This window comes from Bacillus sp. YKCMOAS1 (genome assembly GCF_030268125.1).
Taxonomy (GTDB): Bacteria; Bacillota; Bacilli; order Bacillales; family Bacillaceae; genus Bacillus; species Bacillus safensis.
Window position 1 is genome coordinate 115,343 of the sequence record NZ_BSEI01000002.1, and the last position, 115,343, is coordinate 230,685.

General features: G+C 43.2%; 89 protein-coding genes and 1 riboswitch (2 of these 90 running past the window's edge). Of the genes, 66 read left to right on the top strand and 23 right to left on the bottom strand.

The features are described 5' to 3' along the window. Positions 1 to 124 carry the 3' end of a response regulator gene (locus QSJ46_RS05640; protein ID WP_039176221.1) on the top strand. The gene continues 815 nt to the left of window position 1, outside the view, so only the last 124 of its 939 coding nucleotides appear in the window; the start codon falls outside the window, past its left edge; its stop codon occupies positions 122 to 124. 191 nt (positions 125 to 315) lie between these two features. Beyond that, entirely contained in the window at positions 316 to 1,401 is a 1,086-nt protein-coding gene (locus tag QSJ46_RS05645) for an SEC-C metal-binding domain-containing protein (RefSeq protein WP_025092766.1), read from the top strand. Between the two features lie 46 nt (positions 1,402 to 1,447). Here the strand turns inward: QSJ46_RS05645 and QSJ46_RS05650 are convergent, their stop codons facing one another. The 4 genes from QSJ46_RS05650 to QSJ46_RS05665 all read right to left on the bottom strand — a co-directional run bounded on the left by QSJ46_RS05650 (position 1,448) and on the right by QSJ46_RS05665 (position 5,154). After that, entirely contained in the window at positions 1,448 to 2,488 is a 1,041-nt protein-coding gene (locus QSJ46_RS05650; RefSeq protein ID WP_047203442.1) for a DUF4352 domain-containing protein, read from the bottom strand. A gap of 314 nt (positions 2,489 to 2,802) precedes the next feature. Continuing rightward, on the bottom strand, positions 2,803 to 3,459 hold the full coding sequence (locus QSJ46_RS05655) for a response regulator (RefSeq protein WP_107163938.1): 657 nt from the start codon (positions 3,457 to 3,459) through the stop codon (positions 2,803 to 2,805). Next, a complete protein-coding gene (locus tag QSJ46_RS05660) occupies positions 3,456 to 4,670 on the bottom strand; it encodes a sensor histidine kinase (RefSeq protein WP_269773293.1) in 1,215 nt (404 codons plus the stop codon). Before QSJ46_RS05660 ends, QSJ46_RS05655 begins: the two co-directional genes overlap by 4 nt. A 22-nt stretch (positions 4,671 to 4,692) precedes the next feature. Then, positions 4,693 to 5,154 (bottom strand): DUF1453 domain-containing protein, encoded by a 462-nt coding sequence (locus tag QSJ46_RS05665; protein ID WP_231746855.1) that lies wholly within the window; start codon positions 5,152 to 5,154, stop codon positions 4,693 to 4,695. 159 nt (positions 5,155 to 5,313) lie between these two features. Between QSJ46_RS05665 and QSJ46_RS05670 the strand changes: the two genes are divergently transcribed. Beyond that, a complete protein-coding gene (locus QSJ46_RS05670) occupies positions 5,314 to 6,243 on the top strand; it encodes an aldo/keto reductase (protein WP_107163940.1) in 930 nt (309 codons plus the stop codon). A gap of 33 nt (positions 6,244 to 6,276) precedes the next feature. Here the strand turns inward: QSJ46_RS05670 and QSJ46_RS05675 are convergent, their stop codons facing one another. Both QSJ46_RS05675 and QSJ46_RS05680 read right to left on the bottom strand, forming a co-directional pair. Continuing rightward, positions 6,277 to 7,242: a sensor histidine kinase gene (locus QSJ46_RS05675; RefSeq protein WP_285604427.1), complete on the bottom strand. Its 966-nt coding sequence runs from the start codon at positions 7,240 to 7,242 to the stop codon at positions 6,277 to 6,279. A gap of 11 nt (positions 7,243 to 7,253) precedes the next feature. Further along, entirely contained in the window at positions 7,254 to 7,955 is a 702-nt protein-coding gene (locus QSJ46_RS05680; protein WP_039176235.1) for a LytR/AlgR family response regulator transcription factor, read from the bottom strand. Between the two features lie 166 nt (positions 7,956 to 8,121). Here QSJ46_RS05680 and QSJ46_RS05685 point away from each other — a divergent pair, with 166 nt between their 5' ends. The 3 genes from QSJ46_RS05685 (at position 8,122) to QSJ46_RS05695 (ending at position 10,519) form a co-directional block, all read left to right on the top strand. Beyond that, positions 8,122 to 8,862 (top strand): ATP-binding cassette domain-containing protein, encoded by a 741-nt coding sequence (locus tag QSJ46_RS05685; RefSeq protein WP_039176238.1) that lies wholly within the window; start codon positions 8,122 to 8,124, stop codon positions 8,860 to 8,862. Continuing rightward, positions 8,862 to 10,037, top strand: coding sequence for an ABC transporter permease (locus QSJ46_RS05690; RefSeq protein WP_107163942.1), 1,176 nt, complete (start codon positions 8,862 to 8,864; stop codon positions 10,035 to 10,037). The genes QSJ46_RS05685 and QSJ46_RS05690 overlap by 1 nt, the downstream gene beginning before the upstream one ends. 146 nt (positions 10,038 to 10,183) lie before the next feature. Next, the gene (locus QSJ46_RS05695; protein WP_285604428.1) at positions 10,184 to 10,519 is read left to right on the top strand and encodes a hypothetical protein; all 336 of its coding nucleotides are present in this window, start codon (positions 10,184 to 10,186) and stop codon (positions 10,517 to 10,519) included. 45 nt (positions 10,520 to 10,564) lie between these two features. Here QSJ46_RS05695 and QSJ46_RS05700 read toward each other — a convergent pair whose 3' ends face one another. Both QSJ46_RS05700 and QSJ46_RS05705 read right to left on the bottom strand, forming a co-directional pair. Beyond that, positions 10,565 to 10,900: a hypothetical protein gene (locus QSJ46_RS05700; protein ID WP_064498775.1), complete on the bottom strand. Its 336-nt coding sequence runs from the start codon at positions 10,898 to 10,900 to the stop codon at positions 10,565 to 10,567. 98 nt (positions 10,901 to 10,998) lie between these two features. Beyond that, on the bottom strand, positions 10,999 to 12,060 hold the full coding sequence (locus QSJ46_RS05705) for a DUF4352 domain-containing protein (protein ID WP_039176247.1): 1,062 nt from the start codon (positions 12,058 to 12,060) through the stop codon (positions 10,999 to 11,001). Positions 12,061 to 12,588: 528 nt separating this feature from the next. On the opposite strand from QSJ46_RS05705, the gene QSJ46_RS05710 reads away from it, so the two are divergent. Together QSJ46_RS05710 and QSJ46_RS05715 are read left to right on the top strand one after the other, a co-directional pair. Further along, positions 12,589 to 13,017, top strand: a complete 429-nt coding sequence (locus QSJ46_RS05710) for a cell wall hydrolase (protein ID WP_039176249.1) — start codon at positions 12,589 to 12,591, stop codon at positions 13,015 to 13,017. Between the two features lie 119 nt (positions 13,018 to 13,136). After that, a complete protein-coding gene (locus tag QSJ46_RS05715; protein ID WP_107163943.1) occupies positions 13,137 to 13,916 on the top strand; it encodes a glucose 1-dehydrogenase in 780 nt (259 codons plus the stop codon). Between the two features lie 20 nt (positions 13,917 to 13,936). On the opposite strand, the gene QSJ46_RS05720 is transcribed toward QSJ46_RS05715, so the two are convergent. Together QSJ46_RS05720 and QSJ46_RS05725 are read right to left on the bottom strand one after the other, a co-directional pair. Next, a complete protein-coding gene (locus tag QSJ46_RS05720; RefSeq protein ID WP_285604429.1) occupies positions 13,937 to 14,977 on the bottom strand; it encodes an acyltransferase family protein in 1,041 nt (346 codons plus the stop codon). Between the two features lie 210 nt (positions 14,978 to 15,187). Further along, the gene (locus QSJ46_RS05725) at positions 15,188 to 16,180 is read right to left on the bottom strand and encodes an LLM class flavin-dependent oxidoreductase (protein WP_212040273.1); all 993 of its coding nucleotides are present in this window, start codon (positions 16,178 to 16,180) and stop codon (positions 15,188 to 15,190) included. A 413-nt stretch (positions 16,181 to 16,593) separates the two neighbouring features. Between QSJ46_RS05725 and QSJ46_RS05730 the strand changes: the two genes are divergently transcribed. The 15 genes from QSJ46_RS05730 (at position 16,594) to QSJ46_RS05800 (ending at position 31,754) form a co-directional block, all read left to right on the top strand. Then, positions 16,594 to 17,196, top strand: a complete 603-nt coding sequence (locus QSJ46_RS05730) for a TerD family protein (protein ID WP_039176264.1) — start codon at positions 16,594 to 16,596, stop codon at positions 17,194 to 17,196. A gap of 20 nt (positions 17,197 to 17,216) precedes the next feature. Then, positions 17,217 to 17,798 carry a TerD family protein gene (locus QSJ46_RS05735; RefSeq protein ID WP_039176267.1) on the top strand — a complete coding sequence of 194 codons (582 nt, stop codon included), beginning with the start codon at positions 17,217 to 17,219 and terminating at the stop codon, positions 17,796 to 17,798. A gap of 39 nt (positions 17,799 to 17,837) precedes the next feature. Next, entirely contained in the window at positions 17,838 to 18,416 is a 579-nt protein-coding gene (locus tag QSJ46_RS05740) for a TerD family protein (RefSeq protein WP_034664245.1), read from the top strand. Between the two features lie 140 nt (positions 18,417 to 18,556). After that, entirely contained in the window at positions 18,557 to 19,336 is a 780-nt protein-coding gene (locus QSJ46_RS05745) for a TerC family protein (RefSeq protein ID WP_039176272.1), read from the top strand. 99 nt (positions 19,337 to 19,435) lie between these two features. After that, a complete protein-coding gene (locus QSJ46_RS05750; protein ID WP_285604430.1) occupies positions 19,436 to 20,623 on the top strand; it encodes an HpcH/HpaI aldolase/citrate lyase family protein in 1,188 nt (395 codons plus the stop codon). Then, complete coding sequence (locus QSJ46_RS05755; RefSeq protein WP_285604606.1) at positions 20,613 to 21,944, top strand: phosphoribosyltransferase family protein; 1,332 nt, start codon at positions 20,613 to 20,615, stop codon at positions 21,942 to 21,944. The genes QSJ46_RS05750 and QSJ46_RS05755 overlap by 11 nt, the downstream gene beginning before the upstream one ends. After that, positions 21,937 to 23,046 carry a cysteine protease StiP family protein gene (locus tag QSJ46_RS05760; RefSeq protein ID WP_212040271.1) on the top strand — a complete coding sequence of 370 codons (1,110 nt, stop codon included), beginning with the start codon at positions 21,937 to 21,939 and terminating at the stop codon, positions 23,044 to 23,046. Before QSJ46_RS05755 ends, QSJ46_RS05760 begins: the two co-directional genes overlap by 8 nt. Next, positions 23,043 to 23,858 (top strand): HAD family hydrolase, encoded by an 816-nt coding sequence (locus tag QSJ46_RS05765; protein ID WP_285604431.1) that lies wholly within the window; start codon positions 23,043 to 23,045, stop codon positions 23,856 to 23,858. Before QSJ46_RS05760 ends, QSJ46_RS05765 begins: the two co-directional genes overlap by 4 nt. Positions 23,859 to 23,928: 70 nt before the next feature. Continuing rightward, entirely contained in the window at positions 23,929 to 25,545 is a 1,617-nt protein-coding gene (locus QSJ46_RS05770) for a YceG family protein (RefSeq protein WP_285604432.1), read from the top strand. A 14-nt stretch (positions 25,546 to 25,559) separates the two neighbouring features. After that, positions 25,560 to 26,654 (top strand): toxic anion resistance protein, encoded by a 1,095-nt coding sequence (locus tag QSJ46_RS05775; RefSeq protein ID WP_034283225.1) that lies wholly within the window; start codon positions 25,560 to 25,562, stop codon positions 26,652 to 26,654. A gap of 399 nt (positions 26,655 to 27,053) precedes the next feature. After that, a complete protein-coding gene (gene opuAA / locus QSJ46_RS05780) occupies positions 27,054 to 28,322 on the top strand; it encodes a glycine/proline betaine ABC transporter ATP-binding protein OpuAA (RefSeq protein ID WP_047203458.1) in 1,269 nt (422 codons plus the stop codon). 10 nt (positions 28,323 to 28,332) lie between these two features. Continuing rightward, positions 28,333 to 29,178, top strand: coding sequence for a glycine/proline betaine ABC transporter permease subunit OpuAB (gene opuAB, locus QSJ46_RS05785; RefSeq protein ID WP_047203473.1), 846 nt, complete (start codon positions 28,333 to 28,335; stop codon positions 29,176 to 29,178). Next, positions 29,178 to 30,059, top strand: a complete 882-nt coding sequence (locus QSJ46_RS05790; protein WP_039176296.1) for a glycine betaine ABC transporter substrate-binding protein — start codon at positions 29,178 to 29,180, stop codon at positions 30,057 to 30,059. The genes opuAB and QSJ46_RS05790 overlap by 1 nt, the downstream gene beginning before the upstream one ends. Before the next feature lie 106 nt (positions 30,060 to 30,165). After that, complete coding sequence (locus QSJ46_RS05795) at positions 30,166 to 30,921, top strand: alpha/beta fold hydrolase (protein ID WP_224930162.1); 756 nt, start codon at positions 30,166 to 30,168, stop codon at positions 30,919 to 30,921. Positions 30,922 to 31,031: 110 nt separating this feature from the next. Continuing rightward, positions 31,032 to 31,754, top strand: a complete 723-nt coding sequence (locus tag QSJ46_RS05800) for an SDR family NAD(P)-dependent oxidoreductase (RefSeq protein ID WP_107163952.1) — start codon at positions 31,032 to 31,034, stop codon at positions 31,752 to 31,754. A gap of 48 nt (positions 31,755 to 31,802) precedes the next feature. On the opposite strand, the gene QSJ46_RS05805 is transcribed toward QSJ46_RS05800, so the two are convergent. Then, a complete protein-coding gene (locus QSJ46_RS05805) occupies positions 31,803 to 32,930 on the bottom strand; it encodes a M20 peptidase aminoacylase family protein (RefSeq protein WP_212040266.1) in 1,128 nt (375 codons plus the stop codon). A gap of 153 nt (positions 32,931 to 33,083) precedes the next feature. On the opposite strand from QSJ46_RS05805, the gene QSJ46_RS05810 reads away from it, so the two are divergent. The 3 genes from QSJ46_RS05810 to QSJ46_RS05820 all read left to right on the top strand — a co-directional run bounded on the left by QSJ46_RS05810 (position 33,084) and on the right by QSJ46_RS05820 (position 37,345). Next, entirely contained in the window at positions 33,084 to 34,514 is a 1,431-nt protein-coding gene (locus QSJ46_RS05810; RefSeq protein ID WP_059374369.1) for a YfcC family protein, read from the top strand. 217 nt (positions 34,515 to 34,731) lie between these two features. Further along, entirely contained in the window at positions 34,732 to 35,679 is a 948-nt protein-coding gene (locus tag QSJ46_RS05815) for an L-lactate dehydrogenase (protein ID WP_039176305.1), read from the top strand. 43 nt (positions 35,680 to 35,722) lie between these two features. After that, a complete protein-coding gene (locus tag QSJ46_RS05820; protein WP_047203464.1) occupies positions 35,723 to 37,345 on the top strand; it encodes an L-lactate permease in 1,623 nt (540 codons plus the stop codon). Positions 37,346 to 37,389: 44 nt separating this feature from the next. On the opposite strand, the gene QSJ46_RS05825 is transcribed toward QSJ46_RS05820, so the two are convergent. Next, positions 37,390 to 38,379 (bottom strand): LacI family DNA-binding transcriptional regulator, encoded by a 990-nt coding sequence (locus QSJ46_RS05825; RefSeq protein ID WP_285604433.1) that lies wholly within the window; start codon positions 38,377 to 38,379, stop codon positions 37,390 to 37,392. 109 nt (positions 38,380 to 38,488) lie between these two features. On the opposite strand from QSJ46_RS05825, the gene QSJ46_RS05830 reads away from it, so the two are divergent. From QSJ46_RS05830 to QSJ46_RS05860, 7 genes are all read left to right on the top strand, one after another. Further along, the gene (locus QSJ46_RS05830) at positions 38,489 to 39,814 is read left to right on the top strand and encodes a DegT/DnrJ/EryC1/StrS family aminotransferase (RefSeq protein ID WP_047203466.1); all 1,326 of its coding nucleotides are present in this window, start codon (positions 38,489 to 38,491) and stop codon (positions 39,812 to 39,814) included. Continuing rightward, positions 39,789 to 40,655 (top strand): HAD-IIB family hydrolase, encoded by an 867-nt coding sequence (locus QSJ46_RS05835; RefSeq protein WP_285604434.1) that lies wholly within the window; start codon positions 39,789 to 39,791, stop codon positions 40,653 to 40,655. Before QSJ46_RS05830 ends, QSJ46_RS05835 begins: the two co-directional genes overlap by 26 nt. Then, complete coding sequence (locus QSJ46_RS05840; RefSeq protein WP_047203468.1) at positions 40,652 to 41,698, top strand: Gfo/Idh/MocA family protein; 1,047 nt, start codon at positions 40,652 to 40,654, stop codon at positions 41,696 to 41,698. The genes QSJ46_RS05835 and QSJ46_RS05840 overlap by 4 nt, the downstream gene beginning before the upstream one ends. A gap of 54 nt (positions 41,699 to 41,752) precedes the next feature. Then, positions 41,753 to 42,943 (top strand): MFS transporter, encoded by a 1,191-nt coding sequence (locus QSJ46_RS05845; protein ID WP_285604435.1) that lies wholly within the window; start codon positions 41,753 to 41,755, stop codon positions 42,941 to 42,943. 115 nt (positions 42,944 to 43,058) lie between these two features. After that, entirely contained in the window at positions 43,059 to 43,688 is a 630-nt protein-coding gene (locus QSJ46_RS05850; RefSeq protein ID WP_047203469.1) for a LysE family translocator, read from the top strand. Positions 43,689 to 43,996: 308 nt separating this feature from the next. After that, on the top strand, positions 43,997 to 44,380 hold the full coding sequence (locus QSJ46_RS05855; RefSeq protein WP_285604436.1) for a UPF0715 family protein: 384 nt from the start codon (positions 43,997 to 43,999) through the stop codon (positions 44,378 to 44,380). Between the two features lie 191 nt (positions 44,381 to 44,571). Then, the gene (locus QSJ46_RS05860) at positions 44,572 to 45,330 is read left to right on the top strand and encodes a YqcI/YcgG family protein (protein ID WP_285604437.1); all 759 of its coding nucleotides are present in this window, start codon (positions 44,572 to 44,574) and stop codon (positions 45,328 to 45,330) included. On the opposite strand, the gene QSJ46_RS05865 is transcribed toward QSJ46_RS05860, so the two are convergent. Further along, positions 45,325 to 46,674, bottom strand: coding sequence for an amino acid permease (locus QSJ46_RS05865; protein ID WP_285604438.1), 1,350 nt, complete (start codon positions 46,672 to 46,674; stop codon positions 45,325 to 45,327). The two genes, QSJ46_RS05860 and QSJ46_RS05865, sit on opposite strands and share 6 nt — an antisense overlap. A 79-nt stretch (positions 46,675 to 46,753) precedes the next feature. Between QSJ46_RS05865 and QSJ46_RS05870 the strand changes: the two genes are divergently transcribed. The 9 genes from QSJ46_RS05870 to QSJ46_RS05910 all read left to right on the top strand — a co-directional run bounded on the left by QSJ46_RS05870 (position 46,754) and on the right by QSJ46_RS05910 (position 56,648). Then, the gene (locus QSJ46_RS05870) at positions 46,754 to 47,350 is read left to right on the top strand and encodes a DUF1989 domain-containing protein (protein ID WP_047202087.1); all 597 of its coding nucleotides are present in this window, start codon (positions 46,754 to 46,756) and stop codon (positions 47,348 to 47,350) included. Positions 47,351 to 47,552: 202 nt separating this feature from the next. Beyond that, the gene (gene nadE / locus QSJ46_RS05875; RefSeq protein WP_285604439.1) at positions 47,553 to 48,374 is read left to right on the top strand and encodes an ammonia-dependent NAD(+) synthetase; all 822 of its coding nucleotides are present in this window, start codon (positions 47,553 to 47,555) and stop codon (positions 48,372 to 48,374) included. Between the two features lie 315 nt (positions 48,375 to 48,689). Next, entirely contained in the window at positions 48,690 to 49,547 is an 858-nt protein-coding gene (locus QSJ46_RS05880; protein WP_080967121.1) for a citryl-CoA lyase, read from the top strand. Continuing rightward, the gene (locus QSJ46_RS05885; protein WP_285604440.1) at positions 49,544 to 50,977 is read left to right on the top strand and encodes an aldehyde dehydrogenase family protein; all 1,434 of its coding nucleotides are present in this window, start codon (positions 49,544 to 49,546) and stop codon (positions 50,975 to 50,977) included. The genes QSJ46_RS05880 and QSJ46_RS05885 overlap by 4 nt, the downstream gene beginning before the upstream one ends. Before the next feature lie 66 nt (positions 50,978 to 51,043). Continuing rightward, a complete protein-coding gene (gene aroD, locus QSJ46_RS05890) occupies positions 51,044 to 51,760 on the top strand; it encodes a type I 3-dehydroquinate dehydratase (RefSeq protein ID WP_332840662.1) in 717 nt (238 codons plus the stop codon). A 37-nt stretch (positions 51,761 to 51,797) separates the two neighbouring features. Further along, positions 51,798 to 53,558: a thiamine pyrophosphate-binding protein gene (locus tag QSJ46_RS05895; protein WP_039176343.1), complete on the top strand. Its 1,761-nt coding sequence runs from the start codon at positions 51,798 to 51,800 to the stop codon at positions 53,556 to 53,558. Between the two features lie 23 nt (positions 53,559 to 53,581). Continuing rightward, positions 53,582 to 53,962: a cupin domain-containing protein gene (locus tag QSJ46_RS05900; protein ID WP_285604442.1), complete on the top strand. Its 381-nt coding sequence runs from the start codon at positions 53,582 to 53,584 to the stop codon at positions 53,960 to 53,962. Positions 53,963 to 54,086: 124 nt separating this feature from the next. After that, positions 54,087 to 55,289, top strand: a complete 1,203-nt coding sequence (locus QSJ46_RS05905; protein ID WP_081378194.1) for a CaiB/BaiF CoA transferase family protein — start codon at positions 54,087 to 54,089, stop codon at positions 55,287 to 55,289. Positions 55,290 to 55,334: 45 nt separating this feature from the next. Beyond that, positions 55,335 to 56,648 carry an MFS transporter gene (locus QSJ46_RS05910; protein ID WP_039176349.1) on the top strand — a complete coding sequence of 438 codons (1,314 nt, stop codon included), beginning with the start codon at positions 55,335 to 55,337 and terminating at the stop codon, positions 56,646 to 56,648. Positions 56,649 to 56,692: 44 nt separating this feature from the next. Here QSJ46_RS05910 and QSJ46_RS05915 read toward each other — a convergent pair whose 3' ends face one another. Continuing rightward, positions 56,693 to 58,051, bottom strand: coding sequence for a hypothetical protein (locus QSJ46_RS05915; RefSeq protein WP_285604443.1), 1,359 nt, complete (start codon positions 58,049 to 58,051; stop codon positions 56,693 to 56,695). 148 nt (positions 58,052 to 58,199) lie between these two features. Here QSJ46_RS05915 and QSJ46_RS05920 point away from each other — a divergent pair, with 148 nt between their 5' ends. The 5 genes from QSJ46_RS05920 (at position 58,200) to QSJ46_RS05940 (ending at position 63,490) form a co-directional block, all read left to right on the top strand. Further along, positions 58,200 to 58,973 carry an IclR family transcriptional regulator gene (locus tag QSJ46_RS05920; RefSeq protein ID WP_285604444.1) on the top strand — a complete coding sequence of 258 codons (774 nt, stop codon included), beginning with the start codon at positions 58,200 to 58,202 and terminating at the stop codon, positions 58,971 to 58,973. Positions 58,974 to 59,058: 85 nt separating this feature from the next. Continuing rightward, on the top strand, positions 59,059 to 59,616 hold the full coding sequence (locus QSJ46_RS05925; RefSeq protein WP_003214270.1) for a shikimate kinase: 558 nt from the start codon (positions 59,059 to 59,061) through the stop codon (positions 59,614 to 59,616). A gap of 344 nt (positions 59,617 to 59,960) precedes the next feature. After that, positions 59,961 to 60,908 carry a dihydrodipicolinate synthase family protein gene (locus QSJ46_RS05930; RefSeq protein WP_075612341.1) on the top strand — a complete coding sequence of 316 codons (948 nt, stop codon included), beginning with the start codon at positions 59,961 to 59,963 and terminating at the stop codon, positions 60,906 to 60,908. 77 nt (positions 60,909 to 60,985) lie between these two features. Then, positions 60,986 to 61,993 carry a LacI family DNA-binding transcriptional regulator gene (locus QSJ46_RS05935; RefSeq protein WP_039176360.1) on the top strand — a complete coding sequence of 336 codons (1,008 nt, stop codon included), beginning with the start codon at positions 60,986 to 60,988 and terminating at the stop codon, positions 61,991 to 61,993. A 120-nt stretch (positions 61,994 to 62,113) separates the two neighbouring features. Next, positions 62,114 to 63,490, top strand: coding sequence for an MFS transporter (locus QSJ46_RS05940; RefSeq protein WP_285604445.1), 1,377 nt, complete (start codon positions 62,114 to 62,116; stop codon positions 63,488 to 63,490). Positions 63,491 to 63,715: 225 nt separating this feature from the next. On the opposite strand, the gene QSJ46_RS05945 is transcribed toward QSJ46_RS05940, so the two are convergent. Beyond that, the gene (locus QSJ46_RS05945; RefSeq protein WP_285604446.1) at positions 63,716 to 64,489 is read right to left on the bottom strand and encodes a class I SAM-dependent methyltransferase; all 774 of its coding nucleotides are present in this window, start codon (positions 64,487 to 64,489) and stop codon (positions 63,716 to 63,718) included. Between the two features lie 117 nt (positions 64,490 to 64,606). On the opposite strand from QSJ46_RS05945, the gene QSJ46_RS05950 reads away from it, so the two are divergent. Further along, entirely contained in the window at positions 64,607 to 65,524 is a 918-nt protein-coding gene (locus tag QSJ46_RS05950) for a LysR family transcriptional regulator (RefSeq protein WP_080967135.1), read from the top strand. Between the two features lie 243 nt (positions 65,525 to 65,767). Here the strand turns inward: QSJ46_RS05950 and QSJ46_RS05955 are convergent, their stop codons facing one another. Then, a complete protein-coding gene (locus QSJ46_RS05955) occupies positions 65,768 to 66,553 on the bottom strand; it encodes a carbon-nitrogen family hydrolase (protein WP_212040257.1) in 786 nt (261 codons plus the stop codon). Positions 66,554 to 66,765: 212 nt separating this feature from the next. Between QSJ46_RS05955 and QSJ46_RS05960 the strand changes: the two genes are divergently transcribed. Further along, positions 66,766 to 67,722: an acetylxylan esterase gene (locus tag QSJ46_RS05960; RefSeq protein ID WP_107163968.1), complete on the top strand. Its 957-nt coding sequence runs from the start codon at positions 66,766 to 66,768 to the stop codon at positions 67,720 to 67,722. 35 nt (positions 67,723 to 67,757) lie between these two features. On the opposite strand, the gene QSJ46_RS05965 is transcribed toward QSJ46_RS05960, so the two are convergent. Continuing rightward, positions 67,758 to 68,072, bottom strand: coding sequence for a hypothetical protein (locus QSJ46_RS05965; RefSeq protein ID WP_041088984.1), 315 nt, complete (start codon positions 68,070 to 68,072; stop codon positions 67,758 to 67,760). Between the two features lie 92 nt (positions 68,073 to 68,164). On the opposite strand from QSJ46_RS05965, the gene QSJ46_RS05970 reads away from it, so the two are divergent. The 5 genes from QSJ46_RS05970 (at position 68,165) to QSJ46_RS05990 (ending at position 74,376) form a co-directional block, all read left to right on the top strand. After that, entirely contained in the window at positions 68,165 to 68,935 is a 771-nt protein-coding gene (locus QSJ46_RS05970) for a nucleotidyltransferase domain-containing protein (RefSeq protein ID WP_047202227.1), read from the top strand. Positions 68,936 to 69,096: 161 nt separating this feature from the next. Beyond that, positions 69,097 to 70,014: a proline dehydrogenase family protein gene (locus QSJ46_RS05975; protein ID WP_047202098.1), complete on the top strand. Its 918-nt coding sequence runs from the start codon at positions 69,097 to 69,099 to the stop codon at positions 70,012 to 70,014. Positions 70,015 to 70,037: 23 nt separating this feature from the next. Beyond that, positions 70,038 to 71,585, top strand: a complete 1,548-nt coding sequence (gene pruA / locus QSJ46_RS05980) for an L-glutamate gamma-semialdehyde dehydrogenase (RefSeq protein WP_224930201.1) — start codon at positions 70,038 to 70,040, stop codon at positions 71,583 to 71,585. A gap of 126 nt (positions 71,586 to 71,711) precedes the next feature. Then, positions 71,712 to 72,944 (top strand): PucR family transcriptional regulator, encoded by a 1,233-nt coding sequence (locus QSJ46_RS05985; protein WP_285604447.1) that lies wholly within the window; start codon positions 71,712 to 71,714, stop codon positions 72,942 to 72,944. A gap of 133 nt (positions 72,945 to 73,077) precedes the next feature. Continuing rightward, positions 73,078 to 74,376 (top strand): arsenic transporter, encoded by a 1,299-nt coding sequence (locus QSJ46_RS05990; RefSeq protein ID WP_269773304.1) that lies wholly within the window; start codon positions 73,078 to 73,080, stop codon positions 74,374 to 74,376. Between the two features lie 209 nt (positions 74,377 to 74,585). Here the strand turns inward: QSJ46_RS05990 and QSJ46_RS05995 are convergent, their stop codons facing one another. Both QSJ46_RS05995 and QSJ46_RS06000 read right to left on the bottom strand, forming a co-directional pair. After that, positions 74,586 to 75,263, bottom strand: coding sequence for an amino acid ABC transporter permease (locus QSJ46_RS05995; protein ID WP_034283291.1), 678 nt, complete (start codon positions 75,261 to 75,263; stop codon positions 74,586 to 74,588). Between the two features lie 12 nt (positions 75,264 to 75,275). Then, complete coding sequence (locus QSJ46_RS06000) at positions 75,276 to 76,148, bottom strand: transporter substrate-binding domain-containing protein (protein ID WP_047203936.1); 873 nt, start codon at positions 76,146 to 76,148, stop codon at positions 75,276 to 75,278. Between the two features lie 181 nt (positions 76,149 to 76,329). Here QSJ46_RS06000 and QSJ46_RS06005 point away from each other — a divergent pair, with 181 nt between their 5' ends. Continuing rightward, a complete protein-coding gene (locus QSJ46_RS06005) occupies positions 76,330 to 76,662 on the top strand; it encodes a YckD family protein (protein WP_107163982.1) in 333 nt (110 codons plus the stop codon). 42 nt (positions 76,663 to 76,704) lie between these two features. Here QSJ46_RS06005 and QSJ46_RS06010 read toward each other — a convergent pair whose 3' ends face one another. Beyond that, positions 76,705 to 77,469, bottom strand: coding sequence for an MBL fold metallo-hydrolase (locus tag QSJ46_RS06010; protein WP_099662883.1), 765 nt, complete (start codon positions 77,467 to 77,469; stop codon positions 76,705 to 76,707). Between the two features lie 115 nt (positions 77,470 to 77,584). Here QSJ46_RS06010 and QSJ46_RS06015 point away from each other — a divergent pair, with 115 nt between their 5' ends. Together QSJ46_RS06015 and QSJ46_RS06020 are read left to right on the top strand one after the other, a co-directional pair. Continuing rightward, entirely contained in the window at positions 77,585 to 78,001 is a 417-nt protein-coding gene (locus QSJ46_RS06015; protein WP_285604448.1) for an Lrp/AsnC family transcriptional regulator, read from the top strand. 28 nt (positions 78,002 to 78,029) lie between these two features. After that, positions 78,030 to 78,836: an AAC(3) family N-acetyltransferase gene (locus tag QSJ46_RS06020; protein ID WP_047203939.1), complete on the top strand. Its 807-nt coding sequence runs from the start codon at positions 78,030 to 78,032 to the stop codon at positions 78,834 to 78,836. Position 78,837: 1 nt separating this feature from the next. Here the strand turns inward: QSJ46_RS06020 and QSJ46_RS06025 are convergent, their stop codons facing one another. The 3 genes from QSJ46_RS06025 to QSJ46_RS06035 all read right to left on the bottom strand — a co-directional run bounded on the left by QSJ46_RS06025 (position 78,838) and on the right by QSJ46_RS06035 (position 81,598). Next, positions 78,838 to 79,224, bottom strand: a complete 387-nt coding sequence (locus QSJ46_RS06025) for a competence protein ComJ (protein ID WP_285604449.1) — start codon at positions 79,222 to 79,224, stop codon at positions 78,838 to 78,840. Between the two features lie 120 nt (positions 79,225 to 79,344). Continuing rightward, a complete protein-coding gene (locus QSJ46_RS06030; RefSeq protein ID WP_285604450.1) occupies positions 79,345 to 81,042 on the bottom strand; it encodes a methyl-accepting chemotaxis protein in 1,698 nt (565 codons plus the stop codon). 127 nt (positions 81,043 to 81,169) lie between these two features. Then, positions 81,170 to 81,598, bottom strand: a complete 429-nt coding sequence (locus QSJ46_RS06035; protein ID WP_039176411.1) for a NucA/NucB deoxyribonuclease domain-containing protein — start codon at positions 81,596 to 81,598, stop codon at positions 81,170 to 81,172. A 367-nt stretch (positions 81,599 to 81,965) separates the two neighbouring features. On the opposite strand from QSJ46_RS06035, the gene QSJ46_RS06040 reads away from it, so the two are divergent. The 9 genes from QSJ46_RS06040 to QSJ46_RS06080 all read left to right on the top strand — a co-directional run. Beyond that, the gene (locus QSJ46_RS06040) at positions 81,966 to 84,035 is read left to right on the top strand and encodes a hydantoinase/oxoprolinase family protein (RefSeq protein ID WP_047203943.1); all 2,070 of its coding nucleotides are present in this window, start codon (positions 81,966 to 81,968) and stop codon (positions 84,033 to 84,035) included. Continuing rightward, a complete protein-coding gene (locus QSJ46_RS06045; RefSeq protein ID WP_224930207.1) occupies positions 84,025 to 86,013 on the top strand; it encodes a hydantoinase B/oxoprolinase family protein in 1,989 nt (662 codons plus the stop codon). Before QSJ46_RS06040 ends, QSJ46_RS06045 begins: the two co-directional genes overlap by 11 nt. After that, positions 86,010 to 87,095, top strand: a complete 1,086-nt coding sequence (locus tag QSJ46_RS06050) for an ABC transporter substrate-binding protein (RefSeq protein ID WP_047203945.1) — start codon at positions 86,010 to 86,012, stop codon at positions 87,093 to 87,095. Before QSJ46_RS06045 ends, QSJ46_RS06050 begins: the two co-directional genes overlap by 4 nt. An 8-nt stretch (positions 87,096 to 87,103) precedes the next feature. Next, a complete protein-coding gene (locus tag QSJ46_RS06055) occupies positions 87,104 to 88,195 on the top strand; it encodes an ABC transporter ATP-binding protein (RefSeq protein ID WP_285604451.1) in 1,092 nt (363 codons plus the stop codon). Beyond that, entirely contained in the window at positions 88,195 to 89,064 is an 870-nt protein-coding gene (locus QSJ46_RS06060; RefSeq protein WP_039176427.1) for an ABC transporter permease, read from the top strand. The genes QSJ46_RS06055 and QSJ46_RS06060 overlap by 1 nt, the downstream gene beginning before the upstream one ends. Further along, on the top strand, positions 89,057 to 89,860 hold the full coding sequence (locus QSJ46_RS06065) for an ABC transporter permease (protein ID WP_047203947.1): 804 nt from the start codon (positions 89,057 to 89,059) through the stop codon (positions 89,858 to 89,860). The genes QSJ46_RS06060 and QSJ46_RS06065 overlap by 8 nt, the downstream gene beginning before the upstream one ends. A gap of 366 nt (positions 89,861 to 90,226) precedes the next feature. Beyond that, positions 90,227 to 90,320: riboswitch (cyclic di-GMP riboswitch) on the top strand. A gap of 145 nt (positions 90,321 to 90,465) precedes the next feature. Next, on the top strand, positions 90,466 to 101,172 hold the full coding sequence (locus QSJ46_RS06070; RefSeq protein WP_285604452.1) for a non-ribosomal peptide synthetase: 10,707 nt from the start codon (positions 90,466 to 90,468) through the stop codon (positions 101,170 to 101,172). A gap of 21 nt (positions 101,173 to 101,193) precedes the next feature. Further along, the gene (locus QSJ46_RS06075; RefSeq protein ID WP_285604453.1) at positions 101,194 to 111,894 is read left to right on the top strand and encodes a non-ribosomal peptide synthetase; all 10,701 of its coding nucleotides are present in this window, start codon (positions 101,194 to 101,196) and stop codon (positions 111,892 to 111,894) included. Between the two features lie 46 nt (positions 111,895 to 111,940). Next, a protein-coding gene (locus QSJ46_RS06080) for a non-ribosomal peptide synthetase (protein WP_285604454.1) crosses the window boundary here: on the top strand, positions 111,941 to 115,343 show its 5' portion. It continues 431 nt past the right edge of the window; the window shows 3,403 of its 3,834 coding nt (coding positions 1–3,403); the start codon lies at positions 111,941 to 111,943; its stop codon lies beyond the right edge, outside the window.

The window sequence follows — 115,343 nt, forward strand, 5'->3', positions numbered from 1 at the left end:
CCAAAGAATGAAAGAAATGCAGAAGACATCTTCTCCCGCAGGATCAACGGGCAGAGTCAATACAAAAAAATTCGTTCAAATCTTTTATTTTGAAGCAAAGCAGTTATTCGAAGAAATGAGCTGAGGAAAATCTGTTGGTATGATTGGAGAAAATAAACAGAGAAAGTCTGTCTTTCCTATGATCTGTCTTGATCTTCAGGTGTCTTTATGATTTATCTGATCATTCTGATTTTTCTTTTTTCTTGAAAATAAAACCCTCCTGTACAATCGTTTGTTAAAATAGTGAGGTTAGACTAGAATGTCGGAGGTTTTATTTTGGGAAAAATTAAACGAAATGCGCTCTGCCCATGCGGAAGCGGAAAAAAATATAAACATTGCTGTGGTCAAAAATCAGGCGGAGAACAAACGTCTGAGCTTGTGTTTAAGGAAGCTGTACAAGTTCAAAAGGATTTAATGAATTATGCTTTTTCTAAACATCAAAGAGCGATCAATCAATTCATTAATGAGTTTTCTTTCCTTGCAGATATGGATAAAGAAACGCAACAAATCTCAGTTTTTCATTTGAGTGTATGGGGCATCTTTTTCCGTCCATTAACTGATCAGAAAGAAACCATTTTCCAAGAATTCCTGACAAAGAAAGCAGAAGATATTACCCGTCCGAAAACAAGACAAGTGGTCCAATCTTGGACAGACATGGAGCCATCTTTGCTTTTATTAAATGAAAAAACGGACGAGTCTCTTTACTTTGAAAATATGGTAACAGCTGAGAAGGTTGAAGTAGATGTAAAACCGGATCAAACGGTACTGCCTGAAAAGGGAAGTCTCGTTCTTGGTTTTCCTGTTCAATTTGAAGAAAAAGCAGAGTTTTTCATTCAATATACGATGTTTGCGAAAGAGTTCACAGATACTCTTCTTCTTCAGGTCCGCCAACTTGTTGACGCATATGAAGCAAATGGAGGAGCGCGCAGCACATTTATGAGAGAATCATTCCCTGATGTGCTGAAGTGTATGTTTGCGAAGCAAGAAGTAGAAGAATCAGAAACACCTGCTCAAACAGAAGGCGATGCAGGTCTATCAGCAGATCGTATGGACTGGGCAAGTGACGTTCAGTTGGAAACAGCTAAGCTGATTGAAGACGGAATGAAGGAGCATGGTGACCAAAGCCTGACAGATGGTGCTTTAACGGTTTGGAAAGCCTACTGTGATCAGAAATCACCTGTGATCCGTAAAGCAGCGTCATTTGCTGCAGGAATCGAATACTATATTCATTCACTTGCAAGCGATGCTCCGCTTTCTCAAGCACAAGTAGCGAAGAAGTATGGCATTAGTGCGTCGACTGTATCGAGCCGTTTTAAAGATATCGAAAAAGCGGTGAAAGAAGAGCAAGAGGCGACAGTATAATCTAAAAAAGACGCGGCACCTTCAGAGGCCAGCGTCTTTTTTTAGATTATCTCGTTTTAATAAAACCACTCATGTACTGCTCTGTATTATAATCGTTGAGGTCGATTTTCCATTGTCCATCCCCATTACGTTTCATTTTCACTTCATATTCAGCTGGGCTGGAGACGGGAGGAAGCTTTTCGAATTCAGATGCGTACATGTTTAAGCTTTTTTTATACAATTCTTCTTTAGAACGGATTTTCCCGTTGTAAAACTCGTCTCTTTGCTTGTCTAGCTTGTCTTTTAAGTTAGAAGCATCAATGCCTGTTACTTGAGCGACAACCTTTGCTTCGTCATCAGAGATGGTTTTCACACTTGTTTCTACTTTGGCTTTATCCTTCATGGTGTTTTGAATGCGCTTGTACATCGACAAAATATCTCGGTCACTCACTTCATTTCCGTATATTCCTGCACTTCTTTTGAAGTCTTTGACAAACATTTCATGGTATTTATTGACGACATCCGATTGGTTGTCACCCGTTAAATCTGCGAATTGATCGTTTTTTTTGTCAAAAACAATAATATCGGTATAAGCGGATAACGCTTTTGCTGGGTTATCCAGCTTTTTTGCTGAATCGAGTATTTTGTTTCCATCTAGATCGATTTGTATGGAATCACTGTTTTTCTTGATGCTGTCCTGATACACAAACTGATATTTTTTCCCTTTGTCTACTAAGAAATAAAGAGCTCCTGAAAGTGACTTGCCTTTGTTCAATGAACCAAGGTCAAGGCGGTCTTTACTGCCGTAGAATTTTAAATCAGATACTTTGGCATCGTCCTGATAAAGGGAGAAGTCAGAGTTATATAATGAAAGGGCTTTGTCACCTTTGTTTGTGATCGTCAGGTTGACTTTTAGTACCAATTCATTGTCTCTCAGGGTAGTTGTTGAGTCTTCTGGTAACGTATATTCGTAGCTATTGACTTTTACCTCTGCTGTTTTCGTTGACTTTTGGTCAGCGTCTGTTGATTTGGCTGAGCTCTGGCAGGCTGCAGAGATGATCATCACGAATGAAATCATGAGGAGGGCACTTATTTTTTTAAGATTCACAGTTGATGCTCCTTTGCTTTTCTTTCGTCATTTCATTCCCGCTATCTGACTATGAAAAAAGAAACAGATAGAATGGTATATTCGGGTGTTAAAGGGGAAAATATCCTAATGACGATTTGCACTATTCATTCTATCGAAATTCATTCATGATGAGGAATAGGTTTTAGTCCCTATTTTTAATAATTTTTAACACAATTACCTATAAAATAAGGAATTAAATAAGCATAATATACTGGTTAATAAGTATTGATTTATAGATTTATTTTGGGTTTTAAATGTTTTTTGTATAAAAATCTTGAAATAAAGGTAGTTTTTTATTTGACGAGGCGGTGCCGGATGGCGAAGACGACAGCCTGTGTGCGGTCTTGTGCATTGAGCTTTTGTAATATACGGTGCACATGCGTTTTTACCGTACTTTTGCTGATAAATAATTGATCAGCGATGTCTTCATTCTTTAAGCCATAGGCCATTTGCTGTAAAACATCGCGTTCACGTTCAGTAAATGATTCGTGAAGCAGATGAGTGTGATGTGTATCATTTGCTTGCTGAAGAGCTCGGGCCATCATGTGCTCAGAGGCTGCCGTTCGAAAGACAGATTCACCAGCAAAGGCGGTGCGGATGGCCTCAATTAATTCCTCAGGCATTGTATCCTTCAGCAAATAACCGACTGCCCCTGCACGAATCCCGTCAAAGACGTATTCTTCCGTATCAAAGGTCGTGAGAATCACAACTTTTACATCTGGGTGCTTTTTTAAAATGTGCTCTGTTGCTGTGATGCCATCCATTCTAGGCATTTGTACATCCATGAGCAGTACGTCGGGTTTGTTGGTCAAGCAAAGCTCAACCGCCTCCTGACCGTCTGACGCCTCCCATATGACGTCAATATCCTCTTGAGCGCTTGCAATATAACGAAATCCTTGGCGGATCAGCGGCTGATCATCAATAATGCCAATCTTAATAGGGGTTGTCATGTCTCAGAGTCCTCCTTGATAGGAATTTGAACATGGATACAAAAGCCGTGCGGCTCGCGTATGGACGTCTTGAGGGAACCGCCTGCTGCGTCACACCGTGCCTTCATGCCTGACAGCCCAAATCCAAATGAAATATCTTTTTCGCTGGTCAAGTATCCATCATCTTCAATGTTCATCATCAGCTCATGCTGGTGGTTATATAGTGTAATGGTCATCGCGGTCGCCTTGGCATGGCGAATTGTATTGGTGATGGCTTCTTGTAAAATGCGGTAAAGCAGTTCAGAAACGGAGAGTGGCCATTTTTTATACGTAAGCTGCTCTGTATAAAATTGAATATCTAGCTCTCCTGATATCTCTCCTTGTTTGATGAGACTGCGAAGTCCGGCAAGTCCGAGACCTGCATCATCTGACGCCATATGATGAACCACAGAACGAACTTCGGTGAGACAATTTTTAGAAATATTGATCAGCTCCTGAAACGTCTGCGCCAAATGCTCTGGTTCTTCCTGTTTTAAACGGTAGGGCAAAGACTGCAGCTGGACAATCATTGAGGTTAATTGGTGACCGATGCTGTCATGCAGGTCACGTGCAATTCTGCTTCGCTCCTCCAGCACAGCAAATTGGAGTGACTGAACGGTCGCTTCTTCAAGCTCTATATGCGCCTTTTTTAATTGTTCATGGGCTTCTGATAATTCCTTGTGAACCAATTGCAGTTCTCCGAAATGTTCTTCCTTTAATTCCTGTTCACGCCGCCGCATTCTAGAGATCAAGACAAGTGTATACACAAGCAGCTGGAATAGCGGGAGAGTGATCACCATGTTCCAAGAAAAATCATTTACATAATAACTGACCCCACTAGTGAAAAAGATGATAGCAAATAGATAGGGATGATGCGCCTCTGAAAAACGAAAAGCGATAAAACCAATCATAAAAAAGGTCAGCCCAATACTGTCTTGAATATGACCTGTCACCATCCACAAGAGATGTGTCAGAATCCACATCAAGAGGAGCATAGAAATTTGCTTTTTAGGTGACAGCTTACTTTTTGGAAAAAGACAAAGGAGAAACACCAAATAGACGAAGGTGCGAAACACCAATTCGCCTATTGAAAGGGGCTCATACATTTGAATATACATATAGGTCAATACAAGGCCTAATACGAATTTTCGCCTTATTTGACCTAAAAGCTTGAGTGGCTGCTGAAGGTTCATATCAAAAACTCCTGTCTATCAGTTAAATAGCAGCAGATGCCTTGATGTTCATATATCTTTTTAAAAGAATAAAACGTAATCCGATCATACTGCCAATTGGAAGGAATGTCAGGCCATTTGCGAAAATGATCAGGGAATGACCGCCATCCTGTACAACTGAACCTACTGTCATCCGGATAAGAATGATTCCGATGAAAAAAAGTGTTCCATAGAGTGAGCTGGCGGCGGTGATACGTCCCGAGTGTTGATCAAATGTTACTTTGTATAGTTTACCTCTCCATAGCCCGATTGCAAAACCTACGAGTGCAAAGCCAGTCATCACAAGTAGGCTTATCGCCGTGATTTGAATATGCTGAGTGATGGAATAAGAGAGAAAGCCTAATAAAATGAGCGGCCCTATGAGAAATCTGACGGGGCGGATTTCTTTTTCTTTGCCTGTTCTCAATAGCATAATAATAATGATGATGACAATTTGAATGGTCATGAGAAGATCTCCTTTTCGTTTTAGTCTATCTTCATCATACGCATCTTCTATTTTCGCGGCGTCCACCCGCAGGTTGATTTTCAGAGAGCGGGATACTTGAATGTTGGAAATGATTCGTGGGAAAATAAGGATGATTATGTAGATAAGGGAGATGAGCTTTTGAAAAAGGTAACGCTTGGACGAACTGATTTGCAGGTAAATCCGATAGGGCTTGGTACGAATGCAGTAGGTGGACATAATTTATTCCCGAATCTTAGTGAGGATGCTGGACGGGAGCTTGTGGAGACGGCTCTTGATCAAGGTGTCAATTTCTTAGATTCTGCTTTTATTTATGGGCTGGGCCGTTCAGAGGAATTAATCGGTGAGATCATTGCCAAAAGAGGCGGCAGAGAAAAGCTTGTCCTTGCGACAAAAGGAGCTCATAAGGAAGTAAACGGGCAAATTGAACTTGATAACAGCCGTGATTTCTTAAGAGAGCAGGTTGAAAATAGCCTAAAACGACTGCAAACAGATTATATTGATTTGTACTATATGCATTTCCCGGATGGACGTACGCCGCTCGAAGAAGTAGCAGGCACATTAAAGGAATTGAAGGACGAAGGGAAAATCAGGGCAATCGGTGCATCAAACCTTGATTTTGAGCAGCTTCAAGCCTTTAACCAAGATGGTTACTTAGACGTGCTTCAATCAGAGTATTCTCTACTGAAACGTCAGGCAGAGCAGGAACTTCTTCCATACTGCGTCGAGCATGGTATTTCCTTTATTCCTTATTTCCCATTGGCATCAGGCTTGTTGACTGGGAAATTTACAAAGGATGCGACATTTGATGATATTCGAGCAAAAGACCCGCTTTTCCAAGGAGATGCATTCCTTTCAAATCTCGAAAAAGTAGACAAGCTGAAGGCCATTGCTCAATCAAAGAATGCAGAAACAGCACACGTCGCACTCGCTTGGCTCTTAGCTCAGGATGGCATTGATGCTATTATTCCAGGGGCAAAACGAGCAGACCAAGTCCTGCAAAATCTAAAAACAAACGATGTTCAACTAACTGAAGAGGAAATTAATCAAATCGACAAGATTTTCTCTTAACACGAAAAAAAGGTGCAGCTATGCACCTTTTTTTTATGACATTGTAAGAGGGATTTTGATGACGAGCCGTAAATTTGGAGAACGGTAAGTGAAATCCAGTGTACCGTCTGCCTTTTCAACAAGCTGATGAATGATATATGTCCCCATGCCTTGATGATCGCCGCCTTTTGTCGAGCGGCCAAAAGTTTTGAATAAATGATCTAACACGTGTTTTTCCATACCCTTTGTGCTGTTTTCACAATGGATTAAAAATAGCCCGCTCCGAATAGAGGTTGTGACCGAAATGCTGCCCTCTTTTCCGGCTTTCTTTGCTTCAATCGCTGCATCTAGGGCATTATCAAGCAGGTTGCCAGTAAAACTAACCTGATCCGCCTTTGAAAAGGGCAGCGATGAAAAGGGAGCTTGAAGGTCTAGTGAAAGTGCAATGCTCTCTTTCTCAGCCCGCTCCAAAAAGGGGTGAAGGGTAGAGGCTAAATATGCATTTTCTCCTTTCATCCATGGGAAATGTTTGACGTATTGCTGAATCAAATCTTTGATCTCATGCTCGTCGTTCGACGCCGAAAAGGCATTTAAATGTCTGGCTGTTTCATGATGTTTACTGCGCAGCTCAAGAAGTAATTCGTTGGTTCTAGCTTCTGCGTTTATAAGCTCTTGAAGCCGTCCACTTAACTGATTCTCTGTCTGCATCACCTTCAATGAGAGGATATCGACTGTCAACATGATGGTGAGCGCCAAAAGACAGCTCAGCCCATTCTCTTGCGTTAGAAACAGCAAAAAGCCTGCACAGGTGATGAGTATAAAAGCACCTAACATCACATAACCACTCGTATGAGGTAAAAATCTTTTGTACATGAAGAATGTATAAACACACATCGTGCAAAAGGTAAGAATCCACAACACAATTGAGGATAGCGGCAGGAAAGCTTCAGCAGCTGTATGAAACGCAAGACCCAGCCATATGAGGGCATAAATGCGAAATCCAAGATAGAAAGCGTTCACGTTCGTTCTCCTTAAAAATAGTATTTCTTAAAGAATTCTAATTGCTGCTTGGTCATCATGGCTTTTTTATCTGTCCCTTCAAAAGACACGATAAACGAATTTTTAGCATACGCCGAGAAATTCTTAATGTAATGAATATTGATGATAAACGATCGATGGGAGCGGATAAAATCTTTTTCAGCCAGATCACCCTTTAACTCGTTTAAAGTTTGATATGTCTGGATTTCTCCTGTTGTTGTCACGATAGTTGTTGACCGGCCCGTTCGCTCAACAAAAATGACATCCTTTTTCTGCAGCACATGAATATCTGACTGCTGCTTAATGAGAAGTCGCCCATGAATGCTTTTCTCCTGTTTGGTGGACATATAGCGCTCTAAGCATTTGGCAATGCGATCAGCTTGGTAGGGCTTCATAATATAATCATGTACATTCAAATCAAACGCATGGACCGCATATCCACTGTTTCCTGTCACAAAGACCACATCGACATTCAGTGCGTGAGAGTGAATGAGGTCCGCCAATTCATAGCCGGACATTCCAGGCATTTCAATGTCAGCGAACAACAGATCAATGTCTCCTTGTTTGACCTTCTCATATGCATCCTCTGCTGACTGTGTGACAAAGACAATGTCCACAGCCTCCATTCTGCCCACAATGGCGTGCAGCTTTTCTAAATCTACTCGGTAATCATCGACGAGACCTACTTTTATCATAAAAATCACCTATGACTCTTCTTATTATTTGTCTATTTTACCATTTGTTTTTTTGAAATAGATCATTTCAAGACAGAAAAAGGACGTTTCGCGACATTTTTATATCAGGCAAGCATTATTTTTTCTATCATAGACTTAGAAAGTAAAGTTGAAAGGGGCGAACCAAATGATTACTCTCAGCGATTGCAGCTGCTGGTTTAAAGATAAGAAAAAAGTCGTGAAAGCCATGAAACATATGACGTTCTCCGTGAAGGAAGGGGAAGTCGTTGGTATCCTAGGAGAAAATGGTGCAGGGAAAACGACATTATTGCGCGCCGTAGCCACATTATTAGAGCCTACGCACGGGTCAGTCACTGTCGCAGGCTTTGATACGGTGAAAGAATCAACGGAAGTGAAAAAGCGAATTGGTGTCTTGTTTGGCGGTGAGACGGGGCTTTACGATCGTTTGACGGCACGAGAAAACCTTGAATACTTTGGCAAATTGTATGGCTTAGATCAGCATGAAATCAAAGCAAGAATAGAGGATTTAGCAAAGCGTTTTGGAATGAGACAATATATGGATCGCAAGGTGAAAGGATTCTCAAGAGGGATGAAACAAAAGGTGGCGATTGCCAGAACGTTAATTCATGATCCTGATATTATCTTATTTGATGAGCCGACAACAGGCTTAGATATCACGTCGAGTAATATTTTCAGAGATTTTATCCATCAGCTCAAGCAGCAAAACAAAACGATCCTCTTTTCAAGCCACATCATGGAAGAAGTCAGCCAGCTTTGTGACAGTGTCATGATGATTCATCAAGGAGAGCTTGTGTACAAAGGGACACTTTCAGAATTATATACTCAGGAACAAAGTGATGATTTGAACTATATCTTTATGTCGAAGCTCGCTAGGGGGATTTCATAATGTGGAAAACCGTCTTTTTGAAAGAAATGACAGATGCGCTGAGAGATCGAAAAACGTTGCTCTTAACCGTGCTGATTCCTCTTTTGACCATGCTTGGACTGGTGTTCTTTTATGAAAGCATGATTGCAGATCCAGGGGATAAAGCCTATACAGTCGCCATCAATGAACAGCTTCCAGCCGAAATGAACCAAATGATCAAAGAGGTCAAAAACCTAAACCTTGAAACATTTGATGATCCGCAGCAAGCCGTCAAGGATGGAGAGGCAAATGCTTACCTGGAAATGCCGAAAGAGGCAGGCGATATGCTCAAGCATCAAAAGCCATTCGCTATTAAAATTCATGGATACACGACAGATGATGATTCGGTCATTACCGTTCAAATGCTGCAATCAATGCTGGAGCAATATCAAAACCAAGTGGTTGAGAAGCGTTTAGCAGCGGATCAAATCGACACATCCGTTATTCATCCGTTTGAGGTGCAGTCCGTTGATGTAGAAGAAGGGGATGAAGGGGAAAACGGAGTGACCGCTATGCTGTTGTCGATTCTCCTTCCGATGATTTTGGTGACCTCCGTCATCTCAGGAGCTTTGCCGGCTGCGCTTGATATTGTAGCAGGTGAAAAAGACCGAAAATCAATTGAAGCCTTATTCCTGACACCTGCCAGCAGACTCCAGATTCTCATCGGAAAATGGCTCGCTGTCTCTATGTTCGGTATTTTAAGTGGAATTGTGGCGATCGGCATGCTGCTTCTATCCACTTTGCTCTTTACAGAAAAGCTGAAGCAGGCTCTGAACTTTGGTGATCAAATGTGGAGCATTATTGGCGTCATGTTTGCGGCGTTAATCATCTTCTCCTTCATGGTATCCATGATTGAATTGCTGCTCAGCGTCATTTCGGGCTCAGTAAAAGAAGCACAGTCGTACATGTCCATGATCATTACGCTAGGTGTGCTCCCGATGTTCTTTACCATGAGAGCAGGTGCTACGCAGCTAGATACGTATTACTTTGCGGTCCCATTCCTTAATATTCATGCGCTTTGTAAGCAACTGATGTTTGGTATCATCGATCCGGTGGCTGTCACTTTGACACTCGGCTCCTCAGCCTTGGCAGTCGTTATCCTGTTTGTCATCGTGAGAAGCTTGTTTATGAAAGAAAAATGGATGCTTGCGAAATAAAGAAAGGAAAACTTGTAGATTTTTTCTACAAGTTTTTTTATATTCGGAGATTCATATAAAAAAGGCTCGGGATAGAATTGTTATGGCATAATGGAAGATGAAATGACATAATCATCCTATTTTTACTAAAGAGAGGAGGTGGAGATATGCCTTATCAAACAGATGACGATGATGTGTTAGGACTATGTAATATATATGCTCAGCAAACACACCATTTTGAAGCCTTTATTTTGGGAAATAGGAAAGGCTTATTAGAACTAAGAAATGCAATAGACAAGGCTTTAGAAACCGGTTGTTCTACTTCAACATTATTTCCGTCTGATTATGAAGGATATGATGTCTATGTTGCTTTAGTAGAAGAGGAGCAAAGGTTTAAAAAATTAACGACTCCTTATGTAGAGGAATACGCACAAGAGGAAGATGCGGTTGATCCAATTGAGATCATTAAAGAATATGAAGCTAAAAAGGGGAATTCCGTATAAAGAGATTCCCCTGCTTGTGAACTCGTTTGCTAGTGAATCAAATGTCTATGGATTTGGCTTGTCATTGGGTTTTGTCCAGTACTTGATGTCTTCCAATGCTCTTTCAATGTCATCCATATCGTCAATTCCTAAAGTACTATCAAATTTCGAAGATAGTATCTTTCGTACTTTAGCGAGCCTTTGAGTGACCTCCCACTCATCTATAAATCGTGTGGTTTCTGTTTCATATTCTCCTCTATATGCTTCCTCACCATACTGATGAAATTTTTCACCATAATAAGAACCCATGTTATGCAAAGACAAAAGAATCAAATTCATTTCTTTTAATACCTCTAACATTTCATCACCCGTGTAGGTGATGTTTTGATTAGACTTTAGCATTGACTCCCACCCTTAAAATAAGAAATGTTGATATACGCCGCAACCAATACGCTTGTGCTCATCATATTAAAAAAACCCCCGGAATCGGGGGTTTTTCTTTAGTTCTTGATGAATTTCTCAACTAATGAGCTTGTTTTGTAGTCGTTCAAATCGAGTTTCCATTGGTCGATATCATTTTTCTTCATGTTCACTTCTACTGTTTCTTCAGAAGATGATGGTCCTAATTTTTTAAATTCATCTGGATAGATAGAAAGTAGATATTTCTGTGCATCATCATAAGATGCTGAACGGTTTTTGCTGTAGAACTCAGTCGCTTTCTCTTTCAAACGATCGACAAGCGGACTTGCATCGATTGGTGTAAGAGTTACAGTCACGACAGCTTTATCACCACTGATCGCTTTTGTTTTTGTTGATACTTTTGATTTTTCAGCTAATGTTTCTTTTACTGCTTTTAAAAGCTTATCAAGGTTTTCGTCCTTCGCTGAGCTAGAAGAAATACCTGATGAAGTGATGTAACCTTGTTTGAATGATTTATCGAATTCATTCACAACAGTTGATTTGTTATCACCTGTTAGTTTTTCGAAATCGTCGTTTTTCTTACCAAAAATCATCACATCAATATAAGAAGAAAGAGCTTTTGCAGATGCTTGTAGTGTATCTGCTTTTTTCATTAAGTCTTTTCCTTTAATATCGAATTCTAGTGTTTTGTCATCTTTTTTCGATCCACTGCCTGGCTCTGTGTAAACAAGCTGATAGTCCTTGTCTTTGTCAACAACAAAGAATAGACCGCCTTTTGTTACTTTGTCAGCATTTAAAGAGCTTGAAGATAATACTTCGTTGTAGTCATCTGGAGAGATCGTAGATACCTGTGCGTCATCTTGGTAAAGTGTGAAGTTGCTTTTATCAACATTGAGAGGCTCTTTGCTGATATTTTTTACAGATACATTCACTTTTAGTACATACTGATCATCTTGTACAGATGTATCGTATTGAGGTGGTAATGTGTACTCAGCACTTTCTACCTTTACTTCTGCTGCATCAAGAGATTTTTTGGTATCGTTTTCTTTCGCAGCTGTTTTGTCTTTACCACCACTACAAGCGGCAGCGACAACAGTTACACACAAGATCAGAAGAAACAGGGATAATTTCTTTTTAAACATGTCGTGTTTTCCTCCTCGGGTTTATGGTGAATTTCATTGAAAAGCTGTAGTTCATATCGTTCTTTTTGCACAAAAAGAAAAATACTGTATGTTTTTTACTGTAGAATGAAGCGAAAGTACTGTCAATACCTCAGTGCGTTTCCGAGGTTGATTGGCTTCAAGTAGTAAAAATGACACTAAGTTGAGAGGAGAAACTTGTAATTTATTATTTGATATCTCCTGTAGAAACTCAACATTTTATATTTTAAGGTTTTGAGTCGGATTATTGAATAGGTTCAAATGACTGTTTTTGAAGATGATGTCGCAATTAGAAGGATTTTTATGACTTGTAAATGAGTATATAGTAATGAATATTTTTTCCTGCTATGTGGATGATCACTTGGTTCGTGTGTTGTTGACAGCAAGACACATGTCCAGCAAATTTAGACAGGCTGCCCGACACTGAACGTGCTTTTTCATGTCAAAATGGCAGTCATCTACACAGAAACGCTACATAAAATAAAAGAGAAATGAAATGGAGGTGGATGTATGGCAGTGGTAAGAGCGACAAGCTCTGATATTGATTTAATGGCCAGACTGCTGAGAGCGGAGGCAGAAGGTGAAGGGAAGCAAGGGATGCTGCTCGTAGGAAATGTGGGCATCAATCGGCTGCGTGCCAACTGCTCTGACTTTAAAGGGCTGCGTACGATTCCACAAATGATTTATCAGGAGCATGCATTCGAAGCGGTCACGCATGGGTACTTTTATCAACGAGCACGAGAAACTGAAAAAACACTTGCGCGGAGAAATATTAACGGAGAACGTTTTTGGCCGGCAAAATTCAGCCTTTGGTATTTTAAACCGCCTGGCAATTGTCCAGCGACATGGTATAATCAGCCGTTTGTGGCAAGGTATAAGTCGCATTGCTTTTATCAGCCAACCGCCGAAACGTGTGAAAATGTCTATAACACCTTTTAGCTTGATGAAACGCACAATCCTCTTAGAGTACGAATGCAGAGGGTTGTGTTTTTGTTTTTTCCAAAATGGGTAACCATTGTGTATCAACAAGATGAAGCACGTGAATGGAGGAAATGATGATGTATCAAGATTTAAAAGGGAAAACAGCCATTGTCACAGGCTCTTCAAAAGGAATTGGACAAGCGATCGCATTGCGGTTTGGACAAGAGGAAATGAATGTGGTTGTAAACTATAAAGGCGATGAAGATGGAGCTGAAGAGACGGTACAAGCCATTCAGAAGCACGGAGGTGGGGCGGTGAAAGTACACGCAGATGTCTCCAAAGAGGAAGGCATCCAAGCTATCATGGATACAGCATTGGAACATTTCGGTACAGTAGATGTATTCGTCAATAATTCAGGCTTTAACGGGGAAGAAGCGCTACCGCATGAGATGACGCTGGAGCAATGGCAAAACGTCATCGATGTGAACATAACAGGTGCATTTTTAGGCGCAAAGGCTGCGCTCGCCTATATGATGGAGCATGACATCAAAGGGTCTATTTTAAATATTTCCAGTGTCCATCAGGAGATTCCGCGCCCATTCAACGTTCATTATTCCACTTCAAAGGGCGGAATGAATATGATGACAAAGACGCTGGCTCTTGATTATGCCGAAGCAGGTATTCGAATCAATGCGATTGCGCCAGGTACCATGGCAACCGAATCAAATGATGATTTGCAGGATGAACAGAAAAAACAAAAGCAGCTTGAGAAAATTCCGATGAGAACCTTTGGTGAACCGAAGGAGATTGGGGCCGCTGCTGCATTCCTCGTTTCTAAGGAAGCGGCATATATCACAGGCACCACCTTATTTGTGGATGGTGGAATGACACTTTATCCTTCTCAAATCAATGATTAATCCGAAAAACATCCGCCTGTTCAGCCGGCGGATGTTTTTTGTTCGTAGCGTTGTGTAGCTTTGGCTCGTTTGCCGAGCAGCATCGGGTACTTGCTCAGGAAGGAGATACATGGCACCATGAGCAGCAATGTGCCGATCGTATAAAAAAGTGTCCAAGAGAGCTGCGCTGTATCAGCAATATTGATACCAAGTCCATAAAAAACAAATGCTTTCATGATATCAATACCGGCAAACTGCAAAACAAGAATGACAATAGAATTTCGTCCTAGATACGTCAAAATAGGGGATGTTTTTAATTTAAAGCTTAAATAAATCACGGCAGCTGAACCGAGCAGAGCACATGTATAGAAAATAAAGAGATCACCGTAGTCGTTGACGCGCATATCGATCCGTGAATTAAAGCTCTGCATGTAAGCCGTCAGCACAAGCAGACCTGTACATAAAAGCAGGGTTGGATCTGTTTTTAATTCCACAAACCACTGCTTTGCTAAAAATCCAATCGAATAAAACACAACAGCCGTCAAGGCGACATTGGCATTCCAAGGAAGACTTTGATCTAAAAGCAAGGTAGAAGCATATCCAGCACCTCCGCAAAGAATAGTCAGCAAGATCACGGCAGCAGGTCTCCCTTTTGAAAGACGATGCATAAAGAAAAATAAAATTTCCACTAAAAAGAGTGTCGTTAAAAACCAAATCGCTGGGTTATGTGTAAGTCTCGCTTCATCTGCATTGGATATGAAAATACCTGTAAACGGAACGAAAGGGTCGATATCCGTTTGTCCCTTGAATGCGAAAAAACGAGTAACGGAGAACCAAAATACATACGTAATGATGGAGAAATAGAGATAGGGCAGGAGTAAGCTTTTGGCTTTTTTCTGAATAAATGACAAAGCAAGGGATGAGGATGACCGAAACATCATGCCTGATAGTAAAAAGAAAAGCGGCATATGAAAAGAGTAAATGAATTGCTTGAGCGAATCTGGAATGGGCACATGCGCCATAACCACGAGCAGAATGCCGATTCCTTTAGCTGCATCTACCCAATCGAGTCTCTTTTTCATGTCTGTCATCTCCTTTTTTTCAGCGTCGTAAACCGTTCATTGAATATGTACCTCTACTATATAAAAGGTACACCTCTTATGCGTTTACAGTTCGCTAACGATTAGAAGACACATTTGCGATCAGATGACAGAAGGAAGGATTTTGACATCTTGATGTTACATTTCCCATTTTTTATGACAATGTAAAAAAAGAAGCCTGAAAAGCTGGCTTCAAAATAATTCTGCTATTCGCTTGTAGGAGCGTTGTTTTTCAATCGGATCAAAGGAATTGTTCAGAATCATGATGTCATCCGTTTGATAGCGGTCCATCAAGGGCTGTAATTGCTCTTTTACCGTTTTCTTCGAGCCGACAATCATCCGTTGGCGGTTTTGCAGCACTTTTTTCTTTTCCTGCGTGGTGTAGTGATAGGCACTTGCTTCTTCTATAGAAGGAACGCGGCTGTCCAGTCCTTTTTCAACACGCAGCAGCCATAAATCTGTACTGCTGGCGATCCGGTCTGCTTCTTCATCTGTTTCACCGCAGATAACAAAGACGGCAAACATAGATTGTGGCTGCCTAGAAAAGACAGATGGAGAAAAGTGTGATCGATACGTCTCAAATGCTTGTTTGCCGCGTGCAGGATGAATAAAGTGGCCAAAAATATAGTTGATTCCAAGCTCCGCCGCCTGCATGGCACTATTTTCTCCTAGTCCAAGCAGCCAAACCGGCGGATGAGCATCAACAAGCGGAGCAGCTTTCACACCTGCATGCGGATGACCAGAAGGCAGGCTGTCTGATAAGTAAAAAAGAAGATCCTTCAGCTGGCGGTCAAACTGAGACAGATCTTTATGCACGCCGTCCGTCAATGCGAGTCTCGTCCTTTCGATCCCGCCGGGGGATTTGCCGACTCCGATCTCAATCCGTCCAGGATAAAGGGCTTCAAGCTGCCGCGTGACCTCTGCTACTTTAAAAGGACTGTACTGAGGAAGTAAAATGCCGCCAGATCCGGTACGCAAGGTCGATGTATGAGCCGCAATATGAGCCATTAATATTTCAGGCGCCGTACTAGCGAGCCCTCTTGTGCTGTGGTGTTCAGCGAACCAATAGCGCTCATACCCAAGCGTTTCAGCCAGTTGAGCCAGCTGCGTTGTATGAATCAATGTTTCCTGCGCAGACTGACCTTTAGGAATGGCGACTTGATCTAATATATGAAGTGATGGCATCATCAACATCCTTTCAACAACATGCTGAATATAAGTATAAAGAAATCAATGGGTGGAAGGAAACGAAAGGGTTTATCCTTTGAACACATGCTTTTATCTTTTCTATATCAACATATGAAACCACATCTTACGCTCCTTATCAGCAAGAGCTGCTCACCGGGAACTTTCGACAATGTTTCACATGAAACACTTCATTTACGACATGAACTATTTTCAATGTGCATCTTTCTTTAAAAAAATATAAAGTGTTTGAAACCTATCTTGAACATAGATCGTATATACTAGTAAATAGAAAAAAGAGTAAGAGGCTCCAATGTCATTTCATGAATTTTGTCGAATTTTCATGTATGATGATTTTAATAGGGTCCATCGCTTAATAAATAGATTTTTATTATGCTGGAGGAGTGATTGATTTGGCGATTACATTAGAAAAAGGTCAACGTATTGATTTAACAAAAGGGAAAGCAGGGCTAACGAATATTCTTGTTGGACTTGGCTGGGACCCTGTATCACAAGGCGGCGGGTTTTTAGGAAAGCTGTTTGGCGGCGGAGGCGGCGCTGATGTTGATTGTGATGCTTCAGTGCTCATGCTGAAAAATGATAAGTTTACGGAAAATAAAGATTTGATTTATTTTGGCAACCTAAAAAGCAAATGCGGCAGTGTTGAGCATACAGGTGACAACCTGACTGGTGAAGGAGACGGAGATGATGAACAAGTCCTCGTCAACTTGAGCAAGGTGCCGGGTAATGTGAATAAATTGGTGTTTGTCGTGAACATTTATGATGCCCTTAGAAGAAACCAACACTTTGGTATGATTCAAAATGCTTACATTCGCATCGTTGATCGTTCAAACAATCAAGAATTAGTGAAATATAATTTAAAAGATGACTATGCAGGAAAAACATCGTTAATCGTCGGAGAACTTTACCGTCAAGAGAATGAGTGGAAGTTTGCGGCTCTTGGAAATGGTACAAATGATGCGAAGCTTGCCGATATTACGAGAAACTACATTTAAACAGAAGGGAGAGGTTCCTAGTGGGAATTTCTTTAGCGAAAGGTCAAAAAATTGATTTAACAAAAACGAATCCGGGTTTAACAAAAGTAGTCGTTGGTCTTGGCTGGGACGTCAATAAGTATGACGGCGGACATGACTTTGATCTAGACGCAAGTGTATTCCTTTTAGATGCAGCAGGTAAAGCAAGCTCTCCATCTGACTTTGTCTTTTACAACCAAACAACTGGCGGAGGCGGCAGTGTCGTACATACAGGCGATAACCGCACTGGTGAAGGGGACGGAGATGACGAGCAGGTCAATGTTGACCTTGCAGCTGTACCAGCAAGTATTGAGAAGATTTCATTTGTCATTACCATTCATGATGCAGAAGCGCGCAGTCAAAACTTCGGACAAGTGTCTAACGCATATGTACGTATTTTAAATGCGGCTTCGAATGAAGAACTCATTCGCTACGATTTGGCAGAGGATTTCTCAATTGAGACAGCCATTATTGTAGGTGAATTATACCGTCATGGCGGGGAATGGAAATTCTCAGCTGTCGGATCAGGCTATCAAGGCGGTCTTGCACGCATTGCAACGGACTTCGGCTTAGATATCGGATAACGATAGTTTCCTATTTTCAAAGACAGGAGAGATACGAATATGGCGATTCAGCTTTCAAAAGGACAACGTGTCGATTTAACTAAAACCAACCCAGGGCTGACGAAAGTGATGATCGGTCTTGGCTGGGATACGAATAAATATTCTGGCGGAGCCGAATTTGATTTGGACGCATCGGCTTTTTTGGTGGATGCAAACAATCGTTGTCAGCAAGATACAGATTTTGTGTTCTATAATAACCTTCAGCATCCGAGCGGCAGTGTCACTCATACAGGTGATAACCGGACGGGTGAAGGAGATGGAGATGACGAGCAAATTCTCGTTGATTTCTCGAAAATTCCTGCTAACATTGATCGTATCGGAATTACAGTTACGATCCATGATGCAGAGACGCGCAGCCAGAATTTTGGACAAGTCTCGAATGCATTTGTTCGTGTTGTAAATGAAGAGGGCGGGGAAGAATTGATTCGTTTTGATTTAGGGGAAGACTTCTCAATTGAAACAGCTGTTGTGGTATGTGAATTGTACCGACACGGTAGTGATTGGAAGTTTAACGCGATCGGAAGCGGATTCTCTGGCGGCCTTGCAGCTCTTTGTCAAAATTATGGGTTAGAAGTGTAATTAAGAGAAACAAATTAATTCAAGAGGTGCTGTCAAAAACTCATATGAGGGCCTTTTCCAAAGTGAGAAAGAAACAGCGATCAAGAATAGCAGCAGGCGAAAGCCTGCTGATGCTTCTACACTTATAGGAGGAAAACCAGTTGGACATTTTGAAACATATGTTGGATACATATGCCTCGTTTTTTGATTGGCATATGTGGGCAGAGGTGTTAACAGACCCTGTCTCTTGGGGGCTTATTGGGACGCTTGTCGTGCTTGAAGGATTGTTATCAGCAGATAACGCACTTGTATTAGCTGTGATGGTGAAACATTTACCGGAAAAGCAGCGTAAAAAGGCATTAACCTACGGATTAATTGGCGCTTATTTCTTCCGTTTTCTATTCATTGGCGTAGGGATGCTGCTTATTAAATTCTGGTGGATTAAGGTTCTTGGAGCTGCTTACTTAGCATGGCTTGTCATTAAGCACTTCTGGTTAGGTGATGGCGATGATGAAGCGAAGGAATTGAAAAAAGAAGGCTGGTTGATTCGGGTATTTGGTATATTCTGGGCAACCGTTATCTCTGTAGAAATTATGGACCTTGCCTTCTCGGTTGATAGTATTCTTGCAGCATTCGCTGTATCTGAGGAAGTATGGATTCTTCTATTAGGCGGAATGCTTGGAATTCTCATGATGCGTACAGTGGCACAGTTGTTCCTTGTTCTTATTGACCGTATCCCAGAGCTTGAGAATACAGCGTTTATTCTTATCGGGATCATTGCGATCAAAATGGGCTTGAGTGCTGCTCACATTGAAATCCCGCATCTTGTATTCTTTGCGATTATTATCCTAGCATTTATCGGAACGTTTATTGTTCATAAAATCAATAAGAAGAAACATCAAGGTGTAACAAACGAAGCTGCGGCTTCAAAAGAAGAATAGGACGATCAAAAAGGAATGGAGTTGATTAGCGGCTCCATCCTTTTTTGAATCATCAAGTCATTTGTTCGATTTTCTCTCAACAACAGGAGGTGGCACAGCATGCGGTATTTTCAGTTTTTATCAGAGGCGAGGCAGCACGATATTTTTTTCAAACGGCCGGGGACGATGCATTTGATGACGCCAAGGCACGTACTTGCGCATGCATTAGGTGCTACTTTGTATATGCCTGCAACAAGACAGGATATAGCAGACATGCTGCTGTCGCAGAAATATGAAGCACTTTGCTCTGTTGTATTTTGTTTAGAGGATGCCATCGGTGATCAAGAAGTGGAAATGGCTGAGCAGAATCTAGTGGTACAACTCGCCAAACTGTCGGACAAATTGACGCATATGCCTGAAACGGCTGAACAATTGCCGCTTTTATTTATTCGGGTTCGTTCGCCGAAGCAGCTGCTCAAAATGGCAGATTTGCTTGGTTCATCTCTTCATTTATTGACGGGTTTTGTATTTCCAAAGTGTTCTATTCATAATGCGAAGAATTATTTGGACAGCTTGAAACAGGTTTCAGCACAAACGAAGACAACGCTGTACGGTATGCCCATTTTGGAAACACCCGATTTATTAGAAAAAGATACAAGATATACGGTGCTGTCAGAGTTAAAGCAGATCATGCTGAATGATGAAGAATATATTTTGAATATTCGTATTGGGGCAACGGATCTTTGCGGCTTATATGGCATTCGCCGTGATCGTGACACCACCATCTATGAAATCAGATTGATTGCTGATTTGATCACAGATATGATCAATTATTTTGGCCGTTCCTTTGTTGTTTCAGGTGCTGTATGGGAGCATTTTGGCCCTGCACGAAAGGAACAAAAACCATTCATCCGTGCGCTTTCTAAGGGCGGTGAGCTGTCCTTATCTGAATTCGATGATGTACAAGGTTTACTCAAGGAGACAAAACTCGATGTAGCCAATGGCATACATGGGAAAACAGTGATCCATCCAACACATCTCAAGCCAGTGCAAAGCATGTACGTTGTGACAAAGGAAGAGTACATGGATGCATTAAGTATTTTAGAACATGCTGACGGCACAGTTGGCGTAATGAAGAGTGCCTTCTCTAATAAGATGAATGAAACGAAGCCCCATTACAGGTGGGCAGAGCAGATATTAATTAAGTCAGACATTTACGGGGTGTTTCATGAAAATAGAAGCTATATCGACATACTCACAGAATCAGAAGCGACATACGCTGAACATCTTGGAACATATGGAGGTTGAGCTTGACCTCAAAGAAGGTGCGCTCCAGCTGGAGAAAGAGCATCTTTTTGAGATGGCAGCAAGGGTGAACAAAAAAAGAGCCTTTTTATTCGTTAGTAAGGTGCTTGGAAAGCATATTCCTGTTCATCCAGTGAAACCGCTCCTTGTCTCGGGTCTTTTAGCGATGGCATATGCCAAAGAGCAAACGGGACAGACGCCTCAGTACAAAGATTTTCTTGTAGAGGCACTCAAGACGGATGATCACGCGGCGTTAACGGCAGCCTATGAAACACTCAAAAAAGAAAAGCTAGCAGCTGGCAATGAGCCTGTCGTCATCGGCTTTGCGGAAACCGCAACAGCCCTTGGACATGGTGTGTATGATGTGCTAGAAGGCGCATCTTACATTCATACGACACGTGAACAGCTGCTGGGTCTTGACCCGTCATTGGTATTTGAAGAAGAACATTCGCATGCAACGGATCAGCTTTGTTATGCAGATGAATCATTACTTCGCACAGACCGCCCCATCGTGTTAGTAGATGATGAAGTCACGACAGGCCGTACAAATATCAACATCATTCGTGACCTTCATGCAAAGTACCCGCGGCATTCTTATACCATTCTTTCCATTTTGGACTGGCGGACGGAGGAGCATGAGAAAGCCATGTGCCAGCTTGAAGAGGAGCTCGGAATTCACATCACATCATTGTCCTTATTAAAAGGGCAGATGGTCTTTAGAGGCAAAACGCTTGATGAACCAGCTTATTCGTATGAGATTGCGGAGCAAGAGAAGCCGCCAAGTCTCTCTTTTCATTCTCTTCAATCTTTCTTTAAGCAAGTGCCGTATTCACTTTCTCATGCAGCAAATTCGGCTGGTCATTCGCCATATATACATGAAACGGGCCGTTTTGGTTTAAACGCAGCAGATACGGCAGCGCTCGACCAAGCAGCTGCTGAAGCGGGATTGAAGCTGCGGCAGGAACGCAAAGGAAAGCAAACACTCTGCTTAGGGACAGGTGAGCTGATGTATGTACCGATGAGACTGTCTGCACATATGGGTGAAGGCATTCGCTTTCATTCAACAACGAGAAGTCCTATTCATCCAGTCGAAAAGAATGGATACGCTGTTCAAAATGGGTTTACCTTTATGAATCCAGAAGATGCCCGAATTCAGCACTACGTGTACAACATTCCAAAGGGTGAATATGATGATGTATTTCTCTTTTTTGAGAAAAAGGTCTCTCAGGAGGCATTGCTTCCGCTTATTCATTTATTTGCCGAGCGACATGTGAAGCATGTGCATATTGTGACTTTATCAGACGAGGTGAAGGTGAATGGCTAACGTGTATACAAAGATGGGAAGCTATCCAGAGCAGGATGTAACCTTCTTACTCAAAGATTTATCCTCTATTGAGATGGAGAAAAGTACAGAAGAGCGGGAGCGTTCAATTCAGAGTGGTGCGCATTATTCAGAAATGCTGCCAATTGAATATAAACCAACGGCATCTTATATGACTTTATTCTATCAATCTCTTGAAGAAAGTAAGGAAAAGGTAGCCGAAGCAGTAGCTGTTGTAGCAGAACAGATTGTGAAAAAGCGAGGCTTCAAAACCGTGCTTTGCAGCTTGGCGCGTGCAGGAACACCGATCGGGGTGCTAATCAAACGATATATTCGAAAGACATATGGTATCGATCTGCCTCATTACAGCATCTCTATTATTCGCGATCGCGGAATAGACGAGAATGCACTGCATTATATGCTGAAAGAACATCCAGGTTTTGAAATTGCTTTTATCGATGGATGGACTGGAAAAGGTGCGATTTCGAAAGAGCTCGAAAAAGCTGTGATTGATTTTGAAAAAAAATATGGCGTGCGTCTTTCGAGTGAGCTGGCTGTACTGGCTGATCCTGGCTATTGTACACATGTATATGGAACGAGAGAGGACTTTCTTATTCCAAGTGCCTGTCTGAATTCGACGGTATCAGGGCTTGTCAGTCGTACGGTATTAAACAACCGCTGGATCAATGCCGATGATTTCCATGGGGCAAAGTATTATAAAGAGCTGCTTGATGAGGATGTGTCCAATCAGTATGTGGATACGATTGAAGATGCATTTTCCAGCCTCGGACCAAATGTTCAAGAGAAAGCAGAAACCATACTTACGCAAGGGACGCCGGCAGATTGGCGCGGAATGGCATCCATTGAAGCAATCGGTCAGGAGTTTCAAATTAAAAATACACATTTGATTAAGCCGGGTGTTGGTGAGACGACCCGCGTGCTGCTTAGAAGAATCCCGTGGAAAATCTTGATTCAGCCTGGATCTCAGGAGAAGCTGAAGCATATTTTGCTTTTGGCAGAGGACAGAGGTGTTCCTGTTATTGAATATGCCAATATGTCCTACACGTGCTGTGGGTTAATTCGCCCGCTGGAGCAAACGTCATGAAGACATATGCATTTGCCAGTGATTTAGACCGGACACTTATTTACTCACATCGAGTGCTTGACCAGTATGCGTATGAAGGAGAGTATGATTTAGTTGAGGTGCTGGACGAACGGCCGCTTTCCTATATGTCTGTTGAAACGAAAAAATCCTTGCAGACGATTCATCAATCAGGCTGGTTCATTCCAGTGACGACAAGAACAACTGCACAGTATGAACGGATCACCTTCTTTGAGCAAGAGCTTCAACCGGAGTATGCTGTCACAACAAACGGGGGCTGTATCCTTCACCATGGCAAGCCGCTTGAGGATTGGCAGGCCATTGTTGATGAGAGACTTAGGGAGTGTATGCCAGTCAGAGAGATGCTGAGGGCGATCTCCGAACTTCCGGTTGCGGCTTGGGTGAAGCGTACCCGTACAGCAGAGGGAAGATTTCTTTATTTGATTATGAAAGATGAGTATTTATCTCACATACCAATTGCTGAATTGAAGCTGTGGGGTGAGGAGAGAGGCTGGCAGGTTTCTCTTCAGGGACGGAAGCTTTATTTTATTCCACAGCCGCTTAATAAGTGGGATGCTGTTGCTTTTCTAAAGGACAGGCTGAAGCTTGAATACGTCTATGGTGCGGGTGATTCCCTGTTAGATGCGGGGCTCATTCGTCAATCAGATAAGGGTTTTGCCCCAAGGCATGGAGAAGTTCTCGACTTTGACCCAGAACTTGAGCCGACAGCAGCATCTGGCATGGCCGCAGCGGATGAAATCACCGCTTCTGTCATCGAGCAGATGACGAACGCAAAAAAGCCTTCGATTCGATAGCAGAAGTAGAAGGCTGAATGATATGATAGTAGTAGCTTTCGAGAAAATATAGGAGAAAGGAAGGAGCGGCGTGAGTTATAAAGAAATCAATGTCACCCAAACACGGGCAGAGCAGGAAGCCTGGAAAAACGTGCTGAAAAAGCCGCTCCCTGAAAGAGACGGTTATGTAAAGGACGAGCATACGTTGTCCTTACCGCGTCTCGCCGCCCGGGTCCTTGGAACTCCGCATGATGCAACCGATTATTTTATTTATTTACATGAATTATACGAAACAGAAGGCATGCATATTTTAAGTGAAACGCTCAATCGTCATATTGAGCCAGAGCATTTTCAAGCGTTGCAGCGAATTCATTTGATTAACCAAGAAGAAAAGGGATTGTCCGTGAATCGCTTTGTGGCTTTTTTAGATGGTGAACAGCTGATTGTACGCCATCCAAACCCTGTGATGAACCGGCATATCCGTCTTTCATTGATCAAGGTGTTTGAGCATTTCAAGCAGCTGCATGAGGGTGGATTTCAGCATCCTGATTTCCGCCGGGTCTTGCTGGATGTCGTGAAGTTTTCAAATAACCATCTAGGTCCATGGCTCAAGGAAGTCAATATAGAAGAAAAAATGCCGGCTGTCATTTGGTATGGAAAGGCGAATAAAAGTCAGCTTTATTTTCTTTACTATGTCATGCTGATTGGCTGTGATGTTGTGCTATTTCATCCAGAAGGCGAGGATTCGTTCCGCGAATTAGATCCAGAAGAAAAGCTGACTTTTATTGATCAGTACCCGGGGACTTCAAAGCTTGAGCCGTTCCCTACTGAAAAGCCTGAGAGGAAATCAACGGTGGCGTACCGCTCGACAAGAGAGCTTGAAGAGGTGCTTCACACGGAAGATTCAATGCTGTATAAGCCGTGGCAATTCAGAGATCATACTCCTCATTCCATTACGCTGAAGACAACGTATGATGAGCTGTTTTTAATTGCAAAGGAACGATCCTTTATCCGCCCGAACTTTAAAGCAGATCGGGACACGATACAGATTCCGAATCTCTTTGCGAAAATGATGGGGGTCACACGAGACAAGCGTGAATACTGGGATCGCATTCACACGTTAATGGAGGGGAAAGAGGCGAAGACCATTCGCCATTTTCCTTTTACGAAAGAAGTGACTTCGAATTATCAATTTCATTATCAGCATGCACTTTCTGCTACTGGAGAGATTGATCCTGAATTATTAATGAAAAGCAATGTGTGGCAGTTTTCTCATCTATATGAGGGCGCGCAGCGTGCGATAGCAGAGGCGATATCTCGAATCTGTCAGCATCCGAAGCTATTAAAAGAAGGCAATGAAACCGAATTAGATGTCCGCATTTATTTATTCAAGCAGGTTCTGCATTTGAGCCAGGATCTCATTGAACTGATTCAAACTTTTGATTATGCACAAACCGTACCGAAAGTGATTTTATACCACACGGAATATAATGGGGAGCTGACTCGTTCTGATGCGGCCGCCCTGATTTTCCTAAATGAAATGGGTGTGGATCTCTTCGTATATCATCCAGCGGGATATCAGTGTATCGAACGGTATATCGATGACCAATTATTTGATACCCATTGGCTTGATGAGATGGTCATGAACCAGGAGTTTAAAGAGCCGTCCATCGTTAGAAAGTTATTTCAATCCATTAAAAACCGATAAGGAGATCAAAGCTTATGACAAATACAAACGGAAATGACATCATTTCAATTGATAAAGAGGAAATCACGATTGAGAAGGCAGACGATATTCGCGTTCAGCTTCGAAACGAACCAGAAGTGCAAAATATTGCGAGACAGATCGATGCGAAAAATCAGCTTGAGCTTCTTGAATACGGAAAACAGCCAGCCGTTGAAATCTCTAAGTTTTCTGATCGTATCCTTTCAATGATGCGTTCAACAAGCGTGACTGACTCAGGAACAATGCTGACGCAGCTTGGTAAGATTATGGATCGCTTTGATAAAAATGATTTTGACGAACCGAAGGGTGGTTTGTTGTCAAAAATCTTTAAACGCGGCGGCAGCATGATTGAAAAGATTTTTAGTAAATATCAAACGCTCGGTGCAGAGATTGAAAAAATTAATGTAGAAATTAGTAAATATAAAGATGAAATGACCAAATCGACTGTGACGCTTGAAGAAATGTATGAGCATAACATTCAATACTACATGGAGCTTGAAAAGTATGTCGTAGCCGGTCAAATGAAAATTGAAGAATTGAAGCAATTGGTTCCTTCATATGAAGAAAAAGCAGCTAGTGGAAACCAGCTGGCACAAATGGAGCTTGATACGCTTCGTAATGGGATTCAAGCGCTTGAAGAGCGTGTATATGACCTTGATATGGCAAGAATGGTCGCGCTTCAAACGGCACCGCAAATCCGTTTGCTTCAGCGTGGGAATACGAAATTAATCGGTAAAATCAACTCTGCCTTTATCATCACGATTCCAATTTTCAAAAATGGGATCATTCAAGCTGTGACAGCGAAGAGACAAAAGCTTGTCGCTGATTCCATGAGTGAGTTGGATAGAAGAACAAATGAAATGCTGAAACGAAATGCTGAAAACATTTCAAGTCAAAGTGTGGAGATTGCCAAATTATCCGGCCGTCCAAGCATCGACATTGAAACGATCGAATCTTCCTTTAATACAATTGTACAAGGGATGAAAGAGACGAAACAGATCGAAGAAGAGAACAAGCGATTACGCGAAGATGGAACAAAACGTATGCTTGAGCTCCAAGATAATATTAAGCGGGCTGCCCTAGAGTCCTAAAAAAACAAGCTGTCTGTAACTAAAGTTGTAGGCAGTTTTTTATGAATTTCATTAAAATTTGAGAAAAAAGGTTTTTATGTGACCATTTTCGGGTAAATCATGTTCAGGGGAATGGTTCGCCCATGATTCAAAAAAACTGCTATGACGAGGATTCGACTTATTTTTTAGCACAATCAGGAATTTCCAGTAAAATATTGTCTGGTGAGAGGAAATACCCCGTAAAATATGTAGTTTATGAAGCATTCTATAGGATTTACGAGTAATACGGCGTATAAACTCTAATGACCAGACCTCTATATGGAATTCATACATATTGTGGGGAAATAAGCGAATTCTAAAGATTGTTCGCATCATAACGCTTATGTTACGGTTATAAAGATGCTAATTTGGAGGGAAAATATGAATTCTGAAGAGAGAAATATCAAAATCAAGATAAATAATGTATCTAAAATTTTCGGTAAAAATGCTAAAAAAGCATCTCAAATGCTTGAAAACGGGAAAACAAAAAGAGAGATCCTAAAAGAGACCGGCGCAACAGTTGGTGTCAATCGAGCAAATTTTGATGTTTATGACGGCGAGATATTTGTCATCATGGGGCTATCAGGGAGCGGAAAGTCCACACTTGTGCGGATGCTAAACAGGTTAATCGAACCAACCTCCGGTGAAATTTATATTGATGGGGATATGATAACAAATATGTCAAAGGATCAATTGCGTGAAGTCAGACGGAAAAAGATCAGCATGGTTTTCCAAAACTTCGCATTGTTCCCGCACCGTACAATTCTTGAGAACACAGAGTATGGTCTTGAATTGCAAGGTGTAGATAAAGAAGAGCGCAGACCAAAAGCGCTTGAATCTTTAAAGCTTGTTGGACTTGAAGGCTTTGAAGAGCAATACCCGAATCAATTAAGTGGTGGGATGCAGCAGCGTGTTGGATTGGCACGTGCGTTAGCAAATGACCCTGACATTTTATTAATGGATGAAGCATTCAGTGCACTAGATCCATTAATTCGTAAAGATATGCAGGATGAATTGCTTGAGCTTCATACATCTGTAGGAAAAACGATTATTTTCATTACCCATGATTTAGATGAGGCGCTTCGTATTGGCGACCGCATTGTGCTCATGAAGGACGGAAATATCGTTCAAATCGGAACACCAGAAGAAATTCTGATGAACCCATCGAATGAATATGTTGAACGTTTCGTTGAAGATGTTGACCTTTCTAAAGTATTAACCGCTGGTCATATTATGAAACGTGCAGAAACAGTTCAGATCGATAAAGGGGCACGTGTTGCGCTTACGCTCATGAAAAACCTTGGGATTTCGTCTATCTATGCAGTAGATAAGAAAAAACATTTATTAGGTGTTATTTCTGCTCAAGCAGCGAAAAAAGCAGCAGAAACGGGAGCGTCGCTTGAAACGGTTCTCGATAAAGAATTCACGACTGTATTGGAATCTACGTATTTGACAGAAATCTTTGATGCAGTGTCTGATGCAGCAAACATTCCAATTGCCGTTGTTGATGAGAAAAACAGAATGAAGGGTATTGTGGTCAGAGGTGCATTAATTGGTGCGTTATCAGGTAATGATGAGTATATCAACATGTCTTCTAACAAGCTTGAGGAAATTAAAACACAAGAGCCTTCTGCACAGGAGGTAGAATAAAATGTTTAGTATGAGTGATTTACCTAGAATTCCGTTTGCGGATTATATCGATCAATTTGTTGACTGGTTAACATTAACGTTTGGTGGTTTCTTTGATGGCATCACAAATGGATTAGCAGGAACAGTAAATGGGATTGTGGCGGCACTTGGCGTCATTCCATCCATTATTTTAACCCTTATTTTTGCCGGCATTGCTTGGTGGATCAGTACAAGAGGAGTTGCTCTTTTCACACTTATTGGATTTTTACTGATTGACTATTTAGGCTACTGGCATCCAATGCTTCAAACACTTGCGCTCGTTTTGACCGCTGTGGTCATTTCTATTGTGATCGGGGTTCCGATCGGTATTTGGGCATCACAGAAGGAAACTGTGCGTAAAATTGTGACACCTATTTTAGATTTAATGCAGACAATGCCTGCATTCGTTTATCTATTACCAGCGATCTTCTTCTTTAATATTGGGGTTGTTCCTGGGGTTGTGGCATCGGTTATCTTCTCCATGCCGCCAACGATCCGTATGACCATTCTCGGTATTAAACAAGTACCAGCTGATTTAATTGAAGCAACAGAAGCATTTGGTTCAACGACATTCCAGCGTTTATTCAAAGTTCAGCTTCCACTTGCAACAAAAACCATATTAGCTGGTATTAACCAAAGTATCATGCTGGCTCTATCAATGGTCGTGATTGCAGCAATGGTAGGTGCACCAGGACTTGGTTCAGAAGTATATAGTGCGGTAACCCAGCTGAAAACAGGTATTGGTTTTGAAGCAGGTATTGCCATTGTTATTGTGGCGATTACACTTGACCGTATTACACAAAACATTAAAACGAAAAAAACCAGGGGGAATGCTTAATGTGGAAAAAGTCTCTCTACATTGGGATGACCGCCCTGCTTGTCTTTTTACTAGCCGCTTGCGGTGCGCAGACAGATTCAAATGCGAGTGCAGCACAGCAGGTGAATAAAACCATTATCGGAATCGATCCAGGTTCAGGGATTATGGCACTGACAGATCAAGCGAAAAAGGATTACGGTTTAGAGGATTGGACGGTTGTGTCTGCATCAAGTGCAGCCATGACGGCAACACTCAAAAAATCTTACGACCGTAAAAAGCCAATCATCATCACTGGCTGGAATCCACACTGGATGTTTTCCCGCTATGATTTAAAATATTTAGATGATCCAAAAAAATCTTACGGTGAAGCGGAAGAAATTCATACGATTTCACGTAAAGGCTTTGCAAAGGATCAGCCAGAAGCAGCCAAAATGCTTAGTCAGTTTAAATGGTCTCAAGATGACATGGGCGAAGTCATGATTGATATTCAAGATGGTGTGAAACCAAAGGATGCTGCCATAAAATATGTGAAAAAACATAAAGACCAAGTAGCGAAATGGACAAAAGGCGTGAAAAAGTCGAATGGTGGAAAAGTCAATCTTGCCTACGTTGCATGGGATAGTGAGATTGCAAGTACCAATGTTGCGGCAGAAGTATTGCGTGAACTCGGGTTTAATGTGACTTTGACTCAGGTTGAAGCAGGTCCAATGTGGACAGCAATTGCAACCGGAAGTGCGGATGCATCATTATCCGCTTGGCTGCCAAATACGCATAAAACATATGCAGCGAAGTTTAAAGGGAAATATGATGACCTTGGTACAAGTATGAAAGGCCTTCGAATGGGGCTAGTTGTTCCGAAATATATGAAGAACGTAAACTCCATTGAAGATTTGAAAAAATAGTCAATGATGTAGTGGTTCCCTTATAATAGAAGGGAGCATGTGGAAAAAGCAGTCTGCTCAAAAAGCGGCTGCTTTTTTCTTATATAGAAGGATGGAGTTGTCGTCGATGATGGATAGGTCAATCATGATTTTTCTGCATGGTGGAGGAGTAAGCAGCTGGATGTGGCAGGAGCAGGTTGAAATATTTAAAGACACGTATGAATGCTTTGCCCCTGATCTCATTGGACACGGGACAAGAGCAAAAGAACAGATATTTTCAATGAATGAAAGCGCCCAAGAAGTCATCTCATGGATCAAGGAAAACGCGAATGGACGTCAAGTGATTCTGATTGGATTTTCTTTAGGTGCGCAGATTGCCGTTGATGTGTTATCAAGAGAGCCAGATATTGTAGACATCGCTGTCATCAATAGCGCCCTTGTGATGCCTTTGCCATGGCTCCATTTCATGGTGAGACCCCTCTTGCCACTGACGTATCCATTATTAAAGAAAGATTGGTTTATCCAGCTCCAGGCTGAAAAGATGGGGCTCTCGCAACATGTACTGCATCATTATGCGGCGGAATCGAAACATCTGCAGAAGAAAACCCTTCTTACGATGTTTCAAGAAAACCTCCATTACAAGCTCCCAGACACGTTTCAGCAAGCAAAGGCACGCATTCTTGTTACAGTGGGAGAAAAAGAAAAAGGCATTATGACACGCTCAGCAAAAAAAATAACAAATTCACATCCGAAGGCAGCAGGTGTCATCGTTCCCGGTATTGGACATACATTTACTTTTGAGAAAAAAGAACTTTTTACAGAAATGATCAAAAGCTTTATAGAGGCACGTGCACTACCAGTGGAATTAAAGGAAATCCATTAGCCGCGTCAATCAATAAGTGAAGATAAGCATAAAAGAGGCGGTGGTCTCTTAGAATCTGTATGATATAGGTATAAAACGCTTTCAGTTTGTGTGCCATAGAAGGAGGAGCTATGAGTAAAAACTATATCATATTCGGTGCAAGTCAAGGATTAGGAGATGCTTTTGTAAAGGGTCTTCCTTCAAGTGGAGATACAGTTTGGATTGTGTCGCGAAGTGAACCAAGCAGTTTGAGCATAGATGACGGTGTACATAGAATTTGGCTGAAAATCGACTTATCAAGCCAAACGCATATCCCTTATATGCTTGAAGCACTGGAGAACAAGACGATTGATGTACTGATCTATAACGTCGGTTTATGGGAAAAACGAGGCTTTGAAGACGATTATTCCTTTGATCACGATCAGCCAGAGGATATTGCGCACTTAATTAATGTGAATGTCACCTCAACCATTACGTACATCCAGGCACTGCTTCCGCACGTAAGGAAATCGGAGAATGGGAAAATCATCGTGATTGGCTCAACGGCCGGACTCGATCATACAAATCTGCCGCAGGTATCCTTTGTGGCATCTAAATTTGGTCTGCGCGGAATTGTGAATGCGTTGAGAGAGCATGTGAGAAAAGATAAAATATCTGTCACCTGTATCAATCCAGGAGAGCTGGCGGCGGAGGTCCCATATGAAGAGGGAGCTGAAAAAGCCATCAGGCTATATGATGAAACGAGAATTCCTGTACAGGATATTGTGGAGCTTGCTAGATGTGTGATTCATTTATCAAGGGTATCTTGTGTGAAAGAAATCAACGTTCCAGCCATGACAGATTTGAATGCGTAATATAAAGCGACCACCCGCCCTGAAGAGAAGGCGGGTGGCTTTTTCATTTTATGATGAATGCTGCTGGAGTGTTTGATAGACAGCTTCGGTCAAAATCTCAATGCCGGTAAAGATTGCAGAGCGGTCGAAGGTCATATACGGATGATGAAGACCTGGCTTTAAATCACAGCCTAAACCGAGCATTGTAGATTTGATATGCGGAAGCTTTGCTGCATAAAAGTGAAAGTCTTCTCCACCTGTTGTGACGATCGGGGGATCAAGCTGCTCTTGGCCTAAAACCTGTTCAATCGCATGAGACATGATCTGGACAGCTTCCTCATTTAAGGTTGCGGCAGGCAGACGATGGTCTGTTGAAAGTGTAATAGAAGCACCAAAGGCATCTGCTACAGAATGAACCGCTCTTTCAATTTCTTTTTCTAGCTCATCCATTACTTCGTTTGTTTGCGCCCTTACATCTAATGTAAATGAAGCTTTGCCTGGGATGATGTTTGAGCTGCCCCCGCCAGCATGTAAATTGGTCATTTTCACAGAATGGGCGACTCGTGGATCGACATGGATATGCGCGAGTCTCTGCACGAGGGTTGAAGCCACTTCTATTACGTTGACGCCAAGGTGAGGACGTGCACCGTGCGCTTCCTCACCAATAATGGTGCCGACGTAATGATTACTTGATCCGTGCAAAATAGCAGGAGCACAGCGTCCGTTTAATGTTTCTTGAATTGGGCGCACATGTACGCCATATAAGTAATCGACATCTGCCAGCACACCTTTTTCAATCATTTTCAGCGCACCGCCGCCTCTTTCCTCGGCAGGCTGAAAGATGAAACGGATCGTGCCGTTTGGGCGTTCTTTTTCCTTTAATGCCATAAAGGTACCAAGAGCCATTGTCATGTGTGCATCGTGGCCGCATGAATGATTGGCTTGAAACTCACCATCTACTTCCTGCCAAAGTGCATCAATATCGGCTCTCACAGCGACCACTGGTGCGCCTTCTCCAATTTCACCGATCACCCCTGTACAGTCGTCAAATGTTCGAGTGCTGCAGCCCAATTTTTTCAATATATCTTCAATATAAGCCGTCGTTTTTGTTTCTTCCCAGCTTATTTCTGGGTGGGCGTGCAGGTGTTCAAAGATGTCTGTCACAGTTTGTTTCATTTCGTTTGTCAAAGTTGTCATGAGAAGCCTCCTTGCTGACAGATAATCTGCCATAATCTTATTTTAGTGAAATAATATTGATCTTAAATATCAACAGTGTTTATAATATAACACATCATTTGATTATTCTGAAAATTAAGTGAAATTCCGATCGGGACAAAGGGGTTTTGGCACATGAAAACTGCGACAGTATCAGCACCAGAGAAACAGAAACGAAAACTTCAAATGCCGGATGCGTATGTTCTCTTATTTATGATTGCACTCATTTGTACGATAGCAACGTATTTTGTACCAGCGGGTGAGTTTGACCGAAAGACATCTGGGGAGATCACAACAGCCGTTCCTGGCAGCTATCACCGCATTGATCAATCACCAGTGAGTCCAGTGGGCTTTTTCACTGCGATACAAGAAGGAATGGTAGGGTCCGCTTCTATTATTTTTCTGATTCTATTTACGGGCGGAACCATTGCCATTTTGGAGAAGACAGGTGCTATTAACGGGATGATTCACCATGTCATCAGCCGGTTTCAAACGAAGCAATTATTGTTTATTTGTATTGTTGGGGGATTATTTTCAGTCCTTGGAACGACAGGAATTGTCGTGAACTCTGTTATTGGGTTTATTCCAATTGGCATCATTGTGGCACGATCTTTGAAATGGGATGCTGTAGCAGGAGCGGCTGTCATATACATCGGCTGTTACGCAGGGTTTAATGCAACGATTTTATCTCCATCTCCATTAGGTTTATCACAAACGATCGCAGAGCTGCCGATCTTTTCTGGCATTGGCCTGCGTGTCATCATTTATCTTTGTTTTCTTATTTCAAGTATTGTGTACATCTATTTATATACAAGACGTCTGAAGAATAAAGATAAGGGAAGCATTCTTGGCGATCAATGGTTTCCTGCTAAGGGGCTTGGCGGAGCCGATGCGGAATCTGTGGACAAGCCTGCATTCACTGGTAGACATAAGCTGATTTTAGCAGTATGCGGATTGTCTCTTGGAGGGTTCTTATATGGCGCACTTCAGCTTGGCTGGACCGATAAGGAAATGGCCGGTGTGTTCATTTTTATGGCAATTGCAGCTGGACTGCTTGGCGGATTAGCGGCCAATGATATTGCGAAAACGTTTATTGTCGGCTGTCAAAGCCTAGTATACGGCGCACTTATTGTTGGGATGGCACGCTGTATTTCGGTCATTTTAGAAAATGGGAAGCTGCTTGATACAGTGGTCAACGGCTTGGCGAGTATGCTGACAGGCTTTAGTCCAATTGCTGGTGCGATCGGGATGTATATTGCGAGTGCGCTTCTTCACTTTTTGATTTCATCAGGATCAGGAGAAGCCGTTGTCTTTATCCCGATTCTTGCGCCGCTCGCTGATTTAATGGGCATCACAAGACAGGTAGCTGTAGAAGCGGTAATGCTTGGTGAAGGGGTGGTCAACTGTATCAATCCGACTTCTGGTGTGTTGATGGCTGTGCTTGCTGCAAGTGGTATTCCTTATGTAAAGTGGCTGCGTTTTATGGTGCCGCTTGCCCTCATTTGGTTTGTCATTGGTCTTGTATTTATTTGTATTGGGGTCATGATCAACTGGGGCCCTTATTAAACATGTATGAAGCTGCCGAAGAGCGTTTGGCAGCTTTTTTCTTGTGGAAATATGTATGGAACCAGCGCTTTGAAAGCACAATAAATGTGTTCACAAATTCGCTACATATTTTTTTTGAGCAACCCCCTTGCAAAAGTTTGTGAAGTATTGCACAATAAGAATGTGAAATACTTCACATAATAAAAACAGCCTAGTTTTACTCAGGAGGATGAGATAAATGACAAACGAAAAAGTCAACAAAGTAGCCCTTATTGGAGCAGGTTTCGTCGGCAGCAGTTATGCCTTTACATTAATAAATCAAGCGATCACAGATGAATTGGTTGTTATCGATTTGAATCAAGACAAAGCAATGGGTGACGTCATGGATTTAAACCACGGAAAAGCATTTGCCCCGCATCCTGTGAATACTTGGTATGGAGATTATGAGGATTGTAAGGATGCAGACATTGTATGTATCTGTGCTGGTGCAAACCAAAAGCCAGGTGAAACGAGACTTGACCTTGTTGAGAAAAATTTAAATATATTTAAAGGCATTGTAGACAATGTGATGAAAAGCGGATTCGATGGTATTTTCTTAGTTGCTACGAACCCAGTTGATATTTTGACATATGCGACTTGGAAATTCAGTGGACTTCCAAAAGAACGAGTGATTGGCAGTGGTACGACGCTTGATACGGCAAGATTTAGATACATGCTCAGTGAGTATTTTGAAGCAGCGGCACACAATGTGCATGCGTACATCATTGGCGAACATGGGGATACTGAGCTTGCTGTTTGGAGTCATGCGAATATCGGAAGTGTACCAATTACAGAATTAATGAAGAGAAATGATCAATACAAACAAGAAGACTTAGATGAAATCATGGAAAATGTCCGTCATGCCGCTTACCAAATCATTGAGAAAAAAGGCGCCACTTACTACGGCGTGGCAATGAGTTTAGCCCGCATTACAAGAGCGATCCTGCACAATGAAAACAGCATTTTAACGGTCAGCACTTACTTGGATGGTGAGTACGGAGCAGAAGATGTCTACATTGGTGTACCAGCCCTTGTGAATCGAAATGGTGCAACAGAAGTGATGGAGCTTGCACTAAACGACACGGAGAAAGAAAAATTTGCACACAGTGTGAATGTGTTAAAAGAGATTTTGGCTCCTCATTTTTAATCAATCAAAAGCAACCTATCTGAGCAGAAAAGGATGAATCACTATGTGGCAGCAAATATATGATCCGTTTGGTAATGAATTCGTCAGTGCATTGGTGGCAATGCTCCCAATCTTGTTTTTCCTACTTGCATTAACCGTTTTTAAGTTAAAAGGTGTTTTAGCCGCTTGTTTTACCTTAATCGTCAGTTTTGTAACAGCTGTTTTCTTCTTCCATATGCCAGTTGAAAAGGCATTATCTGCTGTGTTGCTCGGTATATCTAATGGGCTGTGGCCGATTGGATATATCGTGATCATGGCGGTATGGCTCTATAAAATTGCAGTGAAATCTGGTAAGTTCGATGTCATTCGTTCTAGTATTGCAGGAATCTCTCAGGATCAACGTCTTCAGCTCTTATTAATAGGTTTTAGCTTTAACGCATTTTTAGAAGGTGCTGCTGGGTTTGGGGTACCAATTGCGATCAGTGCCGCTCTCTTAACAGAGCTTGGGTTTAAACCGCTGAAAGCTGCGATGCTCTGCTTAATTGCCAATGCTGCATCTGGTGCATTTGGTGCTGTGGGAATTCCAGTGATTACAGGGGCGCAAATGGGCAATATGACGCCGCTTGCGTTATCTCAAACCCTTGTATATACGATCCCGTTTATTTCATTCTGTATTCCGTTCCTACTCATTCTGATTGTAGATGGATTCAAAGGAATCAAAGAAACTCTGCCAGCCTTGCTTGTTGTGAGTGGAACCTATACCATTTTGCAAGCTGTTACAATGGTGACGATGGGTCCTGAGCTTGCCAATATTATTTCTGCCTTAGCAAGTATGGGTATTTTGGCTTTATTTCTTCGGAAATGGCAGCCAAAAAACATTTATCGAGAAGAAGGAGCGCCAGATATTGAACAGAAACAAACGTATCGCGGCGTTGAAATACTGAAAGCATGGTCTCCGTTCTATATTTTAACTGCGGTTATTACGGTATGGAGTCTGCCAGCATTTAAAGCATTGTTTGCTGTAGGAGGACCTCTTAACTGGACGACCATTTTAGTGAAAATGCCATTTTTACATCAGCAAATTGTGAAATTACCACCAATTGCACAAACGGAAACACCTATTGATGCGATCTTTAAAATTGATGTCATCAGTGCGACGGGTACTGCCATTCTGATTGCGGTGATGCTGACAGGGCTGTTTAGCAGACATATTACGTTAACTGAAGGCGCTGCCTGCTTAAAAGCAGCAGTGAAAGAGCTTTGGCTCCCCGTTCTTACCATTTGTTTTGTCATGGGCTTTGCCAACCTGGCGAACTTTGCTGGACTAAGTTCTGCGATTGGACTTGCTCTTGCCAAAACAGGCGATTTGTTCCCGCTTGTCAGCCCGGTGCTTGGCTGGATCGGTGTGTTTATTACGGGGTCTGTCGTGAGTAACAACGCCTTATTCGGTAACCTTCAAGCGGTCACTGCTTCTCAAATCGGCTCACAGGCAGGTTTGTTAATTGGGGCGAACACGACCGGTGGTGTGATGGCGAAATTAATTTCTCCACAATCTATCGCTATCGCTACAGCAGCTGTTGGAGAAACAGGGAAAGAATCTGAGCTCTTCAAAAAGACCGTGAAGTACAGCTTCATTCTGCTCGGCATTGTATGTATATGGACATTCATTCTTGCTCAATTTTTATAGGTTGATAGATTAAAAAAGACTGAGATCTCTCTCAGTCTTTTTCTTTATGTAGATTCTCTTGTCACGAGCCGGGTAGGCAGCTGGATATGTTCGCGCTGTAATGGTTTTTGGTCTTGCAGAAGCGCAATCATTTGCTGTACTGACCGCTGGCCAAGTTCTACGATCGGTATGTCAATCGTGGTGATCGTTGGAGCTGTCACTTCGCATATGTCTTGGTTGTCATAGCCGATGACCGCTAGATCCTCGGGGATTTGATAGCCATATGAAATGGCCTGTTTAATGAGCCCTGCTGCAACTTGATCATTGCCGGTGAAAATGGCATCAGGCGCACCCGTCATGTGATGGATGACCTCCATTAAGCGAAAGCCGTCTTCAATGGTAAAAGCCTCTCCAAACAGCCAATCATTTTGCAGCGGCAAACCGTGAGCAGAGAGTGCATCAAGATAGCCCTGTTTTCTTTGTTTCTGCGCTTCACTGCTTTCTGTATCAAAGCAAAACCCAATCGATTTTCGCCCCGACCGAATCAAGTAGTCCACCGCTTTATAGGCGGCTTCCCGTTCATCGTATCCAATAATCGGGATGTTTGCAGTTTGATGATATTCATTTGCCATGACGATGGGGCCGTTCGTTAAAAATGGCTCAATTTTCTCCCACGTATTTTCTAACGCCCCCAATATAACCCCATCTACTTCTCTTCTTTTTAATAATTGAAGTCCTTCAAGCTCTAAGGCTTCTTGATAAAACGTCTGAAGCACGATGGCTTTATATCCTTGATCAAGGGCTTCTTTTGAAATGCCTTTAATCAATTGTGCAAAAAAAGGATGGTCCACAGCTGGGACGGACACAGCAATGGTTTTTGTCTGATGTGACCTTAGTGTGCGGGCTGCTGAACTCGGTGTATATTCCATTTCTTTCATCACCTGTAATATGAGTTGCCGCTTTTCTTCTGACACATATGGGTGGTGGTTTAGCACTCTGGAAACGGTGGTAGTTGAAACCCCGCAGCGTTTGGCAATTTCATAAATTGTACACATATTAACAAATCCTTTACACAAAGTTATTGTTCTGAAATCGATAACATCATTTACAATGTGAAACAAGTTAAATATTAACAAAAGGAATTGATTAATTGGAGGGAATGGAATGCAAATATTGACGAAGATATCAGGTAAAAGCAAGGATTATCTTCCTTTGCTGGATATGATCAATCAAGGTGTTCAAGTAAAAGCCGATTCAGTTGAAAAGCATCTAGCAAATGAAAAGCTGGTGACGTTCCTTGAGCAAGATATAGAACGCACAGGTTTGGAAAAAATTCTCTTCCATTATAAACAAAATAAGGAAAAAAAGATACCGTTTCTGCCAGTTGATAAACTGATTTCAGAGGATGAAATCGATGATATTATGCTGGTGTTGAAGGAAGTATTGAGCTCTGGCCGTTTTACTTCAGGGCCGTATATTCCGACGTTTGAAAAGTCGATTGCTGAGTACTTAGGGAAAAAATATGTCATAGCCACGTCAAGTGGAACAGATGCCTTGATGATCAGTCTCATATCAGCAGGCGTCCATCCGGGAGACGAGGTGATTTTGCCAGCCAACAGCTTTGCTGCAACAGAAAATGCAGTACTTGCCATTGGGGCTGTTCCGGTATATGCCGATATTGATCCAGAAACATACTGCCTCGCACCGAGTGAAATAGAGAAACATATCACAGATAAAACGGTTTGCATTCTACCGGTTCATTTATATGGAAAACAAGCGGATATGAAGGCTATTTCGGCAATTGCGAAACAGCATGGGCTGAAAATCATTGAAGATGGCTGTCAAGCGATTGGCAGCAGCGGCCTTGGTGCTTATGGAGATGGACTTGTTCTCAGCTTTAATCCATACAAAAACCTTGGGGTCTGCGGAAAGGCAGGCGCCATCGCTACAAACGATGAGGCCTTAGCGGAAAAATGCATGGAGATCAGCTATCACGGCTTTGAAGCTGGAAAGAAAAATGTCAAACGCAGTGACTACGGCTTTAATTCCAAAATCGATAATTTGCAGGCAGCGATCGGACTCGAACGAATGAAGTATTTAGGACTGCAAAACTTTAAACGTTTTTACTTAGCAAAGCGATATATTGACCAGCTGCAAACGCTTGAGGATGAAGGATACATGAAGCTTCCGAAGCTGACGGATGACCATGTATGGCATCTATTCCCGATTAGAGTACTGAAGGGAGACCGAGATGAACTTGCAGCGAAATTGCTGGAAATGGGTATAGAGACGGATGTCTATTACCCGATCCTATCGCATCAGCATCAAACAAATCTTGTTTCTCAAAAGTATAGACAAACAACACTACCGCACACGGAAAAGGCAGCGCAGCAATTACTTCACTTGCCGCTTTACCCAGGAATGCCGCTGCAAGATCAGGAGAAGGTCATCGAGGGGGTTCAACATGTTATCAAGTCTTCCATTCAATAAAAAACTGCTGAATCAGCCGAAGAATCCGCAGTGGATCGTCTTCTGTGATTTTGATGAAACGTATTATTCTCACGAAATGACAGAAGAGCAGAGAGAGGATGTCAAGCGGCTGGAAGCCTTTGTAGCAGAAAAGAGTGAAGCGGGACAGCTTTTGCTGGGCTGGGTGACGGGAAGCAGCCTCGATTCTGTCACGAGCAAAATGGAAAAAGGCGGATTTCATCAATTCCCGCATTTCATTGCGTCGAACTTAGGGACTGAGATTGTATATACGTCGGATGCTCATTTTGGACAGCCAGATGCAGAGTGGATGAAGCGGCTGGATGCACAGGGCTTTTCAGATGAAAAAATCGAAGACATCCTGGAAACTGTCCGAGAAAAGGGTATTTTCCTTAGACCGCAAACACAGCTGGGCAGCTCAGGGTATAAGAAGAATTTCTATTATCAAGAGCAGGATGAACGGACGGATCTTCATCATCTATCATTTATCCAAACACTGGCTAAAGAGCGGGGTGTGGCGGTCAACATCAACAAATGCAACCCGCTTGCAGGAGATCCTGCGGATTGCTATGATGTCGATTTTTTACCAGTAGGAACAGGGAAGGATGAAATTGTCCGCTTTATGCTGAACCAATATGATCTATCGAAAGATCAAGGCTTTGCGTTTGGTGATAGTGGGAACGATTTGCGGATGCTTCAATCCGTCACGCACGGTTTCCTTGTCCAAAATGCGACAGGCGAAGCCAAACGGCACCATCACCAAATTTGTCATCATGGGTATGCAAAAGGAATCTATGAAACTCTGAAAACAGTGATGTATAAACATGAGGAGGCACATTCATGAAGAAAATTGGAATTGTTGGAGCAGGAAATATTGCAAAAGCACATGCAAGAGCATTATCAACGATCAAAGGTGCAGAATTATCCGGTGTCTATGATTTGCATGAGTCGGTCGCACAGGGATTCATTAAACAGTACGGCGGACGTGTGTATTCAAGTATTGAGACACTTGCAGATGCATCTGATGGGTTGATCATTGCTTCTCCTAATTTTTGTCATAAGGACCATGCCCTTCAGTCGCTAAGAGCAGGACAGCCGATTTTATGTGAAAAACCGATGGCTGTGTCGCTGAAGGAAGCGAAGGAAATGGTAGAGACAGCCAAACAGTTCCAAGTTCAAGCCAGTATGGGCTTTAACTATCGTTATTTATCCTTTGTGAATATATTGAAGAACTTGATTGCCAACGGAGAATTAGGCCGTATTTTGACCGTCAGAACGCATTTTAAGAAAAACAGTGCCCTCAGAAGAAAGACATTTTCATGGAGAGACAGCGGCGAAAGTCTGCGTACGAGCGGTGCGCTAGGGGATCTTGGCATTCATTTGATTGATATGCTGTGGTACTTATTTGGCAGTGAAATGAAGAAAGAATCACTTAACACCAAGATGCTGACACGTGTAAAGGAAAAAGAAGAGAAAAAGGTACAGGTGGATGATCATACCGAAATTTTCGGGCAGATGGAGAATCAAGTGTTCTTTCATTTGGTGACATCCAAAAGCACGCAGCCTGAGGAATGTGGATTTAGTGTAGAAGTTGTTGGTCATGACAAGGTATTCAAATACCATACGAACATGAAAAACGAATATGAGATCAGTGATGGATTGTGTGTGGAGCGTCATCAAATGCCGCAAACCATGCTGACAGATCCGCCAAATGAATTTTACGGATGGTCCGATACATTCCGCGATCAGCTGATGCATTGGGTGAATACTGATCCATACCCAACTCATATGAAGGTCGCTGATTTTGAAGATGGTTATCGCGCGCAGGCTGCGCTCAATACATGCTTTGAGAGGGAAGAGGCAGTTGTCTCTGCTCAGGCATATTAAAGAGGTGGAGCGGAGGATATCATAACTCCGCTCCTTTTTAGAGGAAGTGAAAAGATGAAAAAGGTATTTTATTTTGGCTGTGTCTTTTATTTTTTTATTGGGACCATTCATGTGTTCTTTGGCAGCTTAACGCCTTATTTGCTGTCGAGTTATGATAAGGGTCCTGGGGAATTATCATCTTTAATTTTTTTTCAGTTTATTGGTTTTTTGACAGGTGTTCTGCTATCCCCCATTCTAGTGAGAAAAAAAGGCTATGGCGCTGTGCTGACTATGGGTCTTTTGCTGATGATCGGGTCACTTCTGCTGGGGCTGTTGATGCCGGGCTGGACGACGCTTGTGCTGGCAGGTTTTTTTCTCGGTAGCGGCGCAGGCAGTCTTGAGACAACAGCCGGTGCGTATGTCATTTCGATGGCTAATAGTGCAAAGCGAATCAGTATCATGGAGGTCTTTTTTGGATTAGGTGCACTGTTATTTCCGCTAGTGATTTTGCTGACTGTCACAGAGCAGACATGGCAGTATGTGTTTTTATTTCAGGTGGGTGCGCTGACATTTTTCCTCATGCTCTGGCTTGTTTTTATGAACAAACTGCCTCATGGACAGATGGATGCTCCTTCCACAGGAGGGATGAGGAAACCGTCCTTGCTTGTTGATCGAAATAATCGAATGATCGTGGTCATTATGATTTGTTTTGCCTTTTTCTACGCAGGGATTGAAACGAACTTTGCGAACTTTTTGCCGTCGATCATGCTGGAAAAGGGGGGAGAAAATTGGGGCCTCTTTGCGGTCTCTACTTTCTGGGCAGCGATCGTCATTGGCAGGACTGTGATTGCCAGAAAAGCTGATCAACTGCATCCGCTGCGTTTTTTAAAGCTAAGTGCATCACTGATGATTTTGCTGCTTGTGATATTCGCTCTAACAACCCACATTACTGCGCAGCTGATCCTCATCTTTTTCATCGGCCTTTGCGCAGCAGGCATGTTCCCAATTGCACTGACAGCATCTGCCTTAATGATTGAAAATGCCATCGATGAGGCGACGAGTTATTTTATTGCAGCCGCGAGCTTAGGCGGAGCCTGCTTGTCCTTTTTAATTGGATTTAGTCTGGAATGGGCAGGTGCGGCAAGTGCCGTCTTTGTATTTGCTTTCTTAGCTGTTCTTTTGTTTGCAGCTACGATTCAAATGAATCGTTCTAAGAAAAAAGAAACAGTACACACGCAGCAGACGGAACTGAAAGCAGATCGCTAAGCACATGATCAAGCCGCTTCCCAAGGTCCACCTGAAATGATGACAAAGGACTTGTACTAAAACGCAGAAATTTTGAATAACATGTACAAGTCAGCATCAAAAGGAGGACGTCTATGTGGCGGTGTTTTTTGGTTATATCTTTTTAGGGTTGTCACTTTCAGCGCCTGTTGGGCCAGTCAATGCAGCCCAAATCGACAGAGGGATTAAAAGTGGATTTTGGCATGCGTGGATTTTTGGTGTGGGGGCTATGGCTGCGGATATTGTCTATATGCTCCTCATCTATTTTGGTGTCGCCCAGCTTTTGACTGCACCTCTTGTAAAAACCTTTTTGTGGCTGTTCGGCTTTTTCGTTCTGACCTATACCGGCATTGAAAGTCTGCGTAAAATCAATTTGCAGGAGAGTCCGAAAAAGGACAGCGGTAACACAACAATTGGCCATTCGTTCATGACCGGATTTTTCATTTCTCTATCTAATCCGCTCAGTATTTTGTTTTGGCTTGGCATCTATGGCAGCATTTTAGCCAATACGATCGAAAAGTATGGAGCTTCCCAAATGCTCATGTACAGTGTGGCTATTTTTATTGGCATGCTGATCTGGGATTTCTGTATGGCGCTGCTTGCTAGTTCGTTTAGGCGTTATTTAAGTGAACGTGTGTTACATGGCTTATCCGTTCTTGCAGGTCTATCTTTACTTGGTTTTGGCGCTTATTTTGGGTATCAAGGGATTATGGCGTTGATTGGGTAGAAAAACAGACTGACACATTCAGTCTGTTTCAGCGTGTAGACAAACCCTCGCATTCTTTGTCAGGTCTGCGCTCCGGTGCTCACGAATGTCAAATTCGCTCCGCTCCGATGCTCGTCCTTCCTAGGGCTGCAAAGATTTTCTATCACGCTGAAAAGAAGACAAAGGGCTAAAATAAAAAATCATTTTAGCCCTTTGTCAGTAATCTGAAGCAGACTGACACATTCAGTCTGTTTTTTTGTAAGGATTGACAGACATAACACATTCTTGAATAATGGTGGAATATAAAATGGATTGAAGGAGCTTCTGCTATGCGTATGTTTCTGCCAGTATTCAATTATCTGTGTATGTTGATTTTATCAGTCATCACAGCAACATTCGTTTATACGTTTTTATTTCTGCCGCCTGAAGTGGGCTTCAGTTATGTGGAGATGACCAGTCTGTTCATTTTGCTTGCTTATGTCATTTTTGCTGTACCAATTCAGCTTGTTTTACACCGGCATCCTAAAAGGTTTCGAAGCCGTGACTTATTGATTTATTTTATTGCGGCCTGGGTGGTTTGCTCGGCTTTGGCTTTATGGATTGATTATGGACTTGTTGTGTTCATCAGCTATAAAGTTTATTTGTTTAGCTTCTGCGCAGCCCTTATTTATTGGGTGCTGGATTCCGTCTTTTTGATGAAGAGCCGTTCGTAGGAATGACGAAAGGCGCTCTATTAACTTACATTAGTCTGATCCTGCATAATAGAATAAGAGGAACAAATACCTGCTCAATTTAATGGAAATCCCCATCTTATCATGCGCAAGGAAAGTCGTGGAAGGACAGTCACCACAGCCATTTCCACCTCATAGGCTGTGGAGAAGACGCTAAAACGAGGTGGAAGGAAATGGCCCAGCTGTATGCAAAAAGTTGCCTTGATCAAAATCTACGATCACTAGAAGAATGGAAGCAGGGTGCTTTCAAACAATTTGGCGAGATGGTCGGAGATGAGGCAGATACATTCCCTTGTGTACCCGGAAGACAAGGATTTTTTCTCGATCATTTACGCTATGGGTTTGTTGGTGACCCGAGGGAAGAGGAAGCGGTGGATGATTTAGCCCAGCTGCTTAGAGAATATCAAGGCTGTGCGAAAGAAACCGGTCAATATGCTTCATTTATCTGCTTTTTCGAAACACCGCAGGATTTAAAGGAAAGTTCGCTTGAAGAGTTTGAGCAGCATTTTTGGTCGCTGCTTCAACGGTTGCATCAGAAAGATGAAATGCCATGGCCTGAGGATATTCCGGTGGACCCTCATCATCATGAGTGGGAGTATTGCTTCCATGGTGAAGCGTATTTTATTTTATGTTCCACACCTGCTCACAAGCTCAGAAAAAGCCGCCACTTCCCTTATGTCATGATGGCGTTTCAGCCTAGATGGGTGTTTGAGAAATTGAATGGATCGACCAAGTTTGGTCAAAAAATGAGTCAACTCGTTCGCAAGCGGCTCAAAGCATATGATGAAGTCGGTGTTCATCCATCATTAAAATGGTACGGTGATCCGGCCAATCATGAATGGAAGCAATACTTTCTCTCAGATGATGAGGCGGAGAAACCAGCCTCCGCCAAATGTCCATTTACTGCTTTAAAAAACATGATGAAATTATGATGCGGTCTGATCCTGTTTCCACTTTTTTCTCATGAATAGCACCATGATGGCTATCACTGCAATGATCCCAAGGCTGATAAAAAAGCCAGGTCGTCCGCTTGCCTCTGTTAATGTGCCTGATACTGCGGCTCCAATTAAGAGCAGCGCAAGAATCATTTCACACGTTTGGCGAGTGGATGGCTTGGATAGCTTTTTACTTGAGAACAGAATAAAGATCCATGTATACAGCAAGGTAAGACCGGCTGCTGTTGTGAGATGCTCGTAGATGTGTTTGGATAAAAAGAGTGCAAGCAAAATTGAGACAATTAAGCCAGCAGCAGTTAAGATAATCGAAGACCATCTTACATGAGATGGATCTTTTTGTTTAAAGCAAGCAGGTGCATCTTGATGCTCTGACATCGTGCCGAGCAGTGTTGTGACCGCATAGAGAGAGGCAACCAATGTCGAAAAACCGGCAATGATAAAAATGCCATTAAAGATATGAAGAAAGATCGATAAATGAAATGGCTCTAATGAAGTAATAAATGGACTGCTGTTCTCATTAAAGGCTGTCACTGGGACAAGCAAGAGAGCAAGTCCGATTGAGACGATATAGATGACTGCTAGAATGATCAGCATGACACGTCCAGCCTTTGCCGCATCCTTCGGGTCCTTTAAATGAACCGCCATCAGCCCCATGACTTCAATTCCCCCAAAAGCATAAAACGCATAAATCAAACCATTCCAAAGACCAAGCGGACCAAGAGGCATCCATTCGTGATCCTTGTTAGGCAGATGCAGGGTCGGGTTATGTTCTGTCAGAATGCCAAATAACACAAGCACCGCTAAAATCATAAACAGAAAAATCGCCGCTGTCTTCAGTACCGCAAGGACATTTTCTGTCTTTTGAAAAGAAGAAAGCCCTATGATAATGACAAGCAGGGCAAGAGCAGAATAAATCGCAGAAAACACCCAAAGCGGAATGGATGGAAACCAGTGACGGGTAAATAGAGAAATGGCTGTTAACTGACTTCCGGTAATCAGCATTTCTGCAAACCAATACACCCAGCCATTGCTAAATCCTGCCCAGCGTCCGTATGCTTTACGAGCATAGGAACAAAACGACCCTTTATCAGGGTTATCAGCTGTCATCGCAGCCAAATGTTTAAAGACGAGATACGTTCCGACCGCAGCAAGCAAAAAGGAAATGCAGACGGAATAACCGGACTTTGTAATGGCGATGCTGGAGCCAAGGAAGAACCCAGTGCCAATTGTACAGCCGACTCCGATGAGAGAAAGCTGCCACCAAGATAAAGATTGTTCTTCTTTCAATGCAAGTGCAACACCTTTCGATTTCAATGACATTAGCTTGTGACCGCCTCTTTTTTTTATACATGATCAAGGGGACATTTTGGGCATACTGTCATGGAAAGGAGTGCATGTGATGAACGGAGAATACGTCATTTTACCGAAGGGTAGACTCGGCTTTCGTTTAGGAAAAGGCCAATGTATGCGAGTGGTTGATGTCGAAGGCCAGCAAGTAGCAGATGTGATGGCCTATCATGAAAAGGATTTTTATGAAAAATTTGACCAAGGTGCGACAATGGATAGCCTATTTTCATCCAAAGTGAAAAAAGGCGATAAGCTCTATTCTAATTTATATAAACCGATGTTTACGATCATTGAAGATACAGTAGAATGCCATGATTTATACATGCCCGCTTGCCGGCAAGAAATGTATCAGCTTTTATACGGCCGGACGCACTTAGAGGTCATGCATACATGCTACGACAATTTGCGGACTGCCTTTGAGCCCTTTGGAATTCCAAAGGAGGATATGTATTATCCTTTTAATGCCTTTATGAATACAGTTATTGATGAAAAAGGAAAGCTGTCTGTCGAGCTGCCAAAATCGCTGCCAGGTGACTACATTCGCCTGAGGGCTGAAATGGATCTCATTGTGGCCGTGTCCGCTTGCCCTGCTGATATTGGGAAGTGTAATGGATCAAGCTGTACATCTATACGGGTAGAAATCGATTAAAAAAGAAAAGGACCAGTCCATACATAAAGACATGGTCTTTTTCACTTGTGAATGTTTGATCATCTAAGAAATAGGGGAACGTCTAACAAAATGTTCTTGATGAAAACATGGTATAATGGAGATTCAAAAAACGTTGTTAAATCAATGAATTGTGTGTAAAACCTGTTCTCTTCATGTAGAGGATGCTTAGGAGGAAAAGTGTATGAGTTTGCAGAAAAAGATCAGCCAAGAGTTGCATGTGCAGCCCTCAATTGACCCAAAGCAGGAGATCGAAAAACGGGTTGGATTTCTAAAGGAATACTTGAAAACAACTGGGGCAAAAGGATTTGTACTCGGCATTAGCGGCGGGCAGGATTCAACGCTTGCCGGACGTCTTGCACAGCTTGCTGTCAGTGAGCTTCGTCAAGAAGGAAAAGAGGATGCAGTCTTTATTGCGGTACGCCTCCCGCATGGTGTGCAGCAGGATGAAGATGATGCACAGCTTGCTCTATCATTTATTCAGCCAGACAAGTCTTGGAAATATGATATTGCACCTGCCGTATCAGCATTCAGTGATCAATATCAAAAGGAAACAGGCGGCCCATTGTCTGACTTTAATAAAGGGAATGTCAAAGCACGCATGAGAATGATCGCGCAATATGCTGTCGGCGGTGAGGAAGGATTGCTTGTCATCGGTACAGATCATGCAGCTGAGGCAGTAACCGGCTTCTTCACGAAGTATGGTGATGGCGGTGCAGATGTTCTTCCGCTCACAGGTCTGACAAAACGCCAAGGCCGGACGTTACTTGAAGCGCTAGAAGCACCGGAACGCCTGTACTTAAAGAAACCAACAGCCGATTTGCTGGACGACAAACCTCAGCAAACGGATGAAACAGAACTCGGCATTACGTACAATGAAATTGATGATTACCTAGAAGGCAAACCAGTGTCAGATCAAGCAGCAGAAGCGATTGAAAAGCGCTATGTTCAATCAGAGCATAAACGCCAAGTACCCGCTTCCATGTTTGATGACTGGTGGAAATAAAAAAGAGACCTCTCCAGATGGAGAGGTTTTTTATGTCGAATTTCAAGTGGATTTGACAAAATAACCAAAATTTCATTAAATTAGTAGAACGATATACTTAAGTCCATTTCACTAAATATCGGTTTTTTTGATCAAAAAAAGCAAGCATAATTAGTTCGATTCACTTAATTTCATTTCTATTGACAGTATTTTCAGAAAAAATGATTGACGAAGAAAAAGAATGCGCTTACAATGAAACCACATTCCGAAAAGTGAAATTAGATTCCACTGAATGGAATAAAGGGGTGGTTCACCTCCAAATAAGAAGCTAAAGGAATGATGGACACAATGAAAAATCGAAGTGCACTGGAAATTTACAAAGAGGGAGGCGCTTGGTGGGAGACTGAGATTAGTCATATTCAAAAAAATTCAATTGAACTTCGAGGATATCCGATTGAAGAACTGATTGGTGAATTGTCGTATCCACAAATGCTCTATTTACTGCTTGTTGGTGAATTATTGGATGATTCAAAAGCAGCTCTTTTTGAAAGTGTTCTTGTCGCAGGTGCGGATCATGGACCAAGGGCGCCATCTATTGCAGCAGCCAGAATGGCCGTGACTTGCGGCATTTCGTTTAATTCCTCTGTTGCAACAGGGGTGAATCTATTAGGTGACATTCATGGCGGAGCCGGAGAGAAGGCCATGCGTATGTTATACGAAGCCAAAGTGATCTACGATGATCAAAAGGATGTACAGTCTGCGGCAAAGCAAGTGTGCCAAACATGGTTAACTCGCAAGGAAAAAATCCCAGGAATCGGACATCAGCTTCATGATGATGATCCGAGGGTGAGACGTCTATATGAGCTGAGTCACACATATGTACAGCAAGGTGTTATCAGCGGGACATATTTACGGTTAGCCGAAGCGATTAGACATGAGCTTGAACAGCTGAAAGGGAAGAAAATCACGATGAATATAGATGGTGTATCTGCTGCCATCCAATGTGAATTAAACATTCCGGCAGAAGCAGCAAAAGGCATTTTTTCCTTATCCAGAGGAATGGGCATCGTGGCGCATGCATATGAGGAGCTGACAAAGGGAGCCCTCGTGAAGGGACCTTGTCCGAATGAAGAAAGATTGGTTCGTTATGCAGGGCATGGAACGCGGCACTTGAAGGAGGGAGAAAAAATTTGAGTGGTTTAAAAGCGTTGTCATATATAAACGGCGAGTGGCTGAATACCGATCGTGTCAAAACTGATATCATCAATCCTTACTCAGGAGAAATAATCGGTACATCCTATCTCGCCTCATCAGAAGACATAGAACAGGCACTTTCTAGTGCGCAGCATGCTAAAAAACAAATAGCGGGAATATCGGCAATCGAACGCTCAAAGCTTCTAACAAAAGCAGCCACCTTACTTGAAGAACAAAAAGACCATTTTGCAGAACTGATTTCGCTAGAACTAGGCAAACCACTTAAAAATACAAGAGATGAAGTTTCGCGATCAATCGAGACGCTGGCGCAATCGGCGGAAGAAGCGAATCGATTAATAGGTGAGACCATTCCTGGCAATGTATCATCGCGTGGACAGGGAGCAATGGCCATGACATTTAAAGTACCAGTCGGAGTTGTGCTGGCGATTACTCCTTTTAATGCACCGCTCAACTTAATTTGTCACAAAGTCGGTCCGGCCTTTGCGGGAGGGAATGTCATAATTTTGAAGCCCGCACCGCAAACATCAGCTGTTGCCACAGCGTTTGTCAAACTTCTTCTCGAAGCAGGGTTTCCTGAGGCTGGTTTGCAGCTTGTGATTGGCGGGGTCGAGGCTGGGAAACAGTTAGTCACTGATGAAAGAACGAATCTCATCTCTTTTACCGGCGGGGCTGCCGGAGGCGAACATATTACAACCTCTGCGGGATTAAAAAAGGTACTGCTCGAACTTGGAGGGAATGGCGCGACGATTGTTCATCACGATGCAGATATTGAACAAGCCGCATCCCTTTGTGCCAAAACAGGCTTTAGTAATTCCGGTCAAAGCTGTATTTCTGTTCAAAGAATTTATGTCCACCAGCAAATCATGCCGACGTTTACTGAGGTATTAAAACAAAAAGTAGAGCAGCTTGTCGTTGGAGATCCGCTGTCTAGTGAGAGTGATATCGGCTGTATGGTTGATGTCCAGGCCGCGCAGCGTGTTGAGGCATGGATACAAGAGGCAGAGAGTATGGGGGCTGAGCTTTTATATGGGGGAAAAAGAAAAGGAGCGAGCATCACGCCAGCTATTTTGTTAAACCCTCCGAAACAGGCCAAGGTTGTCTGTGAGGAAGTGTTCGGCCCAGTTGTCAGCGTTCTCCCTTATGAGGAGCTGGAGGAGGCAATCAAAGAAGCAAACGATAGTCGATATGGGTTGCAGGCAGGGATCTTTACGAATCAGCTGGATGTGGCATTACACGCAGCAAAAGAGCTTGAAACCGGCGGTGTTGTCATCAATGGGACATCGAATTTTAGACTGGATCATTGGCCTTATGGTGGGATTAAGCGAAGTGGTCTTGGAAGAGAAGGTCCGCGTTTCGCCATCGAGGAGATGACCGAAACCAAAATGGTCGTGCTCCCAAATGGTCTGTGAAAGGAGCGTAGGGATGTGAATGCATTTCAGCAAAAAGTAAAAAGTGTGCAGACAGGCGGTCAGCCAATGATTTGTACGCCGCTCATCGGACAAACAAAGGAAGAATTGTTTCATGAGGTCGAGGTGTTAACAGAGAAGAAGCCTGATGTGATCGAGTGGCGGGCAGATTTTTTTCATCACCTTCATGACAAGGAACAAGTGATAGAAACCCTTAAGGGAATGGTAGAAAAGGCAAAGGGCATCCCATTTTTATTCACCATTCGCTCTGAAAAGGAGGGCGGTGAAAGTATATCACTCTCAGAAACTGAGAAGGTTTCTTTGCTTGCTAAGCTTTGTTCCACTCAGCTTGTGAACGCTGTTGATTATGAATTGATGCAGGATGTGACACATATACAGCAAGTCAGTCAGGCGGCTAAAAGAAATGGCGTCACCTTGATTGTGTCGTATCACGATTTCCATCGCACCCCTGAGATAGATCGTCTCGTGCAGCTACTCGTCAATGCAGAATCAGTCGGCGCCGACATCGCAAAGATCGCAGTGATGCCGCATTCCTATGACGATGCATTAACACTGCTCTCAGCGACCAGCCATGCGAAAAAGCAGCTGTCAATTCCCGTGATTTCGATGGCAATGGGGGAATACGGGGCTTTTACAAGAATGGTTGGCGGACTTTTTGGATCTGTCATGACCTTTGCTGTAGGGAAAGAAAGCTCAGCTCCTGGGCAAGTGGCGATACAGGATTTGAACAATGTTCTATCTATTGTGTTTTCAAAGAATAAGTGAGTAGCAGATTCAAGCTGCACCGTGAGAGGAGAGAAACATGAAGAAGAATATTTCTACACAGGTTATTCAGTACTTAGAAAATCGGGGAGTCGAGCATATTTTCGGTCTATGCGGTCATACGAATATTGCTTTTTTATCAGCGCTTGAAAAAAGCTCGATTCAATTTGTAAATGTCAGACATGAACAGATAGCAGCACATGCAGCAGATGGTTATGCGCGAGCAAAGAAACAGACGGCTGTTGTTCTCAGTCATCTAGGTCCTGGACTCACCAATGCGGCAACAGGGGTAGCGAATGCAGCACTTGATTCCATTCCGATGGTTGTCATTGCAGGAGATGTCCCAAGTCATTACTATGGAAAGCACCCACATCAAGAGATTAATCTTCATTCCGATGCCTCTCAATACGAAATTTACCGGCCGTTTGTGAAAAGAGCATGGCGAGTCGATATTCCAGAATTGTTTCCAGAGATTTTATCAAAAGCATTTCAGTTAGCTGAAAGCGGCCGTCCTGGCCCGGTGCTTATTTCTGTTCCAATGGACGTGTTCTCAAAAGACCTAGATGTGTCCCTGTTTGAACAAATGAACCATCATACACACACCATTGAAAAACCTTCTATTGATGATCAAACGGCCAATCGGATATTAGACCGATTGCTGCAGGCAGAAAGGCCGCTCTTATATGTAGGGGGAGGCATTTTGTTAGCTGATGCAGCTGAAGAATTAAAGGCATTTTCTGACCATCTAAGTATCCCTGTTGCTCATTCTTTGATGGGGAAAGGAGCTATGCCGGATGATCACCCAATGACCCTTGGAATGACGGGGTTTTGGGGGACAAAATTTATTAATGATCAGTGTAAAGAGGCGGACTATATATTGGCTTTAGGGACCCGTTTTGCTGAAGCTGATGCGAGCTCGTGGGAATCGGAGTATACGTTCAATTTCCAATCAACCAAGCTCATTCATATTGACATTGATCCGAATGAAATTGGCCGGAACTACCCTGTTGAAATTGGAGCGGTAGCCGATCTCAAGCAGGCACTGACCGTACTCAATCGCGTGGCGAAAGAAAGGCTGCCAGAAGGTATCGATCGCCCTGAACTGAAAAAGGACATTGCGGCATATCGTGAGGAATTTCAAAAGAGCAATTTGACGAATATTCAAGACGAGTCTTTCCCAATGAAACCGCAGCGTATTTTGCAGGAAGTGCGGGAAGTGTTGCCGCCAGATGCTTTCATTACAACAGATGTTGGCTGGAATAAAAATGGGGTAGGACAGCAATTTCCTGTATTGACTCCTGGGACCATTTTAACGCCAGGTGGTTTTGCGACGATGGGATTTGGCGCTCCCGCTGCACTTGGAGCAAAGATTGCCCAGCCTGACCGTGTCGTAGTGTCACTTGTTGGAGACGGCGGATTTGGTCAAAATCCATCCGTTCTTGCAACAGCCGTTGAAGAAAACATTCCTGTTGTGTGGATTGTGATGAATAACAGTGCGTTTGGCACAATAGCCGGCTTGCAAATGGCGCACTATGAAACAACGTACGGCACTGTTTTTAGAAAAGGTGGAGAAAGCTATTCTCCGGATTTTGCTGCCATTGCGAGAGGTTATGGAATGAAGGGGATTAAAATCACTTCTGCGTCTGAATTCAAAGAAGCTTTGGCTGAAGCCATTGCCTCTCAGGAGCCTTGCGTCATTGATGTAGCGATGAAAAATGATCCTGTTCCTACGGATGGACATTGGAATATTAATGACATTTATTCACCAAATACAAAACGCTCACATGTCAGTGTGAACTAAACATTACTAGGGAGGAATCAACAATGAAAATTAAAGTATTGAATCCGTTTCAAGATGGGAACCCATTATGGTTAGGCTTAGATCGTCCAGAGGAGCAAATGATTCGAAAGGTATTTCAAACGATTACACCAGATACCGTTGGATCAGAACATATGATGGCGGGTCTCACCATTTTTGAACCAGGGGAAGCAAGTTCAGTGCACAATCACCCGGGTTCAGAGGAATTTGATTTTGTGATTAAAGGGTCCGGCGAAGTCATTTGTGATGGAGAAAGGCAGCCCTTTAAACAAAATGATTTTATGTTCATTCCTGACGGTGTCAAGCACCAGCATGTGAATACAGGCGATGAACCTTTATGGCTCATTTGGCTCTACACGCCGCAAGGGCAGCTTCCGAAGGATTAAAAACCTGCACCGGTGAGCCCTGCTTTTGAATCATCAGGGCCTTACGGGTCAATCAGAAAGATGAAAAGGGCTAAATTAGAAATGATTTTAGCCCTTCATCACTTGAATGAAAGGGAGTCAAGCAATGAATATGAATACACCGCTCGAAGGAATAAAAATATTAGACGTCTCTACAATGATCGCTGCACCCTATGGCGCGGTGCTTCTAGGGGATTTTGGAGCAGAAGTCATCAAAGTCGAGATTCCTGGTAAAGGCGATACGCTGCGGCATGTCGGCCCTTTTGCAGATGGGGAACCACTTAGATGGTCAGGTCTCTCACGGAATAAGAAATCCCTTACACTGGATCTGCACAAAGACGAAGCAAAAGACATTTTTAAAAAGCTTGCAGCTCAGGTCGATGTACTGATCGAAAATTTCCGTCCTGGAACACTCGAAAAATGGGGCGTTGGGTACGATGTGTTAAAAGAAATCAACCCTCGTTTAATTATGATTCGTGTATCGGGTTATGGTCAAACGGGCCCGTTTAAGGACAAGGCCGGATTTGGAACGCCAGCGACGGCGTTTAGCGGCTTTACATATATTCAAGGGTTTCCAGACCGGCATCCAGTCAGCCCTTCATTTTCTCTAACTGATTATATTGCTGGCATCTATGTGGCATTTGCTACTGTGACAGCGATGTATTACAGGGATACACATCCAGAAGGAACGGGGCAAATGGTGGATTTGGCCCTCTATGAATCTGTGTTTCGTATGTTAGAGTTTTTGGTTGCAGAATATGACAAGCTTGGGAAGGTGCGTGAGCGTTCACCGGGGCTAAGCGGTCATTCAAGCCCTGCTGGTACCTATGAGACAAAGGATGGGCATTATTTGGTTCTTGTAACAAGTACAGATTCGACCTTCAATCGATTGGCTGAGGCGATGAATCGATTAGATTTATTAGAGAATGAAAAATTCGCGGTTAATGCATCCAGGCTGAAGCATAACAAAGAAATGGATGCGATTGTTTCGCAATGGATCGCGTCGAAAACAAGGGATGACGTATTAGAAATTCTAGATACTCATGGTGTCCCTGTGAGCCCGATCTTAAGTATTCGGGATATTTTTGAACATCCACAATTTAAAGCAAGAGAGAATATCGTCGAAGTGCATCACCCTCGACTTGGAAAAGTGAAGGTGCCTGGGATCATTCCGAAGTTTGAAAAAACACCTGGAAGTATCCGTCACATTGCACCTGATTTAGGCGAACATAATTATGAGATTTTAACAAATATGCTTGGCTTAACAGAAGAAGAGTGTAAGCAGTTAGAAGAAAAAGGGGTTATTTAAGACGTTCAACAGAACCGCACGCTGCGGAAACAAAGGAGGATGGTTATGAAAGTGCATTCAGAACTGAAGGGGAATGAATTGCAGCCCGCATATGTGAAACCAACGAAAGCCCGTTTTGGCATATTGATTCTGTTGTTTTTTATTACCGCTATTAATTATATTGATCGAGCCAGTGTGTCCATTGTTGCGCCTGCTATTCAATCTTCATTGCAATTAAATCCTGCTTTATTAGGTCTGATTTTTTCGGCATTTAGCTGGACATATACAGCGATGCAAATTCCAGGCGGTTTTATTCTCGATAAATTTGGCTCAAAGGTAACGTATGGGATATCACTCGTTACTTGGTCTATTTTTACAGGCTTACAAGCGTTTGCGAACAGCTTTGCCTTTTTATTTGGCTGCCGTTTGTTTATTGGGATTACAGAATCTCCCGCATTTCCTGCAAATAATCGTATTGTCACTACATGGTTTCCAAGGCGGGAACGGGCTTTTGCAACAGGAGTATACACAGCTGGAGAGTATGTGGGTCTTGCATTTGCGACACCTCTTCTTTTTTGGATCATGACGACTTTCGATTGGAGAACCGTCTTTATTACGGCAGGTGCGCTCGGTATCATATTTGCTTTCTTTTGGTACAAGTATTATCACGAACCGAAAGAGCATCCGAAGATAAATGAAGATGAGTTAGAATTAATCCGGCAAGGCGAAGGGCTGACCGTCGCATCACAGGAGAAGCTGAAATGGGCAGACTTTGCCGCGCTTCTGAAATATCGTAAATTGATCGGGCTCTATATTGGCCAATTCTCTGTTGCGTCTACACTTTTTTTCTTTTTAACATGGTTTCCGACCTATTTAGCAGAGGCGAAAAACATGGCGTTTCTCAAGGTAGGTTTTGCTGCTTCTCTTCCTTATATTGCTGCATTCTTTGGGGTCTTGTTTGGAGGTTATGTGTCTGATTGGCTGCTTAAAAAGGGCGTATCAGTGAATGTAGCGAGAAAGCTGCCGGTAGTGGTTGGCTTGCTGATGACGAGTACCATTGTTTTAGCAAACTTTACAACGAATATCCCGCTTGTGCTGACCATTTTATCCATCGCTTCATTTGCGCAAGGGCTGTCTAATATCTCTTGGACGATGCTGTCCGAGGTGGCACCGAGGGAAATGGTTGGGCTTGCTGGCGGCGTATTTAACTTTTTTGCTAATTTAGCTGGGATCATCACTCCGCTGATTATCGGATTCATCGTGTCGGCGACAGGCTCTTACAACGGGGGAATTTTATTCGTCAGTTTAGTCGCATTAGGCGGGGCATTGTCGTACATTTTCATCGTAGGTAAAATTGAACGTATTCAATTGAAACCGTAGTGGGAAAGCAAAAGAGAACTCAAATCAAGACGAGTTCTCTTTTTTTATGAATAAAAAATAACGGTGATAACTGTTGCACATGCGATACCCATGCTGATATAAAAGCCAGCAAACCAAATATTCCACCGAGTGATACGGTAAGGGTTGACCTTCATCAAATCTGCCAATAAGGAGACAGAAACATTAAAAGGGCTAAACATAACAGTTGATGTGCCAGCAACGATCAGCATGATAGCAATGGGAAGAGCAGGCAGTTCATGAATGACAGGTGTCATCATGCTGACTAATAAAGCAAGCGAGACGAGCGGGTGAAAACCGCAAAGAGCGGTGATCAGAAAATACAACCCGATGACACAATAAACCCAAATGGCATGGTCTGCTATACTAACAATAAATGCTTGAATCGGCTGCATACTGTTTGTGGCAAGCAGCATATCGACAAAGAAGCCGGCACTTAAAAATAGACACATATAGTTGGAGAGCTGATTGGTTCTTTCTTTCCAATGAGGCACAGAGACCGCTATATATTGTTTTCTTTTTTTGATAACAGATGAGAATAATAGAGCAAATGGAATAATCGTCAGTACCACAGCGAATAAATAGCCTTTTCCAATCCATGCATCGACAAGTGAGACGGCTGTCATAAAACTCAGCAGCATGAAAGCGAGCTGAAGGGTTTTTCGCTTAATTCGATGAGGGTTGGAGTTTGTTTGTGCTGACTGAATGATGTTTGGTAATCGTTTGCTTTGCCGAGAAAAAAGCATCCAATCTACCGCCAGCACCACGATCATTAAACCAAAAGTAATGGGTGCAATTTGATAATATTTTAGTTTGGTTGCATCAATGGTGACGCTGACTAGCACTTCAACAGGACTCCAGCTTAAACATAATGCATATGACCTTAAGAGGTTGCGTGTATAAAGATGTTGCTGCACCTGTTTTTTTAGGGATTCCAGCGACGGTTTGAGTGATGTATATAGTAAGGGGATCGTCGCGATATTTAAAAACATGCCAAGAATATGAGTGACAAATGAACTCTTGCGATAAAGCTGGTTTGGACTCGTTGTATGCAGTGTGAGCAGTTTATTTAATTGTGTATCGAAATGTCCAACATGTATGAGAGAATGAATAAAAGGCAGCATGAAAAACAAAGAAAGCAAGCCTAGCATGGAATGAAAGTGAAGAACAAACGTATGCAATGGCTGGCCGGACAAGAAGAATAAGAACAAACCAATGATGAGAAACACAGCACCTGTTTTCAAATAAAGCCCACTTGCTTTCTTAAAAGAAATGGTGAGCGAGATAGCGGCCAGCAGACCAACAAAGTAGGAGAGTATGGGAGCAGGAAATAGTTGATGAACAATATATAAGCTAATCAGAAGTGTAAAAACGACCAGGTACATTCAAATATCTCCTCCATCAAACATTTTCAATTGATTTTATTCCGTCTAGTAGAATTTGTTTTCTTTTAGTGGAACATTTAAAATGGATTATAGCAAAATCGATCGTTTATGTCGATAAGAAATCAAAGGGGAAAAGGAGAAAGTGAACATGGCTGATAAGAAGTCAAAAGAAGAATCAGGACTGCGTACGGTTCAGCGCGCTTTGGATATTCTTTCTTGTTTTAGTGAAGAACGTCAAGAGCTGACGCTAACGGATATTTCAAAAGAGATGAATTTAGCAATGTCTACGACAACGAGACTGCTCAAGGCACTTGAAATGAATCATTTTGTGGAAAAGAATCAAGAAACAATGAAATACCGATTGGGTCAAAGGCTTTATCTTCTCGGATACATTGCAGGGAAGTCCATTCAATTGAGAGAACTGGCTAAACCACTCATGTACGCACTTCGTGATGAAACAAAGGAAACCGTCAACCTGTATGTACTCGATTCAACAAGCAGGGTTTGTATTGAACAAGCGGAAGGGCTGCAATCGATTCGGCATCTTGTCAAGATTGGTGAGAAGCTGCCATTATACGCAGGTGCAGGCGGAAAGGTATTATTGGCATTTCAAAGTGAAGAATTTCAACAAAAAGTATTTGCGGCTGAGGTTGATCATGTGATGGGAGACGACTGGAAAAAGGAACGTAAACATATTCTTGACACGTATACTTCTTGCAGTATCGATGAACGAGAGGTAGGATCTGCGGCAGTAGCGGCACCAATCTTTAATATTCATGGGGAAGTGAAAGCTTGTTTATCCATATCTGGTCCAACCCATCGGTTTACTGAAGAAGTCATTCCCCAGTTGCAGCAAAAAGTGAAAGAACAAGCACAGAGGCTCTCTGAACAGCTCGGCTACGTCGTTAAACACAATTTTTAAGATGGTCTATCTTTTCGCGCTCCATTTATCATATAATAGAAACATTATGTAGCATTCCTTGTCGTAGGGAGGACGTGTCACGACCATGAAAATCAATAGAGAAATTCCTGTAAGACAGCGGAATATTGTCCTCATTGGCTTTATGGGTGTTGGAAAAACAACCATTGGGCAGTTGGTTGCCAAAAAGCTATATAGAGATTTTATTGATGTCGATCAGGAGATTGAGAAAAAGTACAACATGACGATTCCAGAGATGTTTCAACAAAAAGGAGAAGCATTCTTCAGGCAGGCTGAAAAGGATTATATCGTCGATTTATGTGAACATACACAGCTCAAGATCGTTTCCCTTGGAGGCGGTGCATTCAAACAGGAAGAAATCAAACGCGCCTGCTTGAAGCATTGTACCGTTCTTTTCCTTGATCTGTCTTGGGAGAATTGGAAGCAGCGGCTGGATATTTTAATTGAAAACCGTCCTGTTCTTCACAACCGGACGCTTGATGAGATGAAAGAGCTGTTTGAAGAACGCCGGGAAATTTATTCTCTTCATAACTCCAGAGTGGAAACAGATCATTTAGAGGCTGAGGAAGTCGCCAATTATATTGTGGACACACTCAAGCTTGGCTGGGATTTATATTCGAAATAAAAAAAGTCTACCGTTTAGGGTAGACTTTTTTCTATTGATTCCTTTCCCTTTTGCACATATGATGATGTTTTGACAATCAAAATATTTTTATCCTTTATTTGGTGTATGGCCGTTCGGAAAAAGCGGTGATCCTACTTCAATCAGTTCATGATGATGAGGTTTTTGATATAGATCTTTTTCTTTTTTGAAAAAATAAAATAGTATCTAAAATTCCATAATAGTTTTTTGAATTATTATAATATTAAAAAAACAGTGTTGACATCTTTGCTGATGACATTCTATGATTGTTTACGTAAACGCTTACCGTAAACGTTTACTATAATCGAATGGGGAGGAATTTGTTGATGAAAAATAAAGAAAAATGGAGCGGTGTATTCCCGGCAGTCTTAATTCCTTTTAAAGATGACTATTCAATTGATGAACCTGCTTTTCGTAAGCTTGTTCGCTGGGTGGCGGAGCACGAAGGGATTAACGGGATTGTTGTCAATGGACATACTGGCGAGATTATGACTTTGCTGCCACATGAACGAGCTGAGGCTGTGCGCATTGCAGCCGACGAATTAAAGGGAGAGGTACCTGTCATTTCTGGGGTTTCAGCTGAAGGGACAATTGAAGCGATCCAGCATGCAAAAGCAGTTCAAGAAGCTGGCGGAGAAGGTATTCTTCTCATGCCGCCGCATTCATGGCTGAGATTCGGTATGCAGCCTGAATCACCTGTCCAATTCTTTAAAGATGTTGCAGAAGCAATTGACATTTCAATCATCGTCCATCAATATCCAACATGGACAAAAACCTCTTATACAACCAGTCAATTATTAGAAATGTCCGAGATTCCAAACGTTGTCTCATTTAAAATCGGTCAAAGAGACATGGCGCAATATGAAGTCGATGTGCGCGCACTAAAAAAGCATGCACCAGATGTATCGTTGCTCACATGTCACGATGAATATTTATTGCCAACATTAGTTCAAGGGATTGATGGGGCGCTTGTCGGTTTCGGCTGTTTTGTGCCGGATTTGATCGCTGAACTTGTCAAATGTGTGGAAGAACAAGACCTTGCAGCGGCTAATAAAGTGTACGATAGAATCTTTGAATTAAAGCATGCTGTGTATAAAATGGATGAACCTTCCTCTACCTCTCATCTGCGAATGAAGGAAGCAATGTTCCAGAGAGGTTTGATCAGCAGTTCGCTTGCGAGGAAGCCGGTATTACCTTTAACTCAAAAGGAAAAAGAAGAGATTCGTCAGGGCCTTCAAAGTGTTGGTTTGCTTAAGGAAAACGTCAGTAGATAACAGACCATTGATTTCATGATGAAGGTGAGTCAGGTTATAATAGAGTATAAAACAACAGACTCCCGGAGGTATGAAATGTGTCAGTAAGTATTAAAGATGTCGCATTGAAAGCAGGAGTATCTATAGCTTCTGTTTCCCGAGTATTAAGTGGTAAACCAGGAGTAGGTGCTCAAACGGCTGAAAGAATCAAACAAGTGATTGATGAGTTAGGCTACCGTCCTAATTTAGGAGCGAGAGGGCTCGTTAAAAGAAAGACTGGGAATATCGCTGTAGTGGTTCCCCGCGGTTCATATATTTTGAATAATCCATTTTTTTCAACGATTTTAGATGGAATAGCGAAGGAATTAGATGAGACCGAATTCAATATGCTGATGTCATTTACATCTGTACAACAGCAGCGATTACTTGAGACGCAGGCTGTAGATGGTGCCATTTTATTTTCTCCAAGAAATGAAGAATTGAGCATGGATTGGTTAAAAAGTTTGGCTATTCCCATTATCGTTGTCGGAAGTTACTTAGAGGATTCTCCATTTCCATGTGTCAGGCCAGATGATGAAGAAGGTGTTTGTCAATCTGTAACGGCTTTATTTGATAAAGGTCATCGAACCATTGGGCTGGTCAATGGTCCAATGAGTTCGATGCATAGTGTGAGGTATTACAAGGGGTACGAGCGTACACTGAAAAGTTTAGGATTAACAATGAACAAAGAGCTTGTGTTTGAGTTAGATGAATTTGATGGGGGAAAAGTAGTAGAAGTGGTTTCTCAATTTCTTCAAGGAAACCAGCACATGACTGGAGTTGTTTGCTCTTCAGATTTTTTGGCGATGGGGGTCATGAAAGCGGCAGATAACGCAAATGTGTCAATACCTCATGATTTGTCTGTCGTTGGTGCTGATGATGTGCCTATTGCAAGTTTTCTAACCCCTTCTTTATCTTCTGTTCATGTTGATTTAGTTGGAATGGGAAGAAAAGCTGTTTCTTTACTAACACAGTTATTGGAAGGAGAACAGTTAGAAGCGATGGAGCATATCTTCCCTATGTATTATATAGATCGTGGCACCACTGGAACGCCAAAAAAGAATTGATAGATGCTGAAAACTCGTATGAACGCTACAGAAATTCTCTTGATTTAAAATGTAAGCGATTTCTTTAGCGATCTTCGGCATGTACTTTTGCATCATTTCCTCTAATAAGGAGGAGATACTATGACGTTAGAACTCAGCGGAAATTCAAATTCTCACGGTGGACAAGTTGTTGATAGAGCTTCACAACTATTGACTAGGATGGAAAGTGTACCTTTTTCGAGGTGGCATTTAAAACCTCGGATCATTATGGGATCTGCTACCTTTTTTGATGCTTTTGATGCGCTATCTTTAGCGTTTGTTCTCCCGGTTCTCATCGGAATGTGGAATTTGTCACCTGCACAAATTGGCCTTCTTATTGGGTCTGGTTATATCGGACAAGCGATTGGTGCTATTTTCTTTGGATGGTTAGCAGAAAGGCGCGGCCGTGTATTTAGTGCAAAGTGGACGGTGTTCCTCATGTCTATTATGAGTATCGCATGTGTATTTTCAGGTAATTTTATGGCCCTTTTTGTTTTCCGTTTTATACAAGGAATTGGAGTTGGAGGAGAGGTGCCGGTAGCAGCCTCATATATTAATGAGTTGTCCAGAGCCCAAGGAAGAGGTAGATTTTTTATGCTTTATGAGATGATTTTTCCATTAGGATTAATGATCTCAGCTCAAATTGGCGCATTTGTCGTACCTAGCTTTGGGTGGAAATGGATGTTCTTGATTGGAGGCATTGGAGGTTTAATCGTCTTTGTATTCTTTTTCATGCTGCGTGAATCGCCAAGGTGGCTTATTTCGAAAGGCAGGTTAGATGAAGCCGAAAGAATTATTGAAGAAATTGAAGCTAGTACTGACAAACGAATGCCTGTCGCAAATCAAGTATCCAGCAGTACTGAAAAGGGCGACTGGAAAGAGCTATTTTCAACTTTTTACCGTAAGAGAACATTGATCGTATGGGGACTATGGTTTTCTGCCTACTTTGTATCGAATGGTTTAAATAACTGGTTACCGAGTCTTTATAATACTGTTTACCATTTGCCAGTCGGAGATTCATTAAGGGCAGCATCTCTCACAAATATTTTACAGACCATAGGGGTATTCGCTTGTGCATTTTTAATTGATAAAGTAGGACGGAAGCGCTGGGCAACCATTGCATTTGTATTAACAGGTGTTTTATTAACGGCTTTATGGATCAGCGGAGCGACTTCTCCAGAAAGCGTCATCTATTTAGGGTCTGCTGCTTACGGAATGATGGGAACAATTACAGTTCTTCTCTATCTATATACACCTGAAATTTATCCAACACGTATGAGGGTGATTGGAACGGCATTTGCTACAGCGTGGCTTAGGCTGGCCTCAGCGATCGCTCCTATTATGATAGGTTTTATTTTAGAGGTAAGCGGTGTTTCAACTATTTTTATTCTTTTTGCAAGTGTGACTGTAGTGGGAGCAATTCTTGCTTTTAAAATGATAGAAACGCGCGAGAAAGTATTAGAGGATATTGCACCGTAAGTTACGTTTGCAGTAAAGAACTTATTCCAAAGAGGGTAGGTTCTTTTTTATTCAGAGAATCTAAAATGCCTAACCTATCTCCGTTCATTTATCATATAATAGAAACATGATGTAGCCCTCCTTGTCGTGAGAAGGGACGTGTCACGAACGTAAAAAGCAATACCTGTGAAGATGTATATTTGAAATAAAGAAGTCTACCGACGATGGTAGACTTTTTCTATCAGTTTAATGCTTGATTCCTTGAAGCAATGCAGCTTTTAAACAGAAAGAAATGGGCTGATGCTGTTCATCGAATTGAAGCTGAAACAGCTGCTTTGTGTCAGGGTCTGCGGCTTGAAGGTGGGAAATGATTTCCTTTTGAACGTTCTCTGGTGTGCGTCCACGTATAATCCAGTCCTGATAATCAATGTGCAGATCCCAGTAACGAATCTCGTTTTGAGTCAATTGGTTTGCTGCGAAAAGCTCTTTCCATTCTGATAACGAGCTTTCTCGCACATGAGAAGGGTCTCTCAGTCTATTTAAGTGATTAATAAATGAATCCTGTTCAGTGTTTTCAGGTGCATAATGATCGACGAGCAGAAATTGGCCGCCTTTTTTTAAGACTCGGCTGATTTCAGACATGGCTGCCGGAAGGTCTGGAAAATGGTGAGCGGCAAATCGGCACGTCACTAAATCAAATGATTCATTAGAGAAGGGCAATGCTTCTGCGGCTGCCTGCTCAAAAGTAATGTGGTTCAGTTGGCGTTCTTCCGCAAGTGCTGCTGCAACCTCGATCATTTTTTGTGTGACATCTATGCCGATCCCTTTAGAGATAACGTCTGAAAAGGAAAAAATGGTATGTCCTGCCGCACAGCCAATATCAAGTAAATGCTCATGTCCCTTCGCATTTGCTGTTGTTTTCATCCATTCCAGCTCTTCTCCAGCTGCAAATATAGGTGAATCTCGATAGTTCTCGGCATTTTGTGAGAATTGGTTCTCTGCTTTAGCATATGGATTCATTTTCTTTTCCCCCTTTGTGGTCTCTTTATCGTAGAATTCCTTCTGTTATTTGTCTAAGACATAAAAGATATGGCATGAATAGTTAAAGCCTATGAGGTGATGAAAGTGGATATACGACTGATGGAATATGTCATAGAAGTGTACCGGCAGCAAAGTTTTACAAAAGCAGCGGGTCAACTTCACATTGCACAGCCTTCTCTAAGCCAGCAAATAAAGAAGCTGGAAGAGGAATTAGACACAGCACTATTTATTCGAAAATATGGACAAGTAACGCCCACACCTCAAGGAAGACGATTCATTAAAAGGGCAGAGAATATTTTGAAGGAAAGAGATGATTTGCTGCGTGAAATGGGAGAAGCAGCTTATGAAATCGGGAAAGAGCTGAACATTGGAGCGCCAGCAGTCACAGGGGGATATGTCTTGCCCGGTTTATTAAAAACTTTTTGTCAAACGTATCCTCATGTTCACGTTCAACTGATAGAAGAGTCTCCACGTGAGCTCGAAAAACTTCTATTGGCTGGAAAGCTGGATTTGGCTATTTTATCGATGCCTGTCGAGCACGAATCATTGAAAACGAAACAAATGCTGACCGAGCCGCTCCTTCTTGCAGTTCCGCAAGCTGCTCAGCCCTGGTTATCAGAGGAATTGAACGAGATCATTGAGCAAGCAGGGCAAAAAGAGACCGGTCACGAAATCGTTCCCTTTCGGCTTCTTGAAGGTATCCCATTTATTTTGCTGAAAGAGGGATACGGTTTTCGGCAAGTGGTCACTGAACTGTGCTGTCATCATGGTTTTCAGCCAAAAGTGGCTTTTGAAACAAGTCATATTCAAACAGCACAGGCAATGGTCAAAAACGAACTAGGGGTGACCGTTGTGCCGAAAATGATGGCACAAGTGGATAGGAACCAAGTCACTTATTTGCAAATTGATTCATGCCCAACCCGCACACTTGTGTTTGCATATGTGGAAGAAAGGTATTTAACGAAAGCCGCTCAAGCCTTCATGGACCTTTATCAGAATCAAGGGAAAGCTTAAACAAACGTTTAATTAAACGCAAAAAGCAGGGGAGCACCCTGCTTTAAGATTGGTGACAAAGGGCTAAAATGATCTAGATTTTAGCCCTTTGTCTTCTTTTCAGCGTGATAGAAAACCTTTGCAGTCTAGGAAGGACGAGCACCGGAACGGAGCGAATTGGACATTCGTGAGTACCGGCGCGCAGACCTGACAAAGAATGCGAGGGTTTGTCTACACGCTGAAAGCAGGGGAGCACCCTGCTTTTTAATATAAGTCCAGACGCTGATCCGTCATAACCGGAATTTGCTGCCTGACTTCATCCACTAGCTGAAGATCAATTTCCGCATAATAAATGTCTTCGTCATCGCGTGTTTCAAGCAGTATGCGGCCGAGTGGGTCAATCACCATGGAGTGTCCAGGGAATTCTGTGTCTCTGCTTGTGCCTGTTCTGTTTACAGCAATCATAAATGACTGGTTTTCAATCGCTCTTGCGATGAGCAGGCTGCGCCAATGGTCCACTCTTGCTGACGGCCATTGCGCCGTATTGACGAGCACCTTCGCTCCTTTGTTCACAAGTGTTCTGGAAAGCTGCGGAAAGCGGAGGTCATAGCAAATCATCGCACCAATCGTTACATCTTCGCTATAGTCAAATAAACCAAGCTGATCACCAGCGGTTAAATAATTGTGCTCATCCATTAAGCGGAATAAATGAATTTTATCATAATCTAACACAAGCTCACCTTGGCGGTTAAAGACATACATTGTATTGGTGATGTTTTCATCTTCTGTCCGCTTATTTAACACACTGCCTGCGATGAGATACACTTGGTGCTTGCGGGCAAAGGAGGAGAAGAGCTGTTTTGTGTGTTCACCGTTTACATCCGCAAGCTGATCGGCTTGTTCAAGGGCGTAGCCGGTATTCCACATTTCGGGTAAAATGATCAGATCCGGCTGCTCGCGGACCGCTTCTGCTAAAAACGCTTCTGCTTTTTTAAAATTCACTTCAGGTTCTCCAATTTGTACGTCCATTTGGACAAGGGCGATTTTCATACGGGTTCCTCCTTTATTCGCTATATATCATGGGTACATCCATGAATGTATGTAATGGTTTATTCTAGTCTTCAAGGCCAGTTTCTTTATCATAAAGGTTTCCATCATCTTTGCCAATAGAAATGTCAGAAGGTTTTGTTAAATGACTTTCTCAATCAAGAAATGAGTGGTATGATACTCATAACTAATAAAACAAAGGGGAATAGTATGATATGCAATTGTTCGATTTATCACTAGAAGAGCTAAAAAAATATAAACCAAAGAAAACAGCACGTCCTGATTTCTCAGACTTTTGGAAGAAATCGCTCGAAAAACTGCGCCAAGTGGAGGCAAAGCCAACACTTGAACCTTATGACTATCCAGTGAAAGGCGTCAAGGTGTACCGCCTGGCGTATCAAAGCTTTGATCATTCTCGTATTGAAGGCTGGTACGCGGTACCAGATCAATCAGGTCCGCACCCAGCGCTCGTTCGTTATCATGGCTATAATGCCAGCTATGACGGCGGCATTCACGACATCGTCAACTGGGCGCTGCACGGCTATGCAACATTTGGTATGCTCGTCCGCGGTCAAGGCGGCAGTGAAGATCAGGCAGTGACACCAGGCGGTCACGCTTTAGGGTGGATGACAAAAGGCATTTTATCAAAGGAGACCTACTATTATCGCGGTGTTTATTTAGATGCGGTTCGTGCACTCGAAGTCATTCAGTCCTTCCCGGAAGTGGATAAACAACGGATCGGCGTGATTGGTGGGAGCCAGGGAGGTGCATTAGCGGTTGCAGCTGCAGCCCTTTCAGATATTCCGAAGGCCGTCGTGGCAGATTACCCTTATTTATCAAACTTCGAGCGTGCAGTGGACGTTGCATTGGAGCAGCCTTATTTAGAAATCAATTCATACTTTCGAAGAAATAGTGATCCGAAAGTGGAAGAAAAGGCATTTGAGACATTAAGCTATTTTGATCTAATCAATTTAGCTGGATGGGTCAAACAGCCAACATTGATGGCGATCGGGCTGATTGACAAAATAACCCCGCCATCTACTGTGTTTGCGGCATACAACCATTTAGAAACAGATAAAGACTTAAAGGTGTATCGCTATTTTGGACACGAATATATCCCGGCTTTTCAAACAGAGAAGCTCGCCTTCTTACAAAAGCATTTGCTCAAATAAAAGAACAAAGAGGCCGCTCTAGGAGGGCCTCTTTTTTAATAACTCGTATTCTGCCTCGTTTTTTCATCAGGCACTAACGCTGTGATAATCAGGGCAAGAGCTGTGATGATATGCAGGATGAATCCGAGTATCGGAATCCAGGCGAGGCAGGATGTGATAATCCCAATGATGCTGCCAATCATTGGTCCTTGGTCTCGCTTCGATAAGACGAGTGTGATAATATGCAGAATAAGCATGACCATGAGCGGTGTATAGCCATTGCTGATCACAAATAGTCCTCCAATGACAGGGATGGCAAGACAGGCTTCAAAAATCCCGGTGATCCATTTCATGATGCGAGATATAGACATGAGATCCAACTCCTTTTTCTTATATGTCTTATTCGTATTTTCCCTAAACATGAAGAAGTCATGCAGAATTCTATAGAAAGAGTTGATGGATGATGAGAGAGAGAATCAAGGAAGAGCTGAAAATCATAGAAGAAACGTATGACGTCAAGATTTGCCTCGCGGTCGAATCAGGCAGCAGAGCTTGGGGATTTCCTTCGACTGATAGTGATTATGATGTTCGTTTTTTATATGTTCCTCGGAAAGAATGGTATTGGGCGATGGAAGAGCATCGTGATGTCATTGAACGGCCGATTGATGACATGCTTGATATAAGCGGCTGGGAGCTTAGAAAGGCACTTCGCTTATTCAATAAATCGAATCCGTCCATCATGGAATGGCTGTCTTCTGACATCATCTATGCAGAATCCTTCTCGTTGGCAAAGCAGCTAAGAGAATTAAAGGATCAAGCGTTTTATCCTGCAGCATTGATGTATCATTACCTCAATATGGCGAAGCGGAATGAAAGCAGGCATTTACGAGGAGAGCAGGTGCGAATCAAGAAGTATTTCTATGTGCTTCGTCCGCTGCTTGCCTGTCAGTGGATTGAACGCTACCGGACGGTTCCGCCGATGGACTTTCATGAACTGCTCGAGGAACTAATGGAGGAAGGACTGCTTTTAGCGGAAATCCATGAGCTGCTCAAACGTAAAATGGACGGCGAAGAAATGGATGTAGAGAACCGCCTCGCTTATGTCCATCCATTTATCGACAAAGAGCTCGCGCGATTTGATGAATTGGTGAAAAGCTACAATCAGCCGAAAGACAACCTGATGCAAGAATTAAATGAGCTGCTGCAGTCTACCCTTGATGAGGTGTGGGCGTAAGCAGGGAAGAGCCAGCCGGATCGCGGCAGGCTCTTTTTTATCTGTTATTGTGATAAAACCACAAAAAAAGTCAGAATTTTTGTCATCTTCAAATATTGTAGCGGACAGCTTATGAGCCTTACAATAAAGACATAGCTTACAAAGAGTGGGAGGTGCCCTTTATGGAGTCGGTCACAAGAAATTTCTTCTTGTTTTTGTCAAAGAGCAGTCTCTTGAACCATATTGCTCGTAATTGGGGAAGTGCTGTTGCATCTAAGAAAATCATCGGAGGGAAGGACTTTGAGAGTGCGATCCCTGTGATCAAGCGATTAAATGACCAAGGAATGGCTGTGACAGTTGATCACCTTGGTGAGTTTGTCACAAAGGAAGAAATTGCAAATGAACGGACGATTGAGTGTATTCAAACCATTCAGCGGATTGCAGAGGCGGGACTCAATTCTCACGTGTCACTCAAAATGACATCACTTGGCCTGGATATTGACGATGACCTTGTGTATCGCAATATGAAAAGGATTTTAGATACGGCAGAGAAACACCGTATCATGGTGACAATTGATATGGAGGATGAACAGCGCTGTCAAAAAACGCTGGACATTTTTAAAGAGATGAAATCTCAATATGAGTATGTCAGTACGGTCTTGCAGGCGTATTTGTACAGAACAGAAAAGGATCTTGATGACCTAAATAAGCTGCAACCATTTTTAAGACTTGTAAAGGGTGCCTATAAGGAATCCGCCGAAGTGGCGTATCCAAACAAAAAAGACGTCGATCAGAATTATCAAAAGCTGATCGAAAAGCAATTGCTCTCAGGGAACTATACAGCCATTGCGACACATGACGATCGAATGATTGAGTTCACGAAAAATATTGTGAAAAAACACAATATACAGACAAGTCAGTTCGAATTTCAAATGCTGTACGGCATGAGATCAGAAACGCAGCAAGCACTTGTGAAAGAAGGCTATCAAATGAGGGTCTATACTCCGTATGGACGAGAGTGGTATGGCTACTACATGAGACGTCTTGCAGAACGGCCGGCAAACATTGCCTTTGCTTTAAAAGGAATGACGAAAAAATAATTTGAAACGGGAGCGTGACAAAAATGACAACACCTTACAAGCATGAACCATTCACGGATTTTAGCCAGGAAGAAAACCGCAAAGCGTTTGAACAAGCATTAGCTAAAGTAACAGAATCACTTGGTCAAACCTATCCGCTCGTGATAAATGGAGAAAGAATTGAAACGAAAGACAAGATCGTTTCAATCAATCCAGCGAAAAAGGATGAAGTGGTTGGAACCGTCTCAAAGGCCGGGAAGGAAGAGGCAGAACAAGCGGTTCAAGCAGCAGCGAAAGCATTTGAAACATGGCGCTATACGTCTCCTGAAGAAAGAGCAGGCGTATTATTCCGTGCTGCGGCAAGCATTCGCCGTAAAAAGCATGAGTATTCAGCCCTTCTTGTAAAAGAAGCGGGTAAGCCTTGGAATGAAGCGGATGCAGATACAGCAGAAGCGATTGACTTCCTAGAGTATTACGCTCGTCAAATGCTGGAGCTGGCGAAAGGCAAACCAGTGAACAGCCGCGAAGGGGAACGCAATCAATATGTGTACACACCAACTGGCGTGACGCTCGTCATTCCGCCGTGGAACTTCTTATTTGCCATCATGGCAGGAACAACAGTAGCGCCAATCGTCACTGGAAATACAGTTGTTTTAAAACCAGCAAGTGCGACGCCTGTCATTGCAGCCCGTTTTGTGGAAGAGCTTGAGCAAGCCGGTCTTCCAAAGGGTGTTGTCAACTTTGTACCAGGAAGCGGTGCAGAGGTTGGGGATTACTTAGTAGATCATCCGAAAACAAGTCTGATTACATTCACTGGATCAAGAGAAGTAGGGACTCGTATCTTTGAACGCGCGGCAAAAGTGCAACCGGGCCAGCAGCATTTAAAACGTGTCATTGCTGAAATGGGCGGTAAAGATACAGTAGTTGTTGATGCGGATGCAGATGTTGAATTAGCGGCTAATGCCATTTTCACATCAGCCTTCGGGTTTTCAGGTCAAAAATGTTCAGCTGGATCGCGGGCAGTCGTCCATGAGAAGCTGTATGACAAAGTGGTTGAGCGAGTGAAGGAAATCACAGAAACGAAAACAACAGCCAATCCGCTTTCTGCGGATGTTTACATGGGACCTGTCATTGATCAAGCGTCCTTTGACAAGATCACGGATTATATCGAGGTTGGCAAACAGGAAGGCCGCTTAGTCACTGGCGGAACGAGTGATGATTCGGAAGGATACTTTATCCACCCGACCATTTTTGCAGATCTTGAGCCGACTTCCCGTTTAATGCAAGAAGAAATCTTTGGACCAGTGTTGGCTTTCTCGAAAGTCTCAAGCTTTGATGAAGCACTTGAGGTAGCCAATAACACAGAATACGGTTTAACAGGGGCTGTCATTACGAATAATCGTGATCACATCAACCGTGCGAAGCAGGAGTTCCATGTGGGGAACCTTTACTTTAACCGTAACTGCACAGGTGCCATCGTTGGTTACCACCCATTCGGCGGCTTCAAAATGTCAGGAACGGATTCAAAAGCAGGCGGTCCAGATTACCTAGCTCTGCACATGCAGGCAAAAACGATTAGTGAAATGTTTTAATATGGAAAAAGCATGAACCTGCACTGATGGGTTCATGCTTTTTTTGCCTGCTTGCGACTTGTTTCTATACAAATCTGACTGGAAAGAAGTATGATAAATGTATCACTTAATCAGGGAGCAATCGGGATGGAAGAGATATTAGAAAAGCTTCATACATTTTTTGATGTTGATAAATTAATTGCATTTATTAGCGGGTATTTAAAGAAGCCAGTCATTTTAGAAAGCACAGAGTGTCAGCTCCTTGCTTATAATTCTTACAGCATTCAGCAGTTTGACCCGGTCAATCAGCAAACGATTTTCTCCAAGGAATGTCCGGGGGCTGTGGTCGATTGGTTAAAGAAAACAGGGGTAATCGAGCGGCTTTTCGCGGAATCAAAGCCTTTTTATGTGAGCGGTCATGACGAGCTCGGATTTAATCGGCGGGTGGCTGTGAGCGCCAAGCATAAACAAGAGGTAGTAGGCTTTATTTGGGTGCAGGACATTGAGGATTCCCTTACTCAGGAAGAGCTGCAATTTTTACACGAAGCTTCCTTTCAGGTTGGAAAAGTGATATACAAGAATAAGAAACAGCTTGAGAAAAAGGAAGGCAAGATTGAAGAGTTTTTCAAAAAGGTCATGGATGATCATTTTTATACAGAAGAAGAGCTGAAATGGGAGGCTGAGAACTTAAGCATTCCACTGCCAGCCGTATTTACCGTCATGGTCGTGCACGCTGCCGATAACAAAAGTGAGACGGCAGAAGATGTGAAGGATGTCATTCGAACGTATTTGCAGCTAGAGGATAAAGTGAATCACGTCTATTCGGTTCAAGCAGATATCGTTGTTATATTAGGCAGCCTGTCAGATCGGCACTCACCGAAAGCGACTGCCGCTGATGTCATCGTACATCTGCAATCGAAAACGCATGCGCATCCCTCCCCTTTGTATATCGGAATGGGAAGAGAGTATCGTGATGTCATGAAAATGAGTACAAGTCGATTTGAAGCGATAGAGGTCGTCAAGGCAGTGAAAATTGTTGGAGGACAAGAACTGATTCCATACGATTATGAGAATTTAGGGGTCTTCCGGTTTTTAGACTCCATTTACAGCCATCAAAAAAAGAAAAACGACTTCAATCCAGATTTGTTACGTTTGAAGGAAAAAGACCGCGAAAGTCAAACTTCGTTTTTAAAAACGCTTGAAGTCTACTTATTGAATAACTGCAAGCTAAAGCCAGCAGCGGAGCAGTTGTTTATTCATCAAAATACATTAAACTATCGAATGAAACAAATTTTTGACATGACGTCGATCGACTTAAGTCATTTTAGCCAGCGGTGTGAGTTATTTATTGAATTGATGCTGATGAAAAAAGATCAATAATATATGATGGAATCCGCAGGTGCACGGGATCACCTGCGGATTTTCATGTGAAATGCGAAAATGGCATACAACTGATGTATTTCGTTGTATGATAGATAAAGATTTTATGAGAAAAATGAAAGGGGGGCCACCTTTGGGATCAGTCACCTTAGCCATTTTGATTTTCATCATGACCCTCGTCCTTGTCATTTGGCAGCCAGGACGTGTCACCATAGGATGGTCAGCATGTGGGGGTGCCATTCTTGCGCTTGCCTTTGGCGTCGTTCATCTGGGCGATGTGTGGGAAGTTACGCAAATTGTATGGAACGCCACCTTTGCTTTTATTGGTATTATTATCATTTCGTTAATTTTAGATGAGATCGGCTTTTTTGAATGGGCTGCACTGCATATGGCAAAAGCCGCAAGAGGCAACGGTGTCCGCATGTTTATTTATTTAACATTGCTCGGCGCTGTTGTGGCTGCTTTTTTTGCCAACGATGGAGCGGCACTGATTTTGACCCCAATCGTCTTATCTGTCGTGAGAGCGTTGAAGCTGGATGAACGCATGGTGCTGCCTTTTGTGATGGCAAGCGGCTTTATTGCAGATACAACCTCCTTGCCATTTGTCATTAGTAACCTGGTCAATATCGTATCAGCCGACTATTTTCATATTGGTTTTCTAGAATATACAGCAAATATGTTCGTGCCAAACCTTGTGTCGCTTGGGGCGAGCATGCTGGTTCTGTATGTGTTTTACCGAAAGCTTATCCCAAAAACCTACGATCTGTCACAGGCGAAAGAGCCGGCATCAGCTATTCGAGATATCCGTATGTTCCGTTTGTCTTGGTATGTGCTCGGCTGTCTGCTTGTTGGTTATTTTGCGGGCGAGCTGATCGGTGTTCCAGTGTCCATTATTGTAGGCGGGATTGCTCTTGCTTTCTTGTGGCTGGCGAGAAGAAGTCCGCAAGTGGCGACAAAGCGAGTGATCAAAGAAGCACCGTGGTCCATTGTGTTTTTCTCGATCGGTATGTATGTCGTTGTATATGGACTGAAAAATGTTGGTCTTACTGAAATATTGGCGGCATGGATCGAGCAAGGGGCATCACATGGCTTGCTTGCAGGAACGATGTTTATGGGTGTGCTTGCCGCAGTGCTGTCCTCTGTGATGAACAATCTGCCGACCGTTTTAATTGATGCGATTGCCATTGGACATACAGATACAGTAGGTGTCATGAGAGACGGACTGATTTATGCCAATGTCATCGGCTCCAACCTTGGACCGAAAATGACCCCAATCGGCTCATTAGCGACATTACTGTGGCTTCATGTCTTAAAGAAAAAAGGCGTCCATATCTCTTGGGGGGCTTACATGAAAGCCGGAATCATCCTGACCATCCCAACCTTGATCCTCACTTTACTCGGGTTATATGTGTGGTTATGGCTTATTCATTAATCATCGTGTAGTCAAACCCTCGCATTCGGTGTCAGGTCTGGGCTCCGGTGCTCACGAATGTCAAATTCGCTCCGCTCCGGTACTCGCCCTTCCTAGGGCTGCAAAGGTTTTCTATCACGTTGAAAGGAAGACAAGGGGCTAAAATCAAGATCATTTTAGCCCTTTGTCAACAATCTAAGAGCAGATCCATGAGATCTGTTCTTTTTTTGCTACAGATATTTCGCATAGCGTTTTTCTAAAAAGTCCTGAAGCAATGAGACGACACTGCAAATGCCCCAGTAAATGAGTGCAACCAAAATATACATGGTCATATAATCGAATTCTCGTCCGCCTACAATTTTTGCTTGTTGGAAGAGCTCTGGTACAGTAATCATCGCTGCCAGTGAGGAAGCTTTAATTAAATCAAGCATGACATTGGTCAATGGCGGCAGGGCGATGCGGACGGATTGAGGCAAAATGACACCGCGCATCGTTTGCCAATAGCTGAGACCTAATGATTTAGCGGCTTCCACCTGTCCACTTGGAACAGAGGAGAGGGCCGCCCGATTAATTTCTGCAATATAGGCAGCACTATTGAAGCTGAACCCAATAATGGCGGCAGTGACCGCTGTAAACTCAATGCCGATATAAGGGAACCCAAAATAAAGAATAAACAAAATGACCAGAATGGGCACGCCTCGCATGAATGAGATATACAGCCGTGCAGGCAACCGAAGAATCCATGAATTCGCCATCCTGGCAAGAGCGATAAAAAAACCAAGAATGGTACCGAAAAACATGCTCACAAAGGAAATGAGCAGCGTCAGCCAAATTCCTTTCATGACAAACGGAAATGACGCCTTTGCCAGTGCAGGATTAAATATATATTCTAAATGAATATCTCCCACGATTGCGGCTCCTTATTTGGAAATGTCGACATCTTCGACATCAGCATCAATTTTCTTTGAGACGTCTGCATGATTAAAGAATTTCTCAGAAATCTTTTTCATTGTTCCGTCTTTTTTCATGTCGCTTAATACACGATTCAATTCTTTTTGAAGCTCTTTGTTATCCTTCTTCATGACAAAACCTTGTTCATTCGGCATGTATTTCAAGTCAGGGTGAATCGTAATATTTAATTTAGGAAATGCAGCAAGAGCCAGTGTCTGCAAGTAATAATCATTTAAAATGACATCTGTTCGGCCGTTTGCAACATCCTTTAAGTATTGCTCGTTTGTCGCATTATCATAAATGACTTCCTTTGCACCGTACTTACGAGCGACATCCATGTAAATCGTCGTGGCAGCACCTGCTGCTTTCTTTCCTTTTAAATCTTTTAAAGTTTTAATGCCTGATAAATCATCTTTCCGTACGATAGCCGTTCCGTAGGAATATTTATAAGGGGTTGAAAAGGCAAACTTGTCTTTTCTATCATCTGTGATGTCGATATCATTTGCAGCGGCATCCACTTGACCAGAATTAATGGCGCTCAGCATCCCGTCATAACCCATTTCTTTAAATTCTACTTTCACATCAAGACGTTTAAACGCTTCTTTGACAACTTCTACTTCATAGCCAGTTAATTGATCCTTGCCATTAGAAGTATCATGATAAGAAGTTGGATAAAGGGTGCCTGAAGTTGCAACCACGATTTTCCCTTTCTTTTTAATCTCATCCCACTTTGTGTCTCCAGATTGAGATGAGCCTGATTGACTGCAAGCAGACATGATAAGGATGCAAGCAGATACAACAAGCATGATCCATATAGGTTTTTTATGATAAAAACGACTCATTTAAGAATCCTCCTCTATTTTTGATACAAAACAAAACATAGCACGCTTTTTCTGATAGGACAACGTTTTCAGAAGAAAAGTGAAAAAGTAAGAATATTATAAGCAATTTGCGTGTTGAAATAATGTATAAAAAAGGAAAGTGAGCGCAAAATAAAGGCGAATAAAGGAGGGAACAACAATGATGAAAAAAATAAGTGGTTTGATAATCATCTTGTCGATGTTGCTGTTATTTGGTTTTCAGATAGAAACGGCTCATGGAGAAACACCTCAAATGGAAAAGCGCCCGGTGACACATCAAGTGAAATTAACAGCAGAACAACAAAAACAAATTGAAATCCTTGAGCAGCAAATTCTTTCTAAACGAAAAGCAGTCATTGAAAAATATGTACAGTATGGCGTGTTAACAAAGGAACAAGGCACACACATCACGAAACGAATGGATGAGCATTACAATCATTTGAAAAAGAACGGATTTGTTCCATTGCTGAAAAAACCACAGAACCATCGCCCATAATAATGATAAAACCGGCAGCGAGGTGCCGGTTCTTTATTGTGATCAGAAGGTGAGACTTTCCCCATCTTGAGGGACAAAAATGGCTTGATCTGCATGATGCTCTTGAATGTAAGCTTCTAAAGCAGCTCTTGTTAACAAGCAATGATTCACAGCTTCAAGATGACAGGCGACAATTTGAGCTTTTGGCTGAGAACGGTGAATGTCTAAAATTTCTTCCTTAGTCATGGTAATCGGATCGCCTTCTAAAAATTGAGCAGCTCCGCTATTGACCACAATGACGTCCGGCTTGCATGTATTCACAACCTCTTTCGGTTCATCACACCAAATGGTATCACCTGCAATATAAAGGGTAGGTTCATCAGGGTGAGAGAAAACAAAACCGCTCACCTGTCCCATCCGCTTCGCCGTTTCTCCCGTTCCGTGCTGTCCACCTGTACGTTTAATATGAACGCCGCAAATGTCCATTTCATCTTCAATGCATGTGACATGCTGAAATCCAGCTTCTTCAACTTCTTTTCGATCCTTCTCCGATTGAGTATAAATTGGCCCATCTTGAGCTAATTTCCTTTTGGCCTCATCGTCAAAATGGTCCACATGTAAATGAGTGAGTAAGACAGCATCTGGGTGTAATAGACTGTCTAAATCAATGTTTACAGGAAGCTCCACAATAGGGTTATTCAAATGTTGATTGGCTGTATGAGGGAACGGTGGATATGTTCCTTTTGCTGCCAAAAAGGGATCGATTAAAAAAGTTGAATGACCATAGTGAAGGTATAAAGTAGCATTGCGAATGAGTGTAATTTTCATAAAAAGGCCTCCTTTTTTTCTGATTAAGTTTACAGTATATTAAAAGAGTTCTATGTGACAGAGGATCATGAAAGTCTTTTATCGGAAGAGCTTGATTTTTGAAAGAGGTGAGCCAATGCTAGACCAAACAGATATGAATATTTTAAAAGAACTATCAAAGAATAGCCGATTAACGATGAAAGCTCTAGGTGAAAAAGTTCATTTAACCGGCCAAGCTGTTGCAAATCGGGTGTTAAAGCTAGAAGAAGAAGGCGTGACCGAAGCATATACCATTTCAATTGATTGGCAGACGCAAAAGACGATTCAAACATTTTTGCAGCTCTATACCCGTAGTCATCATCATGAACCACTTCTGTCGTTTCTTTATGAAAAGGAAGAAATCAAGAATTTGTTCAAAATAAGTGGTGAGGGCTGTTATATGGCTGAAGGACATTTCTCGAGTCATGATGAGCTTGATCAGTTTTTAACGGAGCTGACAAATTACGCAAATTACAAACTGTCTATTGCGGTTAAACGTCTCATTCATCAATAATCGAAGAGACGTAGGAGGAAAAGGAACGATGCAAAAATTAATCAAAAATCAAGCTGAACCGATGACAAAGGAAAGAATCAAAGCAGACTTGGAACAACTTGGTGTGAAAAAGGGCATGATTTTATGTGTTCACTCATCTTTATCATCCATCGGCTGGGTAAACGGAGGCGCTGTAGCCGTCATACAAGCATTGATGGAAACCTTAACAGAAGAGGGGACACTCATTATGCCGGCACAAACGTTAGAGCTTTCTGATCCTGCCGATTGGATTGATCCGCCTGTTCCTTATTCATGGTGGAAATCGATCAAAGAAACAATGCCTGCATTTGATCCAGCTTACACGACGCCAACAGCAATGGGAAAGGTAGCGGAAACATTTTGGAAATACCCAGGCGTGGCGAGAAGCAACCATCCCCATTTTTCATTCACAGCCTGGGGAAAAAGAAAACATGAAATTCTGAAACACCATGCACTTTCCTTTGGATTAGGAGAGCATTCGCCTCTTGGCCGCATGTATGATCTTCATGCTCAAGTGCTGCTGCTTGGTACAACATTTGAAAGCATGACAGCTTTTCATCTAGCTGAATACCGAATCCCCCAGCAGGACCTCATGACAAGAGGAGCCCCTATTTTAGAAAATGGGTGGAGAGTATGGAAAGAGTACCAAGATATCATCACAAGAGAAGAACTATTTGAACAGATTGGCCGTGATTTTCTGCAATCAGGAGGCCTCCATCAGCACAATCAAATCGGACTTGCCAGTTCATATTTATTGCCAGTGAGAGAATCGGTAGACTATGCGGAAAAGTGGCTTGATTTATACGATCAGTCGTAATCTACACTGTTTGGAAATTTACATAATAAACATCTTGATCAGGCTGCTGTGAGGTATAGCAGGTAAGCTGATAGTCTCCTTTTGGAATGGGGAAAGGCAGTACATGAGCCATGACGCTTGTGATATAAACTTTATCACTTGTATGCGTAAAGGGCACTGTTATGGCTCTATCAATAGAGATTTGGGGCTCATCGCTATTTAATGTCACAATAATAGACGCCTTTCCATTATTGATTCCTTCAAAGGAAACTCCTTGATCTCCAGTTGCGAATCCTTGAAGAATGTCCTCATCTGTCCAATCAATGATAGGTGGTGTTTCGCTTCCGGTGTATACCGTGATTTGGTGGTAGGAGATAGATAGAGAATAGGTTTGATTTAAGAGATTCATATAAAAAACTCCTTTATTCATGGATTTTCGTTGAAACGTAAATGGTTGAAAGAGTCATTCTTGAGGAGAAAGTTAGGCAGCAAGACGATTGCCGCCGTCTTGCGCTATTTGTTGAGGGATCTAGATGTGAAATTGCGAGACCATTGCTTTTAAATCTCCTGCTAAATGGGCAAGTGCTTCTGATGAAGCTGTTACTTCTTCCATTGCAGCAAATTGTTCTTCTGTTAAACCTGCTACTTGCTGTGAATGTTCACTCGTTCGTTTAACTCCTTCTGTAATAGACGCAAAAGACTGTTTCGCATCGTTAGTATAAGCTGCGATTTTTTGTGATGCACTCGATAAATGCTTAATGCCATCTGCCATTTCTCTCATGGACTGCTGGATATCATGAAAAGATTCTTCTGTATGAGAGATAAGGACAGCCCCTTGAGCCGCTTCTTCTCTTACTCGTTTGATGGCATTCGTCGAATGAGTCATCTCTTTTTGTATTTCAGAAATGAGATGGGAAATCATGTTTGATGATGCTTGAGATTCTTCAGCGAGCTTTCTCACTTCGTCTGCGACAACAGCAAACCCTTTTCCATGCTCACCTGCCCGTGCTGCTTCAATTGCTGCATTAAGAGCTAGTAGGTTTGTCTGGTTGGCGATATCTGTAATGACTTTGGAAATATGATCAATTTCAGCTGAACGTGTTTCCAATGCTTGAATTGCTGTACCGTTTTCTTCAATTGATTTTGCAATAGATGTCATTTGTGAATGAACTTCACCGATATTGTGTACACCTTTTTGGGCCATTTCTTGTGCGAAGTGACTTCTTGAAGCCATTTGTCCGGCATTTTCAGTGATGTTTGCCAGCTCGTTTGATACTTGAATCATCTTGTGCTCACTAGCTGTCATTTGAGCGGACTGTTCTTCTGAAGATTGTGCCACTTCTTGGATCGTGTGGGTGATTTTTTCTGATGCTGCACTTGTTTCTTCTGCGCTAGCTGACAGCTGCTCAGAGGATGTGGCCACTAATTCAGACGTGTTCATGACATTTAGAATGGTTTGATTTAGTTTTTCACGCATCTTATTGAAATGACCAGCCAGGTCAGACAATTCATCACCGGCAGTATCCGTCACATTGATGGTTAAATGACCTTCGCCTGCACTCTTAATGGCAGAAGCCAAATGCTTGAGACGTACCTGAATCCGCTTAGTGAAAATAGAAATAATGATGACTGAAACGATTAGACTTAACAAAAGGACGATGACAAATTGTATATAGAATGACTGAAGCATTTGTGAAATCATGCTTTGATTGGCGCCAGTATAAAAAATACCAATTGTTTCGCCTGCTTCATTTTTGATCGGCATATAAGCCGTTTGATAGTCTTTCCCAGCAACATTTGCTGTGCCGTAATAATTTTCTTCTTTATCTAAAACAGTGGTTTTCACTTCAGGAGAGACTTCTGTGCCTACAGCTCGTTTCCCGTTTAACATGACATTTGTAGCAACACGGGTATTTCCTTGAAAAATCGTGATGGTATCACCGGTATATTCGGCTAATTGGTCAACCAATGCATCATGATCATTGATTTGCGTATTTCCTTTGAATAGCTTGTCCTCTTTAATCTGCCACGAGCCTGCCACTTTTTCATTTAGATAGGCGTAGCCTAGCTTTAAATCACCTTTTGCTTTTTCAGTTGCCATTTGCTTGATGTTTTCTGTCATTTCGCGATTCACCACATAACCAACAACCGCAGAAAAGATGATGAGGACACTTAAAAAGATCAGCAAAATTTTGGCGCCTAGCCTCAGTTTTATCTTTTTCTTCATGCTTTTTGACTCCTTTAGGTATAAGGTAGGGTATCCCTCCTTAAGGATTATCGGCATGAAAAAAGTGTTTAAAATACCTGCAAGCAGTCATGTGAAAATTTTTTTAATATAGAAAAGGGAAAGGCGACTAATCGATGATAAATTGAATTCTTGTGCCGTCAGGATCATCCGATAATTGATGACTTACCCACGAGCCTGCGCCTCTATTATCAGAAGGGCGTACATATTTGACAGAAGCTCCACTGCCTCCTTCTTTGCACATCGCCATTGGCCATTCGTCTCGATCATATCCGCGCTTTGTTGGAATGCCATGTAGTGATCGATCTCTCTGCTCATCACTATGTTTACGGTCAATTGTACAAATGGACGAATGACCTTCATCAATGGCTTCTTCTATGTGCTTGGCTGTTTCGGGATAGCGGTCTGATGGAAAATGAATGGTTTTGTCATAAGATGAATTCGCTGTCTCTTGTTTTCCTTGCTCCAGCTGGATATAGCCTGTTGCTACACCAATGACAATCAATAAAAGCAAGAGAATCATTTTAAGAAGTTTCATAGATGCTGGCTCTCTTTCTTGTTTGCGTATTTTGTAAACAGAAGTATAGCAGAATTACTTACCAATTTCTCCTGGTTTTGAAAAAACGTCTTTTAAAATTCAAAAAACAGATTTTACTCGATTTCTTGCTTTTCATTTTTGTAGAAATTCATAAAAATTTTAATTTTGTGGGTCAGAAAACGAATATGCTCATCCAAAATGGCTTTATTACTGCTTTTTCGGCTAATTTCAAGAATTTAACACACAGAAATTTCAAAAAAATAAAATTGACTAGACCGATCTGCTTTAATAATATGGAGTCAAATATCAAAAAATGTCGTAATTTATCAAAATATGATTCTAATTACATTGTAGGAGGTAAGTACAAATGGCGGATGTCTCATACCGGCTCGGAATAGACATAGGCGGAACATTTACTGATTTATCGCTGATAAATGAAGCAACAGGGGAGCTGACTGAACTCAAGACGCCTACAGTGACTGATGACCCAGCCCAAGGAATTATCAATGGGTTAAATCTTCTAAAAAAAAGAGGTGTTGATTTATCGAACATCCAATACCTCGTTCACGGAATGACAATCGGACTGAATACATTATTACAGCGAAAAGGAGCAGATTTAGCCCTTTTTGTGACAGAAGGATTTCAAGATATATTGTCACTTCAACGTTTACGACTACCCGTTCCTTATGACTTCAATTCTCGTTTGCCAGAACCATTGATACCACGGAAGCATGTATATCCAATCTCTGAAAGGTTGATACACGATGGTACGATCAAAAAACCTCTCCATCTGCAGCAATTAGATGATGCGGTCCAGCATGTTATATCTAAAAAGCTAGCAGGTATCGTCATTTCATTTTTACATAGCTATCAAAACCCAGTTCATGAATTACAGGCAAAAGCCTATATCAATCATCATTATCCACAGTTAGAAGTCCTTACCTCATCTGAATTATGGCCTCAAATGAGGGAATACGAGCGTACAGTGATGTCTGTTGTTAATTTGTACATTCAGCCAAAGGTGAAACAGTATTTGCAAACATTGAAAAGCCGTTTGAAGGAAGAAGGTGTACCAATTTCTCCATACATTACACAATCAAATGGTGGTTTAATGGATGCAGAAAGTGCGGCAACCTCGCCTGTTAAGACTCTCTTTTCTGGTCCGGCAGCTGGTGTCATCGGTGCGGCGAGAATTGCAGCATCAGCGAGTGAACCCAATCTGATCACTTTTGATGTTGGGGGGACGAGTGCAGATATCTCGATCATTCAAAATGGACAGCCTACAATGGCTCAATCGAATCAGCTTTCAGGCTTCCCAATTATTCTTCCATCTGTTGCGATGTATTCAATAGGAGCAGGAGGAGGTTCGGTAGCATGGATTGATCAGGGCGGACTTCTCAAAGCGGGGCCGGAATCAGTTGGCTCAAACCCGGGACCAGCTTCGTATGGAAAGGGAGAAAAAGCAGCTTTAACTGATGCGTTTCTCATATGCGGTTATCTCAATCAAGAACGTTTTGCCGGAGGACATTTACAATTACAACTGTCTTCAGCGAAAAAGGCCTTTCAGCCAATTGCTGATCAGCTCAACAAAACGGTTGAAGAGGCGGCTGACCAGCTCATTCAAGTAGCCGTAGCCAATATGTATACAGAATTAAGCAATGTGATGGAGCAGCAAGGGTTTGACCCTAGAGATTTTAGTTTGCTGGCATTTGGCGGAGCAGGACCGGTTGTGGCAAATTTCCTTGCAAGAGAAATCCATGCGAAAAATGTAGTTGTTCCTCCAAGTCCTGGTACATTATGTGCGTTAGGTGCTTTAACAGCTGATTTTATCCATGATGCGGTGCTGTCGAAGAAAATATGTTTACAAGACTATTCGATCAACCAACTAAAACAAGATTATGAGAAGCTGTCACGAAAAGCGACTGATTGGGTGAGCCAGCAGAACATTCAGCATATCAATCAGACATCCATTCTCTTATTAGCAGACGCACGTTATCAAGGGCAGGCATTTGAGATTGAATTGCCATTATCGATTGATTGGCTAAAGCAAGAACAAGACATCCACCAACTCATTGAAGCCTTTCACAAATTGCATCAGCGTCAATATGGTCATAGGGATGATCATGCAAAAATCGAGTTTACTCATTTACGCGTTCGAGTCATAGGCGAAACGCCTCCGCTACCTTTTTCACCTGTTCAAGAAAGCAGGGGACAGTCTTTGAAACCAAATGAATATAGACGAATTTTTATAGAAGAAAAAGAATACGGAGCATCGGTTTATAACCGGGATACGCTGTCAGTAGGTTCTATTGTAAATGGGCCTGCCGTGATTGAGCAGGATGATACGACAATATTAATTTTGCCAAACTGGACAGGCAGCATTGATCCATCAGGTAACTTAGTGATTTCAAAGGAGGCGGCTTTACATGAGAACTGACCCAGCAAAGCTTGAGATGATGCGCAGTTATTTTAATGCGATTGCATCAGGTATGGGGCATGTCATTGAACGGACGTCGTTTACGACCTTCGTCAAAGAATCTGCTGACTTTGCGACAGCATTGGCCACGCCTTCTGGAGATTTCTTTGTTTATCCAAAGACAGTGGGTGTGACGATCTTTTTAGGGCTGAGTCTAAAAAAAGCGATTGAAGAAAGCGGACCGATGCAGCCAGGAGACATTATCATCACTAATGATCCTTATACGACAGATGGTTTGGCGACTCACCTGCCAGATGTCCATATCATTAAGCCGATTTTTGTGGATGGTGAAATCGTAAGCTATGCTTGGTCTTTTGTTCATGTTAGTGATGTGGGTGGACTTGTGCCTTCGAGTATTTCACCGACAGCAACGGATGTTCATCAAGAAGGATTAAGAATTCCGCCAGTAAAAATTTATGAACGCGGGAAAGAGAATCAGGTCGTACGTACCTTTTTAAGAGCTAACAGCCGCGCTAGTCATCTAAATGATGGTGATATCAATGCGATGATTGCTGCTGTCAATACAGCAGATATTCGGTTAAAAGAAATGATTGAGAAATTTGGAAAAAACGAAGTGAAACAAGGAATGATAGACTTGCTGAAGCAAGCCGAGGATCGTGCTGGAAAGGTCATTGAAGCTATACCGGATGGAACGAGTGAATTTGCTGATTATTTAGATGATGATATGATTTCAGACGTCCCTATTCGGTTGAAAATCAAGCTAACGATCAAAGGGAAACGGCTGACGCTCGATTTTTCTGAGTGTGACCCGCAAGTAAAAACAGCCTTTAACCTTGTTACCAATGGTCAGAAGCATTCCTTTCTTTATCAAGGGTTGATTAATTACATCATTAGTAAGGATCCTTTTATACCGATTAATGGTGGAATAACGTATCCAATCGATGTGATCTCTCCTAAAGGAACGCTGGTGCATCCAGAATATCCGGCCTCTGTCGGAATTCGTCATTCGATAACGATGAGGCTGTACAATGTCGTGCTAGGCGCGATTGGTAAGCTGCTGCCTGAAGCAGTACCGGCAGCAGGTGCAGGTCAATCTGCCATTGTGGTTCTCTCTGTACCTGATGATCAAACGGGGGGCAGGAAAATGTCCGTTGTCGAACCATTAGGCGGAGGCGGCGGTGCTCAAAATGGTACTGATGGAGTTGACGGTATTGATCATTCGTCAGGCTTTTTGAAGAATACCCCAATTGAGAGTTTGGAACAGCATATTGATATTCATGTTCACCGATATGAGCTTCTGCCGAATACAGGTGGAGCTGGTGAAAATCGAGGAGGACATGCGATTGGTTTGGAATTTGAAATGATGAAGCCTGAATCGATGGTGACAGCACGAGGAATGGAACGGATGAAGTTTCAGCCTTGGGGTTTAATGGGCGGCCGAGCAGGAGCGGTTGGTGAGGTCAAGCTGATCACAGCTAATGGTGAGAAACAAGACCAGCCCAAAATAGATGTTCTGCGACTTGAAAAAGGCGATATCGTTCAATTGATTTCACCAAGTGGAGGCGGCTGGGGGAATCCATTTGCCAGAAAGAAAGAAAAAGTCCTTCAGGAAGTGGAAGCAGGTCTATTAAGTGAAGAAAGAGCGCTGCAGCAATATGGTGTGAAAGTGTATTTAGACCAAAATGAATGGAAGATTGATGAGGAGCAGACGAGCAAGGTGCGTGAAAAGGCTGATGATCCTGCCGCTACTGACGTGTGGGATTTCGGAGAACAAAGAGCAGCTTATGAGAAAGTATGGACGGACGAAGCCAGCAGTGAGCTAGCCGTTCAGCTGCGTTCCTATCCGGCTAATGAACGTACGCACTATAAACATGCAGTTCATCAATATTTCAGTCATAGAAATGAGCCGTTAACAAAGGAAGATATTACTCAAGCACTTCGTCAAATGAATGGACAAAAAGGGGGAAATGAATCATGAAAAGAAGATTAATCGCTATTTTTGCAGGCATTCTATCCATCGTTGTACTGCTGACCGCTTGTGGTGGAAATGGAAAGGATCAAGGCAAACAGCAGCAGACTGTGATTGTTGGTGTATATGGAGGAGATTGGGAAAAGAATATCAAACCAATCCTTGAAAAGTTTGAAAAAGATACGGGAATTAAAGTGCAGACCGTCTCTGGAGCGGATTCTGAATGGTTTACAAAATTAAAAGCGTCAAATGGGAAAAATCCACCTTATGACTTACTTATCTTACAGCCTGATACGATTCAAAGAGGAATTGCAGCAAACGTTCTTGCGCCTATCGATGAAGATCAAGCGCCGAATGTCAAAAAACTTTACCGCTCTGTCCAAAAGAAGCTTACTGTGAATGGAAAACAATATGCAGCAGGCTTTAGTATGGGGCAGCTTGGAATTGCTTATAGAAAAGACCTCGTCAAGCAGGAACCAAACAGCTGGACTGACCTATGGAGCAGTCAGCTGAAAGGGAAGGTAGCCATTTCATCTCCGACTTATTCAGCTGGTTTGCAATTTTTCTCTGCACTTGTTCATGCACAAGGGGGAACAGAATCAAATCCTAAGGATATTGATAAAGCATTTAAAAGTCTCGCGCAATTAAAAGGTCATGTCGCTGCTTTTCCGGATAACCCAGGATCGATTCAAACCTTGTTAGAACGTGGGGATGTCGCAGCTGTTCCATATTGGGACGGGCGAGTATTTGCACTTGAAGAAGAAGGAATGGATATTGGTTTCTCATATCCGAAAGAAGGCGCTGTTGCAGCTGTAGCGAGCTGGGCTTTAACGAAAGGAAGTCAGCACGAAGAAGCAGCATACAAACTATTAAACTACTTAAGTGGAAAAGAAGCTCAGGAGGCTTTCTCTGAAAAATCTTATTATGGCATGTCGAATTCTGATGTGAAATACAATGACAAGATTAAGGGGAAAGTGAAAGTTGGAGAAAATTATTACAGCAAGTTGACTTGGGTAGATTATGAAACAGCAACCTCTGAGCTTGGCAATTGGACAAATCGATGGAACGAAGTATTAGGCGGAGGAAAATAGGTGATCGCATGAGTGGAATTCATTTAGAACACATCAGTCAGCACTTCGGTGAGCAGATTGCTCTCAACGATGTCAGTCTTACTGTGAATGAGGGAGAGTTTTTCTCCCTTCTCGGTCCTAGCGGCTGCGGAAAATCAACATTATTAAACATCATTGGCGGTTTTTTAGAACCAACAAAAGGCGTCGTCTATATTGGTGATCAGGATGTGACAGCTTTGCCGCCTTATCAAAGAAAAACAGGTATGGTCTTTCAAAGCTATGCACTCTTTCCGCATCTGACTGTATTTGATAATGTGGCGTACGGGCTTAAGGTTCAAAAGAAAAAGAAGGCGGAAATCAAAGAGAAGGTGATGGAAAGCTTGTCTCTTGTTCAATTAGAGGCATTTGCGAAACGGATGCCCCACCAATTAAGCGGTGGTCAGCAGCAGCGGGTAGCGATAGCAAGAGCACTGGCGATTCAGCCGTCTGTTCTCCTTCTTGATGAACCGCTCAGCAACCTAGATGCCAAACTAAGAAAAAACATGCAGACAGAGCTGCGAAATATTCAAAGAAATGTCGGGATTACAACTATTCTTGTGACACATGATCAAGAGGAGGCCTTAAGCCTTTCTGATCGAGTTGGAATTTTAGGAGAGGGTAGAATTCAGCAGATTGGGACGCCTTTAGAGGTGTACCGCCAGCCAAACAATCGATTTGTAGCTGAATTCATCGGACAGGTGAATATCTTTGAGGCCGTGTACAATGAAGCTGATGCTGCATTTACGGTTCCGCATTTAACCCATTCAAACGGTCAGCATCTTCAGCTGCTGGCTGCGGCACATCGAGAGAAAAGGGAAAAGCAACTACTTATGCTGCGTCCTGAAAGAATCAGTATCTCTTCTGATCAGGAGGAAGTTCAGCCAAACCATGTATCAGGCGTGCTGTCAGATGTGAGTTATATTGGACATTCATTACGTTTGGTTGTGGGGCTTGATAATGGTGAAATCATTGTCCATGCTTCTGATGCTGCATTTCCCGAGCTGCCTGAAGTTGGAGAAACCGTCCATATCCATTGGCAGCCTGAAGATATCGTTTTCTTAGATTCGAAGGTGCATACGTGATGCGAATCAAGAAAAAGAATCAACGATTTCATTGGTTTATGCTGCTGCCAGCCTGTTTGTTTCTTGTTGTATTTTTACTAGCTCCGCTTGTGATGATGCTCGTTCTCAGTTTTCGCGATGTCGATTCGATGATGAATACATTACAAACGTATAGCTTTTCTCAATATATTCATGTGTTCACGACAGATGCATATGTAAAGGCGATTGGCAGTACTGTGTGGGTGGCTTTACAGACAACGGTGATTTGTTTATTGATGGCATACCCAGCAGCATACGTGCTCGTCAAGGCACCTAATCCGCGTCTACGGGCATTTTTCTATATCTTACTTGTGTCGCCGCTTTTGACAAGTGTTGTGATTCGGACGTTTGCATGGATTGTTCTTCTTTCGCAAAATGGTCTGATCAATGGCATGTTACTAGATTTACATGTGATTGAGAAGCCTCTCTCGATGCTGTGGAATATGAATGCGGTCATTATTGCCTATGTCCAAGTCATGCTGCCATTTGCAGTACTGCCGATCGCAACAAGTTTAACCGATATGGATCGTCATTTAAAACCGGCTTCTATGAGTCTTGGGGCTGGCCGGATCCGAACCTTTTTTCATGTCACCTTGCCACTGACCATTCCAGGCATGGTGACTGGCGCGATCATCGTCTTCTCACTGGCAGCAGGAAGTTATATCACCCCGCTATTAGTCGGCGGACGGATGCAGCCGCTGCTGCCGCTGTCAATTTATCAACAGGTGATGCAGGTGTATAACTTGCCTCTTGCTGCAGCTATGTCCTTTACATTATTGGTTTGTGTGCTTGTGGTGGTCAGTCTATTAAGCTATTTATTGAAGCGTTGGGAGGCGAGGATGCATGCGTAAAAAGTCAATAGGTGATCGCTTGCTTTCTATCCTGATTTGGACTGCTGGGTCATTGGTTTATCTTTTTTTAACCATTCCTGTTCTTGTGATCGTCCTATCTGCTTTTAGCCCAAATGCCTTTCCTGAATTTCCACCGACTTCGTTCTCTGTTCGCTGGTTTCATGATGTCGTGTCAAATCCAGAATGGATGGAATCGCTTCGGATCAGTGTGATTCTGCTATTCATTGTGACGCCTCTCACGGTTCTTTTAGGGACAATGGCTTCGTATGCTTTAGCAAGGCTTTCCTTTAAGGGAAAGGAGGCTGTCCAAGCTTTCATTCTATCACCTCTCATGATTCCTCAAGTGGTATTAGGGATTGCTATGCTTTACTTGTTTACGGCTATGGGCTTTACAGGGTCTTTGTGGGCGCTCGTCATTGGTCATGTCATCATTGGTTTTCCCTATGTGGTTCGAACGGTAGGCGTGAGTGTTTCGAATTTAGATCCACGGCTTGAGCTGGCTTCAATGAATCTTGGCGCAGGACCCATTCGCACGTTTTTTCGAGTCACATTGCCTTTGATTAAGCCGGGAATCATTGCAGGTGGGGTGTTTTCAGCTGTGACGTCATTTGGGGAAATATCGATCAGTTTGTTCGTTTCCTCACCTCAAACCATCACAATTCCCGTCAGGACCTTTAATTACATTGAGCAGACCTTTGATCCAAGTGTCAATGCGATATCTGTCATATTTATTATCATTTCTATCATTGCGCTGCTCATTATTGAGAAAACGATTGGTCTGTCTAAGGTGATGTAAATATAATGAAGAAACAAGGAGTTGTCATTTGAAATGGCAGCTCTTTTTTTGTTGTTTTTACAGTAAAAAAATCATTTTTTTAGGGAATGTAGTTCTTAAGATTTAAGAATTTGCGGGAAACGAAAGGAGACCTCTATCCTAGATTTTCGGCCATATTTTCAATATTTAAGGGAAAATATGAAATTTTTGCGGTATTTAGTCGATTATTTTCGGTTGAACGCAACTATTATTAGTTATTTTCGGTAAATATCGTCAATTATCATGCGAACCCTTCGGTATAACGCATGAATCTTTACACCCATTTTTCGGTGAAAAAAACAATATTTTCATATAAAGTGGACGTAAATAGAAAATATCTAAAAGAAAAGAAGAAAAAGGCAAATCTATGGAAACATAGAGACGCAAAGCCATGTCCTAAGGTAAATGATTCTTTTTTTGCTAAGGTCGGCAGGCTACCGAATCAAAATGGGAGTCCCTCCGTTTTATTCGGGGTGGGCTCCTTTTCTGTTAAAGCGTCTATTTTAATGAAATAGACTTGGTTCTTTTGATATAGAGGGTGCAGGGTGAAATTGGTGGAGAAAACATAGAAGAGGCGGAGGATGAAAATGAATACAGTTTATTACCCCTTAACACATGCGCAAAAGCGAGTATTCTACACGGAAAGATTTTATCCAGGTACAAGTATTTCTAATTTGGGTGGATTCGCCAGGTTGAGATCAGCATCTGGTCTCAATCCTTCTTTGGTCGTCGATGTGCTTCAAGCGTACATTCGACAAACTGACTCTCTTCGGCTGAGACTCGTGTATCGAGATGAAGAGGAGGAGCCTGTTCAATATATCAAACCTTATGAAAAACAGCCGATTCGCATGGAGAAGGGCTGGAGTGAAGAGGAAGTAAGGGCTTGGGCGAACGAGCAAATTCGTGAGCCGATGACATTGATTGACAGCCCCTTGATTGAATTTACGGTATTTCAAATCAATGATCAAGAGTGCTGGCTGTTCTGTAAAGCACATCATATTGTCGCGGATGGGATTTCTATCATTTTAATGGGAAATCGCATTATTGATTTATATCATGACATGCTGCAAGGAGTAGACATCTCGCCAGTTGAGGAGATTTCCTTCGTTGATCACATTATGAGTGAGCAGACCTATGAATCTTCTAAACGTTTTCAAAAAGACCAAGCTTTTTGGAATGAGCAATTTGCTCATATTCCAGACTTCGCATCTTTAAAACCGCATAAGGGATATGAGATGAGTTTACATGCGGAGCGATTTTCAGGGGATGTTCCAGATTCTTTAAAAGAGAAGCTTCGTGTCTTTTGTGAAGAACAGAAAGTCAGTATGCTTTCGATGTTTATGTCCACTGTCTATATTTACTTACATCGTTTTAGCGGTATGGAGGATGTTGTTCTTGGAACCTTTATGGGTAACCGGACGAATGCCAAAGAGAAAAAGATGATTGGGATGTTTGTATCGACGATTCCAATGCGTGCATCTGTTCAAGGGTCGCAATCGTTTGTTGATTTCGTAAAGCAGGTCATGGCAGATCAAATGAAGATCCTGCGACACCAAAAATACCCTTACAATCTGCTCATGAATGATTTGCGGGAAAGAGAAGGGTTTACAGGACGCCTTTTTGATATTTCTTTAGAATATCAGGTCATGCAGTGGCAGAAAAAAGAGAACCTGTCGTTCATTACTGAACCGATTTTTAGCGGGAGCGGAATGAATGATATTTCAATACATGTGAAAGACCGCTGGGATACTGATACATTGACCATTGATTTGGATTACCGTACAGATGTATTCACAGAAGAAGAAATGAGTAAGATGTTTGATCGATTCTTGATTTTACTAGAAGCGGCGGTCACTCAGCCTGATCAGCTGATCGGGACACTGCCTTTACTTTCAGCAGGTGAACAAAAGGAACTGCTGCAATTATCTGAGGGAGAATCGTTTGAAAGACCAGCAGCAAAACCGGTTCATCACATGTTTGATGAGACAGCCAACAAATATGCAGATCGGACAGCCGTTGTAGCAGAAAATGGAACAATTACTTATGGAGAGCTGCAACAACAGGCAGAAAAGCTTGCACGTTTTTTACAAATGAAAGGTATCTCGCGTGATGTGTCTGTTGCTGTTTTGATGGAGCGGAAGGTAGATGCCATGGTAGCAGTCTTCGGCATACTAAAGGCTGGCGGGGCATATGTACCCATTGATCCAGCATTACCTGAGGAGCGCATTCAATTTATTGTGGAGGATTCAGGTGCTTCTATCGTGTTAACAGAGGAATCGTTCATTCAAAAGTACCCAGCCCTCTCGGGAAAATTGATCGTGCAGCAGCAACTATTATTAGATGATGGATGGCTGCCTGAGCTTGTCGATCAGACGGCGCCCGAAGATTTAGCCTACATGATTTATACATCGGGTACGACTGGAAAGCCGAAGGGCGTCATGATTGAGCATCTTCAGCTTCATCATTTGGTCCATGCTTTGTATCATGAGATGTATCAAGGGGCGAATGAGCTTCAAATGGCGCTTCTAGCCCCATTCCATTTCGATGCATCGGTGAAACAAATCTTTGCTGCTCTTTTATTTGGACATACGCTTCATATCATCCCGCGAGAAACGACGAGAAATGGCATGCAGCTAGCGTCTTATTACAGAAAACATCACATTGAAGCGGCAGATGGAACACCGGCGCATGTGCAGCTTTTACTTGCTGCGGATTTGGACGGGCTGTCATTGACGCACATGTTGATTGGCGGAGAAGCGCTGCCTGCGAAAGCAGCATGTTCACTTATCGAAGCGGTTCGTATGAGTCAGCCTGATTTTACTCTATGGAATGTGTATGGTCCAACTGAGACGTGTGTGGATGCGGCGGTGCATCGCCTGAATCTCAGTGAGCTGAGCGAATCAACTGAACAGCGCTATGTGTCGATTGGAAAACCGCTTGGTCATCATCGTATTTATATTTTAAATGAACATGATCAATTACAGGTGCCTGGGGCTGCAGGGGAACTTTGCATTGCCGGTATAGGTGTTGGGCGAGGCTATGTGAATCAGCCTGAATTGACGAAGAAGGTATTCACAGCAGATCCGTTTTCTCCGCATGAGCGGATGTATCGAACAGGGGATCTAGTCAGATGGCTTCCAGATGGCACGATTGATTATCTTGGCAGAATGGACGATCAAGTGAAAATAAGGGGTTATCGCATAGAAACAGGCGAGATTGAAGCGGTGATGGAGCAGGTAGATGGAGTTGATAAGGCTGTCGTGCTAGTAGTTGATGAAGCGGATGGGGAAAAGGCGTTAAGTGCTTACTATCAAGCTCGTCATGAAGGTGTGTCTGTTGACATGCTGCAAGCGGCTATCAAACATCAGCTCCCAGCTTACATGATGCCGCTTTATTTCAAAGAACTCGATGCTTTTCCACTCACAGTCAGCGGCAAAGTCGACCGTCGTGCACTTGCTGCCTTAAAAGGTGATAGAGCGGTTCATGCTGTTTATACGGCACCTAGAAACGATATAGAAACGAAGCTTGTTGATTTGTGGGAAGACATTCTTGATCAGGAGAAGATTGGTGTATATGATTCTTTCTTCGATCGAGGCGGGCATTCGCTCAAAGCGATGACTGTACTTACAAAGGTTCAGCGAGATTTTCAAGTGGAGGTGCCGCTCTCTGTTTTATTTGAACAGCAGACGATTGCTGCTCTTGCTGCTTATATTGAGCAAGCAGAAAAGTCTTCTGAAACGGAGATACCAAAAGCGCCGGCTGCAGATCATTATCCATTATCGCCTCCACAGCAGCGCGTCTATATGGTGAGTCAATTGGAGCAAAGCACTGCCTATCATATGCCTGCTGTTGTGAGGTTAAAAGGAACTCTGCAGCTTGAGAAGCTGACTGAAGCCTTTGACAGACTGATCTCACGTCATGATATGCTGCGTACTTCTTTTCATACGATAAAAGGTGTCCCTCGTCAGCGGATCGCTTCATCCGTGTCCTTTCAAATAGAACAGCTGACAGGCGGTACGATGGAAGAAAACATGCAGCACTTTGTCAGACCTTTTGATCTTGAGTGTGCGCCACTTCTGCGAATTGGATTGCAATCATTGCATGATCAGGAGCATTTGCTCTTTTTCGATATGCATCATCTGATTTCAGATGGTCTTTCGATCGATTTAATGCTGCGTGAGCTGTCAGATGCTTACGAGGGATCGGTGAAAGCACCATTGAAGCTTCAATATCAAGATTATGCTGTTTGGCAAGAGCACCGAGGCTTTCAAAAAGAAGAGGCATTCTGGCTGCAAGAATTTTCGGGAGATATCCCTGCTTTACAGCTGCTGACCGATTATCAGCGTCCAGCTGTCCAGTCTTTCGCAGGTGATCGTGTCATCAAAGAAATCGATGAGGCGTTAAAGAATCAATTACAGGAGCTTGCAGCAAATCATCACACGACACTGTATACGGTGCTGCTTTCTGCTTACTATACATTGCTTGCGAAATATACGGGTCAAAAGGAATTTGTGGTCGGAACACCGGCAGCAGGGCGTGTGCATACAGATTTGAATGACATGATCGGTATGTTTGTCCAGACACTTGCTTTGCGGTCAGAGGTAGATCCGAATGGAACCATGTCTCAGTTGATTGAGCAAGTAAAGGAAAAGACGATGCAGGCATTTGAGCATCAGCAATATCCATTTGAGCGGCTGCTTGAAAAGCTGAATGTGCCAAGAGATTTTAGCCGTCATCCATTGTTTGATACCGTCTTTACACTCGCGCCGGATCATTCAACAGCCCAGCATATTGGAGACATGCTGGTCGAAGTCGAAGAAACCAATTTCCATATTGCAAAGTTTGATTTAACACTGCAAGCGATGGAGTCAGATCAAGGTTTATCCTTTGTACTCGATTACAGTACGGCACTATTTAAACGAAGTACAGCAGAGCAGATGCTCAAACATTATATTTATCTGCTGGAGCAGATGGTTCAAACGCCGCAGGAAGCTATTCAATCCTATCGCTTACTGTCTGAACAAGAAGCAGAAGCTCAGCTAAATAGGTGGAATCCGTTACCTGCGCCTTATCCAGCAGAAGAAACCATTGTGACCGAGTTTGAAGAACAGGTGCAGCAGCATGGTCATCAGCCTGCATTGCAATGTGAAGATGTGGTTCTTTCTTATCAAGAGCTGAATGCCCGAGTGAATCAGCTGGCACATTATTTGCGTGAAAATGGTTTTGAAAAAGGAATGAAAGCAGCCTTATTCTTTGAACGATCCAATGAAATGGTGCTCTCTGTTCTGGCTGTGCTTAAGGCGGGCGGAGTCTATGTACCAATTGACCCTGATTTCCCTGATGAGCGCGTGAAGCACTTTTTAACAGACAGCGGTGCACAATTCTTACTGACACATCAAGTGCTACGCCATCGCTCGGTGCTCACTGCATTTGAGGGAATCATCATAGAAACAGAAGATCAAGCGGTTGCTCAGCAGTCAGACAGCCCAATAGATGCTCATATTTTACCTGAGGACTTGGCGAATTTGACCTATACATCTGGTACAACAGGTAAGCCTAAAGGAAATATGGTGACACACCGGAACATTTTGAGAACGGTGAAGCAATCGAATTATCTCACCATTCATCATGAAGATACGGTGATGAGCATCTCAAACTATGTATTTGATGCCTTTATGTTTGATGTGTTTGGTGCTTTATTAAACGGAGCAAAACTCGTTGTTCTGCCAAAGGACCATATTTTAAACATGAATGAGCTTTCTGGAGCGATTGAGAAGGAAAAAGTCAGTATTTTAATGATCACGACAGCTCTTTTTCACTTACTCATCGATATGAAAAAAGATAGTCTGAAGAACGTAAGAAAAGTGCTGTTTGGCGGAGAACGTGCTTCAGTGCCTCATGTGGTGACTGCACTTGAGACAGTGGGGAAAGACAAGCTTGTTCATATGTACGGCCCTTCTGAGAGCACAATTTTCACCACATATTATCCTGTGAACCACATTGAGAAGCAGGCTTTATCCATCCCAATTGGAAAGCCAGTGAGTCAAACGGCTGTTTATATTGTAGATGAATTTGGACATGTACAGCCGCCGGGCGTTGCAGGAGAGCTTTGTGTCGCTGGTGATGGACTGGTGAAAGGATATTATAAGCAGCCAGAACTAACGAGCGAAAAGTTTGTCAAAAATCCTTTCCGCCCTGGAGAGACCATGTATAAATCGGGCGATCTTGCACGCTGGCTGTCAAATGGAGATATCGAATTCATTGGACGGATCGATCATCAAGTGAAGATTCGCGGACAGCGTATCGAGCTTGGGGAAATTGAACATCAGCTGCTGCGGCATCCTCAGGTGAAGGAAGCTGTCGTGATTGCTGCTCCGAATGACACGTTATGTGCGTATTTCACAGCAGAAGGATCTGTCTCATTAACTGATTTGCGCGAGCAAGCAGGACGTGAACTGCCCGTGTATATGATGCCGGCATTTTTCATGCAATTAGAGGAGCTTCCTTTAACGAATAACGGTAAGGTCGATAGGCGGGCGTTGCCGGCACCTGATCTTAGTGAGCAGGGGGCAAATGAATACACCTCTCCTCAATCAGAAACAGAGCGTCTGCTGGCGAACATTTGGGAGGAAGTTCTTGAAGTACCGCGAATCGGCAAACACGATCATTTCTTTGAATGCGGGGGCCATTCGTTGCGCGGCATGAAAATGCTGAACAGGTTGTATGAAGAGATGCAGGTGGAGCTCACTTTGAAATCTTTATTTGAATCCCCGACATTAGAAGCGTTCGCGCTTGCGGTAGATCAAGCGGATCAAACGGAGATCAAGCGAGTGGAAGTTGCCAAAGAGGCGGCCTATTATCCAGTGACATCGGCTCAGAAAAGACTGTTTGTTTTGGAGAAAATGACTGATGCGGAGCAAAGCTACCATATGCCGGCTGCCTTAAAGCTAGAAGGCGTCTTTGATGAAAAACGATTTGAAAAGGCAATTGATCAGCTAGTCCAACGTCATGAAGCTTTCCGAACGAGCTTTGATTTTGTTCAGAATGAACCTGTTCAACGGATTGAAACAAATGTCTCAATAGACATTGAAAAAATTGAACAGAACGGCCGAGACATACAGCAATTGATGAATGACTTTATCAGGCCATTTGATGTAGAAAAAGCGCCTTTACTCAGAATAGGTCTAGTTTCCGTCTCCGTAAATGTCCATTATTTACTGATTGATATGCATCATATCATTTCAGATGGGGCGTCTGTTGGCATTTTAATTGAGGAGCTTTCAGCCCTGTATCGAGGAGACAAACTAGAGGAATTGCCTGTTCAATATAAGGATTATGCAGTTTGGTCAAAAAGTGAGGCATCTGCTGCGCAAAAAGCAGATGAAGAGGCATTCTGGCTGGATCAATTACAAGGAGAGCTGCCTGTACTGGCACTGCCGGAAGACCTGTCAAGACCAAAAGTGCAAACATTCGCTGGAGATCGTGTCTCATTTACAATTGAAGGTTCGCTTAAATCAAAATTGGACGAACTCGTTAGAACGCTCAACAGTACGACCTATACAGTCCTGCTTGCTGGCTACAGTATTCTTTTAAGCAAGCTTTCAAGACAAGAGGATATCATCATTGGTTCTCCGGTTGTGGGTAGAACCCATCCTGATATTCAATCTGTGATTGGCATGTTTGTGAATACGCTGGCACTTAGAACAAGACCAGCAGGACATCAGACAGCTGCTGAATTTGCGTCAAATGTTCATCAGCTTGTGTTAGAGGCAAACGAGCATCAGCTGTACCCATTTGAAGAATTGGTAGATCAAGTGCAAACGGTTCGAGACACAAGCCGTCATCCAATTTTTGATGTGGTCTTCTCAATGGAAAATGCGGATATTCGTGATTTATCAATGGATGGGCTTCACGTTGTTCCACAGCCATTCGAGGAGAATATCGCCAAATTTGATTTGACCTTAACTGGAAACGAATCCGCAGATCGAATTGAGCTCGTGTTTGATTTTAATTGTTCTATCTTTCAAAAGACGTCAATTGAAAAGTGGAAAGAATATTTCCTTCATTTGCTGGAACAAATGGTGTCAGCGCCAGATCAATCTTTAGATCAAATGAAATTATTGTCATCGCAGGAGCAGCAAAAACAGCTGAACGAATGGTCAGGACCTGTCCTAGACGTCCCGTCAGATCAAACTGTTCATGGCCTGATTGAGGCGAAGGCACAAGGAGCACCGCATCAAAAAGCGGCGACATTCTGCGGAACGAGCTGGACGTATAAAGAGTTGAACAGCCGGGCGAATGTAGTCGCTTCAAGGCTCATCGCAAGCGGCACAAAACCAGGAGACCGCGTCGGCATTCTCACCCGTCCATCTCTTGATATGACAGCCGCTGTCCTCGGCGTTCTCAAGGCTGGTGCGGCATTCGTTCCAATTGATGCGGATTATCCAGCGCAGCGTATTGCGTACATGCTGGAGGACTGCGGGGCAGAGGTACTTCTGATGCAGAAAGGACTTACTGCACCACCTTCATTTACAGGTCATGTCCTGTTCATAGAAGATGCGGTAGAGGGAGAAGCTCACGAGATTCAGGTTCATGTGAAGCCGACAGATCTCGCTTATATGATTTACACGTCTGGGACAACGGGACAGCCGAAGGGTGTCATGGTCGAGCACCAGTCTCTTGTGAATCTTGCGTTCTGGCACAATGATGCGTTCCAAGTGACGAACAAGGATCGAACTGCGAAATATGCCGGCTTTGGCTTTGATGCCTCCATTTGGGAGATGTTCCCGACGTGGATCGCCGGCGCAGAGCTGCACATTATCGACGAAGCAATTCGCCTCGATATGATCAAGCTTAATGCGTATTTTAATGAAGAAGGGATCACCATTGCCTTCCTGCCAACGCAGTTATGCGAGCAGTTTATGTCAATGGACAACCATTCTCTGCGTTATTTACTAACAGGTGGAGACAAGCTGAAACAGGTGAAGCCAGTACCATATCAACTCGTCAATAACTACGGTCCAACTGAAAATACGGTTGTAGCGACAAGCGGAATGATCGATCCAAATCAAGGCACGCTTCCGATTGGAACAGCGATTGCCAATACTCGTTTTTACATTATGGGTTCGTTATATGACCTGTCGCCGCCAGGCGTACCGGGCGAGCTCGTGATTGCAGGAAAAGGACTGGCAAGAGGCTACTGGAATCTTCCAGAGGAAACAGGCAAACGATTTGTCCCAGATCCATTTTATCCAGGTGAGCGCATGTACCGTACGGGCGATTTAGTGAAATGGACAGAGGGTGGCGAGCTGATCTATCTCGGCAGAATAGACCATCAGGTCAACATCCGCGGCTTCCGTATTGAGCTGTCAGAAATTGAAGCCCAGCTCCTAACGCTGGATTCTGTCAAAGAAGCGGTCGTGACAACAGTTAAAGATGCGAGTGATCAAGATGCACTTATCGCTTATGTCATCGCGGCTGAAGAAACAACAGCCCTGAAAGAAAACCTAAAACGAACGTTGCCAGAATACATGGTGCCATCATGGATCATCAAGCTAGACCAATTTCCAATGACGGCAAATGGAAAAGTTGATCTGAAAGCATTGCCAGCTCCTGATATCGAAGCGAACCAAACGGTATACGAAGCACCAAGAGACGAAGTTGAAACGCTGCTTTGCGGCATTTGGGAAGATGTCCTTGGCGTCAGCCAAGTCGGCATTCACGATCACTTCTTCTTCCTTGGAGGAGATTCGATTAAAGGCATCCAAATGGCAAGCAGACTCACGCAAGCAGGCTGGAAGCTCGATATGAAACTTCTGTTCCAGTACCCGACGATTGCGGAGCTACGCCCATATATCGAGGAAGCCGATCTTCTCACAGCCGACCAATCACCTGTCGAAGGAGAAGTCATTTTAACACCGATTCAACGCTGGTTCTTTGAACGAAACTTTACGAATCAGCATCATTGGAACCAATCGGTTATGCTCCAAGCACCAAATGGTTTGGATGAGGAAATCGTTCAGCAAGTACTGGAACAGCTCATCATTCATCATGATGCATTGCGAATGGTGTATCCGCTCGAAGAAGGGCGCGTCATCCAGCGTCATCGAGGAATCGAAGAAAACAATGTGGCAATTGATGTGGTGGAAGTAAAAGGAGAGCTGTCGCAGCAAATCCAGCAGGTAGAAAAGCTGGCAAATGAAGTGCAGGCGAGTATGTCGCTAGCAGAGGGACCACTAGTGAAACCTGCCATTTTCCGAACAGACCAAGGAGATCATTTATTGCTCGCTGTACATCACCTTGTCATTGATGGTGTGTCATGGCGTATTTTCCTTGAAGATTTCATGGCTCTTTATGAACAGTCGAAGCGCGGGGAAACTCTTACCCTTCCTGAAAAAACACACTCCTTCCAAGAATATGCCCAAAAGCTGACTGAATACGCTGTGTCAGATGAGCTGCTATCGGAAAGAGATTATTGGAAAAAGGTACTTGCGCATTCCGTTCGTCCGCTTCAAAAGGATCATGTCACGGAGGATCAACGAATGCTTCATACAGAGACCCTTCGTTTTACATTGTCTGAGGAAGAAACGCACAGTCTGCTGACGGATGTACATGAAGCCTATCAAACGGAAATCAATGATATTTTGCTGACGGCATTAGGGTTGTCCATGAAAGAGTGGACAGGTGAAGACAGGCACTTTATTCATCTTGAAGGGCACGGGAGAGAGGACATCCTCCCTGAGGTTAATGTATCACGGACCATCGGCTGGTTTACTAGCATGTATCCAGTATTACTGGATATGTCGCATGCAGACGATCTTTCTTATCAAATCAAGCATTTAAAAGAGGAACTCAGACACATTCCGAACAAGGGGATCGGCTATGGCGTTTTAAAATACTTAACGCCTGACAAAATGAAGGACGATATTGATTTTCAAGTCACACCAGATATCAGCTTTAACTATCTTGGCCAGTTTGATGATCAGATCGGCGGCGGTGAAATGAGACGCTCTGCATGGCATGCAGGACAATCGCTGAGCCCTGAATCCGAGAAACCTCATGCGCTAGATATTGTTGGTTTCGTAGAACAAGCAATGCTCCATGTGACGATTTCCTATCATCACCTTGAATTCGAAGAACGTACGATGGAACAGTTCAAGGAGCTCTTAGAAAAGAATGTGAAGACATTGATCTCACATTGTCTATCACAGGATGAGAGTCAAATCACACCTAGTGATGTGGGAGATGAGGATCTCACCATGGATGAACTTGAAAAGCTAATGGATCTATTTTAAGCAAAAAGAAGAGGTGGACTTATGAGCAAGCAGAAAATTCAAAAGGTATATCCTTTAACACCAATGCAAGAGGGCATGCTGTATCATGCCATGCTAGACCCTGATTCCTCCTCTTATTTCACACAGCTTGAGCTTGGAATAAGCGGAGATTTTGATCTCGATCTTTTTGAAAAGAGCCTCAATGAACTCGTACGGACATATGACATTCTGCGTACAGCCTTTGTCTATCAGCAATTACAAAAGCCTCGTCAGGTTGTACTGGCTGAACGTCATTTAGATGTGTATAGAGAGAATCTATCTCATCTGAATGATCAAGAGCAGAAAAAGGTATTGGATCAATATAAAAAGCAAGTGAGAAAGCAAGGATTTCACTTAACGAATGATCTGTTGTTGAAAGTCGCTGTTTTTCAATTAAATGAAACAAACTGGCACCTGATTTGGAGCAACCACCACATCATCATGGATGGTTGGTCCATGGGTGTTTTAATGAAAAAACTGTTTCATTACTATGAATCTTATCGGAACGGCCGAACCCCAGATCGCTCACAAGGTAAGCCTTATGCGGACTATATCCAGTGGCTTGGAAAGCAAAACAAACAAGAAGCGGAAGACTATTGGAAGGAGCGGCTGGATGGTGCTGTTCAGCACCAAGGGCTGCTGCAGCAAAAAGAGGCGAACGGACAATATGACCATCAGGAATGGACGTTTACATGGGATGCACAAACGGTACAAGCCATTCAAGATGCGGCAAGACAATGCCAAGTGACAGCACCGAACCTTTTTCAGGCTGTCTGGTCCGTTCTTTTAAGCACCTATCATGCAGCAGATGATGTCACATTCGGAACAGTCGTATCGGGCAGACCTCCAAGTGTGTCTGGAATTGAGCAAATGGCAGGGCTGTTTATCAATACGATACCTGTTCGGGTGACATTGGATCAGGAACAGACCTTCAAACAGCTGTTTCAAAAGGTTCAGCAGCATGCTCTGGAAGCGGAAAACTATGATTTTATGCCGCTTTATGACATTCAGCAGAAAACAGCTACTGGAGGAAAACTCTTTGATCATTTGGTTGGATTTGAAAACTATCCTTTAGATCAGGAGCTGTCTGGTGACACCATGTCTGCACGTCTCGGTTTTGCCATTGATGTAAAGGACGGATTTGAACAAACGAATTTCGATCTGAATCTTCTTGTCTATCCGGGTGAAACGTGGACATTGAAATTCAAATATAATGCGATGGCTTTTGAAGAAAAGGTCATTGAAAACATATCAAAACATCTGACCAATCTCATAAAGCAAATCACTCAAAATCCTGACATGTATCTTCATGAAGTGACATGTATCACAGAAGAAGAAAAGCAGCAGATTGCAGCGTGGAATCAGACGGAGAGAGATTATCCGAAGCACCTGTCCATTCCCGAGCTGCTCAATGAACGTATCAAAGCGCAGCCAAACCACCTGGCATTAGTCGAAGGCGAGCGAACATTCACATACGAAGAGCTTGGACAAGAAATCCGTCGTTTAGCCAGCATCCTTGTAGAAAACGGCGTTCAACCGGGGGATGCAGTCGCGGTGTATATGAACCGATCAGCGGATGCGGTGATCGCCATTTTAGCCATTTTACACGCAGGGGCTGCCTATGTGCCGATTGATCCAGCTCAGCCTGAGGAGAGAATCCGTTGGATGCTTGAAGACAGCGGCGTAGCCATTTTGCTCTATGCTGACAGCCAGCCGCCGGTTGATGAAAGCATCAAAGCAATACATGTGACCGGCATGACTCATCACTCACAAGCGGAGTTATCAGTCGAGACGTCTCCATCTCAATTGGCATATATCATGTTCACATCGGGATCAACTGGACGGCCCAAAGGAGTGCAAATTGAGCATCAGCATATTGTGAGGTTAGCATGCTCTCAGGAAAAAATAGGGTTGAACACGTCGGATCGTATGGCGCATACAGGAGCTGTCAGCTTTGATGCGATTACCCTTGAAATCTTCACTACGCTTCTGAATGGGGCGACGCTTTATCCTGTTGACCGTGATACTTTATTGGATATACACCGATTCGAACAATTTATCCAAACACATCAAATCACGGCGCTCTTTTTAACGACTGGTTTATTTAATCAGCTCGCTCAGCAGCGGCCGCAAATGTTCAAAGGGTTAAAAACATTATTCACCGGCGGTGATGTGATCAATGAGAAAAGTGCGGAGCTTGTGAAAAAGCATCATCCATCACTTACCTTGCTGAATGTCTATGGCCCAACAGAAAATACAGCCATCTCGACCATTTACGAAGTAAGAGGAGATGAAACGGGTCCGATCCCAATTGGTCAGCCGATCAATCATACGTCAGCTTATATTTTAGATGATTATCAAAGACTTCAGCCAATTGGAGCGCCAGGAGAGCTGTATGTAGGCGGGGATGGTGTTTCAAGAGGGTACATCAAACGTCCAGATTTGACTGATCAAGTATTCATGGCAGATCCTTTTAAGCCGTCAGGACGGATGTATCGAACAGGTGACTTGGCTAGATATGGTGCGGATGGTCAGATCGAATTCCTTGGCCGTGCAGATGATCAGGTGAAAATTCGAGGCTTCCGTATTGAGCTTGGTGAAATTGAAACGGTGCTTCGCCAAGAAACGGGTATCGATGATGCGGTTGTACTTGTTCAGCAGCTTTCTTCAGAAGAAAAAGAAATCATCGCCTACTTCACAGGGAGACTCACAGAAGAAGAGGTGCGAGATGTATTCAATCAAAAGCTGCCAGCTTATATGGTGCCTCACTATGTGATGAAGCTGGATACCTTTGCGCTGACAACGAACGGGAAAGTAGATCGAAAAGCTTTACCAAAGCCGGACGAAGTGCATCGCGAAGAGATCAAAATCATTCCGCCTGAGACCGAGACAGAAAAAGCACTCGCTGACATTTGGGAGGAGCTTCTTGGGAAAACGATTGGGATAGACGAGCATTTCTTCATGGCTGGCGGGCACTCGCTCAAGGCGATGATGATGTCTGCGAAGGTTCAAGAAGTGCTACAAAAGGAAGTGCCGATTCAAGTGATTTTTGAGAAGCCGACGATTCGCTCATTAGCGGCTTACATCGATCAGGATGGTCAAGAAGATGCTGGGCATCCTATTTTACCAGCAGAGCAGGCGGGCGAATATCCGGTATCACCAGCTCAGCGCCGTTTATACATTTTGCAGACACTTGAACCTGACAGCACGAATTATCATATTCCGATCGTCTTAACGCTTGAAGGAACACTCGAATATGAGCGGCTCAAATCAGCATTTAATCAGTTAATCCAAACGCATGAAATCTTAAGAACGAGTTTTCATATGAATGGAGAAGACATTGTCCAAAGGGTGCATGAATGGTCTGCATTTGACCTTCCTGTTCATGACATCAAGGAAGAAGAGGCTGAGGCATTTCTTGCTGAACGTCAATCGCCATTTGATTTAACAGCGGCACCCCTTCTACGAGCTCAGCTGCTAAAGGTCAGTGAGAATCGTCATCTTCTCGTTTTGGAAGCACATCATCTCATTACAGATGGCAGCTCCATGAAGACGTTCATTCAAGATTTGGCGAAGGCTTATGATGGAGAAGCTCTTGCTGAAAGAGCCATTCATTATAAAGATTACGCTGTCTGGCAGCTAAGTGAAGAAGAAACGGAGAAACTGAAGGAGCATGAAGCATATTGGCTGAAGCAATTTGAAGGAGATTTACCGGTTTTAGAGCTGCCAACTGATTATCCGCGTCCAGCAGAACGTGATTTTTCTGGAGAACGATTCATGTTTGGCTGTGATCAAGCAACGACTCAGCGCATTTATGAACTGCTTCAGAAAACCGATACGACCATGTATATGTTCTTGTTATCCGCCTTTCAAGTGCTGCTTGCCTCCTATAGCGGTCAGGAAGATATCATTGTGGGTTCGCCTGTTGCTGGACGGACACACCCTGATATCCAGGACATGCCGGGGATGTTTATTAACACCATTGCATTGCGCGGAAAACCAGAACAAACCAAAACATTTTTGCAGCTGCTTGAAGAAATAAAAGAAACAAGTGTTGACGCTTTTGCACATCAAAGTTATCCACTCGAAGAGTTAATTGCACATCTTCCGTTAGACCGTGATACAACTCGGAGCCCGCTTTTTAGCGTGTCATTTAACATGCAGAACATGGAGGTTCCAGCGTTAAAGCTCGGCGATCTGAACATTTCGCCTTATGCCATTCAGCATCACTCGGTCAAATTTGATTTATCTTTAGAAGCATTTGAACGCGAGGGAGCATTAAAACTGAGCTTTGACTATGCAGCGGCGTTATTTAAAGAAGAGACCGTCCGCCGGTTCGGAACTCACCTCCTAGCGATTATTCGTGAGGCGGTTCGTCATCCAGAGGAACAGATCGGCTTGCTCCGTATACTGGATCAGCATGAACAAATAGAGCGTCTGGAGAAAAAAGCCGAAGGGCCAACGAATCGTCATGAGCCATTCCATGTCCAATTTTCACGTCAGGCTAAGGAAACACCGGATGCTATTGCCGTCAGGGATGATCAAAGAAAACTCACCTACCGCGAGCTGGAAGACATGTCACAAGCACTTAGCTGTGAACTTAAGAAACGAGGCGTAGAGAAAGAAAAAACTGTGGCACTGATTCTTGACCGCTCTGTCTATGTGATCGTCTCCATGCTTGGTGTGATGAAAGCAGGAGGAGCGTTTGTCCCGATTGATCCGGCTTTTCCGGCTGAACGAATCCGCTACACTTTAGAGGATTCAGATGCACAAGTCATCGTGACAAATGAGTCTCTTGCTGATTCCTATCAAAATCGCAAGTCGATTCAAGTGGTTCAGGTTGAACAAGCAGTGCATCAAAGCCATCCGTTAGAATTGCCGGAAGTATCAGTTGATCAGCTTGCTTATGTGATTTACACATCTGGGACAACAGGGAAGCCGAAGGGAGTACAGCTCACGCATCGTAATCTATCACACTATGTCAACTGGCTGACAAATGAGGTGACATTGCAAGAATGTGATCGGACAGCACTGCTTTCTTCTTATGCATATGATCTTGGTTACACAAGCATTTTCCCTGTTTTAAAAGCAGGGGGGACACTTTATGTTGCTCGTGAAGAGGTGTATACAGACCCTGTACGTCTGATGCGTTTGATTGATGAACAAGAACTGACTTATATCAAAATGACACCATCCTTATTTCATATGATGGCAGATTCTAAGGAACATTCATTTAACGCTTTACGCCTAGTGGTACTTGGAGGAGAACCGATCATTCCTGAGGATGTTGAAACATTTATGAAGCAGCATCCATGCGTGGCAGTAATGAACCATTACGGTCCGACTGAGACAACCATTGGTACAGTGACCAAGCTGATCACACCGCAAGAGCTGGACGCTCTGAAGGAACGATCTTTGATCGGGCAGCCAATTGCACACACTAGAGCACTCGTATGCAATCAGCAGCAGCGTCTTGTCCCTTATGGCGCGCCGGGAGAGCTTTATATATCTGGGGAAGGCGTGTCGAGAGGATATTTGAATCAGCCTGAGTTAACAGCGGAACGTTTTCTTGAAAATCCATATGACCCTCAAGAGAGAATGTATCGAACAGGGGATTTGGTCAGACAGCATGCAAATGGAGATATTGAGTTTCTTGGAAGAGTCGATGATCAAGTGAAAATCCGCGGCTATCGCATTGAGAAACAGGAAATTGAGCATGCCGCACGTGCTCTGGCATCTATTCAAGAAGTCCATGTGAAAGTTCTGCACCCGTCCGGTTTGCCGGAGCTTGCACTCTATTACACAGCGCCTGAACACATTGGAACATTGACGTTTAGAGAAAATCTTGCGGAGACACTGCCGGATTATATGATTCCAACGTACTTTGTGAAAGTCGATCACATTCCACTTACCCAAAACGGAAAGGTGGATGCGAAGTCTTTGCCGCTCCCGCATGAAGTGCATATGAACCGTACGGCGCATGTGGCACCAGAAACGGAACTTGAGCGGACGCTGTGTGACATTTGGTCAGAAGTTCTAGGGGTGGAACAAATGGGTGTTCTTGACCACTTCTTTGAATTAGGAGGTCATTCCCTCAAGGGCATGGTGCTCATTTCGAAGGTGCAAGCAAAGCTGAACAAGCATGTGCCGCTCAAAGTCCTTTTTGAAAAACCAACCATACGAGCAATGGCTGCTTACTTGAACGAAACGAATTCTTCGGTGGTGACATCCATTCAGCCGGCGGAAAAGCAAGATTTCTATCCCGTCTCTTCTGCTCAAAAGCGGATGTATGTACTGCAGCAGCTGCATCCAGAAGCAGTCACTTATCATATGCCAGCCGTTTTAATGATGGAAGGCAGCCTTGATGTGAAGCAGCTAGAAGCAGCGCTTCAAGCCTTGATCGACAGACATGAATCGTTGCGGACCGCCTTTGTAGAAATTGACGGCGTACCAGTTCAAAAAGTCTATCGCCAAGTGCCGTTTACAATAGAGGTTGATGAAATAGAGGGCGATCAGGAGCAGTCTGTCATCGAGTCATTCATTACACCATTCTCACTACATCAAGCACCATTAATGAGGGCAAAAGTGGCGAAGCTTTCTGATGAGAAATATGTATTCATGATGGATATGCACCATATCATTGCAGATGGTGTCACACGCAGCCTGCTCATTCAAGAACTGGCAGAGCTGTATGAGAAAAAGACGTTACCGTCAGTTCAGCTGCATTACAAAGATTTTGCGGTATGGCAGCAGGAAGAAAATCAGCCGGTGCTGCTTGAGAAACAGCGGCAGTATTGGCTGGAGCAATATGCACAGCCGCCAGAAGACTTAGCGCTGCCCCTTGATTTTCCGCGTCCTCAAGTTCAGTCATTTGAAGGAGGGCGAGTCGATAGATGGTTGTCTGCTGAAAAGATGCAATCTATCAAAACGCTCATGGCGGAAAAAGGTGTGAGCTTGAACATGGTGATGCAAACGGCATTTGCCATTTTCCTTTCCAAATTAACTGGGCAGACAGATATCGTCATAGGCGCTGTAACCGCAGGACGTACGCATGCTTCAATCGAACGGGTTCCAGGCATGTTTGTCAATACGCTGGCTCTTCGAAACGAAGTGCAGCCAGAAGAAACGACAGCACAGCTGCTTGAAAAAATGAAAGATCGCAGCCTATCAGCCTATGAACATCAAGAATTCCCGTTTGAGGAATTGGTGGCTCAGTTAGATCTTCCGAAAGACACAAGCCGCAATCCATTGTTTAGTGTCATGCTGACTACAGATGACCGTGACCTGACGTTACCGGATTTGAATGGACTCAAGCTGTCACAAAAGCAGCAAGATACCGTTCATGCAAAATTTGATATAACGCTTGGTGTATTTGAAGAAAATGATCAAGTGGGCTTGCGCTTTGAGTATGCAGCGGCTCTGTTTAAAAAGTGCACCATTCAGCGCTGGAGCCGATATATTGAAAAAATCATAGACGATATGGTGACTAAGCTGAATCAGCCGATTTCAGCGCTATCTCTCATAACTGAAGAGGAAAAACGAGAGCTGATCAATGAATGGTCAGGACCAGACCTTGATGTTCCATCAGATCAAACCGTTCATGCCCTGATTGAGGCGAAGGCACAAGGAGCACCGCATCAAAAAGCAGCGACATTCTGCGAAACGAGCTGGACGTATAAAGAGTTGAACAGCCGGGCGAATGTAGTCGCTTCAAGGCTCATCGCCAGCGGCACAAAACCAGGAGACCGCGTCGGCATTCTCACCCGCCCATCTCTTGACATGACAGCCGCTGTCCTTGGTGTCCTCAAGGCAGGTGCGGCATTCGTTCCAATTGATGCGGATTATCCAGCGCAGCGTATCGCGTACATGCTGGAAGACTGCGGGGCAGAGGTACTTCTGATGCAGAAAGGACTCACTGCGCCAAATTCTTTCACAGGACATGTGCTGTTCATAGAAGATGCGGTAGAAGGAGAAGCTCACGAGATTCAGGTTCATGTGAAGCCGACAGATCTCGCTTATATGATTTACACGTCTGGGACAACGGGACAGCCGAAGGGTGTCATGGTCGAGCACCAGTCTCTTGTGAATCTTGCGTTCTGGCACAATGATGCGTTCCAAGTGACGCACGAAGATCGAACTGCGAAATATGCCGGCTTTGGCTTTGATGCCTCCATTTGGGAGATGTTCCCGACGTGGATCGCCGGCGCAGAGCTGCACATTATCGACGAAGCAATTCGCCTCGATATGATCAAGCTCAATGCGTATTTCAATGAAGAAGGCATCACCATCGCCTTCCTGCCAACGCAGTTATGTGAGCAGTTTATGTCAATGGACAACCATTCTCTGCGCTATTTACTAACAGGTGGAGACAAGCTGAAACAGGTGAAGCCAGTTCCATATCAACTCGTCAATAACTACGGTCCAACTGAAAATACGGTTGTAGCGACAAGTGGAGTCATCGATCCAGAACAAAGCACGATTCCCATTGGAACAGCCATTGCCAATACTCGTTTTTACATTATGGGTTCGTTATATGACCTATCGCCGCCAGGCGTACCGGGCGAGCTCGTGATTGCAGGAAAAGGACTGGCAAGAGGCTACTGGAATCTTCCAGAGGAAACAGACAAACGATTTGTCCCAGATCCATTTTATCCAGGCGAGCGCATGTACCGCACAGGCGATTTAGTGAAATGGACAGAGGGTGGCGAGCTGATTTACCTCGGCAGAATAGACCATCAGGTCAATATCCGCGGCTTCCGTATTGAGCTGTCAGAAATTGAAGCCCAGCTCCTGACACTGGATTCGGTCAAAGAAGCCGTCGTGACAACGGTCAAAGATGCAAGTGATCAAGACGCCCTTGCCGCTTACGTGATCACGGAGAACGATACAGATACAGAGGACTTAAAAGAAAGCCTAAAACGCACACTGCCTGAATATATGGTGCCTTCATGGATCATCAAGCTAGACCAATTTCCAATGACGGCAAATGGAAAGGTCGATCTGAAAGCATTGCCAGCTCCTGATATCGAAGCGAACCAAACGGTATACGAAGCACCAAGAGACGAAGTGGAAACACTGCTTTGCGGGATTTGGGAAGATGTCCTTGGCGTCAGCCAAGTCGGCATTCACGATCACTTCTTTTTCCTTGGCGGAGATTCGATTAAAGGTATCCAAATGGCAAGCAGACTCACGCAAGCAGGCTGGAAGCTCGATATGAAACTTCTGTTCCAGTACCCGACGATTGCAGAGCTTCGTCCATATATCGAGGAAGCCGATCTTCTCACAGCCGACCAATCATCTGTCGAAGGAGAAGTCATTTTAACACCGATTCAGCGCTGGTTCTTTGAACGAGCATTCAGCGATCAGCACCATTGGAATCTCTCGATGATGCTTCATGCGCCAAATGGATTTGACCTTTCCATTACAGAACAAGTCATGCAAAAACTACTTTCACATCATGATGCACTGCGTATGGTATACAAGCAGGAACATAGCGGCATCCTGCAATACAACCAGCGGGAGCTACCGGAACCGATAGCGATTATTTCTCATGATGTCTCAAAAGAGCACGATGTGAAAAAGGCAATTTCCACATCTGCCAATGAGTATCAGCGTCAGCTGAACCTAGAAACAGGTCCATTGATGAAAGTGATTTGTTTTCATGCAGAAGATGGCGATCATTTACTCATCGTGACACACCATTTAGTCATTGACGGTGTCTCATGCCGGGTTTTACTAGAGGACTTTATGTCTCTATATCAGCAGGCATCTAAGGGACAAGCCCTTGTCCTGCCGCTGAAAACTCATTCCTTTAAAGAATGGGCAGAGGCCATTGAACGTTATGCACAGTCACAGCCATTAAAAAGTCAGCAGGAGTATTGGTCAGAAATTGAAAGCAAACCATTAACCGCATTACCTGTTGATCATGAAGTGACGAAAAGAAGAGTTGCCGAAACCAAATCGGTTCAAATGCAGCTGACAGAAACAGAAACTGAGCATCTTTTGACCGATATTCATCTGCCGTACACAACGGAAATGAACGATATTCTTTTATGTGCTCTCGGCCTTGCTGTTCAAGAGTGGACAGGTGAGTCCCATGTACATGTGCAGCTTGAAGGTCATGGAAGAGAGGATATTTTATCAGGGCTCGATGTCTCTCGCACAATTGGCTGGTTTACGAGTATGTATCCAGTTGTTCTTGAAGCGAAGCCGGATCAGACCATAGCTGAAGCTATTAAAGGAACGAAAGAAATGCTGCGCCGTGTGCCAAATAAAGGGATTGGCTACGGGATTTTAAAATACATGACAGCCACTGAACCGTCAGGACACCACGTACATCCTGAAATCAGCTTGAACTATCTTGGACAGATTGATCAGGAAGTGACGACAGAACTCTTTGGGCCATCGAATTATGATATGGGACGACAAGCAAGCCCTGATTCGGAAGCTGTTTATAAGCTGAACCTTAGTGGTCTTGTTCAACACAATCGATTCATTTTGTCTTGCTCCTATTGTGCAAGTGAATATGAAGAACAGACGATACAGCAGTTCATGGCATTGTTGAAGGAAAAAATCCAATCCATCATCACCCATTGCTTAGCGCAGCACGAACGGGAATTTACGCCAAGTGACTTCTCTGCGGCTGACCTTGAAATGGATGAAATGGACGACATTTTTGACATGCTTGAGGAGAAATTGACTTAACAACACACGAGATCAGTCATAAAAATAGGATGGGAGGATGAAATAGATGAGTCAATTTAAAAGGGATCAAGTTCAAGACATGTATTATCTGTCACCGATGCAAGAAGGAATGCTGTTTCATACCCTCCATCATCAAGAAAAGGGCTTCTATGTAGAGCAAATGGATATGAACGTTAAGGGCACACTGCGTCATGACCTACTTGAGAAAAGCATGAATATCATCGTGGAGCGGTACGATATTTTTCGTACCGTGTTTCTCCACGAAAAAGTAAAGCGCCCTGTCCAAGTTGTGCTAAAGGAGCGTCCTTTTACACTTGATGTTGTGGACTTGCAAGATCTTTCTGAAGACGAACAGCTTGAACGTATCGAGAAATTCAAACAACAGGATCAGCTGAGAGGATTTGACCTCTCGAAGGATTCTCTCATGCGGGCATCTGTTTTCCAAACGGGTTCTGCCAGCTATCGCTGGATATGGAGCTATCATCATATCCTTCTGGATGGCTGGTGCTTTGGACTTGTGGTGCAGGAGTTGTTTGCCATTTACCATGCACTTTTACATGACGTTCCTTATAAGCTAGAACCGGTCAAACCATATAAAGAATATATAAAGTGGCTGGAAAAACAAGATAAACCAGCATCACTTCAATATTGGCAGCAATCATTAGCAGGGTTTGATGGACAATCTACCTTTAAAGAACAGCGAAAACAAACGAATGAACATGAATTAGGCGAAATTGAATGGTCCATGAGCAAAGAAGAAACGGCTGCTTTGTCAGAGTTAGCGCTGCAGCAAAATGCGACGTTAAGCAGTGCGCTTCAATCCGTTTGGTCAGTTCTGCTGAGCAGGTATCAGCGGTCAAATGATGTGCTGTTTGGAACAGTTGTGTCAGGACGTCCGGCAGACTTGGCTGGCGTTGACAGGATGGTTGGATTGTTCATCAATGTCATCCCAAGAAGAATTCAGCTGACAGATCACATGACATTTCGTGCACTCCTGTCAGAAACACAGCAGCAGTCTCTTGCAGCCGAGCCGCACCAATATATTCCGATTTATGATATTCAGGCAAAGACAGGTCAGCAGCAGCTCATTGATCATATTGTCGTGTTTGAAAATGTCCCAGCTGCAAAGAAGGACGAGCAAGAGGCACGGTTAGGGTTCACGGTGGAGAACATGAATGTCTATGAAAAATCAAACTATGATCTCAATCTGCTCGCATCGCCTGGAGAAGAATTACTATTGAAGCTGGCCTTTAACAAAAGAGCGTTTGATCCTCAATTTGTTCACAAGTTAAAGGAACAGCTCAGTCTATTGTTAAATGAGGCGGTCAAGCATCCCGATCAATCGGTTCATACACTCCCACTCGTCACGAAACAGGAAAAACAGCTGATTCTTGAGGAATGGAATGCACCTGAGCTTGAGCATGACCAATTATATTTGTCGAAATGGTTTGAGCATAATGTCGGCAAACATCCAAATGCAGTGGCACTATCAGCAGAAGAGCAAACGATGACATATGCCGAGCTGAATGAACAGGCCAATCGATTAGCAAGGCATTTGCAAAAAAATGGGACTGAACATCAAACGGTCATCGCCATTTTAGCCGATCGAACACCTGAACTCATTGTCAGTCTGCTTGCTGTCTTAAAAGCAGGTGCAGCCTATGTGCCAATTGATCCTGATTATCCAGAAAGCCGCATTCAATACATGCTTAAAGACAGCGGAGCGACGCATCTTCTGACTCACTCATCCTTTATTGGTCAGGCGAAGGGACTCGGGTTTACTGGTACGTATCTGTTTGCAGATGATCAGGAAATTTCACTTATGAGCTCAGAGAATCTGCCGCTGGAAGCAGGTTTACACGATACGGCATATATCATGTATACATCAGGCACAACGGGTCAGCCAAAAGGCATCATGACAACCCATTCCAATATTGCCCGGGTGGTCAAAAATACGAACTACTTAACCATTTCAGAAACAGATACACTGCTGTCGCTATCCAACAGCGTATTTGATGGCTTTACCTTTGATGTATATGGTGCGCTTTTAAATGGTGCGAAGCTTGTCCTGCCGAAAAAAGACACCATTTTAGATATGCACGAGCTGACGAAGCTCATTAAAAGAGAAAGCATTTCTGTCATGTTTGTTCCAACTGCTTTATTTCATCTTCTCGTTGATGAAGAAACCGATTGGATGCGCAGTGTGCGCAAGGTGTTGTTCGGAGGGGAGCGTGCATCTGTACAGCATGTGAGAAAAGCCTTTGCTGTCATGGGAAAAGGCAGACTAATCAATGTCTACGGCCCAACCGAATCAACCGTTTTTGCCACCTATTATCCTGTGGATGAAGCTCCGCCGATAGAAGCGCATTCTATTCCAATCGGAAAGCCGATTAACCAAACGGGTGCTTATATATTGAGCCAGCAAGGACAGCTTCAGCCGATTGGAATGGTCGGAGAACTTTGTCTCAGCGGCAAAGGGCTTGCGAAGGGGTATTTGAATCGTCCTGATCTGACAAAAGAAGCCTTTATCACACATCCATTTGCTACGGGAGAAAGGCTGTATCGTACGGGAGATTTGGCTTATTTTCGAGCAGATGGTCTGATTGAGTATGCAGGCAGAGTGGACGATCAGGTGAAAATTCGCGGCCACCGAATTGAGCTGACAGAAATTGAAGCCCACCTTTTCATGCATCCAGGCGTAAAGCAAGCTGCCCTTATAACGGATCAGCATGGCTCGCAGCATACAAGACTGCTCGCCTATATGACATGTGAGGAGGATTGGAAGGACAAAGTTGATGTGATCAAGTCAGGGCTGAAGGAGAAACTTCCGGCTTACATGCAGCCTCATGAGCTGATCAGACTTGAGAAAATGCCGCTGACACCAAATGGAAAAGTTGATAAACGTCAGCTGCCAAAGCCAGAAGCGCCTCAAGGAAACCGCCATGTGAAGCTTCCGGCAAATGAGGTAGAACAAAAGCTGCTTGTCATGTGGCGTGAAGTGCTTGAACGAGATGATATCAGTACAGATGACCATTTCTTTGAGCTTGGAGGACATTCTTTAAAAGCGATGTCGCTTTTATCAAAGGTGTCGAAAGAATTCGATGTTCAGGTGCCTATTCACTTGTTGTTTGAGACACCTACAATTGAAGCCATCAGCCGTTATATTCAACAGCAGGATCATGAAGCTGCCGGCTATCTTGTATTCAATGAGTCTCAAACGCCAACAGTCTTTGCTCTTCCGCCATTACCGGGCTATGGCTTTATCTATCAGGAAGCCGCCAAAACGCTCGATAGTCTTCGTTTAATCGCCTTTGATTTTATTGAAGATGATCACCGCATGACGCAATACGTTCAGCATATTCAGCACCTTCAGCCTGAAGGGCCGCTGACTTTGATGGGCTACTCTGGCGGGTGCTATCTGGCCTTTGATCTCGTTCAATCGCTTGAAC

Excerpts from the sequence above, each read along its gene's own strand:
- QSJ46_RS05655 (WP_107163938.1), bottom strand. The coding sequence starts at position 3,459 with ATGACAACCCCTATTAAGATTGGCATTATTGATGATCAGCCGCTGATC.
- QSJ46_RS05660 (WP_269773293.1), bottom strand. The coding sequence starts at position 4,670 with ATGAACCTTCAGCAGCCACTCAAGCTTTTAGGTCAAATAAGGCGAAAA.
- QSJ46_RS05665 (WP_231746855.1), bottom strand. The coding sequence starts at position 5,154 with ATGACCATTCAAATTGTCATCATCATTATTATTATGCTATTGAGAACA.
- QSJ46_RS05680 (WP_039176235.1), bottom strand. The coding sequence starts at position 7,955 with ATGATAAAAGTAGGTCTCGTCGATGATTACCGAGTAGATTTAGAAAAG.
- QSJ46_RS05685 (WP_039176238.1), top strand. The coding sequence starts at position 8,122 with ATGATTACTCTCAGCGATTGCAGCTGCTGGTTTAAAGATAAGAAAAAA.
- QSJ46_RS05690 (WP_107163942.1), top strand. The coding sequence starts at position 8,862 with ATGTGGAAAACCGTCTTTTTGAAAGAAATGACAGATGCGCTGAGAGAT.
- QSJ46_RS05695 (WP_285604428.1), top strand. The coding sequence starts at position 10,184 with ATGCCTTATCAAACAGATGACGATGATGTGTTAGGACTATGTAATATA.
- QSJ46_RS05700 (WP_064498775.1), bottom strand. The coding sequence starts at position 10,900 with ATGCTAAAGTCTAATCAAAACATCACCTACACGGGTGATGAAATGTTA.
- QSJ46_RS05705 (WP_039176247.1), bottom strand. The coding sequence starts at position 12,060 with ATGTTTAAAAAGAAATTATCCCTGTTTCTTCTGATCTTGTGTGTAACT.
- QSJ46_RS05710 (WP_039176249.1), top strand. The coding sequence starts at position 12,589 with ATGGCAGTGGTAAGAGCGACAAGCTCTGATATTGATTTAATGGCCAGA.
- QSJ46_RS05715 (WP_107163943.1), top strand. The coding sequence starts at position 13,137 with ATGTATCAAGATTTAAAAGGGAAAACAGCCATTGTCACAGGCTCTTCA.
- QSJ46_RS05720 (WP_285604429.1), bottom strand. The coding sequence starts at position 14,977 with ATGAAAAAGAGACTCGATTGGGTAGATGCAGCTAAAGGAATCGGCATT.
- QSJ46_RS05725 (WP_212040273.1), bottom strand. The coding sequence starts at position 16,180 with ATGCCATCACTTCATATATTAGATCAAGTCGCCATTCCTAAAGGTCAG.
- QSJ46_RS05740 (WP_034664245.1), top strand. The coding sequence starts at position 17,838 with ATGGCGATTCAGCTTTCAAAAGGACAACGTGTCGATTTAACTAAAACC.
- QSJ46_RS05750 (WP_285604430.1), top strand. The coding sequence starts at position 19,436 with ATGCGGTATTTTCAGTTTTTATCAGAGGCGAGGCAGCACGATATTTTT.
- QSJ46_RS05755 (WP_285604606.1), top strand. The coding sequence starts at position 20,613 with ATGGAGGTTGAGCTTGACCTCAAAGAAGGTGCGCTCCAGCTGGAGAAA.
- QSJ46_RS05760 (WP_212040271.1), top strand. The coding sequence starts at position 21,937 with ATGGCTAACGTGTATACAAAGATGGGAAGCTATCCAGAGCAGGATGTA.
- QSJ46_RS05765 (WP_285604431.1), top strand. The coding sequence starts at position 23,043 with ATGAAGACATATGCATTTGCCAGTGATTTAGACCGGACACTTATTTAC.
- QSJ46_RS05775 (WP_034283225.1), top strand. The coding sequence starts at position 25,560 with ATGACAAATACAAACGGAAATGACATCATTTCAATTGATAAAGAGGAA.
- opuAA (WP_047203458.1), top strand. The coding sequence starts at position 27,054 with ATGAATTCTGAAGAGAGAAATATCAAAATCAAGATAAATAATGTATCT.
- opuAB (WP_047203473.1), top strand. The coding sequence starts at position 28,333 with ATGAGTGATTTACCTAGAATTCCGTTTGCGGATTATATCGATCAATTT.
- QSJ46_RS05790 (WP_039176296.1), top strand. The coding sequence starts at position 29,178 with ATGTGGAAAAAGTCTCTCTACATTGGGATGACCGCCCTGCTTGTCTTT.
- QSJ46_RS05795 (WP_224930162.1), top strand. The coding sequence starts at position 30,166 with ATGATGGATAGGTCAATCATGATTTTTCTGCATGGTGGAGGAGTAAGC.
- QSJ46_RS05800 (WP_107163952.1), top strand. The coding sequence starts at position 31,032 with ATGAGTAAAAACTATATCATATTCGGTGCAAGTCAAGGATTAGGAGAT.
- QSJ46_RS05805 (WP_212040266.1), bottom strand. The coding sequence starts at position 32,930 with ATGACAACTTTGACAAACGAAATGAAACAAACTGTGACAGACATCTTT.
- QSJ46_RS05810 (WP_059374369.1), top strand. The coding sequence starts at position 33,084 with ATGAAAACTGCGACAGTATCAGCACCAGAGAAACAGAAACGAAAACTT.
- QSJ46_RS05815 (WP_039176305.1), top strand. The coding sequence starts at position 34,732 with ATGACAAACGAAAAAGTCAACAAAGTAGCCCTTATTGGAGCAGGTTTC.
- QSJ46_RS05820 (WP_047203464.1), top strand. The coding sequence starts at position 35,723 with ATGTGGCAGCAAATATATGATCCGTTTGGTAATGAATTCGTCAGTGCA.
- QSJ46_RS05825 (WP_285604433.1), bottom strand. The coding sequence starts at position 38,379 with ATGTGTACAATTTATGAAATTGCCAAACGCTGCGGGGTTTCAACTACC.
- QSJ46_RS05830 (WP_047203466.1), top strand. The coding sequence starts at position 38,489 with ATGCAAATATTGACGAAGATATCAGGTAAAAGCAAGGATTATCTTCCT.
- QSJ46_RS05835 (WP_285604434.1), top strand. The coding sequence starts at position 39,789 with ATGTTATCAAGTCTTCCATTCAATAAAAAACTGCTGAATCAGCCGAAG.
- QSJ46_RS05840 (WP_047203468.1), top strand. The coding sequence starts at position 40,652 with ATGAAGAAAATTGGAATTGTTGGAGCAGGAAATATTGCAAAAGCACAT.
- QSJ46_RS05845 (WP_285604435.1), top strand. The coding sequence starts at position 41,753 with ATGAAAAAGGTATTTTATTTTGGCTGTGTCTTTTATTTTTTTATTGGG.
- QSJ46_RS05855 (WP_285604436.1), top strand. The coding sequence starts at position 43,997 with ATGCGTATGTTTCTGCCAGTATTCAATTATCTGTGTATGTTGATTTTA.
- QSJ46_RS05860 (WP_285604437.1), top strand. The coding sequence starts at position 44,572 with ATGGCCCAGCTGTATGCAAAAAGTTGCCTTGATCAAAATCTACGATCA.
- QSJ46_RS05865 (WP_285604438.1), bottom strand. The coding sequence starts at position 46,674 with ATGTCATTGAAATCGAAAGGTGTTGCACTTGCATTGAAAGAAGAACAA.
- QSJ46_RS05870 (WP_047202087.1), top strand. The coding sequence starts at position 46,754 with ATGAACGGAGAATACGTCATTTTACCGAAGGGTAGACTCGGCTTTCGT.
- nadE (WP_285604439.1), top strand. The coding sequence starts at position 47,553 with ATGAGTTTGCAGAAAAAGATCAGCCAAGAGTTGCATGTGCAGCCCTCA.
- QSJ46_RS05880 (WP_080967121.1), top strand. The coding sequence starts at position 48,690 with ATGATGGACACAATGAAAAATCGAAGTGCACTGGAAATTTACAAAGAG.
- aroD (WP_332840662.1), top strand. The coding sequence starts at position 51,044 with ATGATTTGTACGCCGCTCATCGGACAAACAAAGGAAGAATTGTTTCAT.
- QSJ46_RS05895 (WP_039176343.1), top strand. The coding sequence starts at position 51,798 with ATGAAGAAGAATATTTCTACACAGGTTATTCAGTACTTAGAAAATCGG.
- QSJ46_RS05900 (WP_285604442.1), top strand. The coding sequence starts at position 53,582 with ATGAAAATTAAAGTATTGAATCCGTTTCAAGATGGGAACCCATTATGG.
- QSJ46_RS05905 (WP_081378194.1), top strand. The coding sequence starts at position 54,087 with ATGAATATGAATACACCGCTCGAAGGAATAAAAATATTAGACGTCTCT.
- QSJ46_RS05910 (WP_039176349.1), top strand. The coding sequence starts at position 55,335 with ATGAAAGTGCATTCAGAACTGAAGGGGAATGAATTGCAGCCCGCATAT.
- QSJ46_RS05915 (WP_285604443.1), bottom strand. The coding sequence starts at position 58,051 with ATGTACCTGGTCGTTTTTACACTTCTGATTAGCTTATATATTGTTCAT.
- QSJ46_RS05920 (WP_285604444.1), top strand. The coding sequence starts at position 58,200 with ATGGCTGATAAGAAGTCAAAAGAAGAATCAGGACTGCGTACGGTTCAG.
- QSJ46_RS05925 (WP_003214270.1), top strand. The coding sequence starts at position 59,059 with ATGAAAATCAATAGAGAAATTCCTGTAAGACAGCGGAATATTGTCCTC.
- QSJ46_RS05930 (WP_075612341.1), top strand. The coding sequence starts at position 59,961 with ATGAAAAATAAAGAAAAATGGAGCGGTGTATTCCCGGCAGTCTTAATT.
- QSJ46_RS05940 (WP_285604445.1), top strand. The coding sequence starts at position 62,114 with ATGACGTTAGAACTCAGCGGAAATTCAAATTCTCACGGTGGACAAGTT.
- QSJ46_RS05945 (WP_285604446.1), bottom strand. The coding sequence starts at position 64,489 with ATGAATCCATATGCTAAAGCAGAGAACCAATTCTCACAAAATGCCGAG.
- QSJ46_RS05955 (WP_212040257.1), bottom strand. The coding sequence starts at position 66,553 with ATGAAAATCGCCCTTGTCCAAATGGACGTACAAATTGGAGAACCTGAA.
- QSJ46_RS05960 (WP_107163968.1), top strand. The coding sequence starts at position 66,766 with ATGCAATTGTTCGATTTATCACTAGAAGAGCTAAAAAAATATAAACCA.
- QSJ46_RS05965 (WP_041088984.1), bottom strand. The coding sequence starts at position 68,072 with ATGTCTATATCTCGCATCATGAAATGGATCACCGGGATTTTTGAAGCC.
- QSJ46_RS05970 (WP_047202227.1), top strand. The coding sequence starts at position 68,165 with ATGAGAGAGAGAATCAAGGAAGAGCTGAAAATCATAGAAGAAACGTAT.
- QSJ46_RS05975 (WP_047202098.1), top strand. The coding sequence starts at position 69,097 with ATGGAGTCGGTCACAAGAAATTTCTTCTTGTTTTTGTCAAAGAGCAGT.
- pruA (WP_224930201.1), top strand. The coding sequence starts at position 70,038 with ATGACAACACCTTACAAGCATGAACCATTCACGGATTTTAGCCAGGAA.
- QSJ46_RS05985 (WP_285604447.1), top strand. The coding sequence starts at position 71,712 with ATGGAAGAGATATTAGAAAAGCTTCATACATTTTTTGATGTTGATAAA.
- QSJ46_RS06000 (WP_047203936.1), bottom strand. The coding sequence starts at position 76,148 with ATGAGTCGTTTTTATCATAAAAAACCTATATGGATCATGCTTGTTGTA.
- QSJ46_RS06005 (WP_107163982.1), top strand. The coding sequence starts at position 76,330 with ATGAAAAAAATAAGTGGTTTGATAATCATCTTGTCGATGTTGCTGTTA.
- QSJ46_RS06010 (WP_099662883.1), bottom strand. The coding sequence starts at position 77,469 with ATGAAAATTACACTCATTCGCAATGCTACTTTATACCTTCACTATGGT.
- QSJ46_RS06015 (WP_285604448.1), top strand. The coding sequence starts at position 77,585 with ATGCTAGACCAAACAGATATGAATATTTTAAAAGAACTATCAAAGAAT.
- QSJ46_RS06020 (WP_047203939.1), top strand. The coding sequence starts at position 78,030 with ATGCAAAAATTAATCAAAAATCAAGCTGAACCGATGACAAAGGAAAGA.
- QSJ46_RS06025 (WP_285604449.1), bottom strand. The coding sequence starts at position 79,224 with ATGAATCTCTTAAATCAAACCTATTCTCTATCTATCTCCTACCACCAA.
- QSJ46_RS06030 (WP_285604450.1), bottom strand. The coding sequence starts at position 81,042 with ATGAAGAAAAAGATAAAACTGAGGCTAGGCGCCAAAATTTTGCTGATC.
- QSJ46_RS06035 (WP_039176411.1), bottom strand. The coding sequence starts at position 81,598 with ATGAAACTTCTTAAAATGATTCTCTTGCTTTTATTGATTGTCATTGGT.
- QSJ46_RS06040 (WP_047203943.1), top strand. The coding sequence starts at position 81,966 with ATGGCGGATGTCTCATACCGGCTCGGAATAGACATAGGCGGAACATTT.
- QSJ46_RS06045 (WP_224930207.1), top strand. The coding sequence starts at position 84,025 with ATGAGAACTGACCCAGCAAAGCTTGAGATGATGCGCAGTTATTTTAAT.
- QSJ46_RS06050 (WP_047203945.1), top strand. The coding sequence starts at position 86,010 with ATGAAAAGAAGATTAATCGCTATTTTTGCAGGCATTCTATCCATCGTT.
- QSJ46_RS06055 (WP_285604451.1), top strand. The coding sequence starts at position 87,104 with ATGAGTGGAATTCATTTAGAACACATCAGTCAGCACTTCGGTGAGCAG.
- QSJ46_RS06060 (WP_039176427.1), top strand. The coding sequence starts at position 88,195 with ATGCGAATCAAGAAAAAGAATCAACGATTTCATTGGTTTATGCTGCTG.
- QSJ46_RS06065 (WP_047203947.1), top strand. The coding sequence starts at position 89,057 with ATGCGTAAAAAGTCAATAGGTGATCGCTTGCTTTCTATCCTGATTTGG.
- QSJ46_RS06070 (WP_285604452.1), top strand. The coding sequence starts at position 90,466 with ATGAATACAGTTTATTACCCCTTAACACATGCGCAAAAGCGAGTATTC.
- QSJ46_RS06075 (WP_285604453.1), top strand. The coding sequence starts at position 101,194 with ATGAGCAAGCAGAAAATTCAAAAGGTATATCCTTTAACACCAATGCAA.